The following is a 107,878-nucleotide window of genomic DNA, read 5'->3' as shown; positions in this document are numbered from 1 at the left end:
TCAGGCGCACCTCGCCGAAGGCCAGCGCCGGGGCATCCGGGGTGCGCTGCACCTGGGCCTCGATCAGTTGCTGGATGCTCTGCTGCAGCGGGTACTGTTCAGCGGTGGCGTTCCACGTGACCAGGGTGCGCTCGCGCTCGGCAGCCGCCAGCAATGGCAGTTCGGCCACCGGTTGGTGCGGTTGCTCGACGATGCCTTGCAACAGGTTGATGAAGTGGGTCGACAGCCGCTCGATGGTCGAGCGCTCGAACAGGTCGGTGTCGTATGCCAGGGAAACCATCAGCCCCTGCGCGGTCTCGCTGGTATCCAGCACCAGGTCGAACTGCGCCGTGGCACTGTCCCAATGCAGCGGCTCGACACGCAGTTCACCCCAGTTCCGCTCGGCGCGCGCAGCGTACTGGTGGTTGAACAGCACCTGGAACACGGGGCTGTGGCTAAGGTTGCGTTCCGGTGCCAGGGCCTCGACCAGTTGCTCGAACGGCAGGTCCTGGTGGGCCTGGGCCTGCAGCGCCGCCTGCCGGGTCTGGCGCAACAGGACGTCAAAGCCCTGCCCGCCATCGACTTCGGCACGCAGCACCTGGGTATTGACGAAGAAACCGATCAGCCGCTCGGTTTCAGCCCGGGTGCGGTTGGCCACCGGTACGCCGACGCGGATGTCGGCCTGGCCGCTGTAGCGGTGCAGCAAGGCCTGGAACGCTGCCAGCAGCAACATGAACAAGGAAGCATCCTGAGTCTTGGCCAGCTGTTGCAGCCCGTGGCTCAGTTCAGACTCGAGCGGGAAGTCCAGGCGCGCACCACGCAAGCGCCGTTGGGCCGGGCGTGGCCGGTCGAACGGCAGCTCGAGCACGACCTGCTCGCCGCCCAGTTGCGCCAGCCAGTAATCGAGCTGGCGGGCACGCTCGCCACCGTCCAGCCACTGACGCTGCCAGGCCGCGTAGTCGGCGTACTGCACAGGCAACGGTGGACAGTGCTCGCCGTGGTAGCCGCGCAGCAGCTCTTCGACCAGCACCTCCAGGGAGGCGCCGTCGGAAACGATATGGTGCTGGACGATGACCAGCACATGATCCTGCTCGCCCATGGCCAGCAACTTGACCCGCAGCAACGGCCCTCGTACCAGGTCGAACGGCGCCCGCACCTGGGCATCGACCCAGGCCGCCAGCGCCGCATCGTCCAGCTCGCCTGGGTGCTCGATCACGATGGGCAGCGCCAGGTGCGGATGAATATGCTGCCGCAGCTCGCCCGTGGCGTCATCGAAGGTGGTGCGCAATGGCTCGTGCCGGGCGATGACCTGGTCGAATGCCGACTGCAACGCCGGCAACTCGAGCGGCCCCCGCACACGCAACGCCGCCGGAACGTTGTAGGCGGCGCTCTCTGGGTCCAGCCGCCAGAGGAACCACTGCCGCTCCTGGGCGTAGGACACGGCCATCGCAGGCGTGCGCGGCAATACCGCAATCGCCGCGGCCGCCCCCTGGCCCAGTGCGGCGCAACGGTCGGCGAAGGCCCCCAGGGTCGGCTGCTCGAACAGCTGCCGCAGGGGCACTTCGAGCCCGAGCCCTTGGCGAATGCGCGCGATGACCTCGGTCGCCAGCAACGAGTGGCCACCGAGGCTGAAGAAACTGTCGGCAAGGCCGACGCGCTCGACCTGCAGGGCTTGCGCCCAGATCGTCGCCAGTTGTGCTTGCAACGGCGTGCGCGGCGCTTCGTAGACCTGCTGGGCGGCACTGAAGTCCGGCGCCGGCAAAGCCGCGCGGTTCAGCTTGCCGTTGTTGTTCAACGGCAGCCGTTCCAGCACCAGCAGGTGGGCGGGAATCATGTAGTCAGGCAGCGCCTGGCCCAAGGCAGCCCGTACGCCCTGTAGCCAGTCAGCCGACGGCGTGGCCTGAGCAGCGACCAGGTAGGCCACCAGTTGCGGCCCGGTCGGCCCGGCGAGGGCCAGCACCGCCGCCTCGCGCACCGACGCCAACCCTTGCAGGCAGGCCTCGATCTCGCCCATCTCGATGCGCATGCCGCGAATCTTCACCTGATGATCGATACGCCCTACGTACTCCAGGACCCCGGCCTGGGTATAGCGCGCCAGGTCGCCGCTGCGGTACAGGCGTGCGCCAGGCTGTTCGGCGAAGGGATCCGGCAGGAAACGCTCGGCGGTCAACGCCGGGCGGTCGAAGTATTGCTGCGCCAGGCAGCTCGGTGCACCGATGCACAGCTCGCCGACGCCATCGCTGGGCAACAGCTGGCCGGCACAATCCAGCACATACAGCGAGCGGCCTGCGATGGCGTGGCCGATGGGCACGCCATACGCGTCCTGCGCATCTTCGAGGCGGCAGTCATGCACGCTGGAGACTACTGTCGCCTCCGTCGGGCCATAGGTGTTGACCAGGCTGAGCCCGCCCAGCCCCGCCGCGTGCCACAGGCGCAGCCCTTCCACCGACATGGCCTCGCCGCCCACGTGCACCTGACGCAGCTTGCCCAGGCCCTGGCCCGGCCGCGCCGCGCAAGTCTTGGCCAGCATGTGCCAGTAGGCGGCCGGCAGGTCGGCCAGGGTCACGCCCTGCTCGACAATCAACCGCGCCAACTGATCGGCGTCCCACAGTGCCTCGCCACGCATGATCAACGCGGCGCCGACGCACAGCGGCGGATAGCATTGCTCGACGAAGCCGTCGAAACTGAAAGTGGCGAACTGCAGCACCCGGTCGTCGCGCTCAAGGCGGGAGTAGCCGGTGGCGCTGTAGCTGAACTCGCGCAGGGCCGCATGGCTGATCGCCACCCCCTTCGGGCGGCCGGTGGAACCGGAGGTGTAGATGACATAGGCGAGCTGCTCGGCGGCGACCTGCACATCCGGGTCGTGGTCGCCACAGTGCGCGGCCTGCTCGCCCAACACCCCCAGTTCCAGGCGACGCAACCCCGCCGGCAGCGCCAACTCGACCAGCAGGCCGTCGTCGCACAACAACAGGTCCAAGCGGCTGTCCTCGATCATGTAGGCCAGCCGTTCATGTGGATACTGCGGGTCCAGCGGCACATAGGTCGCGCCGCTCTTGAGCACGGCAAGCAGGCTGACGATCAGTTGCGGGCCACGGCGCAAGGCCAGGCCGACACGCTGGCCGGGGCGCACGCCCTTGGCGATCAGTGCATGCGCCAGGCGATTGGCCTGGCCATCGAGCTGACCATAGCTCAGGCGCAGCTCGCCACATTGCAAGGCCAAGGCCTGGGGCTGGCGCGCGGCCTGTGCCGCGATACGCTGGTGAACCAGTTCCTGGCTCGGCAACGCCAGTGCGCGGCCTTGGCTGAAGCCAAGCACCTCGGCCTGCCCCTTATCGTCAAGCAGGCCCAGCGCGCCTGACGGCGCGGCCGGGGTGGCGACCATCTGCGCCAGCACCTGGCGGAGCCCGGCGCACAGCTGAGCCACCTGCTCTGCCGCGAACAGCGCAGGGTCGTAGCCGAACGCCAGGCTGACCCCATCGCCGAGCTCGATACCGATGGTCAGCGGGTAGTGGGTGCGCTCGTGATTGCTCACCGCGCCGAAACGCAGGCCGGCAGGCGCGCCCTGGCGCAGCGCCTCGGCCACCGGGAAGTTCTCGAACACCAGCAGGCTGTCGAACAGCGCCGCGCCCTGCTGGCCAGCCCACCCTTGAATGGCATACAGCGGCACATGCTCGAATTCCCGCAGGCTCAGGTTGAAGTCCTGCACGTCGGCCAGGTAACCGGCCACCTTGCGATCGGGCGCGACATCGATCAGCACCGGCAAGGTATTGATGAACAACCCAAGCTGGCCGTCGATGCCCGGCAGTGGCGCCGAACGCCCGGACACCGTGGCGCCGAAGGCCACGCAGGCTTGCCCGGTCAGGCGCTGTAGCACCAGGCCCCAGGCCGCCTGGAACAGCGTGTTCAAGGTCACCTTGTGGTGACGGGCGAAACGCTCCAGCTCTGCGGCCTGCGCGGCGTCGAGGCGGGCCAGGTACTCACCCTCGCCTTGCGCGTCGGCGGGGCGACGCAGGGCCTGGGCGAGCAGCGTCGGCGCCTGCAAGGCGCCGAGACGGGCTTTCCAGAAACGCTCGCCGGCACTGGCGTCCTGGCGTTGCAGCCACGCCAGGTAATCATGGAAACGGCCGGCCGGCGCCGACAAGCGCTCGCCGGCGTAGTGCTGGACCACCTCGGCCAGTAGCTGGGCATTGCTCCAGCCATCCAGGAGGATGTGGTGGCAGGTGAAGACCAGGTGCCAGTCGTCGGCCCCGGTACGCACCAGCAGCAGCCTGAACAAGGGTGCGCGGGCCAGGTCGAAACCCGCCTCGTGCTCGGCCCGGGCCAGTGCATCGAGGTCTGCCGCAGGTTCATCGACGATGCGCAGTGGCAGTGGCAACTGTCGCTGGACGATCTGATGGGCACTGTCCAGGCCCTGCCAGTGGATGCTGCTGCGCAGGATATCGTGACGCGCCAGGGCCGCCTGCCAGGCCTCGCCGAAGCGTTCCAGGTCCAGGCCGCCGATAGCCAGGCGCAACTGGTTGATGTAAGCGCCGCCCTGGGTTTCATACAGCGAGTGGAAGAACATGCCCTGCTGCATGGGCGACAGTGGGTAGAGGTCTTCGATGTTGTGGCCGGGCACCGGCAATGCATCCAGTTGCGCCTGAGTGATGCGCGCCAGCGGGAAGTCCGACGGTGACGGTTGCCCGGCGGGCACGCCCAGGCAGTGCTCGATGAGCGCCTCCAGTTCCTGGTCGTAGGCCGTGGCCAACGCCTGGACCGTGTCGGTGTCGAACATCGCCAGGCTGAAGCCCCATTGCAGCGACAGCTCGCCGTTGTACACCTGCCCTTCCAGGGTCAGCCAGTTGGCCAGCGGTGCGTCCGGGTCCTGGCCGTCGCCGCCGCGCTCGGTGGCCGGCGCCAGCAAGGCCTGGGCATCGAACTGGCTGTCGAACTGGCCCAGATAGTTGAAGGTGATGCGCGGCGGGTCAAGCGTCGCCAGGGCCTCGCGCACCGAGGCGTCACCCAGGTAACGTAGCACGCCGTAACCCATGCCTTTGTCCGGTACCGCGCGCAGCTGTTCCTTGATGGCCTTGATCGAGTCGCCATGACCGGCGCGCGGGGCCAGGCGCAGCGGATAGAGGCTGGTGAACCAGCCGACGGTGCGGGTCAGGTCGATGCCGTCGAACAGCTCTTCGCGGCCATGCCCCTCCAGCTGCACCAACGCCGCCTGGCTGCCGCTCCATTGGCAGATGACACGTGCCAGGGCCGTCAGCAGCAGGTCGTTGACCTGGGTGCGATAGGCTGCGGGCGCGACCTGCAGCAACTGCCGGGTGCGCTCGCGGGACAGGCGCGACGCCAGTTTGGCCCCATGACGGTTGCTTACCGGCGCGTCCGGCCTGTCGCACGGCAGTGCGCCATCGCCGCGTTGCGCTTGCCAGTAGGGCAATTGCCCGACGAACGCCGGCGCCTGCTCGTGCAGCTGCGCAGACCAGGCGTGGTAGCTGCTGGTGCGCGGCGCCAGCGACAGCGGCTGCCCGGCCAGGCGCTGGGCATAAGCCTGCTCCAGGTCCTCCAGGAGGATACGCCAGGACACGCCGTCGACCACCAGGTGGTGAATAACCAGCAGCAGGCGCTGCTCGCCTTGCGGCAAGTCGACCAGCATGGCGCGCAATAGCGGCCCACTGCGCAGGTCGAGGCTGCGCTGGGCAGCGTCGCAGAGCGCCGTCAGCGCCTGGGCATCCGCAGCCTGGCGCTGCCACAGCTCGACCTGCGCGACCGGCGCGCCATAGTGCTGCCGCCAGCCTTCGGCGGCGGGCTCGAAGCGCAGCCGCAGGGCGTCATGGTGGTTGACCACATCGCCCAAGGCAGCGACCAGCGCCTGGGCCTGCAACGGTTGCCGGGCACCGAGCAGCAATGATTGGTTCCAGTGCTCGCGGACCGCAATGGCCTGTTCGAAGAACTGCCGCTGCACAGGGCTGAGCGCCACCTCGCCGGTGGCCGGCGCCTGCTCAACCGCCAACGATGGCTGGCGCCCGACCGCGCCGGCCAGGCCGCGCACGGTCTGGAACTGGAACAGGTCGCGCGGGCTGAACTGCAGGCCCTGGCGACGAGCGCGGCCAACCACCTGGATGGCGATGATCGAATCGCCGCCCAGCTCGAAGAAGTTGTCGTCCAGGCCAACCTCGGCCACGCCCAGCACCTCGCTCCAGACTTGCGCCAGGGTACGCTGTACATCGGTTTGCGGCGCCACGTAAGCGCCGCGCGAAGCGGCATCCGGTTGCGGCAGGGCCTTGCGGTCAAGCTTGCCGTTGGGGGTCAGCGGGAACTGCTCCAGCGGCATCAGGTGGCTGGGCACCATGAATTCCGGCAGCGCCTGCAGCAGCCAGGCCTTGAGCCCTTGCTGCCAGCCGTCTGGCATTTCGTCGAGCACCAGGTAGGCCACCAGTTGCTTGCCGTCCAGCGCCAACACCACGGCCTCGCGCACCCAGGCATGCTGGGCCAGGCGCGCCTCGATCTCGCCCAGCTCGATGCGCAGGCCACGGATTTTCACTTGATGATCGAAACGCCCCAGGTACTCGATCACGCCATCCACACGCTGGCGAACCCGGTCGCCGGTACGGTACAGGCGCTGTCCGGCCACGAAGGGGTCGGCAACGAAGCGCTCGGCGGTCAACCCCGGACGCCGGTGGTAACCACGGGCCAGGCCAATGCCACCCAGGTAGAGCTCGCCGGCAACGCCAGGCGCCACCGGCTCGAGGCCAGCATCGAGCACATAGGTACGGATGTTGGCGATGGGCCTCCCGATGGGCACGCTGTCGCGGCCTTCGTCGATGCAGGTCCAGTGCGTGACGTCGATGGCCGCCTCGGTGGGGCCGTAGAGGTTGTACAGCGCCGCCGCCGGCAGCTTGCCGAACACCTGCAGCTGCGCGTCCACCGGCAATGCCTCGCCGCTGCAGAGGATGCGGCGCAGGCTGTCGCAGGTCTCGACACCAGACTCGTGGATGAAGGCCTGGAGCATCGAGGGTACGAAATGCAGCGTGCTGACCTGATGGCGACGAATGGTCTCGATCAGGCGCGCCGGGTCCCGGTGGTCACCGGGTGCGGCCACGGCCAGCCGGGCACCCGTCATCAGCGGCCAGAAGAACTCCCAGACCGACACGTCGAAGCTGAACGGGGTCTTCTGCAGCACCGTGTCACCGGCACACAGGCCATAGGCTTCCTGCATCCAGTGCAGGCGGTTGGCCAGGGCTTCATGGCTGTTGCCGGCGCCTTTCGGCCGGCCGGTGGAGCCGGAGGTATAGATGACATAGGCCAACTGCCGTGGGTCGGTGGCCACCTGGGGCGGGCTGGCGGGCTGGTCGTCCAGCGTCAGTTGGTCCAGGGCGATGCACTGCACGTCAGCGGGCACCGGCAGGCTGCCCTGCAGCGCCTGATGGGTCAGCAGCAGGCGAATGCCGCTGTCCTCGATCATGTAGGCCAGGCGCTCCTCGGGGTATTCCGGATCCAGCGGCACGTAGGCCGCGCCGGCCTTGAGGATCGCCATCAGCCCGACGACCATTTCTACGCTGCGCAGCAGGCTGATACCCACGAGGCTGTCGGCTCCGGCGCCTTGCGCGCGGAGGAAGTGAGCCAGGCGGTTGGCGCGGGCATCGAGCTGCGCATAGCTGAGCGCGGTATCACCACAGACCAGCGCCGGGGCGTCTGGCGCACGGCGCACCTGATCCTCGAACAGCTGGTGCACGCCGCGTTCGAGCGGATAACCGCGAGCGGTGGCGTTCCAATCCTCCAGCACTGTGCGACGGCTGGCGTCATCGAGCATCGGCAACTGCCACAGCGCGCTGTGCGGCTGGCTGACCAGGGCTTGCAGCAGGGCCTGCCAGTGTGTCGCCATGCGTTCGATGGTGGCGGCCTCGAACAGGTCGCTGGCATAGGTGAAGGCGGCGTGCAGGGTGCCACCCTGCTCGTAGGTGTCCAGGCTCAGGTCGAACTGGGTGGTGCGGCTGCGCCATGCCAGGGGCGACAGTTGCAGCCCCGAGGCCAGGGTCACGGTGGCCAGGTCGGCGACCTGCGGCTGGTGGTTGTACATCACCTGGAACAGCGGCGCATGGCTCAGGCTGCGCTCGACCTTCAGCGCCTCGACCAGGCGTTCGAACGGCAGGTCCTGGTGCGCCTGGGCACCGTGTACGACCTGCTTGATGCCTTGCAGGTAGGCCAGCACCTCGAGGTGCGCGTCCGGCCGCACACGCAACACCTGGGTGTTGACGAACAACCCGATCAGCCCTTCGACTTCGGCGCGGTTGCGGTTGGCCACCGGGCTGCCGATACGCAGGTCGGCCTGGCCGGTATAGCGCTGCAGGAGCAAGCCGAACGCGCCAAGCATGACCATGAACGGCGTAAGGTTATGCTGCCGGGCGAAGCCGCGCAGACGCTCGGCCAAGGCCGCATCGACCGCGAACGAGCGGCGCTCGCCACTGAAGCTCGGGGTCGCCGGCCGGGCATTATCCAAGGGCAGTTCGAGCACGGGCTGCTCATCGCCCAACTGCGCCTGCCAGTACGCCAGCTGCCGCGCCAGTTCGCCGGCTTCCAGCCAGCGGCGCTGCCACAGGGCATAGTCGACGTACTGGATCGGCAGATCCGGCAGTTGCGGCGCATGACCAGCGGCGAAGGCGTCGTAGCAGCGGCTGAACTCGTCGATCAGCACGTTCATCGACCAACCGTCGGAAACAATATGATGCAGGGTCAACAGCAGTACATGTTCCTGCTCGGCCAGGCGCAACAGACGCACCCGCAGCAGCGGCCCTTGCGCCAGGTCGAATGGACGCAAGGACTCGGCCTCGGCTTGGGCACGCACCTGCGCTTCGCACTCGGCCTCTTCCCACTGACGCAGGTCGACCCGCTCGATCAAGGCCTCGCCCACCGGGCGATAGACCTGGAGCAGACTGTCGTCAGGCTGGACCTCGAATACGGTGGTCAGGCTCTGATGACGCGCCAGCAGGCTGGCGAACGCCTGCTCCAGCGCGGACTCATCCAGTTGGCCGGTCAGACGCACCGCGCCTGGCAGGTTGTAGGCGCCGCTCTGGGGGTCCATCTGCCAAAGTACCCACATGCGCTGCTGGGCATAGGACAACCCTTGGCGGTCCGGCGCCTGGACCCCGGCCGGAATGAGGAACTGGGAAAAGTCGATGCCCTCCCTGGCCAGGGTCTCGAGGAACACGCCGCGTTTGTCCTGCGGCAGTTCAATGAAACGGCGGGCCAGTAGCAGGGACTTTTCTGCATTCATCAGATTGCTTCCGTACGAGTGAGGTATCGGGCGGGGCCCGGCTATCCCTACGAAACGGATGCAACCTGAAAAAAATTAATGCCATAGCGCCCCCCCACGGCAGCTGCAGACACACCCCGGGGCAACCCCGGGCGTGGCCGACCGGCCAACAGGGAGGCGTTAATTTGCCGTTGCGGCGGCTCGTTTACCAACAAAGCCGCCCTGCAAGAGGACCTTCGCATGCCTAGCCCCTCCCGCATCACCCAGGCACTCCAGCAAGGCCTGCGCCGCCTGGTCGGCAGCCCCGGCCCGGCTGCCAGCGCCTACCGCCTGTTCGATCTGCAGCTCAAGCAACGCATCACCCTTTCCCCATCACTTGCACGCCTGGTGTTCACCGCTGCGGATGTGGCGCGGATGGCCACAATGGCCCCCGATCAACGGGTCAAGCTGTTCTTTCCCGCCCCAGATGGTTCGCTGCCTGTAGTTCCCGCCGATGCCCACTGGAAAACGGCGCACAGCGCCTTGCCGCCCGCGCAACGCCCACCCATGCGGACCTACACCATCCGCGCGCTGCGTCGGGAAGCACTGGAAGTCGATGTAGATTTCGTGCTGCATGGCGTCAACGGCCCTGCTTCGGCTTGGGCCACCCATGCCCAGGTAGGTGACCGCCTGCAGATGCTTGCGCCCAACCTGGACTATGCCGGCGACCCCGGCGGTTATGAATGGAAGCCACCCCAGGGCGTACGCAACGTACTGCTGGTAGGTGACGAAACGGCACTGCCGGCGATTGCCGGCATTCTTGAGCAACTGGCAGGGACCCAGCCCGAGCTTGCGGTGCAGGCGTTCATCGAGGTGCCGTTGCAAGCTGACTGCCTGGATCTGCGCCATGGCGATGCCACCGAACTGCATTGGCTGCCGCGCGAGCTGCTGGGCTGCGCGCATGGCCAGGCCATGCAGCATGCGGTGCGCGAACTGGCCAGCCTGCCTCAAGGGCAGGCCGCGTCGCGGGTAAAGCTGGAAGAGGTGGATATCGACACACGAATACTGTGGGAGCAGGCCAGTAGTGCCAGGACCACATTCCATGCATGGGTCGCGGGGGAATCGGCGACAGTGATGGATATTCGCCGGTATCTGATCAAGGAGCGCGGGTTGCAACGCGCGTGCCTGACCCTGATGGGCTATTGGCGGGCCGGGCGGACCTTTGATTGACGTGAGATAGCCGGGGCACTTTGCGGCCCCGGCAATGGTTCAGACTGCCACGCTCAACGCCTCGGCAAAACGCTGTGCAACGTCATCGATCTGCTCGCCGCTGATGATCAACGGCGGCAGGAAGCGCACCACCGCGCCATGCCGCCCACCCAGCTCCAGGATCAGCCCACGCCTGAGGCACTCGCGCTGCACCTTCGGCGCCAGGTCGCGGTTAGCCGGTGGGTGGCCCAGCGCATCGGGCTGGCCTTGCGGGTCGACCAGCTCCACGCCCAGCATCAAGCCCCGGCCACGGATATCACCCAACTGCGGGTAGTCCCGCTGCAGGCGCTGCAGGTGCCCACGCAACCGTAGCCCCATGGCCTCGGCATGCTCGGCCAGGCGATGCTCGACCAGGTAGTCGATCACCGCCGAACCCGCCGCCATGGCCATCTGGTTACCGCGGAAGGTGCCGGCGTGCGCCCCCGGTTTCCACGTGTCCAGCCAGTCGCGATACACCACCACCGCCAACGGCAGGCTGCCGCCAATGGCCTTGGAAAGCGTGACCACGTCCGGCACGATGCCGGCATGCTCGAAGGCGAACATCCGCCCGGTACGGGCAAAGCCGCTCTGAATCTCATCGACGATCAAGGCCACACCCGCCTGCTCGGTGATCCGGCGCACGCCCTTGAGCCATTCGATATCGGCCGGGATCACCCCGCCCTCGCCCTGCACCACCTCCAGGATGACTGCAGCCGGCAGTGGCACCCCGCTTTCCGGATCGAGCAGCAGGTTTTGCAGGTAATGCAGGTTGGCCTTGACCCCGGCCTCACCGCCCAGGCCGAACGGGCAGCGGTAGTCGTACGGGTATGGCATGAACTGCACGCCGCTGCTCAACAAGGCACCCAGCGGTTGCTTGGGACCATGGCTGCCCATCAGGCTCAGGGCCCCCTGACTCATGCCATGGTAGGCGCCCTGGAAGGCCAGCACGGTGCTGCGCCCGGTGGCGCTGCGCACCAGCTTGAGTGCCGCCTCCACGGCGTCGGTCCCGGTCGGGCCGCAGAACTGCACCTTGGCCTCGCGGCGCAGGGCCTCGGGCAGGATGCTGTACAGGTCCTGAACGAAGCGGTCCTTGACCGGTGTAGTCAGGTCGAGTGTGTGCAAGGGGATCTCATCGGCCAGCACACGCTGGATCGCCTCGATCACCACCGGGTGGTTATGGCCCAGCGCCAGGGTGCCGGCGCCCGCCAGGCAGTCGATGAACTGTCGGCCTTCGACGTCTTCGACGTGGATACCCCTGGCGCGCTTGAGCGCCAGCGGGATGCGCCGTGGGTAGCTGCGGGCGTTGGACTCCTGCTGTTGCTGGCGTTGCAGCAAGGGTGAGTCGGTGAATTCGTACAGGGCCTGCGACACGCTGGCCGGCGGGACCTGGGCAAGGCTGGAAGCGGTGGACATGGGTAAATCCTCGCAAGCGAGCGAAAGTGCGGGTGTTCGTCGCTTGGAAAACGCTTGGGTGCTGGGAGGATTTAGCGGTTGTTACTGTATTTTACTTACCCTGTGCCGGCCCTTTCGCGGGCTTGCCCGCTCCCACAGGTACTGCACAGCGCCTGACCCTGTGGGAGCGGGCAAGCCCGCGAAAGGGCCGGCACAGGCAGTGAAAATCAACTGCTCGAACGCGCCGGCACTTGCAACCACACCCGCAAGCCATCGCTACTGCTGTCGAACCTGAGGCTACCGGCACACCGCTGCACGATCGCCTGCACAATCGCCAACCCCAGCCCGCAACCACCGCTCTGCCCGCTGCGCCAGAAACGCTCGGTAAGGTGTTCCAGATCCGCCTCGGCAATCCCCGGCCCATGGTCACGCACCATGAAGCCCACCTGCCCGTCAGCCATCTGCACCTCCAACTCCACTGCCTGTTCGCCGCCATGGCGCAGGGCGTTGTCCAGCAGGTTGCGCAGCGCGGCCACTGCCAGCGGCGCCGGCATGCCCAGGTAGATCTGCGTGGCCTCTTCAGGCAGGCGCAACACGATACGCCGGTTGTCACCCCCACCGGCATCCTGTACGGCCTGGCGGGCCACCTGCTCGGCGCTGCACTGCACGCCATCCTCGAACGAAAGGCTGCCCTCCACCCGTGCCAGCATCAGCAGTTGCTCAAGGGTACGGTGCATGCGGTCGGCGCCCTGCTCGGCATGCTCCAGTGCCTGCTCGCGCACGGCGCCATCGGTCATGCGCGCCACCTGCAGGTGGGTCTTGATTGCGGTCAACGGGCTGCGCAACTCGTGCGCGGCATCGTCGGTCAGGCGCCGCTCGCGTTCGATGGTCTGGGCAATGCGCAGGAACAGCTGGTTCTGGGTGTCCAGCAACGGTTGCAACTCGCTGGGCAGGCCCGCCACCTGCAACGGCTCCACGCTGTCGGCGCGCCTGCGGCGCAAGGCATCGCGCATGCGGTTGAGCGGTTCCAAGCCCTTGCCCAGGCCGATCCACAACAACCCCAGGCTACCGAGCAGGGCCATCAGCACCGGCGCCGAAGCCGCCAGCAGGATCGACTGGTTCAGCGCTTCACGCTCCATATGCCGGTCGGCGGTGGTGATGCGCACATCCCCATGGTTGTAGGTGAAGGTGCGCCACGAAGCGCCGTCGATGGTCTGGTCGCGGAAGCCGCTGCGCTCGTCATCCATGGTCCCATCGTGCTTGTGGTTGCTGGCGAGGATTTCGCCGCGCAGAGAGCTGACCTGGCAGGCCATGCCGTCCGGCACGCTGAACTGGTCGGCCGAGAAATGCGCCTCGCCGCCCTTGGCCGTCAAGGGCTGCGGCAACTGGTCGATCAGCCCGGCGACCATGCGCGCCGAGGCGACCAGCCGTTGGTCGAGGGAAAACATCATCTGCTGGCGCAGGTCGCGCAGCATCCATGCCGCAGCCAGCACCCAGATGATGATGAAGGCACTGCCCAGGATCAGGCTCAAGCGTACCCGCAGGCTCACGGTGCGGCCTCTTCCGGTGCCTGCGCCGGGCCCAGGCGGTAGCCCAGGCCGCGCACGGTCTCGACGATACCGTTGCCGAGCTTGCGCCGCAGGTGGTGGATATGCACGTTCAGGGCGTTGCTTTCCACTTCGTCACTGAAGCCATACACGCAGTCCTTCAACTGCTCGCTGGACAACACCCGCCCGGGGTTTTGCAGCAGGGCCTGCAACAGCGCCTGTTCACGGCGGGAAAGGTCGACCTGCTGGCCGGCCAGGGTCGCCTCGCAACTGCTGGGGTCGTAACGCAGCGGGCCGTGCTCGATCACATTGACCGCCCGCCCCGCCACCCGCCGCAGCAGGGTGTGCAGGCGTGCAGCCAGCTCGCGCAGGTCGAAGGGCTTGAGCAGGTAATCGTCGGCACCGGCCTGCAGGCCATCGACGCGATCGGTGACGGCGTCGCGCGCGGTAAGCACCAGCACCGGCAAGGTCTCGCCTTTTTCGCGCAGGCGGCGCAGCAGCTTGAGGCCGTCTTCGTCGGGCAGGCCCAGGTCGAGGACCATCACGTCGAACTGCGCCGCCTGCAGCATGGCCCGCGCAGCGGCGGCGTTGCCCACCCGGTCGACGGTCAGGCCCTGGGCGGTAAGGCCGGCGCAGATGCCGGCAGCGATCAGGTCGTCGTCCTCGCAGAGCAGAACGTGCATGGTGTGGGCTCCCGCATTGGTGTGGCTGGCATTGCACTATGAAGGGATTAAGGGGGGATTATGGACCTTTGCAGGTGGGCTGGGCGAGCGCGGCTTGAGCGCGTGCGACCGCCTTGAACGAAGTCTCCTTTTCCTACAGCCGACTCAGGAATTTCCGAACCAAATCCATGATGGGATTTCCCCCTGCACACGCTGTCAGGGAGACACCTCATGCACCTGGATTACCTCGTGCCCTCGTGGTTCGAGATCGAATCACGTGTTACCGATGAAATGGGCTATCAGGGACGCGCCCAATTTCGTAGCTACCTCAATGAACCTGTGGCCTCACTGGCCCTCAACCTACGTCGGGTCAGGGCCGTCCAGTCGGCCTTCAACCAGGCCGAGTGGCAGGCCGGCAGTATCCTGCACCAACGCTTTGCCGACCTGGAAATCGCCAGCATCCTCAACGAACTGCTCAAGGTGGTGAGGGAGATGGCGATGATCGTCGTCGGCAGCACCCTCACCGGCGGCGCCATTGGCGCTGGCATCGGGGCATTTGGCGCAGGTGCAGGGGCCATTCCCTTGGCCGGCGCTGGCGCGGCGATGGGCCTCAAGGTCAGCGGCTGGATACTTGGCGTACTGGGGCTTGCCTCCATCGCCGAGTTCTTCATTGAAGGCCTGCCCCGCATCGGCGAGTACTACCTCGATGGCATTCGCATAGCCTGGGAGGGCACGCGGGACGATAGCTACAACCCCTTTGGGGGCGATGATCCGCAGGCGATTTCCAGGGCTGCCCATCACATCGCCTTGGGCCACGTGGAAGTAGTGGTGCTGCTGTTGGGGGCGATCGTCTCGTACCTTACCCGCGGTCGCGGTGACGCACGGGTGCTCGCGCAGGAAATGGCCGCCAGCAGCAAAGGCGCGCGCCTTGGGCAATGGATGCTCAAGCATGAGGAAGGGTTGAAGAAACGGCCAGATCTGCAAGTGCCGGAACGGCGCAAGGGTGCGGGGAATGAGCCGCAGCCAGTTCAGCCGAACCGGCAGGCGGGAAAAGAACATGAGCCCTCGACAGTCAAGCCCGCTAGCATGCCATTGCACACCGTGGCGTGTTTCAAGGCGGACAAATTGCCAGCATCGAAGCATGGCGAGTTTGAACGGCAATTGAAGGGGCAGCAGGAGGGGTTGAATCGACTGACGGTTGAAGAGTTTTTGGAAAATGTCGCCAATCCCGTAAAGCGAAACCCAATTTTGGCACGCAAAGCTCGCAAGCAGATGCAAGACAAGTTGGAGCAGCGGATACTGGATGACTTGCCGGACGAGATGAGTCTATTTGAGGCCCAAAGGATGGCTGCAAGATTAGCTAAGGAGACCATGGCAACGCTTGCAGCCTTGCACAACCCTGATTTGACCGCCGGAGGCAAAGATGCCATTGACGATTTCGGGGACAGGCAAGTCAACTCCACCATAGGCCCCCAGTGGAAAAGCAAGATCAAGAGTATGCAGACAGCTGCCGAACAAACATTGAAATCGGGCAGCGGTGCTTCCCTCATGAACATCAAATTACACAAATGCTAGATTGATAGGGACCTCATAATGGATGACGTCTACGCCTCCTTCATCGAAAAAATTGGACAACCTATTCTCAGGCAGGAGGTACCTGCCTCGGCCATCGAACGCTACAGGGGAAAACTACCAGAAAAATTGATGGAATATTGGGCAAAATACGGGTGGTGCGGATACGGTGACGGCATTTTTTGGACGGTCGACCCTCAAGAGTATGAGGGTGTCGTTGCGTATTGGATCAATGGCACGCCCTTGGCCGCGCATGACAACTATCACGTAATCGCGCGTGGGGCATTCGGCGATCTATACTTGTACGGTGAAAGAACAGGCTTTTCACTGAGCATTGCCAGCCATATCTCACATTACTGCGGCAACAACCGCCGCACCTCTAACATCGACAGACATGTGCAATCATTCTTCCTACAGACAAAAAAGGACAGCAATGATTTCGAAGGGTTATTCGAAGCAGCAAGGAAAAAACTTGGCATACTCAATCACAATGAAATGTATGGATTCAACCCCGCACTTGCCTTTGGCGGGAAAGCGAGTTTAGAGCGAATCGAAAAAGTAAACACCCTGGAACATTTAATAATGCTCTCAAAGCTAACTGCACTTGAGCCCTACCGCTTCTCCGACTTCTAAAAACCCAAAAGGGACTTGAAACCATGGACGTAGTCTTCAGCATTTTCCTGGAAACCTTCGGCGCCCCCATCGGCCAGCAGCCCGTGCCACCTGCCGCCATCGATCATTACAGAGGCAAACTCCCGAACCGCCTCCTTGAATACTGGCAAGACCACGGCTGGTGCGGCTACGGCGGCGGCTTGTTCTGGCTGGTAAATCCCCAGGAATACCAGGAGGTAGTGGCCTCTTGGTTGGCAGGTACGCACTTCGAAGCATGCGACACTTATCACCTCATCGCCCGCAGCGCTTTTGGCGACCTGTACCTATGGGGTGAGAAAACCGGCTCGGTGCTGACCATCGCGGCCTACCATTCCCGCTATCTCGATGGCGCTCACAGTTCAGGAGACGAAGAACGCGACAACAAGATCCATGGTTTGCTCATGTGGCTAATGACCGAATGCATCTATTTCGACGACCTGTTCGAACCTGCCAGGGAACGGCTCGGCACCTTGGGCGTAGATGAAATGTATGGCTTTGTCCCCGCCTTGATGCTGGGAGGGTCAGACAGCCTTGAGCGGCTTGAAAAGCTCAAGGTGGTGGAGCATCTGCTGCTGCTCTCCCAACTGAGCGAACTGCAACCCTATGAATGGGCTGACGAAGGGGAAGATTAGGCCCTGACGTGCGGGTTCAATGCCTCCGGCCTGTCGACATCCTGAAGCACGCCGACGTCCTGCACGTGCACCCTGACGCAACTTTCTGGGTGAGCCTTCACTACCGATCGCGCCCCTTCATCACCCTGCAACCGGGCAAGCGCCGGCCAGAAATCACGGCCGAACAACACCGGATGGCCCTGCCGCCCGGCATGCCAAGGCAGGACTATCGTTGACGCACTGGCCTGGCGTGCAAGCAAGCCAAGCGTGGCGGGCGCCACCCAGGGCATGTCGCCCAACACAACCGCTACCGCCCGCGCCTCGCAATCTGCCAGCGAGGCGGCGCCGGCCGCCAGGCTATGGCCCATGCCCCGTGCGCAATCGACACTGGAAATGACCCGGCACGCCGATGGCAAACCCAGCGCCTCTGCCCGTTCGCCGGCGCGCAACACCACCCGCACCTCCTCAAACACCGCGCAGGCACTTTCGACACTGTGCACCAGCAGGCTGCGACCATCCGCCATCAGCGCCCGGCGCTTGTCACCGCCGAAGCGTAAGCTGCTGCCAGCCGCCAACACCAACGCCACCACACTCATAGTGCCGCCCGCCCAATGCCGTTGCGCAGGCGCAAGATATCGGCCAGCACCGCCAGGGCGATTTCCGCCGGGGTCTTGCTACCCAGGTTGAGGCCGATCGGCGCATGGATACGCGCCAACTGGTCGCTACTGAGGCCACCGATGCGCTGCAAGCGCTCGCGACGCTTGTCAGAGGTGGCCTTCGAGCCCATCACGCCGATGTAGAACGCTTCGGTACGCACCGCTTCAAGCATGGCCAGGTCATCGATTTTCGGATCATGGGTCAATGCAACCACCGCCGTGTCGGCATGGCAACCGCCATTGGCGATAAATTCCGACGGCAGCTCGCGGCGTAGCTCGATGCCGTCCAGGTGCACGCCGTCGAGCACTTCATCACGTGGCTCGCAGAGAATCACTTCGAAGCCCAGGCCTTTGCCGAACTCGGCGCAACAGTGCGCCACGCTGGAATAGCCCGCCAGCAGCAGGCGCTGGGCGGCGCCGACGCGCAGCCGTACACAGGTGGGCTCACGCTGCACCCGCGGCCCCTGGCTGGTGTCAGGCACCAACTGGCGGTTGCCGTCGGGCAGGCGCACTTCACGCAACAACCGGCGCTGCCCCAGCAATGCGCTTTGCAACTCGCGCAGGTGGGCCTGCACGTCGCACTCGGCCGCCAGGTTTTCCACCAGCACTTCCAGCACCCCGCCGCACGGCAGGCGAATGCCCGAGCGGGGGTCACTGCCATCGCCGTAACGCACAAGGGTGACCGGCTCGGCGAACTCGCCCAAGGCCACACGGTGCAGGAAGTCGTCCTCTACGCAGCCGCCAGACAACGAACCCAGCCACTGGCCGCTGGCGTTGACCGCCAGCAGCGACCCCGGTGCACGCGGCGCCGAACCGTAGGTGTCGAGTACCGTGCACAACCACACCTGCTGACCGCTGCACGACCACTGCAAGGCCTGGCGAATCACCTGAAGATCGAGATGCTGCACCGGTTACTCCGCCTGCAGCTCGGCGAGCTGCTGTACCTTCAGGTCACCGGGCAATCCACCCCAGGCCTGGCGCAGGTAGTTGACCATGTCCGTCACCTGCTGGTCATCCAGCTTGCCGGCGAAGCCAGGCATCGGCTGCATGCGCTCGAAGCCGGTGAACTGTTGTTCGCGGATGCCTTCGAGGATGACCTTGACCAGGTTGCGCGAGTCGGCCTGGCGCAGCACGGTATTGCCCTGCATGGCCACGGCGACGTGTGGCTTGCCCTCGCCGTCGACCCCATGGCAGCCGGCGCAAACGTTCAGGTACTGCTGGTGGCCGCGCTGGGCACTGTCGCTCATCTGCGCCAGGGCAACCGGCTGGATGACCTTGGCCGCGGGCGGCTGGTCGCCCAGCAGGTAGGTGGCCATGGCCGCCAGGTCGGCGTCCTCCAGGTGCTGGGTGCTGTGGTGCACCACCGGGAACATCTCGTTGAACATGCTGCCCTGGGCGCTGATGCCGTGCTTGAGGAAGGTGGTCAAGTCTGGCTGGGTCCAGCCCCGCTCAGCCAGGTCTTGCGCCAGCAGGCTGGGCGCCAGGTAACCCGCCAGCAGGCCGCCGCTCAGGCGCTGGTCTTGCTGCAGTGCGCCGATCGCATTGCGTGGGGTATGGCACTCGCCACAGTGGCCCATGACTTCGACCAGGTACTGGCCACGCTGCCAGGCCGGGCTTTTGCCCTCGGCTGGCTGCAGCTGCACGCTCTTGCCATACAACAAGTTCCAGCCGCTCAGGCCCATGCGCACGTTGAACGGGAAGCGCAGCGCCGTCTGCGGGGCCGGGCGGTTGATCGGCGGTACGGTTTTCAGGTAGGCAAGAATCGCGTCCGAGTCTTCGCGCTTGATCAGGTGGTACGAGGTGTAAGGCATCGCGGGATAAAGGTTGGCACCATCCTTGCGCTTGCCCTGCGTGACTGCTGCAAAGAACTCGTCGGCGCTGTAGTTGCCGATGCCGTACTGCTTGTCCGGGGTGATATTGCTGCCGTAGATGGTGCCGAACGGCGAATGGATCGGCAGGCCGCCGGCATACGGTGCGCCACCTTCGGCGGTGTGGCAGGCCATGCAGTCGGCGGCGCGGGCCAGGTATTCACCGCGCTTGACCTGTGCTTCATCGGCAGCCAGGGCCGCCGAACTGACGGCAACACCCAACGCCAGCGCCAATGCGCTACGTACGAAGCCCATGTTCAACCCTCCTTGACCAGGCCGAGGTCGTTGAGCACCTGGCGGGTGGCGTCGTAGTAACGCACGTAGCCAGTGCACCGGCAAATGTGGTGCCCGAGGCTGGCCTCGATGCGGTCTTGCACTTCGCTCTTGTTCAGCGGCTGGCGCTGGGCGGTTTCCACCAGCACGGTAGCGGCGTTGACAAAGCCTGGTGCGCAGTAACTGCACTGGAAGGCGAACAGGTCGACGAACTTCTGCTGGATCGGGTTCAGCGTCAGGTTGCCGGCCTCGTCCTTGCTGGCATGGCCTTCGATGGTGCGCACTTTCTTGCCTGCAAAGTAGTGGGCACCGGTGATGCAGGTGCGCACTTCTTCGCAGGTGCCGTCCGGGTTGTCCACGATCACCACGCAGGCGTGGCAGATGCCCTGGCCGCAGCCCAGGCGCGAACCGGTGAGGTTCTGGTGTTCGTGCAGGTAGTCGAGCATCGCCAGGTCGTCGGGGACCTCGACCGGGCCGACCGGTTGACCGTTGAGGGTCAGTTGCAGTGGGCGGTTAGCCATTGAGGGCCTCCTTGATACGGGCTGGGGTAATGGGCAGATCGCGCACGCGCTTGCCAATGGCATGCGCGACGGCATTGCCGATGGCACCGACGACCGGGATCATCACCACTTCGGCAATGCCCTTGGACGGGTCGGTGGGTGACAGCGGCGGCAGAATTTCGCTGGTCTGCTGCCACACCGCCACATCGCGCGCATGCGGCAGGCGGTAGCGGTTGAAGTTCCAGTCGCCCTCCCCGGGCCCGCCCTCGTACATTGGCATTTCTTCGGTCAGGGCGTGCCCGATACCCATGGCAATGCCACCTTCGAGCTGGCCTTTGACCAGCTCCGGCACCAGCGCCCGGCCGCACTCGACCCAGCTGTGGTGGTTGAGCACTTGCACTTCGTGGGTGCCCTTGTTGACCTTGACTTCGACAATGGTCGCCACCGGGCTGTAGTAGGTGACCATGGCGTTGTTCAGCTGGGTATCGGGGTACGCCGCGTTCTGCCGGTCGAGCAGGTGATAACCGTGGCTGCTCATCTGCGCTTTCTTGGCGTTGACCGCGCCGTCGCCGTATTTCACGGCCACGGCGTCGAGCGGGAAGCGCTCGCGCACACCGTCGATGACGAAGTCGGCTTCGGCCCAGCTCCAGCGGTTGAAGCCGTGGACGCTCACACCGGTGACCAGGCCCATGTCATGGGCCTTTTGCGCCAGTTGGGCGAACGGGATCGGAGCCAGGCCGTTGCCGGTCAGCTCACCGTTGACCCACACAGCGTTCTCGCGGCGCACCACCAGCGGGTTGGCCTGCCCGCCGTAAGGCCCCTGGCGCCAGATGGCCATGGCCGCCGGCCACAGGCCGTGGTTGAACAGTACCCGTGCAGCTTCGCGGGTAGCGTGGCTGAAATAGAACGCCGAGTTGGTCGCCGACGATGGCGACGCCAGCTTGCCCACCCAGCGCGGGTTACGCAGGGCAGCGTCCTGTTCGGGCTGGCTGATCAGGTACGGGTTGCCGCTGGTGGTCAGCTGCAGCTCTGGCCACTCGGTAACGGCAGTGCGCACCTCATCGGCCGAACGGCCAAGGAAGTCGCTGACCACCAGGGCCTGCGAAGTGGACATGCCAGTGCCCAGTTCGGTACCGATGTGGCGCAGGCTGATGCGCCCGTCGCGGCTGAACTCGACGCTGGCCATCGGCGCTTCCGCGCCAGTCCCGAAGTCTTTCTGGCAGATGGCGAAACCCACGCCGTACCAGTGATCCTGGTCCTTGGCATCCATCTGCTGCTTGCGTGCGTCACGGTTGCGCCACCAGTCGTGCACGGCGGCCTTGTCGAGAATTTCGTACAGGCGCAGGGCGCCGGCCGGCACCGCCCCCTGGGTGTTCTTCATGCCCGACTTCAGCGCGTTGGCACGGCGCAGGTCGATGGCATCCACGCCCAGGCGGCCGGCGATTTCATCGACCATCATTTCAGTCGCCGCCATGCTCTGCAGGGTGCCATAGCCGCGCATGGAACCCGCCTCCACGCCACGCGAGTAATAGGCAGTCACCGACAGGTCGTTCTGCGGCATGTAATAGATCGACTGCGCTGCGGTCGCACCCACTGCGGCCACCGACGGGCTGTAGTTGATGCGCCCGCCACCGTCGCAGCTCATGTCGGCGCGGAAAATCTTGAAGCTGTTGTCTTTCTTGTCCACCGCCAGTTGGTAGCGGATATCGAAGGCATGGCGCTTGATGCCGCTCTGGAACTGCTCGTAGCGGTCATTGGCCAGGCGGACCGGTACCCCGTCGCCGTACAACGCAGCCACGGCAGCGTAGAAAACGAAGATGTTGTTGTCCTTGGAGCCGTAGCCCACGGTATAGCCGGGGTGCATGTTCAGGGTGTTCAGGGCAAACCGCGACGGCTTGATCATGTGCACGCATTCCTGCGCCACTTCGAACGGGCACTGGGTGGCAACCACGAAGTGCAGCGTGCCGCTGGCCCGGTCATACCAGCCGTTGCCGTTGTCCGGCTCCAGCGCGGCAGGTTCGATGGACGGCGTCTTGTAGCGCTCGTCGAACACCAGCCAGTCCTCGGGCGGGTTGTCCAGCTGTTCGGCCATACGGTTGGCGTAGAACAACCCCTGCTCGGTCAGGTCACCATGCTGGTTGGGCTGTTTCGACCACACCGGCTTGCGGTTGAGGATGGTGGGGAACAGCATGGAATTCTTCAGGCTGGAGAACTCATCGTCGTCGAACGGCGTGGCGCCGCCCACCCGCACGAAGCGGAAGCTGCCATAGGGGTCACGCTGGTACAGCGGCGCCTGGGCGCCGTAGCGGATCGCCTGGTCCTTGAACTGCAGCTTGCGCTTGGCCTGGCGGAAACGCTCGAAATCGTGCCAGATCAGGATTGCCACGGGGTGGCCGATGAACATCGGTACTTGGCCGGGCGGCAGCAGTGGGTCGGGCGAGTGCGCTTCGGGCCAGGCGATGCCGTCCTGTTCCAGGTCGGCGGCGGTGACGACACGGTCTGGTTGCAGGTCTGCCCCCAGCAGGCTCAGGTCATGCCCGGCATAGATGCGGTCAGCCTTGGTGGCCTTGAGCAGCAAGGCATGGCCCTGCTGCACCGGCCAGCCTGGCATGTCCTTGGCACGGATGTCGCGGGCGAACACCTTGTCGCCGCAGACCTTGGACAACGCATCGTTACGGAAACGCGCCTTGCCGTCATGGTTCATCCACTTCTGCGGCGAAGCGGTGACGCGTTCCTCCATCAGCGCGGCGAATGCCTGGCTGCCAAGTGGCGCCATGGTCACACCGACACCAGCGACCAGGCCGCCTTGCAGGAAGGCGCGCCTGGAAATATCACGGTTGGACATGCTTGATCCTCTGGGCAGTCGAGGGTCTGCCCTTTCTTCTGATTCTGGGCCTGGCTTGAAGAAAGCTGACCTGAACGTCAACTTTACAGCAATTTAGCGAGGACAGGCAAAGTCAAGCCGACAATATGTCGCGGTGTGTCGGGTTTTAAGCGGAGGATCCGTGCTTGGGCTGATAGGTGTTCGCCTTTGGAGATTCGGCGCTCGATCTCACAGGCGCTGCAAATCCCCCGTCAAGCACCGAAAACCCTCACACCCCCTTCAAAACCGCCGTTAACCTTCATTTAATCAACCCCAGCCAGCATGGCCCCATTCCCCGTTCTGCCAAGGCGAAGACATGCGCGTTCTCCTGCTCTTCCTGACACTGCTACTGGCTGCCCCCCTGCAAGCCAACCCGTTCGACGTCAAACCCGATTTCCTGCCGGTCGAGCAGGCCTTCGTACTGACCCACGACCGCCAGGCCGACGGCCAGATGCGCCTGTACTTCCAGATCAAGCCGGGCTACTACCTGTATCAGAAGCGCCTCAAATTCGATGGCCTGCCGAGCGATCAACAGCCGCAATTGCCGCCGGCACTCAACCACCATGACGAGTTCTTCGGCGACAGCGCGGTGTACCGTGACCAGCTCGAGCTGCTGCTGCCGGCCAACGCCCATGGCCAGTTGCGCCTGGGCTGGCAGGGCTGCGCCGACGCCGGCCTGTGCTACCCGCCACAGACCACCAGCATCGACCTGGGCGGCAGCGTAGCGCCGGCCCCCGAACAAGCCAGCGACCAGGCCCTGGCCAGCGGCCTGCAACAGGGGCACCTGGCCTGGAGCCTGCTGGCCTTCTTCGGCCTGGGACTGTTGCTGGCCTTTACCCCCTGCTCGCTGCCGATGCTGCCGATTCTCGCCGGGCTGGTGTTGGGCAACGGTGCCAGCGCCCGCCGCGGTTGGCTGCTGGCCGGGGTCTACGTACTGAGCATGGCCCTGGTCTACGCCGCCCTGGGCGTGGTCGCCGCGCTGCTAGGCGCCAGCCTGCAAGCCTGGCTGCAACAACCCTGGCTGCTGGGCAGCCTGGCGGGGCTGTTCATCATCCTCGCCCTGCCGATGTTCGGCGCCTTCGAACTGCAGTTGCCCGCCGCCCTGCGTGATCGTCTCGACCGGGCCGGGCGAGGCACCCGCGGCGGCAACCTGTATGGTGCGGTCTTACTGGGCGCGTTGTCCGGTTTGCTGCTGGGCCCCTGCATGACCGCGCCTCTGGCCGGGGCGCTGCTGTACATCGCGCAAAGCGGCGATGTGCTGCAAGGCGCGCTGGTGCTGTTTGCCCTTGGCCTGGGCATGGGCGTGCCGCTGCTGTTGCTGGTCACCCTGGGCAACCGCTACCTGCCACGCCCGGGCGCCTGGATGGACCGGGTAAAGGCGGTATTCGGCTTCGTGTTCCTGGCCATGGCGCTGTACACCGTGCGCAGCCTGCTGCCGGCCAGCCTGCTGCTGGCCCTTGCCGGTGCCTGGCTGGTCGCCCTGGCCTGGGCAGCCTGGCCGGCCCTGCAGCGGTTGCCGGCACTGCGCGCAGTGCCGCTGCTGGGGGCGCTGTGGGGGGGCTTGCTGTTGGTCGGCGCGGCAGCCGGCGGCGACGACCTCTGGCAACCCCTGCGCCCATTCGCCGGGGGGGCAGCCGCGCCAGCCACTGCTGCGCACGCCGAGGATAGCTTCGTCACCCTCAGCCGCCCAGAAGACCTGCAACGCGAACTCGATGCCGCCAAGTCTCGCGGGCAATGGGTCATGCTCGACTACTACGCCGACTGGTGCGTGTCGTGCAATGTGATGGAAAAACAAGTGTTCAGCCGCAGCGACGTGCAGGCCGGGCTGGCCGGCGTGCACCTGCTGCGGCTGGACGTGACCGCCGACAGCCCCGCCAGCAAAGCGCTGCTACAACGCTACCAGGTACCGGGCCCGCCCAGCATTATCTGGATCGGCCCAGAAGGCGAAGAGCGCCGCGCGCGGCGCATCACCGGTGAAGTGGACGCCGCCGCGTTCCAGCAACACTGGGCCCAGACCAGGAGCCAAGGCTGATGCTCACCGTGACCCTGGGGCCGCTGACCATGGCCCTGAACCACCTGCTCATGCTCACCGCGCTGGTGATCGCCAGCGTGGTCGGCTGGTGGGTCGCACGGCGCGGCGGTGAAAGCCCGGAGTCGGCGCTGTTCAACCTGTTTCTGCTTGGCTTGCTCAGCGCGCGGGCGGGGTTCGTGCTGGCGTACTGGCCGATGTACCGGGACGATCCGCTGCAAATCATCGACATCCGTGATGGCGGCTTTCTGTTCTGGTCGGGCCTGGCGGGTATCGTGGGCGGTGCCCTGTGGCAGGGCTGGCGCCACCCAGGCCTGCGCCGCCCGCTCGGCTGGGCGCTGTTCAGCGGCGCGCTGTTCTGGGGCCTGGCCAGCTTTGGCGGGCACTTGTACAGCAAGGGCACTGAACTCCCCGAACTGAACCTGCGCAATGCCGGCGGCCAGCCCGTGGCGCTGCACAGCTACCGCGGTACACCGCTGGTGATCAACCTCTGGGCCACCTGGTGCCCACCCTGCCGGCGCGAAATGCCGGTGCTGCAGCAGGCGCAGAGCGAATACCCGAACGTGACCTTCCTGTTCGTCAACCAGGGCGAAACCCCGGAAAACGTCAGCACCTTCCTCGCCACCACCGGCCTGAGCCTGACCCACGTGCTGTTCGACGGCACCGGCCTGCTGGCCCAACGCGTCGGTTCGATGGCCCTGCCCACCACGCTGTTCTATGACGCCCAGGGGCGGCTGGTCGGTAGCCACCTGGGCGAGTTGTCCCGGGCCAGCCTGCGCCACGCCCTGGAACCTTTCGAGCGGGCCGCTGCGCCCGCCCCTGCCGCACAAGGAAACTGAAATGCGATTGACTGCACTGTTGCCCCTGTCCCTGGCCCTGCTGGCCGCCCCCGCCTTGCAGGCCGAAGAGCTGCCCAAGGCGGTTCAGCAACTGCAAGCCAAGGGTGCCGTGATCAAAGGCAGCTTCGACGCCCCCAACGGCCTGCGCGGTTACGCCGCCGAGTACCAGAACAACGCCCTGGCCCTGTACCTGACGCCCGACGGCAAGCACGTACTGGTCGGCAACCTGTTCGACGAACAGGGCAAGGACCTGAGCGCAGAGCCGCTGGAAAAGCTGGTGTATGCGCCGATGAGCAAGGAAATCTGGGCGAAGATGGAAAAAACCGCCTGGATCGCCGATGGCAGGGACGATGCACCGCGCAAGGTGTACCTGTTCAGCGACCCCAACTGCCCGTACTGCAACATGTTCTGGGAACAGGCACGGCCTTGGGTCGAGTCGGGCAAGGTGCAGTTGCGCCACATCATGGTCGGCATCATCCGCGAAGACAGCCCAGGCAAGTCGGCCGCCCTGCTGGCGGCACAAGACCCGGCCAAGGCTTTGCACGCGCATGAGAAGGCCGGCAAGGCCAGCACCCTGACAGCGCTGAAGCAGGTGCCGCCGGCGGTTCAGCAAAAGCTGGCGGCAAACATGGCGTTGATGGAAGAGATGGGGTTGCAGGCCACCCCAGCGATTTTCTACCAGGATGACCAGGGTCAGCTGCAGAGCCAGCAAGGCGCACCACGGCCGGAGATGCTTGGGAAGATTCTTGGCAAGCGCTAGCGCCTGAGGTGAGTGCTGCAAATAGCGAGCGCCGCCCGCACGGTGCTCGCTCTAGAATTCGGCAGAAAAGTTATACCTTGTAACACTTAATTGCGCACCGGAACTATCGATACCGCTCATCACAAATAGAGTATTCATAATAAAAATTCCTACACGCCTTACAAGCCAGTAGGAAACGGCCCACACCAAAAACTGAAAAGCCCCGCCCAATACCACTAATCAATTAATTTTCAGAGACATCCTTCAGACGGCCCTCACAACAAGCATCACCACCCCAACAAACGCACCTACTCCTAGAAACTGAATATTCAGCGGAAAACTTGACACCCCTCAATCCTGACAATAAAAGATTTCGCAGCAGACATTCAGCGCCCAACCGCCGTACATGAGGGCTTGGTCCCAAAATAGCACCAGGCGTGATGTCTTCTTCATGACCTCCGAAGGGTGCATACCATGAGACGAACAAGAAGAATAATTTCGGTCGCCAGGCTACTCCTCGTTGAGCACTTGAGAGAACCTACCGCACTGCTATGGACTGCAGTAGCACCGTGCATGATGTTCATGATCATGAAGCAGAACGCTTCATTTACGGGCCTGTCAGCTTCCAGTTATACGCACTCAGCGGCCTGGTTTTACGCCTACATCTCCGCAAACGTCGCCTTTTTCGGCCTGAGCTTCTACTTGATTGGCAGACGGGAGAGCGGTTTTGTCCGTTCATTCATCTACCGACGGGAGGCCATCACGCTGTTCCTGACGTCACATGCCCTCAGCTATAGCGTGATCAGCCTGCTGTATTCAAGCGCCTTCTACATCATCACCAAACCAGTGTACGGCCCCTACTCGCTGCCAGAATTCCTGCATCTCACAACGGCTTTCTACACAAGCTATTTACTATTTTCCTGCATAGGCCTGGCCATTGCTGCGCTGCCGATCAGGTTCAGTACCGCCGGCACGGTATTTTCATTCCTTTCGTTTCTCATGCTCTTTTCTGGTTACCTGGGTAGCGCACCTTCCAACACCTCGCACTGGCTCGGCGCGATCAATCCGCTTTACTTGAGCGCAAACATCATCAATGGGCAGCTATCACTCAGCGTGAGCTTCTCTGCAGCCGTTGCTGCCTCAGCAATAGGGTTTTATGTCACAGCGAAGTTATTCAGAATCCAACCCATCTGGAATCGATATTGAATGAATCTTCTGACGCTCGACAAACTCAGCTTTTCCCACCCCGACACGCCGCTTCTCCAGAACATCTCGCTGAGCCTAAGCGAAGGTGAGGCAGTCGGAATACTGGGATGCAACGGCGCGGGCAAAACGACACTTTTCGATTTGATATGCAATGTCAGAAGGCCTAGCCAAGGCAATATCATCAACGTTTCCAAGTGCCAGCTTTACCTGACGCAAGTACTAACGCCACCGCCGCTGCTGAAAATGGGCGAGGCCTATGAACTGATCACCCAGTTGAATTCAACATCGGCACCCAGTCACCATCAGGCCCTTGCGCGCCTCTGCCAGTGGTCGCCTGCGTTGTCAAAGCGCTACGCCAACCTCTCTGAGAAAAAGGCATCGACCTGCAGCTACGGCGAAATCCGCAGTTTCATCACCCTCACACTACTGCTCATGGGTGGTGACCTGATCATCCTCGACGAACCGACCGCCGGCATAGACCCTGAGTTTCGACACTACATCTGGCTGGGCATAAAGAACGCGTGTGCAGATGGGGCCAGCGTGTTGGTATCGTCTCACTACACCGAAGAAATCGTAATGAACTGCCACCGGTTCTACATGCTTGCACACCAGCGCATCGAGCCGTTCGGGAATGGTGAAGCGTTTCTGACCCGCTACAGCGCAAAGTCCTATGATGAAGCTTTCATCAACGCTGCGATGTAAATGCAGTCATCTTGTTTGCATGGCCTACCCCCGCCGCCAGACATTGGCGGCAGGGGCATAGCCTGCGGTTTACAACCCCTCCAGCTCCGCCATCAGGTCACTTAGCCGATCGACCTTGTCGTCATCCAGCGCACTGCCCTGCAGCCCCTGCACGTACTCGGCCAGCTCCGCCACGGTACTGCACTCGAACATCGCCCTCAGCGGCACGTTCAACTGCAACTGCTTCTGCACCCGCGAGGCTATCTGCGTGGCCAGCAACGAGTGCCCGCCCAACTCGAAGAAGTTGTCGTGCACCCCGACCCGCTCAGCCTTGAGCACCTCGGCCCAGATACCCGCCAGTACGTCTTCTAGCTCATTGCGCGGTGCCTGGTAGGCCTGGCTGTGCTGGCCACCGATGTCGATGGCTGGCAGGGCCTTGCGGTCCAGCTTGCCGTTGGCATTGTGCGGCAGGCTGTCGAACCAGCCCCAGTGCAACGGCACCATGTACTCCGGCAACTCGGCGCGCAGGCGTTGCTTGATCCGCTCCAGCAATTCAGCGTCCCCGGCAATGCCCTGGTGCGCAACCAGGTAACCGACCAAGTGCTTGCCATTGGCACCCTCCTGCACCCCCACGGCAGCATCGCGGATTTGTGCCTGTTCGTGCAGGCGCGCCTCGATCTCGCCCAACTCGATGCGATAACCGCGAATCTTCACCTGGTGGTCGATGCGCCCAACGTACTCCAGCACACCGTCCGGGCGCTGCCGCGCCAGGTCGCCAGTACGGTAGAGGCGCTCGCCCGGCGCACCGTACGGGTGCGGGATGAAGGCCAGCGCCGTGCGCACCGGGTCGCCAATGTAGCCACGGCCAACGCCGGTGCCAGCCACGCACAGTTCACCCACCGCGCCCAGCGGCACCAGTGCCTGATCGTCCCCGCACAGGTACAGGCGGTTGTTGTCGGTCGGCGTGCCGATCGGCAAATAGGCGCCTTGAGTCGAGGCAGCATCGACCCGGAAGAACGCCACGTCATCCGAGCACTCCGCCGGGCCATAGGCGTTCACCAGCCCCACCTGCGGGTAGCGCTGCAGCCACTGCGCGGCCAGCTCCGGTGGCATGGCCTCGCCGGTTGGCAGCATCCAGCGCAGGCTATCGAGCGCCTGATGGTCGTTGGCCAGCATGCCCTGGATCAGCGATGGCACGCTTTCCAGCACGGTGATGCCACTGGCCTGCACATGCGCCAGCAGGCCCTGCGGATCATGGGCGATGGCGTTCGGCACGATCTGCACGGTAGCCCCGAACAACGGCGCAGCCAGGAACTGCCACACGGAAATGTCGAAACTCTGCGACGCCGTCTGGGCTATCACATCCTGCTCGCTGAGGCCCAGGTAAGGCACCTTGCTCAGCTGGTTGTTGAGCATGCCGCGCTGCTCGACCATCACGCCTTTGGGCAGGCCGGTGGAACCTGAGGTGTAGATCACGTAGGCCAGGTTGTCCGGCCCGCTGTGAATCCCAGGGTTGTGGCTGGCGACCTGGCTGGCCTGGATTTCCTCCCACACCAGCAGTTGCGGGCGCGCCTGCGCGGGCAGCGCACTCAACAGTTGCCGCCCTTGCTCGGCACAAGCGGCGCTGCACACCAGCACCGGCGTGCGGCTGAGCTCGATGATGCTTTGCAGGCGCGCCGCTGGCAGGCCAGGGTCCAGCGGCAGGTAGCCGGCGCCGGCCTTGAAGCTGCCAACGATCATGCCCAGCAGCGGCAGGCCGCGCTCGGCCAGCAGCGCCACCGGCTGGTCGACCTTCACGCCGGCCAGGATCAGTGCGTGGCCCAGGCGGTTGGCGGCCAGGTTCAGACCGGCATAGTCGTAGGCGGCTTCCAGGCAGCGGGCAACGACACGCTGCGGGTGCGCGGCCACTTGCGCTTCGAACTGGGCAACGTAGCTTTGCTCCAGCGGATAAGCCCGTTCGGTGCTGTTGCAGTCTTCCAGCAGGAAGCGCTGCTCTTCGGCGCCCAGCAACGGCAGTTCGCTCACCTCCCCGGCAAAGCCCTCTACCAGCGCCAGCAACAGCCGCTTGAACTCGGCCAGCAGGCGCTCGACGGTCGGGTAGTCGAAGTAGCGCTGGTCGAACGACAGGTGCAGGCCCAGGTCATCGCCGGGGTAGCACACCGCCGTGAGCGGGAAGTTGGTGTGGGTACGGCCCGAGTCGGAGCTGGCGTTCAGGTGCTGCGCATGGTCGAGCACGGCGGTTTCCACCGGGGCGTTCTCGAACACGAACAAGCTGTCGAACAGCGGCTGGCCCTTGGGCAGTTGGCTGCACTCCTGGATCGCCACCAAGGGCAGGTACTCGTACTCGCGCAGCTCCATGTTGCTTTGCAGCAGGCTGTGCAACCACTGGCGCACGCTGCAACGCTCCCCGGCCAGCGGCAGGCGCACGCGCAACGCGACGCTGTTGATGAACAGGCCCACGGTGCGCTGCATCTGCGGCATGCTGACCGGGCGGCCGGCCACGGTCACGCCAAAGGCCACGTCACGCTCGCCACTGTAACGCGCCAGCAGCAGGGCCCAGGCCGCCTGGGCAAAGGTGTTGACGGTCAGCTGGTGCGCCTGCGCCAGTTCGCGCAGGCGCACGCCCTCGCTCACCTGCAAGCGGGTATGGCAGTCGCCCACGACCATGCCGCTGCCGGCATGGTCATGGCGCAATGGGCGGTCACTGGGCAGCGCCGTGGCGCGCTCGAACCCGGCCAGGTTGGCCTGCCACCAGGCCCGCGCATCGTCCAGCCCCTGGCGTTGCAGCCAGCCAATGTAGTCGCGGTAACGCGGCGGCACCGGCAACTGCGCCCGGCGGCCCTCGCCAAGTGCCTGGTAAACCTCGAAGAAGTCGTTCATCAACAGCGAGCGGCACCAGGCATCGATCAGGATGTGGTGGTTGCTCATCATGAACCAGTAGCGCTCGTCTGCCACGCGCACCAGGCGCAGGTGGAACGGTGCCTCGCTGAGCAAGGCAAAGCCCGCCTCGCGCTCCTGCTTGTGCAAGGCTTGCAGGCGTTGCTCCTGGGCAGCCTCGGCAAGCCCGCGCCAGTCCTGGTAGTCGACGGCCAGGTCGCCCGGCTTGTGAATGATCTGCAACATCGCCTCACCGCTGTTCCAGCTGAACGAGGCGCGCAGGGCTTCGTGGCGCGCCACTACGACCTGCCAGGCCTGGGCGAAGCGATCAGGGTCCAGCGCACTGTTGATGCGGTAGCGGTCCTGCATGTAGTACAGGCCGGTGCCCGGCTCCAGCAGGGTATGCAGCAGCATGCCCTCCTGCATAGGGCTCAGCGGGTACACGTCCTCGATCTGCGCTGCCGGCACCGGCAGGGCGTCGATCTGCGCTTGCGTCAGGTGCGCCAGCGGGAAATCCGAAGGGGTGAAACTACCATTGCCCTCGGCCAGGCAATGCTCCACCAATGCCAGCAGCTCCAGGCGGTACGCTTCGGCCAGCGCGGCAATGGTCTGCCTGTCGTAGCGTTCGGCGCTGAAAGTCCAGCGCAGCTGCAAGGCGCCGCCATACACCTGGCCATCGACACTCAGCCAGTTGGGCAGCGGCGCGTCGGGGTCGTGGGCCAGGCCGGCCGGGGCATCCAGCGGCTGGAACAGCGCCGCGCTGTCGAACTGCTGGTCGAACTGGCCCAGGTAATTGAAGGTAATGCGTGCCTGCGGCAAGGCCGCCATCTCCTCGCGCCCGGCGGCGTCCGCCAGGTAGCGCAGCACGCCGTAACCCAGGCCTTTGTGCGGCACCTGGCGCAGCTGCTCCTTGATGCGTTTGATCGAGCCTGCCCGCGCGGCGTCATCCTCACCGGGCACCGGGCGCAGGCTCAACGGGTAGGCATTGGTGAACCAGCCCACGCTGCGGGTCAGGTCCATATCCTCGAACAGCCCATCGCGGCCATGGCCTTCCAGCTGCACCAGCACGCTGTCGTCCCCACTCCAGCGGCACATGGCCCGCGCCAGCGCGGTCAGCAGCAGGTCGTTGACCTGCGTGTGGTAGGCAGCCGAAGCCTGTTGCAGCAACTGCCGGGTCTGCTCGGCGTTCAGGCCGGTCGCCAGGGTTAGCGCGTGGCGGTGCAGGTTACCGCCCTGCGGGTGATCGCAGGGCAGCTCACGGCGGGCACCCCCCAGTTGGCTTTGCCACCAGCCCAGCTCGTCACGCAACGAATCGCTGCCGGCATAGCTGGCCAGGCGCGCGGCCCAGTCGCCCATGGCATGAGTCTTGGCGGGCAGTGGCTGGCCACGGTACAGCGCCTGCAAGTCTTCCAGCAGCACACGCCAGGACACACCATCGACCAGCAGATGGTGAATCACCAGCAGCAGGCGCTGGTGGCCTTGGCCGTCCGTCACCAGCAGGCCGCGCAGCAGCGGGCCCTGCTGCAGGTCGAGGCTGCGCTGCACATCGCTGTACAGCGCCTGGCAATCGGCAAAATCGGCGACGGTGGCAGCCCACAACAGCTGATCCTCAGCCGGCTGGGTGTAGGCAGCCTGCCAACGGCCCGCGGCGGCACTGAAACGCAGGCGCAGGCTGTCGTGGTGCTGCACCAGCGCGGCCAGCGCCTGCTCCAGCATGGCTTTATCCAGCGGCTGGCGCAGCGCCAGCAGCAGCGCCTGGTTCCAATGCTGTGGCTGCGGCACCTCGCTGTCGAAGAACCAGTGCTGGATCGGCGTCAGGCCAACCTGGCCCTCGCGCAGCCCTTGGTCGATGCTGCTGTGCGCTTTGCTCTGCCTTGCCACAGCGGCCAGCGCCTGGATGGTCTGGTGCTGGAACAGGTCGCGTGGCGTGAACTGCAGCCCGGCCTGCCGCGCCCGGCTGACCACCTGGATCGACAGGATCGAATCGCCGCCCAGTTCGAAGAAGTTGTCCTGCACCCCCACCTGGGCGACGTTGAGCACCTCACCCCAGATCTGCGCCAGCCGAGCTTGCACGTCATCGCCAGGGGCCTGGTAGTGCTGGCGGGCGTGCTCAAGGTCCGGTAGCGGCAGGGCGCGGCGGTCGAGCTTGCCGTTGCCCATCAGCGGCAGGCTGTCGAGCAGCACCAGGTGCGCAGGCACCATGTAGTCTGGCAAGTGCTGGCGGGCCTCGGCCTTCACGGCTTCGCGCAGGCGGTGCTGCGCCTCGTTGTCGGCTGCGGCCTGCTGGCACACCAGGTAGCCCACCAGTTGCTTGCCGCCTGGCAGGTCGAGGGCCAGTACCACTGCCTCGTCGACATCGCCGTGTGCCTGCAGACGGCTTTCGATCTCGCCCAGTTCGATGCGGAAACCGCGAATTTTCACTTGCTGGTCGGCGCGGCCAACATACTCGACCAGGCCATCGGCGCCCAGGCGTACCAGGTCACCGGTGCGGTACAGGCGCCCACCTGCGCTGCCGAACGGGTCGGCAACGAAGCGCTCGGCGCTCAGGCCCGGGCGATCGTGGTAGCCCTGGGCCAGGCCGGCGCCGCCGACATACAGCTCACCGATACCCCCTTGCGGCAACAGCGCCAGGTCTTCGTCGAGGATGTAGGCCGTGCGGCTGCCGATGACCTGGCCGATCGGCACACTGCCCAGCGCTGCGGGCAGCACCTCTGGCGCCAGGCAGGCCAGCGGCATGACCACGGTCTCGGTCGGCCCATAGGCATTGAAGAACTGCTGGGGCGCGAATGCCTGGCGAATACGCTGCAGGTGCTCACCGGTCAGCGCCTCGCCACCGGTGATCACCAGGCGAACCGGCAGCTGCTCGCCCTGGCCGCCCAGGTATTGCGCCAGTTGGCTACCGTAGCTTGGGGTAAAGCCAAGGATGCTCACCTGCTGCTCGCGCACCAGTTGGCAGATGTCCTCGGCGCCCCACTGCCCCTGGGCACGCAACACCACCCGCGCACCGCACAACAGTGGCACCCACAGGCGCTCGCTGGCGGCGTCGAAGTTGATCGAATAGAAATGCAGCTCGCAATCGTCGCTGCGCATGCCGAACGCGGCGCTCACGGCCTGGCAGTGCATGGCGAATTCGCCATGGCTGACGACCACGCCTTTTGGTTTGCCGGTGGAGCCGGAGGTGTAGATCAGGTAAGCCTGGTGCTGCGGCAGGCTGAGGTTGTCCAGCGGCGCAGCGCTGTAGGCCGCCAGGCTGGCTGCGTCGTCTTCCAGGCTCCAGCGCGCCACACCTTCGGGCAATTCGCCCAGGCTTTGCAGCAGCTCGCGCTGGCTCAGCAGCAGGCCGATACGGCTGTCCTCGATCATGTAGCGCAGGCGGTCGAGCGGGTATTCAGGGTCCAGTGGCACATAGGCGCCGCCAGCCTTGAGGATGGCCAGCAGGCCAACCACCATTTCCAGCGAACGCTGCAGCGCCAGGCCCACCCGCACCTGCGGCCCGACACCCCGTTCGCGCAGGGCCCGGGCCAGGCGGTTGGCGCGCTGCTCGAGCTCGGCATAGCTCAGGTGCTGGCCGGCGAAGGTCAGCGCCCCGGCCTGCGGCGTGCGTGCGGCCTGGGCCGCGAACAACCCGTGCAGGGTCTGCCCGAGGCCCAAGTGCGGGTCGCCCTGCAACTGGCCCAGCAGTTGCTGCTGCTCGCTGCTGCTCAGCATCGGCAGCTCGCACAGGCGCTGTTGCGGGTTGTCGAGCAGCCCGACCAGCAGCTGCTGCCAGTGTTCGGCCATGCGCGCGATACGCGGCTCATCGAACAGGTCACGGCTGTAGGTCAGGCAGCAGCCCAGGCGGCCATCCAGGTCGGTCACTTCCAGGTACAGGTCGAACTTGGTGGCGCTGGCGTCGTTGACCAGGTAATCCACCTGCATGCCGGCCAGGCTGCGGCTTTGCTGGAAGGCCCAGCGCTGCACGTTGCACATCACCTGGAACAACGGGTTGTAGGCACTGCTGCGTGGCGGTTGCAGGGCCTCGACCAGTTGATCGAACGGCAGGTCCTGGTGCGACTGTCCTTCGATGGCAGCCTGGCGCACCTGCTCCAGCAAGGCGCTGGCGCTCATCTGCCCATCCAGTTCGCAGCGCAGCACCTGGGTATTGAGGAACGCGCCGATCAGCCCTTCGCTTTCCGGGCGGATGCGGTTGGCCACCGGCGCACCGATGCGCAGGTCACGCTGGCCACTGTAGCGGTGCAGCAAGGCAGCCAGGGTGGCTGTCATGGTCATGAACAGGGTCAGGCCACGCTGGCTGTTGAAGGCATGCACGCGCTCGACCAGGGCCGGGTCGAGCTCGAAGCGGTACAGCCCGCCCCGGTGGCTTTGCACCGCCGGGCGGGGGCGGTCGGCGGGTAACGCCAGCACCGGGTGCTCGGTGCCCAGGCGCGTTTGCCAATAGGCCAGTTGGCGAGCGCCCTCGCCGCTTTCCAGCCATTGCCGTTGCCACACGCTGTAGTCCAGGTACTGCACCGGCAGTGGCGCCAATGGCGACTCGCGGTCGTCGACAAAGGCCTCGTACAGTTCACCCAGCTCGCGGGCGAAGATGTCCATGGCCCAGCCTTCGGTCACGATATGGTGCAGGGTCAGTACGAAGAAGTGCTCGCGCTCTGCGGCCTTGACCAGGCAGGCGCGCAGCAGCGGGCCGCGCTCAAGGTCGAACGGCTGGTGCGCCTGGTCATCGGCCAGCTGTTGCAGGCGGTGCGCACGGGCAGCGCCGGGCAAGGCGCTGAAGTCCTGCCAGTGCAGGTGCAGGCCGCTGTCTTCGGCCACGCACTGGTAGGGCACCCCGTCGATGCTGGGGAACGTTGTACGCAGGGCTTCGTGACGCACGATCAGCGCATGCAGCGCCCGCTCGAACGCCTCGACGTGCAAGGTGCCGCGCAAGCGCGCCATGCCGCCCACGTTATAGGCCGGGCTGTCGGGCTGCATTTGCCAGAGGAACCACATGCGCTGTTGCGAATAAGACAGCGGCACCGCCTGGCGGCGGTCGACGCGGGCGATCTGCCCTTGCAGGTTACGCTGGCCATTGCCCTGGATGCGGGCTACCTCGGCACAGAATGCGCCCAGCTCGCTGGCCTCGAACAGGGCCTTGAGCGGCAGCTCCGCGTCGCACGCCTGGCGCGTGCGGGAAACGATCTGTGTGGCCAGCAGCGAGTGGCCACCCAGGGCGAAGAAATCATCGCGCAGCCCCACACGGGGCAAGTTCAGGACATCGCGCCAGATGCCAGCGACCTGCTGTTGCAGTGCTGTTTGCGGCTCGACGTGCTCACGCTGCTGCCACACCGGGGCCGGCAGCGCCTTGCGGTCGACCTTGCCGCTGGGGCCCAGGGGCATGTGCGCAAGGGCAATCAGCTGCGCCGGCACCATGTACGCCGGCAGGTGCTCGGCCAGTACCGTCAACAAGGCTTCGGCCTGGGCGCTGCCGCTGTAGTAGCCAACCAGTTGCGCGCCGACCGCATCGTTGTGGACCAGCACCAGCGCCTGCTCGACACCCGCTTGCGCCAACAGGCAGGCCTGCACTTCTTCAGGTTCAACGCGCAACCCCCGTACTTTCACCTGCTGATCCAGGCGCCCGAGGTATTCCAGCGCGTGCAGCTGAACCTGCCAACGGGCGCGGTCACCACTGCGGTACAGGCGCTGGCCATTGCCATCGGCCTGGGGTACAAAACGCTCGGCGGTAAGCCCTGGGCGCCCCAGGTACCCACGGGCCAGGCCCGCACCGCCCAAGTACAACTCACCCGGCACGCCGGGTGCGGTGAGTTCGAGTTCGTCATCCAGTACCCGGCACAGCACGTTGGCCAGCGGTCGGCCGATGGGCGAACGCTCGCCGTCCGTGGCCTGGCAATGCCAGTGGGTGACGTTGATGGCGGTTTCGGTCGGGCCGTAGCGGTTGTGCAGCTGCACGTGCGGCAGCAGTTGCAGCACCCGGTCGCGCAGCGCCGCTGACAAGGCCTCGCCCCCGGACAACACCCGGCGCAGGCTGGCGCAGCCCGCGGCCTGTGGTTCCTGGACAAACACCTGCAGCAGTGGCGGCACAAAATGCAGGGTGGTCACGCCATGCGCCTGGACCAGGGCCGCAATGCGCTGCGGGTCGCGGTGCTCGCCAGGGCCGGCGAGCACCAGCCTGCAGCCGGTGATCAACGGCCAGAAGCACTCCCACACCGACACGTCGAAACTGATCGGCGCTTTCTGCAGCAGCACATCCTCGTCGCCCAACCCATAGGTGGCCTGCATCCAGTGCAAGCGCTCGGCCAGCGCCGCGTGAGTATTGCCCACGCCTTTGGGCTGGCCGGTGGAGCCGGATGTGTAGATGACGTAGGCCAGGTTGTCACCTTGCAGGTGCAAGCCGGGGGCCTGGCTGGGCCAGCTGTCCAGGTGCAGCTGGTCGAGGGCGATGGTGCTGACGCCATCCACCTGTGGCAGCTTGCCCACCAGGCTGCTGTGGCTGAGCAACAGGCCGGCATCACAATCGGCCAGCATGTACGCCAGGCGCTCGGCGGGGTAATCCACGTCGAGCGGCACGTAGGCGCCGCCGGCCTTGAGAATGGCCAGCAAGCCGACCAGCAGTTGCGGCGAGCGCTCGAGGGCGATGGCGACGCACGTGTCAGGACCGACACCTTTGTCGCGCAGGTAGTGGGCCAGGCGGTTGGCCTGCTGGTGCAGTTCGGCGTAGCCCAGGCTGCCGCCCGCCCACACCAGGGCGGTACGTTGCGGGGTCAGGCGGGCCTGCTCGTTGAGTTGCTCGACCAGCAGTTGCTGCGGCGCGGCGGCTTCGGCCTGGCCCCAGCCCAACAACTGGCGCCGGCCCGCCTCGTCGAGCAGTTGCACCTCGGCCAGGGCCAGGTCGGGCGCGGCGCACACTTGCTCCAGCAGTGCCAGCAGTTGCCCGGCCAGGCGCTGGATGGTGCTGGCCTCGAACAGTTCGTCCGCATAGTCGAACGCCAGGCTCAACCGGCCCTGGTGGTCCTCTTCACTGTGCAACTGCAGGTCGAACTTGGCTTCGCGGCTGTGCCACGGCAACTCTTCGGCCAGCAGGCCTGGCAGGCGGCGCAGTGCCGACAGGTCGCGTTGCTGGTGGTTGAACATGACCTGGAACAGGCCCTGCTCGCGGGCTTGCGGCAAGGCCTCGAGCAACTGCTCGAACGGTAGGTCCTGGTGAGCCTGGGCCTGGAGCGTGGCCTGGCGCACCTGCGCCAGCAGCTGGCTGAACGGCATGCGGCCATCGAGTTGCGCGCGCAGCACCTGGGTGTTGATGAAGAAGCCGACCATGCCCTGGGTTTCCAGGCGCGGGCGGTTGGCATTCGGCACGCCGACGCGGATCTCGGCCTGGCCGCTGTAGCGCTGCAACAGTGCCTGCCAGCCGGCCAGCAGGACCATGAACAGGCTGGCCTGCTGCGCCTGGGCCAGGCCCTTGAGGGCTTGGCTGAGCGTGGCGGGGACCTTCACGCTGAAGCGCGCAGCACTGAATGTGCGCTGGTTGGCCCGGGGTTGGTCGGTGCACAGGTCAAGCACGGGCAGTTCGTCACCGAGCTGGGCCTTCCAGTACTGCAGTTGGCGTTCGGCTTCGCCGTCGGCCAGCCACTGCCGCTGCCAGTTGCCGTAGTCCGCGTAGCCCAGGGGCAGCGGCGCCAAAGCTGCCTCCAGGCCCTGGCACTGAGCGGCATACAACTTGGCGAATTCATCGAGCAGGATGTTCAGCGACCAGCCGTCGGCCACGATGTGGTGCAGGGTCACCCAGAGCTGATGGTCTTCATCGTCGAGCCGGGCCAGGGTCACACGCAGCAACGGGCCTTGCGTCAGGTCGAACGGCTGGCAGGCCTCGGCCTCACGCTGGGCGGCGACCTGCTCGGGGGTCTGGCCTGCGAGGTCCAGGCGGGCCAGGCTGAACGGCTGCTGCGGCAGAATACGCTGCAGCGCCTGGCCGTTTTCTTCAGCGAACACGGTACGCAGCGACTCGTGGCGCGCCACCAGTGCCTGGAATGCGGCCTGCAGGGCGCTAGCGTCCAGTTCGCCACGCAGGTGCAGGCCGGCGGGAATGTTGTAGGCCGCCGATTGGGGTTGCAGTTGCCACAACAGCCACAGGCGGTTTTGCGCCAGCGACTGGGGCAGCGCCTGGGCGCGTGCCAGGGGCGCGATAGCTGTGGCCTGGGCAGCGCCTGCACCGATGAGCGCAGCCACCGCGTTGCTGTAGTCGGCCAACACCGGCGCCTCGAACAAGGTGCGCAGGCCCAGGTCGATGCCCAGTTCGTCGGCCAGCCGCGCCGTGGCCTGGGTAGCGGCGATGGAGTTGCCGCCCAACAGCAGGAAATGGTCATCTGCCGCTACTGCCTGCACCTTGAGGGTGTCGCGCCACACCGCCGCGATGCGCGCCTGCAAGGCATCGCCTGATGCCTGGGTGGCAGCAGCGGCGCTCGGCTCGGGGAATTGGGCATAGCAGTCCAGGCTGCCCTCGGCCATGCGTACGCGGCAGGCCGAACGCTGCAGCTTGCCGCTGGAGGTTTTCGGCAGCGCGCCTGGGTTGAGCAGCAGCACCACCGCCGGCGCCTGGCGGCAGGCATCGGCGATGACCTGGCGCAGGGTGTTGATCAGCGCCTGGGGTTGGGTGGCCTTTTGCACGCTGCGGCTGATCTCCACCGCCACGCCGATGCCCTCCTCGCCCTGATGCTCGACGGCGAACACCGCCACCCGGCCTTTGCGCAGTGCCTGCACTTCACGCTCGAGGGTTTTTTCCAGGTCTTGCGGGTACAGGTTCTGCCCACGCACGATCAGCATGTCTTTCAGGCGCCCGGTAACGAACACCTCGCCTTCACGCATGAAACCCAGGTCACCGGTTCGCAGCCAGGTCTGCCCGTCCATTTCGACGAAGGTGCGCGCGCTGGCTTCGGGGTTACGCCAGTAGCCCGAGGCGATACTCGGCCCGCCGGCCCAGATTTCCCCCACCTGGTTGTCGCCCAGCCGTTGCAGCTGTTGCGGCTCGACAATGCGTACCGCGTGCCCCGGCTGCGGGAAGCCGCAACTCATCAGCACGCTGCCGGTACCGGGCTCGGCGCGGTTGGCGGCCAAGGCGTCGGCATCCAGCGCAAGCGCGGGGATACCCTGGCCACGGCGGCTGCCGCTGACGAACAAGGTTGCTTCGGCCAGGCCGTAGCTGGCGAAAAAGCTCTGGGGGTCGAAGCCGCAGGCCTGGAAGGTGTCGGCGAAGCTCGCCAGGCTGTCCTGGCGGATCGGCTCGGAGCCCGAATAGGCCACGCGCCAGCGGCTCAGGTCGAGCCCGGCCAGCGAGGCCTCGCTGACCCGCTCGCTGCACAGGCGGTAGGCAAAGTCGGGGCCGCCGCTGATGGTGCCGCCGTAGTCGCTGATGGCCTGTAACCAGCGCACGGGCCGGGCGAGGAAGTAGCCGGGCGACATCAGTACGCAAGGCACACCGCTGAAGATCGGCTGCAACAGGCCGCCGATCAGGCCCATGTCGTGGTACAGCGGCAACCAGCTGACGATCACGTCGTCGGGGTTGAGGTCGATGCCAAAGCCGCTGCGGATGAGTTGTTCGTTGGCCACCAGGTTGCCATGGCTGACCTGCACGCCTTTGGGCAGTGCGGTGGAGCCGGAGGTGTACTGCAAGAAGGCGATGTCCTGGCTGCTGAGGGCAGGTTCCTGCCAGGTGTCGGCCAGGGCGGGGTCCAGGCCATCCACTGCCAGCAACGCGGGCGCCGCCTCGGCGGCAAGTGCTTCCAGGCCCTGCAGGCTGTCGTGCAGCGCCGCCACGGTCAGCAGCAGGCGCGGCTCGGCGTCGGCGATGATCGACAGCAGGCGTTGCTGGTGGTGCTGGCGGGCAGACTCTGGCGGGTAGGCCGGCACTGCGATCACGCCGGCGTACAGGCAGCCGAAGAACGCCACTACGTAATCCGGCCCACTGGGAAACAGCAACACCGCGCGGTCACCGAAGCTGGCGCGTGCCTGCAGGGCGGCGGCGATGGTGCGCGCGCGCTGGTCGAGCTCCCGATAACTGAGCACAGCCTGCTCGTGCGGGGCGTCGGCGAGAAAGCGCAGGGCAATCCTGTCCGGGGTCTGCGCGGCGCGTTGCGCCAGGGCCTGGACCAGCGAGAGCGGGAGTTCGAAGGCGTCCGTCATGGGGTGTTCCTGCCAGTATCTGTTGGGGCGTGCCGACTGCGCCGCGGACATGGGCGGGCAGCGGTTGGCGGCCGGGGATGTACACAGGGGAACGGATGGGCGGCGGGAGAAATTAGCGGAGCTGGCGGGGTCGGCGGATTGACGGGTATGCCATGACGGGGGGGTCGCCTGGGAGACCTAGCGCCGCCCGCGCGGCGCATCGCGAGCTGCGCTCGCTCCTACGTTTGTTTCGGGCCAATCATTCCTGTGGGATTTGCGCGCGAACGCCTTGGTGCATGCCTCAATATCGCGCCGTACAAACAAAGCGGTCGCGCGCGCCTGTCACAGGCGTTACTGGCCCGAAACAAACGTAGGAGCGAGCGCAGCTCGCGATGCGCCGCGCGGGCGGCGCTAGGTCTCCCAGGCGACACCCCCGTCATGGCCTGCACTTTGTCGCCGCAACACTTTCTCCAGGCAGGCACCACGCCCCCCTGACAGACCTCGCAAAAATCGGAAACTCCCGATACCAATTACATTTCGCATTTGACAATCATTATCATTACTAATAGCGTGTCGCACGTCGTAGGAAGCGTCCCTGCCCGGGTGCCTCCTCCCCCTTTGTGACAAGGTGATTTCCATGGCGGAACAACTATCCACAAGTAAGTGCGATTCACCATTACTGCAGGCCTTCGTAGACAACCGCAGCATTCTGGTCAAGATTGCAGCGCGCATTACCGGCTGCCGCTCGCGTGCCGAAGATGTGGTGCAGGACGCCTTCTTCCGGCTCAGCGCCGCTCCGCAGATAACCTCGTCGTTCAAGGCGCAGCTGAGCTACCTGTTCCAGATCGTGCGCAACCTGGCGATCGACCATTACCGCAAGCAGGCGATGGAGCTGAGATACTCCGGCAGCGAAGAGGAAGGCCTGAATGTGGTCATCCAGAACGCCTCGCCCGAAGCCACCCACATCAACCTGGCCGCGCTGGACGATATAGCCGAAGCGCTGAACCAGTTGCCCCAGCGCACCCGCTATGCGTTCGAGATGTACCGCCTGCATGGCGTACCGCAGAAGGACATCGCCAAGGAACTGGGCGTGTCGCCGACCTTGGTCAACTTCATGATCCGCGATGCCCTGGTGCATTGCCGCAAGACCGCCAACCGGCAGGGCTGACCCTAGCTTCAAGCTACAAGCTACAAGCTACAAGTTAAAAGAAAAAGCCAAAGCAGAACGCGATCGGCTTTTGCTTGTAGCTTGTAGCTTGTAGCTTGTAGCTTGTAGCTTGTAGCTTGCCGCTTGCCGCTTGCCGCTTGCCGCTTGCAGCTCTCGCCATCAGGCGAGCCTGCAACGATCGAAGAACCGCTCCCGCCCCAGAATCATCAGCGCCGCGCGCTTGTGCGGGAAGTCGAACTCCTTCTCGCAATGGAAGCACTGGTCGTGCATGTAGCCGATCATCTTGCCATTGTCGGCACGCGGCTCGGCGACAACCCGCTGGGTACGCGGGTCATCCAGGAACAGGTAATGCACCAGCGCCGATAGCCAGCTGGCGACCTTGTGCGGGCCACGATGGCTCTGTTCCCCAACCAGCATGTGGATGCCGCGGTCGTAGTCATCGGCCGGGTAGAACGGTGCAATGCGGTCTTCCTTGGCCCAGTAAGCCTCGAAATAGGCAAATGGCTGATCGTCGAAGCAGCCAATCAACGTCAGGGTATGCGGGTCGACCTCCAGCTTGGCCAGGTACTCGCGGTGCTGGGCAAGCGTGCCGCTTTCCTGCCAGAACGCCTCCACGCGCGGGTCGTTCTGCCAGCGGTTGAAGCGCTCCAGGTCATGCTCGATGTCCAGGGTGCGCAGCGACACCCAGCTACCCAGCCGCGCATCGAAGCGCCGATAGACCTCGCCACGGGGCTTGGGCGCCCGCCGCGGGTGGCGCTTGCCATTGCTGATCTGCATCTGCTGCGGGAAGGGGGCAGCCAGCGCCTCACCCAGCCAGGGCTGCGGCAATTGCCAGAACAGCGCGCGCTCGCACAGGTACTGGCCAGGCACATCGCCCACCAGCAGCAGGCCGCTGGCCAATGCCTGCGGCACCACCTCGGGCAGGTGCCAGACCAGGCACTGGCAGGCACTGTCACGGGACAACAGCCAATAGCAGGCCGCCCACAAGGCTTGATAAGGGCGCTCGGGGCACAACTGCTCAAGGTGTACCTGCAAGGTTGGGCCCGCCTGCAGGCGCACCTGCGCCAGCGGGCGGCCCTCCAGGGTCAGGCTCAGCCTGTTGGCCCCCTCCTCGGCACTGAGGCTGCGCCAACGTGGCGGTGACTGTGGCTGCGAAGCGGCATCGAAGGGCATGGGTGGGTCTCGCGAAATGAACAAAGGGCTCACTGTCGAGAACGATGCCACGCGGCGGCAATTTAGTCCTCGGGCGCACTGACGGCGATGCGGTAAGGCTGGAAAATGCGCGCCAGTTCACCGCTATCACGCAAACCTCTCAACAGTTCAGCGAACGACCGCTCGCCAATGGGCGCGGCGGGCCGCAGCAGCGCGTAGTGGTGGTAAACCTGATCGATGCGCTGCGATGCAACCAGTTGCGCACGGCTGGACGGGTTACGTGCCAGGAAATCACTGAGGTAGGAGCGCGTGACCAGGGCAATGTCGGCGCGGCCCGCCTGCACCATCAGCAGGTTGCTGTCGTGCGAATAGGTCAACGTCGCATTGTAGGCCTTGCGCAGGTAGCGCGGGTCGGCGTTGAAACCGGCGAACGCATAGTGATAGCCGTTGAACAGGGCCAGGCGCTTGCCCTTCAGGTCATCGAAGTAATGCGGGGCGCGCCCGTCCACCTGGCGGGCCACGAACACTTCGGCATCTTCCAGGCCCATGTCCACCTGTTGATGGGGAATCTGCTCCCAGCCCCACTGCGGGTTCTCGAAAATGGCCATATCGGTACGGCCCTGCTGCAAGTCACTGAAACGCCGCTGGATGGAAGTGGGCACCAATACGAAGCGGTAGCGCTGCTGGGCACGGTTGAGCGCAGCGACCAACTGCGGCAACAAGCCGATATCGGCGCCCTGCTCGGGGCGCACCGTATACGGCGGGAAATGCGCGGCACCGACTTTCACCTCGATGGCGCCTGCCGCGCATGCCGGTACGGCCAACCAGTAAACAGCCAGCAACATGAGGGTGGACAAGGCCTTCAGGCCGGGCGCAAGGGTAAAGGCGGTCATTCATCACGGTTCATGCCTGGGTTCGCTTAAGCTAGGCGTTTTACCGGGGCGGCACAACTGCTGCCTCCGGCTTTCGTGCCCCTCGATACGCCATTGGCGGTGACAAAACGGGCGGCAAAATGCCACGAGGTGCCGGATGCGCTGAGTTTGGCTACGCTCTAGCAGGATCTGCAAGGGAGCCTGGTATGGGCCATTGGTTGGTGATCGACCTGGAGGCCACCACCGATGAGGGTGGGTGGCCGGTCACGGAGATGGAAGTCATTGAAATCGGCGCGAGCCTGGTCACCCGCGAAGGCCGTGAAGTCGACCACTTCCAGCGTTTCGTGCGCCCGCGGCGGCGCCCGCAGCTGACCCCGTTCTGTCGCGAGCTGACCCACATCAGCCAGGCCGACGTCGATGCGGCCGCGCCGTTTCGCGAGGTATGGGCCAGCTTCGAGCACTGGCTCGGGCAGCACCGTGAACAGTTGCAGGCCTGGGTCAGTTGGGGCGACTACGACCGCCAGCAACTGCACCAGGAATGGCACCTGCACGGCCTGGACAGCCTGCTGCGCACGCTGGCGCACATCAACCTCAAGCAACGCTTTGCCAAGGCCCGCCACCTGCAGCGCCCTGCCGGCCTGAACGGCGCCCTGCAACTGGCTGGCATGCACTTTTGCGGGCAGCAGCACCGGGCCCTGGAAGATGCGCGCAATACAGCGCGGCTGCTGCCCTTGAGCCTGCCCGCCGACGGGCCCTGAAAGCAGATGACGAGGCCATTGGGCTTGGGCATACTGGCCAGCCCTTTTTCCTCCCCTTTTTCAGGAGACGCCCATGTTCCAGGTCAACGAGTACTTCAACGGCACCGTCAAGTCGATCGCCTTCACGGGCGAAGAAGGCCCGGCCACTGTCGGCGTGATGGCCCCGGGCGAATACGAGTTCGGCACCGCCAAGCGTGAAATCATGCACGTGGTGTCGGGTGCGTTGATCGTCAAGCTGCCAGGCAGCGACAACTGGGAAACCTTCAAGGCGGGCGACACGTTCAATGTACCGGCTGACAGCAAGTTCCAGCTGCAGGTGAAGGTCGACACCGCCTACCTGTGCGAGTACCGCGATTAATTGTTCGCTATTGGCACGCTCGTTGTAGGAGCGGCCTTGTGTCGCGAAAGGGCTGCGAAGCAGCCCCAGTTTTTAGCTTCGCCGCGTGAATTGCCGGGGCCGCTGCGCGGCCCTTTCGCGACACAAGGCCGCTCCTACAAGCGTATGCCTGCCAAAAAGCTGGCAACTCGCTGCGCAGCCGCCTGCAAATGCTGTTCATGGCTGAACCCCGAAGCCTTCAACGGCTTCAGGTCATGGTCCGCCGCCACTAGCCAGCTCACCTCGATCGCTGGCGACAACGCATACCCTGCCACCGCCTCCCGGTTACCCAGCGCATCGCGCTCGCCCTGCACGATCAACGTCGGGGTTTTCAACCCGGCCAAGTGCTCCACGCGCGGCTTCTCGGGTTTGCCCACCGCGTAGAACGGGTAGCCCAGGCACACCAGCGCATCGGCGCCCAGTTCGTCGGCCAGCAGGCTGGCCATGCGCCCGCCCATCGACTTGCCACCCACCGCCAGCTTGCCCGCGACCAAAGGTCGCACCTGCCGGTACACCTCGCGCCAGCTTTCCAGCAATACCTTCTGCGGGTTCGGCGGCCGCTTGCCACCGCCAACCCGGCGCTCGGCCATGTACGGGAACTCGAAGCGCAGCACCGCTACCCCAAGTGCCGCAAGCCTTTGCGCCATTTCGTCCATGAACCCGCTGTCCATCGGCGCACCGGCACCATGGGCCAGGATCAGGCAGCCCTTGTAACCCTCCCCGCCCTCGACCTGCGCAAGATCGCAGCGCAAGCCTGGAACATTTCCGACCTTCGCCCATTGATCCCCGTCAATACCGGCACTTTGCCCATTAATCATGCTTGCCTCGCTGTAAAGCCTGCCAAATAACCGTGGATGGGAACCCATACATGAACACAACCAGCAGTACCGCCTATAACTACAAGGTGGTCCGCCAATTCGCCATCATGACGGTGGTGTGGGGAATCGTCGGGATGGGGCTCGGCGTTTTCATCGCCGCCCAGCTTGCCTGGCCTGCCCTCAACTTCGACCTCCCCTGGACCAGCTTCGGCCGCCTGCGCCCACTGCACACCAATGCGGTGATCTTCGCCTTCGGCGGCTGCGCGCTGTTCGCCACCTCCTATTATTCGGTGCAACGCACCTGCCAGACCACCCTGTTCGCACCCGGCCTGGCCGCGTTCACCTTCTGGGGCTGGCAGCTGGTGATCCTGCTGGCGGCCATCAGCCTGCCATTGGGCTACACCAGCTCCAAGGAATACGCCGAGCTGGAGTGGCCGATCGACATCCTGATCACCATCGTCTGGGTCTGCTACGCCATCGTGTTCTTCGGCACGCTGATCAAGCGCAACACCAAGCACATCTACGTGGGCAACTGGTTCTTCGGCGGGTTCATCCTTACCGTGGCCATGCTGCACATCGTCAACAACCTGGAACTGCCGGTCAGCCTGACCAAGTCGTACTCGGTCTATGCCGGTGCCACCGACGCCATGGTGCAGTGGTGGTATGGCCACAACGCGGTGGGCTTCTTCCTGACCGCGGGCTTCCTGGGGATGATGTACTACTACGTGCCCAAGCAGGCCGAACGCCCGGTGTATTCCTACCGCCTGTCGATCGTGCACTTCTGGGCCCTGATTACCCTGTACATCTGGGCCGGCCCGCACCACCTGCACTACACCGCCCTGCCTGACTGGGCGCAATCGCTGGGCATGGTGATGTCGCTGATCCTGCTGGCACCGAGCTGGGGTGGCATGATCAACGGCATGATGACCCTGTCGGGGGCCTGGCACAAACTGCGCAGCGACCCGATCCTGCGCTTTTTGGTGGTGTCGCTGGCGTTCTACGGCATGTCCACCTTCGAGGGCCCGATGATGGCCATCAAGACGGTCAACGCCCTTTCCCACTACACCGACTGGACCATCGGCCACGTGCACGCTGGCGCCCTGGGCTGGGTCGCGATGATCTCGATCGGCGCGCTGTACCACACCATCCCGAAAGTGTTCGGCAAGGAACGCATGTACAGCATCGGCCTGATCAACGCGCATTTCTGGCTGGCCACCATCGGCACCGTACTGTACATCGCCTCGATGTGGGTCAACGGCATTGCCCAGGGCCTGATGTGGCGCGCAGTGAACAGCGACGGCACGCTCACCTACTCGTTCGTGGAAACCCTGGTGGCCAGCCACCCAGGCTTCATCGTGCGCTTCGTCGGCGGGGCGATCTTCCTCAGCGGCATGTTCCTGATGGCCTGGAACACCTGGCGCACCGTGCGTTCGCCGGCGCTTGATGCTGCCCCTGCGAACGCCCAGCTGGCTTGAGGAGACCTGCCTGATGAAACATGAAGTCATCGAGAAAAACGTTGGCCTGCTGGCCCTGCTGATGGTGTTGGCCGTCAGTATCGGCGGCCTGACCCAGATCGTGCCGCTGTTCTTCCAGGACGTCACCAACAAGCCGGTCGAAGGCATGAAGCCTTACACCGCGCTGCAGCTCGAAGGCCGCGACATCTACATCCGCGAAGGCTGCGTAGGCTGCCATTCGCAGATGATCCGCCCATTCCGCGCCGAAACCGAGCGCTACGGCCACTACTCGGTCGCCGGCGAGAGCGTGTGGGACCACCCGTTCCTGTGGGGCTCCAAGCGTACCGGCCCGGACCTGGCCCGGGTCGGCGGCCGCTACTCGGACGACTGGCACCGCGCGCACCTGTACAACCCGCGCAACGTGGTACCGGAGTCGAAGATGCCGGCGTACCCCTGGCTGGTCGCCCAACAGGTGGATAACAGCCACACCGACGTGAAGATGCGCACCCTGCGTACGCTCGGCGTGCCGTACACCGACGACGACATCGCCGGTGCCCGCGACGCGGTCAAGGGCAAGACCGAGATGGACGCGCTGGTGGCGTACCTGCAGGTGCTTGGCACCGCGATCAAGAACAAGAGGTGATTGCGATGGAAATGGACACCGGCATGATTCGCGGCCTCGGCACCCTGGTGGTGATGGTCGCCTTCATCGGCCTCTCCCTGTGGGTATTCAACCGCCGTCGCGACCGTGATTTCGCCGAGGCGCGCTTGCTGCCCTTCGTCGACGACCGCCTGCCCGCTGCCGGGCAGGAACCTGCTGCAAAAAGGAGTAACGGGCAATGACCACCTTCTGGAGTACGTATATCAGCGTACTGACCATCGGGAGCCTGATTGGCCTGATCTGGCTGTTGCTCGCCACCCGCAAGGGCCAGAGCCACAACCCCACCGACCAGACCATGGGCCACAGCTTCGACGGCATCGAGGAGTACGACAACCCCTTGCCCAAGTGGTGGTTCTGGCTCTTCGTCGGCACCCTGGTGTTCGCGGTCGGCTACCTGATCCTTTACCCGGGCCTGGGCAACTGGAAAGGCATTCTGCCGGGTTATGAAAATGGCTGGACCGGCGCCAACGAATGGCAAAAGGAAATGGACAAAGCCGATGCCCGCTTCGGGCCGATCTTCGCCAAGTACGCCGCCATGCCGGTGGAGGAAGTGGCCAAGGACCCGCAGGCGTTGAAAATGGGCGGGCGCCTGTTCGCCTCCAACTGTTCGGTCTGCCATGGCTCGGACGCCAAGGGCGCGTTCGGCTTCCCCAACCTCACCGACAAGGACTGGCGCTGGGGCGGTGATGCGCAGACCATCAAGGCGTCGATCATGAACGGCCGCCATGGTGTGATGCCGGCCTGGGCCGAGGTGATTGGCGAGCAGGGCGTGGCCGACGTCGCCGCGTTCGTGCTGACCAGCATGGACGGCCGTAAACTGCCGGAAGGCGCCAGGGCCGACCCGGCCAAGGGCAAGGAGATCTTCGCCGGCAACTGCGTGGCCTGCCACGGGCCGGAAGGCAAAGGCACCCCGGCCATGGGCGCGCCCGACCTGACCCACCCACAGGCGTTCATCTATGGGTCGAGCTTTGCCCAGCTGCAACAGACCATCCGCTACGGTCGCCAAGGGCAGATGCCGGCGCAGGCCGAGATTCAGGGCAATGACAAAGTGCACCTGTTGGCGGCGTATGTGTACAGCCTGTCGCAGGATGGCGCGGCTGAAACTGTGACTTCCAAGTAATCCCCCCGGGGCCGCTTTGCGGCCCATCGCGACGCAAGGCCGCTCATGCAGGAGATCGCATTTTTTCTGTAGGCGCGGCCTTGTGTCGCGAAAGGGCTGCAGAGCAGCCCCAGCGCTCCCCCGCCCTACTCCCTCCCTTGCACCCCCTCCGAACAGAACTAAGCTTGTTGCCACAGTGGGCATCCTACGAAAGCACCGGCGCAGACGCCGCGCCTGGCCAGTGGTCGCCCCCAAAAAAAGCTTGACCGATCGATCAGAAAAAGGTGAAAAACGGTACACATTACAAATATTTATTTGTGTACAATCTACCTGACCCGAGCGCTGCGGGACATCAGTGAACGGGCCCGGACACGGGTCGGCGTACCAAAGTTGCGTTGCGGTAACCCGGAGGGTTATCAATACTGGCGCCGATTTTTCAACCAACAAGAACATCAAAACCGTGGAACCTTAGAATGAGCACAGCAATCAGTCCGACTGCTTATAACTATAAGGTCGTCCGCCAGTTCGCCATCATGACGGTGGTCTGGGGGATCCTTGGCATGGGCCTCGGCGTCTTCATCGCCTCGCAGCTGGTGTGGCCACAACTGAACCTGGACCTGCCCTGGACCAGCTTCGGGCGCTTGCGTCCGCTGCACACCAACCTGGTGATCTTCGCCTTCGGCGGCTGCGCGCTGTTCGGCACCAGCTACTACGTGGTGCAGCGCACCTGCCAGACGCGGCTGATTTCCGACAGCCTGGCCGCCTTCACCTTCTGGGGCTGGCAGGCGGTGATCGTCGGGGCGCTGATCACCCTGCCGATGGGCTACACCACCACCAAGGAATACGCCGAGCTGGAGTGGCCACTGGCGATTCTGCTGGCCATTGTCTGGGTCACCTACGGGGTGGTGTTCTTCGGCACCATCGTCAAGCGCAAGACCAAGCATATCTATGTCGGCAACTGGTTCTACGGTGCCTTCATCGTGGTGACCGCGATGCTGCACATCGTCAACCACATCTCCCTGCCGGTCAGCCTGTTCAAGTCGTACTCGGCCTACTCCGGCGCCACCGATGCGATGATCCAGTGGTGGTACGGGCACAACGCCGTGGGCTTTTTCCTGACCACCGGCTTCCTGGGCATGATGTACTACTTCGTGCCCAAGCAGGCCGAGCGGCCGATCTACTCGTACCGCCTGTCGATCGTGCACTTCTGGGCGCTGATCACCCTGTACATCTGGGCCGGCCCGCACCACCTGCACTACACCGCCCTGCCCGACTGGGCGCAGTCGCTGGGTATGGTGATGTCGATCATCCTTCTGGCGCCAAGCTGGGGCGGCATGATCAACGGCATGATGACCCTGTCGGGCGCCTGGCACAAACTGCGTACCGACCCGATCCTGCGCTTTCTGGTGGTGTCGCTGGCGTTCTACGGCATGTCCACCTTCGAAGGCCCGATGATGGCCATCAAGACCGTCAACTCGCTGTCGCACTACACCGACTGGACCATCGGCCACGTGCACGCAGGCGCCCTCGGCTGGGTCGCCATGATTTCGATCGGCGCCGTGTACCACATGATCCCGCGCCTGTATGGCCGCGTGCAGATGCACAGCGTTGGCCTGATCAACGCGCACTTCTGGCTGGCCACCATCGGCACCGTGCTGTACATCGCCTCGATGTGGGTCAACGGCATCACCCAGGGCCTGATGTGGCGTGCCATCAACGATGACGGCACCCTCACCTACTCGTTCGTCGAGGCACTGCAAGCCAGCCACCCGGGCTACATCGTGCGTGCCCTGGGCGGTGCGTTCTTCGCCAGCGGCATGCTGCTGATGGCCTACAACGTGTTGCGTACCGTGCGTGCCGCCAATCCGGCACAGGCTGAAGAAGCCGCCAAGATCGTCGTTGTGGGAGCGCACTGATGAAGCATGAAGCCGTCGAGAAGAACATTGGCCTGCTGGCCTTCTTCATGGTCATCGCGGTAAGCGTCGGTGGCCTGACCCAGATCGTCCCGCTGTTTTTCCAGGACGTGACCAACAAGCCGGTCGAGGGCATGAAGCCGCGTACCGCCCTGGAGCTGGAAGGCCGCGACATCTATATCCGCGAAGGTTGCGTGGGCTGCCACTCGCAGATGATCCGCCCGTTCCGCGCCGAAACCGAGCGCTACGGGCACTACTCGGTCGCCGGCGAGAGCGTGTGGGACCACCCGTTCCTGTGGGGCTCCAAACGCACCGGGCCGGATCTGGCACGGGTCGGTGGCCGCTACTCCGATGACTGGCACCGCGCGCACCTGTACAACCCGCGCAACGTGGTGCCGGAATCGAAGATGCCGGCCTACCCCTGGCTGGTCGAGAACACGCTCGACGGCAAGGACACCGCGAAGAAGATGGAGGTGCTGCGCACACTCGGCACACCGTACACCGACGCCGACATCGCCGGCGCCCGTGACGCGGTCAAGGGCAAGACCGAAATGGACGCCCTCGTGGCGTACCTGCAGGGTCTTGGCACCATCATCAAGAGCAAACGGTGACGCTGATGGATATCGGGATGATTCGCGGCCTGGGTACCGTCGTGGTGATGGTGGCGTTCGTGGGCCTGGCGCTGTGGGTGTTCAACCCACGGCGCAAGAAGGACTTCGACGAAGCCACCCAACTGCCCTTCGCCGATGACCCCGAGGCCAAACGGCACGTCGAGCAAGCAAAAGCTTCTGGGAGCAAACAACAATGACAACCTTCTGGAGTCTGTACGTTACCGTCCTGACCCTGGGCACCATCTTCTCGTTGACCTGGCTGCTGCTGTCGACCCGCAAGGGCCAGCGCGAAGAGGTGACCGACGAAACCGTCGGGCACGCCTTCGATGGTATCGAGGAGTACGACAACCCACTGCCGAAATGGTGGTTCTGGCTGTTCGTCGGCACCATCGTCTTCGCCCTCGGCTACCTGGTGCTGTACCCGGGGCTGGGCAACTGGAAAGGCATGCTGCCGGGTTATTCGTACCTGGACAACGACAAACAGACCGAGTTTTCCAACGGCCAGCAGGGCTGGACCGGCGTGCACGAGTGGGAAAAGGAAATGGCCAAGGCCCAGGCGCGCTTCGGCCCGATCTACGCCAAGTTCGCCGCCATGCCTATCGAGGAAGTGGCCAAAGACCCACAGGCGCTGAAAATGGGCGCACGCCTGTTCGCCTCCAACTGCTCGGTATGCCATGGCTCCGACGCCAAGGGCGCCTTCGGTTTCCCCAACCTGACCGACAATGACTGGCGCTGGGGCGGCGAGCCGGAAACCATCAAGGCCACCATCATGGGCGGCCGCCACGGTGTGATGCCGGCATGGGCCGAAGTGATCGGTGACCAAGGTGTGGCCGACGTCGCGGCATTCGTGGTCAGCAAGCTCGATGGCCGTACCCTGCCGCAAGGGGTCAAGGCCGATGTGCAGAATGGGCAGAAGATCTTCGCCGCCAACTGCGTGGCCTGCCACGGGCCGGAAGGCAAAGGCACGCCAGCCATGGGGGCACCGAACCTGACCCACCCGCAGGCGTTCATCTACGGCTCCAGCTTTGCCCAGTTGCAGCAGACCATCCGCTATGGCCGCCAAGGGCAGATGCCCGCCCAGGAACAGTTGCAGGGCAACGACAAGGTGCACTTGCTGGCGGCTTATGTGTACAGCCTGTCGCAGCAGGCTGAGCCGGCCAAGGCCGAGTAAGGCAGGCCTGGCCTCTTCGCGGGCTCGCCCGCTCCCACACCCTCAAGGCTGATGAGGGACCTGTGGGAGCGGGCAAGCCCGCGAAAAGGCCGGCACAACCAAGCATTTCTCGCAGGCTGATGACCTGGATCAATTGACACCCGCCATAACACGATTCACACCGCGAACCCAACGCGACTAAAGGTCGCAGTGCGACCCCGGGCCGCCCACAGCGGCGTATCATGAACCGCAGAGCGCTAGCAGATTGCGCGAGACTGCGGCCGGCACGCACTGGCCGCGGCATTTTTCCACTGCCGTGGGACTTGATGATGAGCAAGCAAATTCCGGTACATGATGTAACCCCGCCTGCCACGAAAGGGAAGGACTCCGTCGACCTCTACGCGTCCCGCGAAAAAATCTATACCCGCGCCTTCACCGGCCTGTTCCGGCGTTTGCGCATGGTTGGCGGTGCCGCGCTGTTCCTGCTGTACTTCGGCACGGTATGGCTGAACTGGGGTGGCCACCAGGCGGTGTGGTGGAACCTGCCCGAGCGCAAGTTCTATATCTTCGGTGCCACCATCTGGCCGCAGGACTTCATCCTGCTGTCAGGCATCCTCATCGTCGCCGCCTTCGGCCTGTTCTTCATCACCGTGTTCGCAGGCCGGGTCTGGTGTGGCTACACCTGCCCGCAAAGCGTGTGGACGTGGATCTTCATGTGGTGTGAAAAAGTCACCGAGGGCGACCGCAACCAGCGCATCAAACTGGACAAGGCGCCCATGAGCGCCAACAAGTTCCTGCGCAAGTTCAGCAAGCACAGCCTGTGGCTGCTGATCGGTTTCGTCACCGGCATGACCTTCGTCGGCTACTTCTCGCCGATCCGTGAACTGGTGATCGAGTTCTTCACCGGCCAGGCCGATGGCTGGGCCTATTTCTGGGTCGGCTTCTTCACCCTCGCCACCTACGGCAACGCCGGTTGGCTGCGCGAGCAGGTGTGTGTGTACATGTGCCCCTACGCCCGCTTCCAGAGCGTGATGTTCGACAAGGACACACTGATCGTCTCCTATGACCCGCGCCGCGGCGAAACCCGGGGCCCGCGCAAGAAAGGCGCGGATTACAAGGCCCAAGGCCTGGGCGACTGCATTGACTGCACCTTGTGCGTGCAGGTCTGCCCGACCGGCATCGACATCCGCGACGGCCTGCAGATCGAATGCATCGGCTGCGCCGCCTGCATCGATGCCTGCGACGGCATCATGGACAAGATGAACTATCCCAAAGGGCTGATCAGCTACACCACCGAGCACAACCTCTCCGGGCAGAAAACCCACCTGTTGCGGCCCCGCCTGATCGGCTACGCGCTGGTGCTGCTGGTGATGATCATCGGCCTGGCCACGGCCTTCGCCACCCGCTCGCTGGTCGGTTTCGACGTCAGCAAGGACCGTGTGCTGTACCGCGAAAATGCCCAGGGCCGGATCGAGAACGTGTACAGCCTGAAGGTCATGAACAAGGACCAGCGTGACCATGTGTATGTGCTGGACGCCACTGGCCTGCCAGACCTCACGCTCGAAGGCCAACGCGAGATCCGCGTGGCCGCCGGGGATATCGTCAGCCTGCCGGTGCAGCTGTCGGTGGCGCCGGAAAAACTGCCATCGACCACCAACGAAATCACCTTCATCCTCAAAAGCGCCGACGACAGCAGCGCGCAGGTTGAAGCCAAGAGCCGCTTCATCGGCCCACAGATCCGCTAAGAGAGATAACCCACAATGCCTGCCACCGCCGCCGACCCTTGGTACAAGCACCTCTGGCCCTGGATCATCATTGCGATCCTCACCACCTCGGTGTGCCTGAGCCTCAGCATGGTCAGCATCGCCGTGAACAACCCGGACAACCTGGTGAACGACAATTACTACGAGGCGGGCAAGGGCATCAACCGCTCACTGGACCGCGAACTGCTGGCACAGAAGCTGCGCCTCCAGGCCAGTGTGCACCTGGATGACCTGACCGGCGAAGTGGACCTGCGCCTGGCCGGCAACAGCAACCCGCAGAACCTGGAACTGAACCTGATATCGCCCACCCAGCCGGAAAAGGACCGCAAGGTGCTGCTGAGCCGGGTCGAGGCCGGGCGTTACGTGGGGCAGCTGCAAGACAAGGTTGACGGGCGGCGTTTCGTTGAGCTGCTGGGCAGTGAAGGTGGCCAGGTGTGGCGGCTGTTCGAGGAGGAGAAGGTCGAGCATGGCGTGACCTTGCAGCTTGGTGATGAAGCCATCCAAGGCGCCGAGCACCTGTAGGAGCGGCCTTGTGTCGCGAAAGGGCTGCGCAGCAGCCCCTGCAACCTATGCTGCGAAGCTAAGATCGTGGGGCCGCTTCGCGCCCCTTTCGCGACACAAGGCCGCTCCTACAGGGAAGCGCGCCAACCGGCCGCTATGTGTAAGGCAATGATGTGATGACCCAACCCATTCCCTGCTACCACTGCGCCCTGCCCGTTCCGGCCGGCAGCCGCTTTACCGCCGTGGTGCTCGGCGAGCCCCGCGAGTTCTGCTGCCCCGGCTGCCAGGCAGTGGCCGAGGCGATCGTGGCCGGCGGCCTGGAACACTACTACCAGCACCGCAGCGACAACAGCGCCAACCCCGAAGCGTTGCCCAGGCAGTTGCAGGACGAACTGGCCCTGTACGACCGCAGTGACGTGCAGCAAACCTTCGTCCACCACCTGGGCGACCTGGCCGAGGCCACCTTGCTGATCGAAGGTATCAGCTGTGCGGCGTGTGGCTGGCTGATCGAAAAACACCTGCGCAACCTGCCCGGCGTCGCCGAGGCGCGCCTTAACCTGTCCAACCACCGCCTGCTAGTTGCCTGGGATGCCTCGCAGCTGCCACTGTCGCGCCTGCTGGCCGAACTGCGCCAGATCGGTTACGCCGCCCACCCCTACCAACCCGACCAGGCCGCCGAGCAGTTGGCCCGGGAAAACCGCAGTGCCCTGCGGCGCCTGGGCGTTGCCGGGTTGTTGTGGTTCCAGGCAATGATGGCGACCATGGCCACCTGGCCGGAATTCAACATCGACCTGTCGCCCGAGCTGCATACCATCCTGCGTTGGGTGGCGCTGTTCCTGACGATCCCCATCGTGTTCTACAGCTGCGCACCGTTCTTCAAAGGCGCCGCCCGCGACCTGCGCACCCGCCACCTGACCATGGATGTTTCGGTGTCACTGGCCATTGGCCTGGCGTTCGGCGCGGGTATCTGGACAGCCATCACCGGCAGCGGCGAGCTGTATTTCGACACCGTGGGCATGTTCGCCCTGTTCCTGTTGACCGGCCGCTACCTGGAACGCCGCGCCCGCGAGCGCACCGCAGCGGCCACGGCGCAACTGGTAAACTTGCTGCCGGCTTCGTGCCTGCGCCTGGACAGCCAAGGCCGCAGCGGGCGCATTCTGCTCAGTGAACTGCAATGCGGCGACACCGTACAGGTGCTGCCCGGCGCGGTGATTCCCGCCGACGGGCGCATCGTCGAAGGCCGCTCCAGCGTCGACGAATCGCTGCTCACCGGTGAATACCTGCCACAGCCGCGGCGAGTGGGGGACCGGGTCACCGGCGGCACCTTGAACGTTGAAAGCACGCTGAACATAGAAGTCCAGGCCCTGGGCCACGACTCGCGGCTGTCGGCCATCGTCCGCCTGCTGGAGCGCGCGCAAACGGAAAAACCACGCCTGGCAGAAATTGCCGACCGCGCCTCGCAGGGGTTCCTGCTGTTCTCGCTGCTGGCCGCAGTGGCCATCGGCCTGTGGTGGTGGTACCTGGAGCCGGCCCGGGCGTTCTGGATCGTGCTGGCCATGCTGGTGGCGACGTGCCCTTGTGCGCTGTCGCTGGCTACCCCCACCGCACTCACTGCAGCCACCGGCACCCTGCATAAACTTGGCCTGCTGGTGACCCGTGGCCATGTGCTGGAAGGCCTGAACCAGATCGATACGGTGATTTTTGACAAGACCGGCACGCTGACCGAAGGCAGGCTGACCTTGCGCAGCATTCGCCCACTCGGCAGCCACCCCGCGGACCGTTGCCTGGCGCTGGCGGCGGCATTGGAGAACCGCTCGGAGCACCCCATCGCCCGCGCGTTCGGGCACGCGGCCACACCTGCTGAAGAGGTGCAGAGTGTACCCGGCCTGGGCCTGGAAGGGCTGGTCGATGGCCAGCGCCTGCGCATTGGCCAGGCCAGCTTCGTCTGCGCCTTGAGCGGCGCGCAAGTACCTGCGGTGCCCGAGCCTCGCGGCCAGTGGCTGCTGCTGGGCGACCGCCAGGGGCCATTGGCCTGGTTCGGCCTGGACGACCGCTTGCGCGATGATGCACCGGCCCTGCTGGCTGCCTGCAAAGCGCGGGGCTGGCGCACCCTGCTGCTGTCTGGCGACAGTTCGCCGATGGTCGCGGAAGTCGCCGCGCAACTGGGCATCGACCACGCCGTTGGCGGCCTGCGCCCGGACGACAAACTGGAGCGCCTCAAAGCCTTGCAGGCCGAAGGGCGCAAGGTGCTGATGCTGGGCGACGGGGTCAACGATGTGCCGGTGCTGGCCGCCGCGGACATCAGCATCGCCATGGGCAGCGCCACCGACCTGGCCAAGACCTGCGCCGACGCGGTGCTGCTGTCCAACCGCCTGAGCGCGCTGGTGCAGGCGCTGGAACTGGCGCGCCGCACCCGCCGCAACATCCTCGAGAACCTGCTGTGGGCAACCCTGTATAATGGCCTGATGTTGCCGTTCGCCGCCCTCGGCTGGGTCACCCCGGTGTGGGCTGCTGTCGGCATGTCGGTGAGCTCACTGATCGTGGTGCTCAATGCCCTGCGCCTGACCCGCGCGCCAGTCAGTGCGGGGCTGCCCGCGATGGATGCCGCGCAACCCGCCAGGAGTACGCCATGCCCGCCCTCTATGTCATGATCCCCGCAGCCCTGCTGCTGGTCGGCGTGGCCGTGTACATCTTCTTCTGGGCCGTGGACAGCGGCCAGTACGATGACCTCGACGGCCCGGCGCACAGCATTCTGTTCGACGACCAGGACCCTCGTCACCAGGCGGCGGTCAAACCCGACGACACGCCGGGCAACGCCGACAAGGACTTGCCACCCCGTGCCTGACCTGCTTCCCCTGCTGGGCTCGGCGCTGGTGCTCGGCTTGCTCGGTGGCGGCCACTGCCTGGGCATGTGCGGCGGCCTGATGGGTGCGCTGACCTTGGCCATCCCCCCTGAACAACGCGGCAGGCGCCTGCGCCTGCTGCTGGCGTACAACCTGGGGCGCATCTTCAGCTATGCCTGCGCCGGGTTGTTGCTGGGCCTGGCTGGCTGGGCCGTAGCCAGCAGCCCGGCCGCCCTGGCCCTGCGGGTCCTGGCCGCCTTGCTGTTGATTGCCATGGGCCTGTACCTGGCCGGCTGGTGGAGCGGGCTGACGCGTATCGAGGTGCTAGGCCGCGGCGTGTGGCGGCATATCCAGCCGCTGGCGTCGCGCTTGCTGCCGGTGTCCAGCCTGCCCCGTGCGTTGCTGCTGGGGGCCTTGTGGGGGTGGTTGCCATGCGGGTTGGTGTACAGCACGTTGTTATGGGCGGCCAGCCAGGGCCATGCCGGCTACAGCGCGGCGTTGATGCTGGCGTTCGGGGTGGGCACCTGGCCGGTGCTGCTGGCGACCGGCTTGGCGGCAGAGCGGGTAAACACTTTGTTGAAACGGCGCAGTGTGCGGGTGGCTGGCGGGGTGCTGGTGATGCTGTTTGGTATCTGGACCATGCCCGGGCCGCACCAGCATTGGCTGATGGGGCATTGAGGGCTGCAAGCTACAAGCTGCAAGCTGCAAGCTGCAAGCTACAAGCTACAAGCTACAAGCTACAAGCTACAAGCTACAAGCAAAAGCAGATCTGCTTTCGACTTTCGACTTTCGACTTTCGACTTTCGACTTGCCGCTTGCCGCTTGCCGCTTGATACAAATCAACACAGATTCCTACAGACGCCCATAGACTCCGGTTCACTGCTGCTCTTTCCGGGGACCGCCCACATGCTCGACGACATTCGTTGGGATACCGACCTGATCCGCCGCTACGATCTTGCCGGGCCACGCTATACCTCCTACCCGACCGCCGTGCAACTGCACAGCGAGGTGGGCTCCTTCGACCTGCTCCACGCCCTGCGCGAAAGCCGCCGGGCGGTACGCCCGCTGTCGCTGTATGTGCATGTGCCGTTCTGCGCCAACATCTGCTACTACTGCGCCTGCAACAAAGTCATCACCAAGGACCGCGCCCGCGCCGCGCCGTACCTGCAGCGCCTGGAGCAGGAGATTCAGCTGATCGCCTGCCACCTGGGACCGAAACAGCGGGTGGAACAGCTGCATTTCGGCGGCGGCACCCCGACCTTCCTCAGCCATGTGGAACTGCGCCAGCTGATGACTACCCTGCGCCAGCACTTCCACTTGCTGGACGATGACTCCGGCGACTACGGCATCGAGATCGACCCGCGCGAAGCCGACTGGTCGACCATGGGCCTGCTGCGGGAGCTGGGCTTCAACCGCGTCAGCCTCGGCGTGCAAGACCTCGACCCCGCCGTGCAGCGCGCGATCAACCGCCTGCAAAGCCTGGAACAGACCCGCACCCTGATCGAGGCGGCGCGTACCTTGCAGTTCCGCTCGATCAACCTCGACCTGATCTACGGCCTGCCCAAGCAAACCCCGCAAGGCTTCGCCCGCACCGTCGAAGAGGTGATCCGCCTGCAGCCCGACCGCTTGTCGGTGTTCAACTACGCCCACCTGCCCGAACGCTTCATGCCGCAACGGCGTATCGACAGCAGCGACCTGCCCAGCGCGGCCGCCAAGCTGGAGATGCTGCACGCCACCATCGAGCAGTTGACCGCCGCTGGCTACCGCTACATCGGCATGGACCATTTCGCCCTGCCCGACGACGAGCTGGCCATCACCCAGGAAGAAGGCACCCTGCAGCGCAATTTCCAGGGCTATACCACCCACGGGCACTGCGACCTCATCGGCCTGGGCGTGTCGGCCATCAGCCAGATCGGCGACTTGTACTGCCAGAACAGCAGTGACCTCAACACCTACCAGGACAGCCTGACCAACGCCCAGCTGGCGACCCAGCGCGGCCTGCTGTGCAACCATGACGACCGCATCCGCCGGGCGGTCATCCAGCAACTGATCTGCCATTTCCAGCTGGATTACGAACCCATCGAGCAAGCGTTCACCATCGATTTCCGCGGTTACTTCGACCACCTCTGGCCAGAGCTGCTGACCCTGCAGCGCGACGGCCTGATCAGCCTGGACGACAAGGGCATTCGCATTCTCCCGGCCGGGCGCCTGCTGGCGCGTTCGGTATGCATGGTGTTCGATGCCTACCTGGCGATGCAGAACCGCCAGCGTTTCTCCCGGGTTATCTGAAAAGCGAGACATTCAACCGCATGGACACGCCACCTTGCCGGGCACACTATGGGCGAACGAGGACTCCCGGCAGGGCATCTGCCGGGGTTTTGCCAGCGCGCAGCATCGATGCGCACTCTGGCCTACACCCTGTGTCGTAGGTTACCCTTACGACTTATGTGTGCTTTCCCACAAGGATCGATCCAAATGTCCGAGCCAGTCAAACTGCGCCCTCACAACCAGGCCCATTGCAAGGATTGCAGCCTGGCCCCCCTGTGCCTGCCTCTTTCACTCAACCTGGAAGACATGGATGCACTGGATGAAATCGTCAAACGCGGGCGTCCGCTGAAAAAAGGCGAGTTTCTGTTCCGCCAGGGTGACAATTTTGGCTCGGTCTACGCGGTACGTTCCGGCGCCCTGAAAACCTTCAGCCTCAGCGACAGCGGCGAAGAACAGATCACCGGTTTCCACCTGCCCAGCGAACTGGTCGGCCTGTCGGGTATGGACACCGAAGCCTACCCGGTGTCGGCGCAAGCTCAGGAAACCACCTCGGTGTGCGAAATCCCCTTCGAGCGCCTCGACGAACTGTCGGTCCAGCTCCCGCAGCTGCGCCGCCAGCTGATGCGGGTAATGAGCCGTGAAATCCGCGATGACCAGCAAATGATGCTGCTGCTGTCGAAAAAAACCGCCGACGAGCGCATTGCCACGTTCCTGGTGAACCTATCGGCGCGCTTCCGCGCCCGCGGCTATTCGGCCAACCAGTTCCGCCTGAGCATGTCGCGCAACGAAATCGGCAACTACCTGGGCCTGGCAGTGGAAACCGTGTCACGGGTGTTCACCCGCTTCCAGCAGAACGGCCTGCTGCGCGCCGAAGGCAAGGAAGTGCACATCCTCGACCCGATCCAGCTGTGTGCGCTGGCCGGTGGTGCAATGGAGGCCTGAGACCGGTATTTAGCGGGTATACTTGGGCATTCGTTTTCCCAGGATATCCGCAACAATGCACAGCGACGCCTTCGACCTCAAAGCCCTGATCCGCCCGGTGGTGGACTTCCCCAAGCCCGGCGTGATCTTCCGTGACATCACCCCGCTGTTCCAGTCGCCGCGCGGGCTGCGCTATGTGGCCGACCAGTTCATCGAGCGCTATGTCGAGTCTGAATTCAGCCACATTGGCGCCATGGACGCGCGGGGTTTCCTGATTGGTTCGATCATCGCCCACCAGTTGAACAAGCCACTGATCCTGTTCCGCAAGCAAGGCAAGCTGCCAGCCGACGTGCTGAGCGAGGGTTACCAGACCGAGTACGGCGAGGCCTTCCTGGAGGTGCACGCCGACAGCCTGTGCGAAGGCGATTCGGTGTTGATTTTCGATGACTTGATCGCCACGGGCGGGACCTTGCTGGCAGCGGCCAACCTGGTGCGCCGCACCGGTGCGCAGGTGTTCGAGGCCGCCGCGATCATCGACCTACCCGAACTGGACGGTTCGCGCCGGCTGCAGGCGGCCGGGGTGCCGACCTTCTGCCTGACCGAGTTTTCCCTCAGCGAGTATTGAGTTGCAAGTCGCAAGTCGCAAGTCGCAAGTCGCAAGCTACAAGCAAAAGCCGATCTGCTTTTGCTTGTAGCTTGTAGCTTGTAGCTTGTAGCTTGTAGCTTGTAGCTTGCAGCTTGTAGCTTGCAGCTTGCAGCTTGCAGCTTGCAGCTTGCAGCTTCAGAGCGAAATCGGCCGCCGCCCGGCAAAGGCATGGGCCAGTGTTCCGCCATCCACCAGTTCGAGCTCCCCGCCCAGGGGTACACCATGGGCGATGCGCGAGGCCACCAGGCCTTTTTCATTGAGCAGTTGCGCGATGTAATGCGCCGTCGCCTCGCCTTCCACGGTCGGGTTGGTCGCCAGGATCACCTCGGTGAAGGTACCCTGCTCTTCGATCCGCGCCATCAGTTGCGGAATGCCGATGGCCTCCGGCCCCAGGCCGTCCAGTGGCGACAGGTGGCCTTTGAGCACGAAGTAACGGCCGCGGTAGCCGGCCTGCTCGACCGCATACACATCGGTCGGCCCCTCGACCACACACAGCTGGGTGTCGTCACGCCGCGGGTCAGCACACTGTGGGCACAGGTCCTGCTCGGTCAAGGTGCGGCACTGCCGGCAATGCCCTACCCCTTCCATGGCCTGGGTCAAAGCCTGGGCCAGGCGCAGCCCCCCGCTACGGTCACGCTCGAGCAGTTGCAGGGCCATGCGCTGGGCGGTTTTCTGGCCTACACCTGGCAAGATGCGCAGGCCGTCGATCAATTGGCGGATAAGGGGGCTGAAGCTCATGGGGAAGGCCTGACAATTCAATAAGGGGCGGTTTATACCCAGCGGGGGCAGTGGCGTCAAATCAGCCTCCGAGTGGGAGCGCGCCGGGTCAAGAATAATGACCGCGGCGGCTGCGAGTACGCACAAAAAAAACCGCCGCTGGTGTCAGCGGCGGTTTTCGAGGGCGCATGCCTTAGAACGGCATCTTGAAGCCCGGCGGCAGCTGCATGCCGGCGGTCATGCCGCCCATTTTTTCCTGGCTGCTCTGCTCCACCTTGCGCACTGCATCGTTCAACGCAGCGGCGATCAGGTCTTCCAGCACTTCCTTGTCATCTTCATCGGTCGACATCAGGCTCTGGTCGATGCTGACGCGCTTGACGTCGTGACGACCGGTCATCACCACGCTCACCAGGCCGCCACCAGACTGGCCGGTGACTTCGGCGTTGGCCAGCTCTTCCTGCATTTTCTGCATTTTTTCCTGCATCTGCTGGGCCTGCTTCATCAGGCCGGCCATGCCACCTTTCATCATGGGGGTATACCTCGATTGGGTCATTTGATGCGGCCCGGCGCCGGGCCGGCCGCAGGGTTATCCGTTACTGGCCCTGGTTGGCCAGGGCCTCTACAGGCTCAATAGTATCCTGCCGCACCTTGGCACCGAACAACTTGATCATCTGCTGGATCAATGGATCCTGCTCGATCGAGGCGACGGCGCCCTGCTGACGCTCGGCCCGCTTGCGGGCGGCGGCCTGGGCCGGGGTTTCCTGCTCGGGCAGGACCAGTTCGATGCGCAGGTTCAACGTGCGCCCCAGATGCTGGTTGAGCGCCTCGTTAAGGCGCCGCTGCTGGGTCGTGTTGAACAGCGCACCCTGGCCTGGGTCCAGGTGCAGCAGCCAGTCGTCGCCATCGGCGGCAATCAGCGTACAGTTTGCTGCGATGTTGCCTGTCATACCCGAGACAGGCAACTGTGGGAATAATTCCAGCCATTGCAGGGCCAGACCGGTGGCCGGCTTGGCGGCTGGCAACGGGGCAGGCGCGGGCGCAGGGGCTTCTTCCTGAACGTGCTCGGCCAACTCGTCGAGGTAGCTGAAGCCAACCGGATCGCTTTCGCCGCCGTAGTAGTCTTCGTCCAGCGGCGGCTCGTCGTCCCGGTCCATGCCAACGGCGGCGTAGGCAGACGGGTCGAAAGGCGGCTCGTCATGCACGGGAGGCGCGGCCGTAGGCGCCGCCTGCGGGGTCGGCCGCGGGGCTGACGCGGGCTCGGCAACAGGCTCTGCAACAGGCGCGCTGGTCGGGGCTGGATCCTCCCACGGCAGGTCGACCACCTCGGCGACGGGCTCAGGCACCGAAATGGCCTCGACTTCGGCCCTCAGCTCGGCGTCTGCGGGCAGTTCGGGCTCATGGTCCACCGTGGCTGGCGGCGGCACTACCAGCGGCGCGGGCGCAGCGGGCGCAGCGGGCGCAGGCTCGGCGGCGGGCGGCGGCACGGCAGGCGCAGGGGCTGCCACCGCGTTGGCAGGATCAGCTGTGGCCTGGCTGATCCCCACTGGCTTTAGCACCGGTTTCGGCGCATCGTCGGTGTCGGCCGGGCGGAAGGCGAGCATCCGCAACAAGACCATCTCGAAGCCACCACGCGGGTCCGGCGCCAGCGGCAGGTCACGCCGGCCGATCAGGCCCATCTGGTAATAGAACTGCACATCCTCGGCCGGTAATGCCTGGGCCAGCGCCAGCACCCGGTCACGGTCGCCCTGGCCGTTGTCCACTGCCTCGGGCAGCGCCTGGGCGATGGCTACACGGTGCAGCACGTTGAGCATTTCCGCCAGCACGCCAGCCCAGTCCGGCCCTTGCTCGGCCAGGTTGCGCACGGCCTCCAGCAGGGCCCGGGCATCGCCCTCGAGCAGCGCCTGCAGCACCCCATAGACCTGCCCGTGGTCGAGGCTGCCGAGCATGGCCCGCACATCGGCGGCCAGCACCTTGCCTTCGCCGAATGCGATGGCCTGGTCGGTCAGGCTCATGGCGTCACGCATGGAACCGTCGGCGGCGCGGCCCAACAGCCACAGGGCATCTGCCTCGAACGGGACGTTCTCCGCAGCCAGCACATGGCTGAGGTGCTCGACCACCCGCTCCGGGCTCATGTTCTTCAGCGAGAACTGCAGGCAACGCGACAGGATGGTGGCCGGTAGCTTCTGCGGGTCGGTGGTGGCCAGGATGAACTTGACGTACGGCGGCGGCTCTTCCAGGGTCTTGAGCAAGGCATTGAACGAGTGCGTCGAGAGCATGTGCACTTCGTCGATCAGGTAGACCTTGAAGCGCCCACGGCTGGGCGCGTACTGCACGTTATCGAGCAGTTCGCGGGTGTCTTCGACCTTGGTACGGCTGGCGGCGTCGATTTCGATCAGGTCGACGAAGCGGCCCTCGTCGATCTCCCGGCACACCGAACAGGTGCCGCAGGGCGTGGAGGTGATGCCCGTCTCGCAGTTCAGGCATTTGGCGATGATACGGGCGATGGTAGTCTTGCCCACGCCACGAGTACCGGTGAACAGGTAGGCATGGTGCAGGCGCTGGTTGTCCAAGGCATTGATCAAGGCCTTGAGCACATGGGTCTGGCCGACCATTTCGCGGAACGAGCGCGGACGCCATTTACGTGCAAGAACCTGATAACTCATCGAAAAACCATCGTAGCCTGATCGAGCGGAAGATCGCTAATGCTAGCGGAGCGGGGGCAAAATTGCACCCTGCGCAGCTCGTCTAAGCTATGAATCGGGCGCCTGTTATGCAGGGAGGAGATGCTTTTGCGAAAACTGCTGGCCTTGCTGTTGGTCTGGGCTACCCAGAGCGTGGCAGAACAGCCGGTGCTGCGTTTTTCCGTGGCTGAAAGCTGGAGCATGCCGCTGGTGCGGATTGAAGATGACCAGCCGGTCGAGGGCCTGGTCTATGACCTTGTACAGGCGCTGGCCCGGGAAGCAGGGGTCCGCCCGCAGTACCACGTGATGGCCAGGCTGCGCTTGCAGGAGGCCATGAACAGCGGTGACATTGATGTGCGCTGCTACGTCAGCACGCAGTGGTTCAATGACCGCCCGGGGGACTTTGTCTGGAGCATCCCGCTGTTCCACCAGCGCGACGTGCTGGTGGGGCGCCTTGGCGACAGCAACCCGGTCGCAGCAGAGCAACTGCCGCCCCAGGCCATCGGTACAGTGCTGGGGTACACCTATCCAACCTTGCAACCCCTGCTGGACCAAGGCCGACTGAGCCGCGAAGACAGCCGCAGCCAGCTGCTGGTCCTGCAGAAACTGCAAGCCCACCGCTATCGCCATGCAGTGAGCAACGAGTTGTCGCTGCAGTGGTTCAACCAGGGGCAGCCGGCAGCTCGGCAACTGCAAGTGCTGGCAGTGCTGGAGGAGCAGGACCTGGGGTGCATGGTGCGCAACGACCCGGCGATACCCACACAAGGGCTGCTGCGGGCCTTGGTGCGGCTGAAACAGACGGGGGAAATCGAGCGGATCCTGCAGCGATACGCAGGGATGGGCCGTAGCGACAACCCGTCTGTCGCTCGCCCGTGAAACAGAAGCGCTGGTGATGTACAGAGGCAGCAAGCCAGCACGCTCCCTGTGGTCGCTGGCTTGCCGGCGATCTACGGTGATGCTGATGCCTATACCGCGTCGCCTGTTTCGCGGGCACGCCCGCTCCCACAGGGTATTGCGACCGATTCGAGCTCGCGTGCTGCCTGTGACAGGGGTAGGCGCCTAGAGGCGGAGAGCAAGGGCTGGCGACATGCGGCGCAGCGCCCTTAGGGAGATCACCTGGCCTGCCTAAATTCCAGCGACTGATGAAGCTGTCGGCGGTGGGAGCATTGGGCGAGAAGCAGGACAGAAAGAAGGCGTTCGCAGCAGATTGAGGTTTTCCGGCCCCGGAAATGGAGGCGGCCCCACCAGCCACACCCCGGCACTCGATGTTCCCGCTATGGCTGCTCCCTTCCGGGCCTGACCAGGTTAACGGGTAATCAATGCGGGGGGACCGATGGGGCCACCACTACATGCCTCGCTGAGCAGCGAGTGGCGCCATTGTACCGGTCTTGGGGGCAGATACAACCTCTGGGAGCAGAAAAAGTCATCATTTCTCAATGACTTGTCTGGGTTGGGGTGGCGCTGCAGGCAAGACTGGCGCGAGCCCTGTGGGAGCGGGCGTGCCCGCGAAGCAAGCTACGCGATGGATGGCACCGGCTTTGCCGGTGTTCGCGGGCATGCCCGCTCCCACAAGGGGCGCGCGCAGGGACTTAAATAGCGATGCCCTGCTCGGCCAGGAACGCGACGAAGGCCTCCTCGTCCAGCACCTTCACGCCCAGCTCGCTGGCCTTGGCCAGCTTCGATCCAGCCCCCGGCCCTGCGACCACGCACTGGGTCTTGCCCGACACCGAACCGGCCACCTTGGCGCCAAGGCTTTCCAGCTTGTCCTTGGCCACATCGCGGCTCATGCGCTCCAGGGTACCGGTCAGCACCCAGGTCTGGCCGGCCAGCGGCAAACCCTCGGCGACTTTCTTCTCGCTGGTCCAGTGCATGCCGAACGCCAGCAACTGCGCCTCGATCGCGCGCGCCAGTTTCTGGTTGGCCTCATCCTTGAAGAATTCACGCACCGCGTCCGCCTGCTTGGCCGCCAGTGCCTGGCGCAGGTCGATGCCGTCGGCAGCGATGATCTTGTCCAGGCTGTCGAGCTTGGCTACCAGTTTCTCGGCACCGGTTGGGCCTACCGAAGCGATGTCGAGCTTGGCGATCATGCCGGCCAAGCTGGTGCTGGCCGCGAATTCGGCGGCCAACTCGCCTTCGTCCTGCAGGTGCATGCCGCTATCGAGCAACTGCTGGATAACCTTCTGGTTGTGTTCGTCTTCGAAGAAGTTGTGAATCTCGTAGGCGACCTCAAGGCCAATGTCCGGCAGATACGTCAGCACCTGCGGCAAGGCCTGCTGCACGCGCGCCAGGCTGCCCAGCGAACGGGCCAGAACCTTGGCCGTCTCCTCACCCACATCCGGTATGCCCAGCGCATAGATGAAACGCGCCAGGCTCGGCCGCTTGCTGGCTTCGATGGCATCCAGCAGTTTGCGGGTGGACACCTCGGCGAAGCCTTCCAGGCCGACCACCTGCTCGAACTGCAGCTTGTACAGGTCAGCCGGCGAGCCGATCAGGCCTTCGTCCACCAACTGCTCGACGCTTTTTTCGCCAAGCCCGTCGATGTCCATGGCGCGACGCGACACATAGTGAATGATCGCCTGCTTGAGCTGCGCACCACAGGCCAGGCGGCCGACACAGCGGTACACCGCCCCTTCGCTGGTGGTCTCCTTGCCCTTGCTGCGCTTGACCAGCTGGGTGCGCTCGACTTGCGAGCCACACACCGGGCACTCGCTTGGCACGGCAACCGGGCGGGCATCGTCCGGGCGACGCTCCAGCACCACCTGCATCACCTGCGGGATCACGTCGCCGGCCCGGCGGATGATCACTGTGTCGCCAATGCGCAGGCCCAGGCGGGCGATTTCGTCCATGTTGTGCAGGGTGGCGTTGGACACGGTCACGCCCGCCACCTTGACCGGTTTCAGGCGCGCCACCGGGGTGACCGCGCCGGTACGGCCGACCTGGAACTCGACGTCCAGCACCTCGGTCAGCTCTTCCATGGCCGGGAACTTGTGGGCGATTGCCCAGCGCGGTTCACGGGCGCGGAAGCCCAGCTCACGCTGGGCGGCCAGGCTGTTGACCTTGAATACCACACCATCGATTTCATACGGCAGGCTGTTGCGCCGCTCGCCGATGTCGCGGTAGTAATCCAGGCACTCTTCGATCCCTGCCGCATGCTTGAGCTCGCGGCTGATCGGCAGGCCCCAAGCCTTGAGCTGTTCAAGGATGGCGATATGGCTGTCGCCGATGCTGGCAGACAGCTGACCGACGCCGTAGCAGCAGAACTCCAGCGGGCGGCTGGCCGTGATTTTCGAATCGAGCTGGCGCAGGCTACCGGCAGCCGCGTTGCGCGGGTTGGCGAAGGTCTTGCCGCCGGCTTCGGCCTGGGCTGCATTGAGGCGGTCGAAGCCGGCCTTGCTCATGTAGACCTCGCCACGCACTTCCAGCACCGCGGGCCAGCCCTCGCCGTGCAACTTCAGCGGAATGTTGCGCACGGTGCGTACGTTGGCGCTGATATCTTCGCCAGTGGTGCCGTCGCCGCGCGTGGCACCCTGCACCAGCAGGCCGTCGCGGTACAGCAGGCTAACGGCCAGGCCATCGAGCTTGGGTTCGCAACTGTAGTCAACCGCGCCGGGCTGATCGAGGCCGTCCACCACACGGCGGCCGAACTCACGCAGGTCGGCTTCCTCGAAGGCGTTGCCCAGGCTGAGCATGGGCACTTCATGGCGCACCTGGCTAAAGGCCGACAGGGCTGCACCGCCGACGCGCTGGGTGGGCGAGTCGGGGGTAACCAGGTGCGGGTGTTCGGCTTCCAACGCCTTGAGCTCGTTGAACAGGCGGTCGTATTCGGCGTCGGGCACACTGGGCTCGTCGAGCACGTAGTAGCGGTAGTTGTGCTGGTCGAGTTCGGCACGCAGTTCGTGGATACGGGTTTCGGCGGTCATGGGGTTTGTCTTCTCTTGCAAAGCAAAAGAGCAGCCTGGGGTGGCGGCTGGGGTCTGGACTAGCGATTGCCTGCCCTGGCCCTGTCGCCGGCAAGCCAGCTCCCACAGGCAATTGTGGGAGCTGGCTTGCCGGCGACAGGGCCGGAACAGGTAACAACACCCGAACCGGCCAGCACGCCCTCAGGCTGCTCTTTCGTTGGATCTGTCAGCGCTTCTGGGTCAGCGCACGGCGCTCGAACTCGACGATGCGCTGGCGATAGTGCTCGATGGTCTGGGCGGTCAGCACGCTGCGCTGGTCGTCCTTGAGCTCACCGTTCAGTTCATGTGCCAGCTTGCGCGCGGCCGCCACCATCACGTCAAAGGCCTGCTTCGGATGACGTGGGCCAGGCAGGCCGAGGAAGAAGCTCACCGCACGGGTGCTGAAATGGTCGATGTCGTCCAGGTCGAACACACCAGGCTTGACCGCATTGGCCATGGAGAACAGCACTTCGCCGTGGCCGGCCATGCTTTCGTGGCGGTGGAAGATGTCCATTTCGCCGAAGCGCAGGCCGCTTTCAAGAATGTTCTGCAACAATGCCGGGCCCTTGAAGCCACCCTCGTCGCGGGAAATGACGCTGATGACCAGCACCTCTTCGGCCGGTGGCAGCTCCTTGACGCTGCTGCTGGCAGCGGGCGCCGGGTTGCCACGGGTATTTTCGGCGGCGAAGTCGTCGTCGCTGTCGGTGAACAGGTCGGGCTCGCGCGGCTCGGCGCTCAGGCCCAGGTCGCCCTGCTGCACATCGGCCGCGGCTGTGGCGCGCTTGCCACGCTTGCTGGCCTTGGCCGGCTTTGGCTCGCGCTCGCGGTCACGCGCCGAGGCGCTGAGCGAAGGCAGGTCGCTTTCGTCCAGTTCCGGTTCTTTATGGGTATCCAGTACCCGCGACGGGCCGAGTACTTCGGCACTGCCGCCCTCTTCGTCCGGCAGGTTGGAATAACTGCGGTCCAGACGGAATTTCAACTTGCCTTTGCCGCCGCGCATGCGGCGCCAGCCGTCGAAAAGAATACCGGCAATGACAATGATGCCGATGAGGATCAGCCACTCGCGCAGACCGATTTCCATGTAATCCCGTGCCTCTATAAAAATATGCTTGAAAACAAAGGGTTCAAAGCCCTTTAACACGTGGCGCCAACTCTATGTTCTGACAGGCGTTTTACCCACGCAATAAACGAGTGACATTAAGCTAGCACGACCAAAGACAACTTTACACCGTCTGTCGCACATGACGGGGGCATTTCGTTGGAGAAAGTGCCCGCATCGTCGCACATCACGCATCGACCATGGCCATGGCGGCCTCCACATCAACTGCAACAAGACGTGAACAACCGGGTTCATGCATGGTTACCCCCATCAGTTGATCGGCCATCTCCATCGCAATCTTGTTGTGGGTGATGTAGATGAACTGCACGCTCTCACTCATTTCCTTGACCAGGCGCGCGTAGCGCCCGACGTTGGCATCGTCCAGCGGCGCATCGACTTCGTCGAGCATGCAGAACGGTGCGGGGTTCAACTTGAAGATGGCAAACACCAGCGCCAATGCGGTCAGTGCCTTTTCGCCGCCGGACAGCAGATGGATGGTGCTGTTCTTCTTGCCCGGCGGTCGCGCCATGATCGTCACCCCTGTATCGAGTAGATCTTCGCCCGTCAGTTCCAGATAAGCGCTGCCACCACCGAAAACTTTTGGGAAAAGTGCCTGTAATCCGGCATTTATCTGATCAAAGGTATCCTTGAAGCGGTTGCGGGTTTCCTTGTCGATCTTGCGAATGACGTTTTCCAGGGTCTCCAGCGCCTCCACCAGGTCGGCGTCCTGGGCATCCAGGTAGCGCTTGCGCTCGGATTGTTGCTCGTACTCCTCAATGGCGGCGAGGTTGATCGCACCCAGGCGCTGGATACGCGCCTCGAGTTGCTCCAGCGCCTGTTCGGTGCCCTGCTCGCTGGCATCGGCCTCCAGGGTGGCGAGCACCCCTTGCAGGTCGTAACCGTCGGCCAGCAGCTGCTCCTGCAGGGTCTTGCGCCGCACATCCAGGCCCTGGCACTCCAGCCGCAGCTGCTCCAGCTGGCCGCGCAACAACAGCGCCTGCTGCTCAGCCTGCGTGCGGCGCTTCTCGGCCTCGCGCAATTCGCGGTCGGCTTCGTCCATGTGCAGGCGCGCCAGGCGCATTTCCTCGTCAACACTCATGCGCAGTTCCAGCAGCGCTTCGAGCTTCAGGCGCAACTCCTCCTGTGGTGCCTCGCCCTCCTCCAGGTTCAGGCTCAGTTGCTCCTGGCGCTCGGTCAGCCTTGCTGCTTGCTGCTCCAGGCGCTCCAGAGCCTGGCGGGTGGAGTCATGCTGCGCACGCAGCGAGCCCAGCCGCACGGCCAGCTGGTGGGCGTGGTCCTTGTGCTGGCGGGCCTCCTGGCGCACCCGGTCGAGGCTTTCGCGCAGGGCGTCGCGGCGGGCCATCAATTGCTCGCGCTGCTCGGTGTCCTGGGCCATCAGCTCCACCGCCTCTTGCAGCAACAGGCGGGCTTCGCCCAGTTGTTCGTGCTCAAGGGCGCGCTGTTCTTCCAGTTCGGCCAGTTCTTCCTGCAAGCGCCGGCGGCGCAGCTCGACCTGTTCGGCGCGCGCACGGCTGGCCGAGAGGCTGGCTTTCAGTTCACCGTGCAGGCGGTTTTCTTCCTGGCTGCGGCGGCGCAGTTGCTCGCGCTGTTCTTCCAGGTCCAGCTGCTGCTCGCGCAGGGTTTGCAACTGTTGCTCAAGCTGTTCCAACGCCGCTTCCTGCTGCAGTTGTTCCTGGCCCAGGCGGTCGATTTCCTGGCCACGCGCCAGCACTCCGCCTTCGGCCTCACCGCCACGGCGCACCCGCAGGAAGTGCCGGCCAACCCAGTAGCCATCGCGGCTGACCAGGCTCTGCCCGTCGCCAAGCGCTGTGCGCTGCGCCAGCGCCTGGGCCAAGTCCTCGACAGGCATGACCTGACCCAGCCAGGGTGCCAGATCGACACCGCCTTCGACCTTTTCCAGCAGGCTGCCGGGCAACGACGCGCTGGCATCGCTGGCCTGCAGCAAGCGCAGCTCGCCTTGTTCCAAACCGGCAAAATCGAGGCCGTTGAAATCGTCCACCAGCACGGCCTGCAGGTCAGCGCCGAGCACGGTTTCTACGGCAAGCTCCCAGCCCGGTTCTACCCGCAAGCCTTCAGCCAAGCGTGGCTGTTGCTGCAGGCCCTGGCCCTGCAGCCAGTCTGCGGCGCCCGCCCCCGGCTCCAGGGCTGCCTGCTGCAACGCTTCCAAGGATGCCAGGCGGCCGCCCAGGCGCTGCAGGTCGCCCTGTGCCTGCTGCTGGGCCTGGGTAGCCTGCTGCAACTGCCCGCGCGCGCTTTCCAGACGCTCGACCACCTGTTCTTCGGAGAGCTGCAGTTCTTCCAGCAACATTTCGCTGCTGGCCAGTTGTTCGGCCAGATCCAGCAGGGTGGCGTCCTGCGGATCGCTCCCGAGTTGCTCGCGCTCTTCGCCCAGCTTGCGCTGGCGCTCAGCCTGGCGCTCCAGGCTGGCTTCCAACTGCTGCAGGCGCGCCTGCTGCACTTCGGCCTGGCGGCGCGGTTCGGCAGAGCGGCTGTTGAAGCTGTCCCACTGCTCTTGCCAGCCGTGCATGGCCAGCTCGGCCTCTTCCAGCGCCGCCGCAGCTTCTTCGGCGGCGCCCAGGGTCATTTCCTGCTCGGGTTCGAGCATGGCCAACTCTTCGCCCAGGGTCGCCAGCAAGGTGCGGTCATGCCCCAGGTGCGACTCGGTTTCCAAACGGGTGCGCTCGGCCTCCTTGAAGTCGTCCTGCAACTGGCGCAGGCGCTGCTGACCGTGCTGGATACTCTGCTCGACCCGGGCAATGTCACCGGCCACCGAATAGAAACGGCCCTGCACCTGGTTGAACCGCTCGGACAACTCGTGATGACCGTCACGCAGGCGCTCGATGCTGGCATCGGCGTTGCGCTGCTCGGCCACCAGTGCCTCGTGGGCCACGCCCTGGTCACCGATCACCGACTCGCGCTGGCGTACCCGCTCGTCCAGGTCGCGCCAGCGCAAGGCCGACAGCTGCGCTTTCAGCTGGCGCTCCCGCGCCTTGTATTCACGGTACTTTTCCGCGGCCTGGGCCTGGCGGTGCAGGCGCTCGAGCTGGCGTTCCAGTTCTTCACGCAGGTCGGTCAGGCGTGCCAGGTTTTCCTGGGTGCGGCGGATACGGTTCTCGGTTTCGCGGCGGCGCTCCTTGTATTTGGAGATGCCGGCGGCTTCCTCGATGAAATTGCGCAACTCTTCGGGCTTGGCCTCGATCAGCTTGGAGATCATGCCCTGTTCGATGATCGAGTAGCTGCGCGGCCCCAGCCCGGTGCCGAGGAAAATGTCGGTGATGTCGCGCCGGCGGCACTTGGTGCCGTTCAGGTAGTAGCTGTTCTGCCCGTCGCGGGTGACCTTGCGGCGGATGGAAATTTCGGCGTACGCGGCATACTCGCCGACCAGGGTGGTTTCGCTGTTGTCGAAGACCAGCTCGATGCTGGCCTGGCTGACCGGTTTGCGCCCACTGGAGCCGTTGAAGATGACGTCGGTCATCGATTCGCCGCGCAGGTTCTTCGCCGAGCTCTCGCCCATCACCCAGCGCACCGCGTCGATGATGTTGGATTTGCCGCAGCCGTTGGGGCCGACCACGGCCGCCATGTTGCTGGGGAAATTGACCGTGGTCGGGTCGACGAACGACTTGAAGCCGGCCAGGCGAATGCATTTGAGGCGCATCGGTCAGCCTCGGGCCAGTGCCGCCAGCACCAGTTCGCAGCTGCGCTGGCAGTAAGCGGTAAGCACCTCGCGAATGTGCGGCAGGTCACGGGCGACCACCGCTTCGAGCAGGCGGGCGAACAGGTCGAGGTAATCGATCATGTTGGCCTGGCGTTGGTCCAGCGCCAGATAATAGGCACGGCTCATGGCCGGCTGCAGGTTTTCCACGGTTTCCTGCAAGAAAGGGTTATCGGCAAACGGATAGGCGGCGCGCATCACCGCGAAGCTGTCACCGACGAAAGCCTTGATGTCCAGCCGGTCGTGGGCGCGCTGCAGCCGCTGCTGAATCTCCAGAAACGGGCGCAGGTCGGCTTCGGTGCGCCATTTTTGTGCAACCGCATTGCCCAGCAGGATATAGAACTCGCCCATCAGCGCGCACAGGCTGCGCACGCTGCGTTCGTCCAGCTCGGTGACATGGGCACCGCGGCGCGGCAAGATCGCCACCAGGTGGCGGCGTTCGAGAATCAGCAACGCCTCGCGCACAGAACCGCGGCTGACATTGAGTGCCTGCGTAACCTTTTGCTCCTGAATGCGCTCGCCGGGCGCCAGCTCGCCGCGGATAATGCGTTCGGCCAGGTAATCGGCAATCTGCTCGGAGAGGCTGTCCGGGGCCTTGAACGTCATGGTTTTCCTTCAAAATCATTGAACTGGGCACAAGGGGCGAAGTGTAGCGCACTTGACCATTGGTCGCGCAGAGGGGGCAGGCGGTTTATTTGACCCAGCAGACAACCGCGGGCCCGGCGCGATCTATGCTTGCAATATGGGCAATGAACAGGGTTGGGCGAGACCACGCGCAATTTCTTGACCTTTGGGTCAGAAAAATATTGACCTGCTGGACAGGTGTTGCTTAGAGTCCGCCCAACAACAATAAAACCATTGCGAGGCCATCCCCGTGATCCAGTTTCTCGTCAATCAGGAGCTGCGTAGTGAGCACGCCCTGGACCCTAACATGACGGTGCTGCAGTACCTGCGCGAGCACCTGGGCAAACCCGGCACCAAGGAAGGCTGCGCCAGCGGTGACTGCGGCGCCTGCACCGTGGTGGTCGGTGAACTGACCCAGGACGCACAGGGCAACGACAGCCTGCGCTACCGCAGCCTCAATTCGTGCCTGACCTTCGTCTCGTCGCTGCATGGCAAGCAACTGATCAGCGTCGAGGGCCTCAAGCACCAGGGCCAGCTGCACAGCGTGCAGCAAGCCATGGCCGACTGCCATGGGTCGCAATGCGGGTTCTGCACACCCGGCTTCGTGATGTCGCTGTTTGCCCTGCAAAAGAACAGCGACGGCGCCGACCTGCACCAGGCCCAGGAGGCCCTGGCCGGCAACCTGTGCCGCTGCACCGGCTACCGGCCGATCCTCGACGCCGCCGAGCAGAGCTGCCGCCAGCCTTGCCGCGACCAGTTCGATGCCCAGCAGGCGCATACCATCAGCCGCCTGAAGGCCATTGCCCCCACCCAGACCGGTGAACTGAACAGCGGCGACAAGCGCTGCCTGGTGCCACTGACCGTGGCGGATCTTGCCGAATTGTACAGCTCGCACCCAGAGGCGCGGCTGCTGGCCGGTGGTACCGACCTGGCCCTGGAAGTCACCCAGTTCCACAAGACCCTGCCGGTGATGATCTACGTGGGCCACGTCGCCGAACTCAAACGCATCGAGAAAACCGCCAGCCACCTGGAAATCGGCGCCGCAACCCCGCTCACCGACTGCTACGGCGCCCTGAACGACGAGTACCCCGACTTCGGCGCCCTGCTGCACCGCTTCGCCTCGCTGCAGATCCGCAACCAGGGCACCCTCGGTGGCAACATTGGCAATGCCTCACCGATTGGCGACTCGCCACCCCTGCTGATCGCCCTGGATGCGCAGGTGGTGCTGCGCCAGGGTGAGCGTCAACGGGTGATGCCGCTGGAGGACTACTTCATCGACTACCGCATCACTGCCCGCCAGGACAGCGAGTTCATCGAGAAGATCATCGTGCCACGCGCCAGCCGCGACTGGGCGTTCCGTGCCTACAAGGTATCCAAGCGCCTGGACGACGACATCTCCGCCGTGTGCGGCGCTTTCAACCTGAGCATCGAGGACGGGGTGGTCAGCGGTGTGCGCATCGCCTTCGGCGGCATGGCAGCGATACCCAAGCGCGCGCGCGCCTGCGAAGCCGCGCTGCGCGGCAAACCCTGGAACGCGGCGGCCATCGAGCGTGCCTGCCAGGCCCTGGCCGAAGACTTCACCCCGCTCAGCGACTTCCGCGCCAGCAAGGAATACCGCCTGCTGACTGCACAGAACCTGCTGCGCAAGTACTTCATCGAACAGCAATCGCCGCACATCGAAACCCGGGTGACCGCTTATGTCTAACCACCATGTAGCCAAGAGCCAGGCCGAGATGGCCGAACTGTTCAGCCAGCACCTGACCACCGGGGTTGGCCGCAGCGTCAAGCACGACAGCGCCGACAAACATGTCTCCGGCGAGGCGCTGTACATCGACGACCGCCTGGAATTCCCCAACCAGCTGCACGTCTATGCCCGCACCGCCGACCGTGCCCATGCGCGCATCCTGCGCATCGACACCGCGCCGTGCTATGCCTTCGAGGGCGTGCGCATCGCCATCACCCACGAAGACATCCCTGGCCTGAAAGACATCGGCCCGGTGGTGGCGGGTGACCCGCTGCTGGCTATCGACAAGGTCGAGTTCTTCGGCCAGCCGGTGCTGGCCGTGGCTGCACGTGACCTGGACACCGCACGCAAGGCGGCCATGGCCGCAATCGTCGAGTACGAGGACCTGGAGCCGGTGCTGGACGTGGTCGACGCGCTGCGCAAGCGGCACTTCGTGCTCGACAGCCACACCCACCAGCGCGGCGACTCCGCCAGCGCCTTGGCCAGCGCCCCGCACCGCCTCCAGGGCACCCTGCACATCGGTGGCCAGGAGCATTTCTACCTGGAAACGCAGATTTCCTCGGTGATGCCTACCGAAGATGGCGGCATGATCGTCTACTGCTCCACGCAGAACCCCACCGAAGTGCAGAAGCTGGTCGCCGAAGTACTCGACGTGCCGATGAACAAGGTGGTGCTGGACATGCGCCGCATGGGCGGCGGCTTTGGCGGCAAGGAAACCCAGGCCGCCAGCCCGGCCTGCCTGTGCGCGGTGGTGGCGCGCCTGACCGGCCAGCCGACCAAGATGCGCCTGCCGCGGGTCGAAGACATGACCATGACCGGCAAGCGCCACCCGTTCTACGTCGAGTACGACGTGGGCTTCGATGAGAATGGGCGCCTGCATGGCATCAATCTGGACCTGGCCGGCAACTGTGGCTATTCGCCCGACCTGTCTGGCTCGATCGTCGACCGCGCCATGTTCCACTCCGACAATGCCTACTACCTGGGCGATGCCACGGTGCATGGTCACCGCTGCAAGACCAACACCGCCTCCAACACGGCGTACCGCGGCTTTGGCGGCCCGCAGGGCATGGTTGCCATCGAACAGGTGATGGACCATATCGCCCGCCACCTGGGCCGTGACCCCCTGGCGGTGCGCAAGGCCAACTACTACGGCAAGACCGAACGCAACGTCACCCATTACTACCAGACCGTCGAGCACAATATGCTCGAAGAGATGACCGCCGAGCTGGAAGCCAGCAGCGACTACGCCGAGCGCCGCGAGTCGATCCGCCGCTTCAACGCCAACAGCCCGGTGCTGAAGAAAGGCCTGGCCCTGACCCCGGTCAAATTCGGCATTTCGTTCACCGCCACCTTCCTCAACCAGGCCGGTGCGCTGATCCACATCTACACCGATGGCAGCATCCACCTGAACCATGGCGGCACCGAAATGGGCCAGGGCCTGAACACCAAGGTGGCGCAGGTGGTGGCACAGATCTTCCAGGTGGATTTCAGCCGTATCCAGATCACCGCCACCAATACCGACAAAGTGCCCAACACCTCGCCCACGGCCGCCTCGAGCGGTGCCGACCTGAACGGCAAGGCGGCGCAGAACGCGGCCGAGATCCTCAAGAAGCGCCTGACCGAGTTTGCCGCACGGCACTACCAGGTGACCGAGGAAGACGTCGAGTTCCGCAACGGCCATGTGCGGGTGCGCGATCAGATCGTCAGTTTCGAGCAGCTGGTGCAGCAGGCCTACTTTGCCCAGGTGTCGCTGTCCAGCACGGGCTTCTATCGCACGCCGAAGATCTACTACGACCGCAGCCAGGCCCGTGGCCGGCCGTTCTACTACTTCGCCTTCGGCGCTGCCTGTGTGGAGGTGATCGTCGACACCCTGACGGGTGAATACAAGATGTTGCGCGCCGATATCCTGCACGATGTCGGTGACTCGCTGAACCCGGCCATCGACATTGGCCAGGTAGAGGGCGGTTTCATCCAGGGCATGGGCTGGCTGACCACCGAGGAACTGGTGTGGAACGCCAAGGGCAAGCTGATGACCAACGGCCCGGCCAGCTACAAGATTCCGGCAGTGGCTGACATGCCACTGGACCTGCGCGTGAAGCTGGTGGAAAACCGCAAGAACCCGGAAGACACCGTGTTCCACTCCAAGGCCGTGGGCGAGCCGCCGTTCATGCTCGGCATTGCCGCCTGGTGCGCGATCAAGGATGCCGTGGCGAGCCTTGCCGACTACCGCGTGCAGCCGAACATCGACGCGCCGGCAACGCCGGAGCGGGTGTTGTGGGGGTGTGAGCAGATGCGAAAGGCGGTGGCCCAGCAGCAACCGTCTGAACAGGAATTGGAAACCGTCACCCACTGACAACGCAAGGCCCTGTAGGAGCGGCCTTGTGTCGCGAAAGGGTCGCGAAGCGGCCCCAAGATCTTGGCTACTGCATAGATTGTCGGGGCTGCGGTGCAGCCCTTTCGCGACACGAGGCCGCTCCTACAAGGGGGCCGTGTCGATCTTTAGAGAGGTTGCATCATGCACCAATGGATCAACGCCCTCGCCGACCACCAGGCCCGTGGCGAAGCCTGCGTACTGGTGACCATCATCGAGGAACGCGGCTCGACCCCGCGCAATGCCGGCTCGAAGATGGTGGTCAGCGCCAGCGGCCTGTTCGACACCATCGGCGGTGGCCACCTGGAATACAAGGCCCTGCACATCGCCCGGCAAATGCTTGAAGCACAACGCACCACGCCGCACCTGGAACGCTTCAGCCTCGGCGCCAGCCTGGGCCAGTGCTGCGGCGGCGTCACCGTGCTGCTGTTCGAACCCATGGCTGCCGTGCAGGCGCACATCGCCGTGTTCGGCGCGGGCCATGTCGGCCGCGCTCTGGTACCCTTGCTCGCCGCCCTGCCCTGCCGGGTGCGCTGGGTCGACTCGCGTGAACAGGAATTCCCCGAATTCATCCCCAACGGGGTGACCAAGGTGGTCAGTGAAGAGCCGGTCGACGAAGTGGCACAGCTGCCACCAGGTTGCTACTGCATCGTCATGACCCACAACCATCAGCTCGACTTGGAACTGACCGCCGCCATTCTCAAGCGCAACGACTTCACCTGGTTCGGCCTGATTGGCTCGAAGACCAAACGGGTCAAGTTCGAGCACCGCCTGCGCGAGCGGGGCTACGACGACGCGCTGCTGGCGCGCATGCGCTGCCCGATGGGCCTGGCCGAGGTCAAGGGCAAGCTGCCCATCGAGATCGCGGTGTCCATTGCCGGCGAAATCATCGCCACCTACAACGCCTGCTTTGGCCAGCACGACGCTGCCGCCAATGCCGGCCCCATTGCCCAGTTGCTGCCGCCCTCCCGGCGCAGCCAAGCCCTTTGACGAGTGAGTTATGACCGTTACCCGCAAAGCCTACCGTGCCGCCATCCTGCACAGCATCGCTGACCCGGCCGAGGTGGGCCTGGAGGCATCCCATGAATACTACGAAGACGGCCTGCTGGTCGTCGACGATGGCCGCATCAGCGCCGTTGGCCACGCCAGCGAGCTACTGCCAACCCTGGCCGCCGACTTTCCGGTCGAGCACTACCAGGACGCACTGATCACCCCGGGTTTCATCGATACCCACATCCACTTCCCGCAAACCGGCATGATCGGTTCCTACGGCGAGCAGTTGCTGGACTGGCTGAACACCTACACCTTCCCGTGCGAAAAGCAGTTTGCCGACAAGGCCCACGCCGACCAGGTGGCGAAGATCTTCCTCAAGGAACTGCTGCGCAACGGCACCACCACCGCATTGGTATTCGGCAGCGTGCACCCGGAATCGGTGAATGCCCTGTTCGAAGAGGCCGAGCGCCTGGACCTGCGGCTGATCGCCGGCAAGGTGATGATGGACCGCAACGCCCCGGACTACCTGACCGACACTGCCGAGTCCGGTTATGCCGAAAGCAAGGCGCTGATCGAACGCTGGCACGGCAAGGGCCGCCTGCACTACGCCGTCACCCCGCGGTTCGCACCGACCAGCACGCCTGAACAGTTGACCCTGGCCGGCCAGTTGCTCAAGGAGCACCCGGGCGTGTACATGCACACGCACCTGTCGGAAAACCTCAAGGAAATCGACTGGGTCAAGTCGCTGTTCCCTGAGCAGAAGGGTTACCTGGACGTCTATGACCACTTCGAGCTGCTGGGCGAGCGCTCGGTATTCGCCCACGGCGTGCACCTGTGCGACGACGAGTGCCAGCGCTTGGCCGAAACTGGCTCGGCCGTGGCCTTCTGCCCCACCTCCAACCTGTTCCTCGGCAGCGGCCTGTTCAACCTGCCGCAAGCCGAGCGCTTCAAGGTCAATGTGGGCCTGGGCACCGACGTCGGCGCCGGGACCAGCTTCTCGCTGCTCAACACCCTGAACGAGGCGTACAAGGTGATGCAGCTGCAAGGCGCGCGCCTGCACCCGTTCAAGTCACTGTACCTGGCCACCCTCGGCGGCGCCCGTGCGCTGCGCCTGGACGACCGCATCGGCAGCCTGCGCCCCGGCAATGATGCCGACTTCGTAGTGCTGGACTACAAGGCCACGCCGCTACTGGACTACCGCATCCAGCAGTCCAACAGCATCGAAGAAACCCTGTTCGTGCTCACCACCCTGGGCGACGACCGTACCGTGCGTGAAACCTACGCTGCCGGGCGTTGCGTGCACCAACGCTAGCCGCCAAAGCCCTGGTAGGAGCGGCCTTGTGTCGCGATGGGCTGCAAAGCAGCCCCAGGGGTGAGCGTAAATGCACACCCCTGGGGCCAACCAGGCAAACGATCAGCCTTTGACGGAAACCTTGGGCTTTTTCAGCAAATGCGAGAACACCGCATGCAGGTCGTCCGAGGCGCTTTCCTCGTCCAGGTTGAGCTTGCTGTCGATGTGGTCCATGTGGTGCATCATCAGGCTCACCGCCTGCTGGGCGTCGCGCGCCTCGATGGCATCGATCAGTTGCATGTGTTCGTCATACGAGCAGTGCGAACGCGTGCCGCTTTCGTACTGGGCAATGATCAGCGAGGTCTGCGACACCAGGCTGCGCTGGAAGCTGACCAGCGGCGCATTGCCCGCTGCCTCGGCCAACTTGAGGTGAAACTCGCCGGACAGGCGGATACCGGCACCACGGTCGCCGCGCGAGAAGCTGTCACGCTCCTCACGCACCATCTGCCGCAGCTCGTTCAGTTGCTCGGCGGTAGCATGCTGCACGGCCAGTTCGGTAATGGCCCGTTCTACCATGCGCCGCGAGAAGAACACCTGGCGCGCCTCTTCAACGGTCGGGCTGGCCACCACGGCACCGCGGTTGGGCCGCAGCAAGACCACGCTCTCGTGAGCCAGCCGCGACAGGGCGCGGCGGATGATGGTGCGGCTGACGCCGAAGATTTCGCCCAGCGCTTCCTCGCTCAACTTGGTGCCCGGGGCCAGCCGCTGTTCAAGAATCGCCTCGAAAATATGCGCGTAGACGATGTCGTCCTGGGTACCGCTGCGGCCGGCCTTGCCGACCCGTGCAGGTTTCTTCAGAGGTTGCAGCTGTTCGTTCATGGGCTCTCGAGGCACGAAGAGAAAGTATGGCGCCATTGTACACAGGCTGAGGCGATTCCGCAGGGGGCGTTTTCGCTATATAGCCGTTGTACGACGCATTGCGCACACAAAACATAAAACATTATTTGCATTCTTTGTACACAAAAGCATAATCCATCGAGCAACTTCTTGACCCATAAGTCAACAAAACGGTCGGACGTCTGCCTCACCTCGCGGGGTCACCAAGTGCATGGCGCAGGAACTGGCCCCCACAACAACAAGAAAGACTTGAGGAGTACACGCTGTGGAAAGCCGCAAATCCGAAGCCCCTACGCTGGATCTTGCCCCGCCGCTCGAAACGAGTTGGCTGGAGCGGATTTTCAAACTCAAGCAACACGGCAGCACTGTCAGAACCGAACTGATCGCCGGGGTGACCACCTTCATCACCATGGCCTACATCATCTTCGTCAACCCCAACATCATGGCCGACGCCGGCATCGACCATGGCGCCGCCTTCGTCGCCACCTGCATCGCCGCGGCGCTGGGTTGCCTGCTGATGGGCCTGTACGCCAACTGGCCGGTGGGCCTGGCGCCGGGCATGGGGCTCAACGCCTTCTTCACCTACACCGTGGTCGGCACCATGGGTTACAACTGGGAAACCGCGCTGGGGGCCGTTTTCGTTTCGGGCGTGCTGTTCATGTTCCTGACCTTGTCGAAAGTGCGCGAATGGCTGCTCAACAGCATCCCGGTGAGCCTGCGCCATGCCATGGGGGCCGGCGTCGGATTGTTTCTCGGGCTGATCGGCCTGAAAACTGCCGGCATCATCGTCGACAGCCCCGCCACCCTGATCAAGCTGGGCTCGTTGCATGAGCCAGGGCCACTGCTGGCGGCGGTGTGCTTCCTGCTGATCGCCATCCTCAGCTACAAGCGCGTGTTCGGCGCGATCCTGATCAGCATCATCGGCGTGACCCTGGCCGGCTGGGGTCTGGGCCTGGTGAAATTTGGCGGGGTGATGTCGATGCCCCCGAGCCTGGCACCGACCTGGATGGCGATGGACGTGGCGGGCGTGTTCAACGTCAGCATGATCAGCGTGGTGCTGGCGTTCCTGTTCGTGCACATGTTCGATACGGCCGGCACGCTGATGGGTGTGGCCCAGCGGGCGAATCTGGTAGCACCGGACGGGCGTATCGAGAACCTGTCGCGGGCGTTGAAGGCCGACAGTGCATCGAGTGTGTTCGGTGCGGTGGTGGGTGTACCGCCGGTGACCAGCTATGTGGAAAGTGCTGCCGGGGTTGCGGCAGGTGGCCGCACCGGCCTGACGGCGGTGGTGGTCGGTTTGCTGTTCGTCGCGGCAATGTTCTTCGCCCCGCTGGCCGGGATGATTCCGGCTTACGCCACAGCAGGTGCGCTGATCTACGTGGCCATGCTGATGATGGGCAGCATGGCGCACATCCATTGGGACGAGGCTACCGACAGCATTCCGGCGATCGTCACGGTGATCATGATGCCGTTGACCTTCTCGGTCGCCGATGGCATCGCCCTGGGCTTCATCAGCTATGTGGCATTGAAGGCAGGTACCGGCAAGTACAAGGAAATCTCCGCCAGCCTGTGGGTGCTGTGCGCGATCTTCATTGCCAAGTTCGTGTTCCTCTGAACCTCCCCGTACCCACCAAGGGCGCCTCGGCGCCCTTTCTTCGTTGCTGCAGGCTGTGCCGGCCTTTGCGCGGATAAAGGTCGGCACAGCCAGTACAAAAACACCAGACGAAAAAAAGCCCGCCAGTGTGAGAGCGGGCCAAAGGACCTACGAAGATTCTTCTAGCGACCAACTAGCTTCCACGGTAGGTCGAATAGCTGTACGGCGAAATCAACAGCGGCACGTGGTAGTGCTCCTGCTGCTCGTCGATGCCAAAGCGCAGCACCACAACATCCAGGAACGCCTGGGCCGGCAGTTGCACACCGCGGGCGCGGTAGTAGTCGCCTGCGCTGAACTGCAGCTGGTAGACGCCAGTGCGGTAGTCGTCGCCTTGCAACAGCGGCGCGTCGACGCGGCCATCGCTGTTGGTCAGGGCGGTGTTCACCAGCTCCAGTTGCTGGCCTTCGACACGGTACAGCTCGACCTTGATCGAGCTGCCCGGGCAGCCATGCGCGGCATCCAGTACGTGTGTGGTCAAACGTCCCATTGCGTGTCGCCTCTTGTTCAATCTGTGGGCAAGAAATACTCGCCAGCGCACCCAAACAAGGCCTGCGGCAGGCGCGAATGACGCTATTAAGACATTCCACGGCAAAATTGTACACAATTTTTTGAACCCAGCCGTCGCACCCCACCGCACCTTGCCCACAAACGACCCAGCAGTCGCGAATACAGGCGGGATAACGACGCCCACTTCATTAGCTGACCAATCAGGCAGGTTTCTTGCACTGTATTTCTTGTTGGCAGTGAAGCGACAAAAGGGCAGAAATGCGGAAAAACAGGCTTACAAAAGATTTCATAAGTTGTATACAATCAGCCCATCCGGTGGTGCGACATCCCGACGCGGGCCGCCCACCCCCCCGCACCAACGCACAAGAAGGAAGACTGCAGTGAGCGCTGACTATCCTCGCGACCTGATCGGTTACGGCAACAACCCTCCTCACCCGCAATGGCCGGGCAACGCTCGCATCGCGCTGTCTTTCGTGCTCAATTACGAGGAAGGTGGCGAACGCAACATCCTGCACGGCGACAAGGAGTCCGAAGCGTTCCTCTCCGAAATGGTTGCTGCCCAGCCGCTGCAAGGCCAGCGCAACATGAGCATGGAGTCGCTGTATGAATACGGCAGCCGTGCCGGTGTATGGCGCCTGCTCAAGCTGTTCAAGGACAGCGGCGTCCCGCTCACCATCTTTGCCGTGGCCATGGCCGCCCAGCGCCACCCCGACGTGATCCGCGCCATGGCCGAAGCTGGCCACGAGATCTGCAGCCACGGCTACCGCTGGATCGACTACCAGTACATGGATGAGGCCCAGGAGCGCGAGCACATGCTCGAAGCCATCCGCATCCTCACCGAAATCACCGGTGAACGCCCAGTGGGCTGGTACACCGGCCGCACCGGCCCGAACACCCGCCGCCTGGTGATGGAGGAAGGTGGCTTCCTCTACGACAGCGACACCTACGACGACGACCTGCCCTACTGGGAGCCGAACAACCCGACCGGCAAGCCGCACCTGGTGATCCCCTATACCCTGGACACCAACGACATGCGCTTCACCCAAGTGCAGGGTTTCAACTGTGGCGAGCAGTTCTTCCAGTACCTGAAAGACGCGTTCGACGTGCTTTATGCCGAAGGCGCCGAAGCGCCGAAGATGCTCTCCATCGGCCTGCACTGCCGCCTGGTCGGCCGCCCGGCGCGCCTGGCTGCGCTCAAGCGCTTCATCGACTACGCCAAGAGCCACGAGCAGGTCTGGTTCGCCCGTCGCGTGGACATCGCCCGCCACTGGCACACCACCCACCCGTACAAGAAAGAGAACGCCTGATGACCGCCTTCAAGACCCTCAAGCCCTCCGCCCTGGACCGCGACGCCTTCGTCGAGGTATTCGCCGACATCTACGAGCACTCGCCGTGGGTCGCCGAAAAAGCCTATGACGTGGGCCAACTGGGTGAACTGGACGAAGTCGAGGCGCTGCACCAGCGCATGAGCGATATCCTGCTCAGCGCCAGTCACACTGACCAGCTGGCACTGATCAATGCTCACCCGGACCTGGCCGGCAAGGCCGCCATCCAGGGCGAGCTCACCGCATCGAGCACCAACGAACAGGCCGGCGCCGGTATCCACCAGTGCACCGCCGAAGAGTTCGCCCGTTTCACCGAGCTGAACGATGCCTACAAGGCCAAGTTCCAGTTCCCGTTCATCATGGCGGTAAAAGGCAGCAACCGGCACCAGATACTCGCCGCGTTCGAAAAGCGCATCCACAACGACAGCGAGGCCGAATTCAAGGAAGCCTTGGCGCAGATCAACCTGATCGCCCTGTTCCGCCTGCTGCAGCTGTAAGCGGCAGCCGACCCCCATTCAGTACAACGAACATAAAAGAGAGACCCGCATGCGCACCCTGATGATCGAGCCCCTGACCAAAGAAGCCTTCGCTCCCTTCGGCGACGTGATCGAAACCGACGGCAGCGACCACTTCATGATCAACAACGGCTCGACCATGCGCTTTCACAAGCTCGCCACGGTCGAGACCGCCGAGCCTGAAGACAAGGCGATCATCAGCATCTTCCGCGCCGATGCGCTGGACATGCCGCTGACCGTACGCATGCTTGAACGCCATCCGCTGGGCAGCCAGGCTTTCATCCCGCTGCTCGGCAACCCCTTTCTGATCGTGGTCGCGCCCATTGGCGATGCACCTGTATCAGGCTTGGTCCGTGCCTTCCGCAGTAATGGCAGGCAGGGCGTTAATTACCATCGCGGCGTCTGGCACCACCCGGTGCTGACGATCGAAAAGCGGGATGACTTCCTGGTGGTTGATCGCAGCGGTTCTGGCAACAACTGCGATGAGCATTACTTCACCGAGGAACAGATGCTGATCCTCAATCCCCACCAATAAGAAAAGGTCGGTCATCGTTCTCGGTGATCGGCAGAGGTACATACTGTGGAAGCACACCTTCACGAATGGCTGAACCTGAGCATTCGCTGGGTTCACATGATCACCGGCGTAGCCTGGATCGGTGCATCGTTCTACTTCGTCTGGCTGGAGAACCACCTGAACCGAAGCAACCCGCGCGATGGGTTGTCGGGTGATCTCTGGGCGATTCACGGCGGTGGTATCTACCACCTGGAGAAATACAAGCTCGCCCCCCCGAAAATGCCCGAGAACCTGCACTGGTTCAAATGGGAAGCCTACTTCACCTGGATGTCCGGTATCGCCCTGCTGTGCGTGGTGTTCTACTGGAACCCGACGCTGTACCTGCTGGCCCCTGGCAGTACCCTCAGCGGTGCCGAAGGCGTAGCCATCGGTATCGGCTCGCTGGTCGCCGGCTGGTTCATCTACGACTTCCTGTGCGACTCGCCGCTGGGCAAGAAGCCGGCGTTGCTCGGTGCCGTGCTGTTCGTGCTGATCATCGCCGCCTGCTGGGGCTTCAGCCTGGTGTTCAGCGGCCGCGGTGCCTACCTGCACACCGGCGCGATCATCGGCACCATCATGGTCGGCAACGTGTTCCGCATCATCATGCCGGCCCAGCGCCAGCTGGTGGCCGCGATCGAGAACAACCAGACGCCCGACCCGGTACTGCCGGCCAAAGGCCTGTTGCGCTCGCGTCACAACAACTACTTCACCCTGCCGGTGCTGTTCATCATGATCAGCAACCACTTCCCGAGCACCTACGGTAGCCAGTACAACTGGCTGATCCTGGCCGGTATCGCGGTAGCTGCGGTGCTGATCCGCCACTACTTCAACACCCGCCACGACAGCAACAAGTACGCCTGGACCTTGCCTGTCGGTGCCCTGGCAATGATTTGCCTGGCCTACGTCACCGGCCCCAAACCGATGGCAGTGAGCCCTGAGCAGGCCGCCGCGAAGATCGAGTACCAGCCTCTGCCGGCTACTGCTGTGGGTGGCAAGACCGCTGCCGAGCAACGCGCCGAGGACGCCGCCAAGGCCGCCGCAGCGCCTGCCGAAGCCCCGGCCCAGGCTACGGCCCAGGCCGGTGCTGGCGACTTCGACAAGATCCACAATGTCATCCAGGAACGCTGCACCGTGTGCCATTCGGCCAAGCCGACCAGCCCACTGTTCAGCGCCGCACCTGCCGGCGTGATGTTCGACACCCCGCAGCAGATCCAGGCCCAGGCCGCGCGCATTCAGGCGCAGGCAGTGGCCAGCCAGATCATGCCGCTGGGCAACATCACCCAGATGACCACCGAGGAGCGCAAGCTGGTCGGTGACTGGATCGCCAAGGGCGCCCAGGTCAACTGATCGAGCCACAAGCGTCAAGCTGCAAGCCTCAAGCTGTACGTAGTAGGAAGCAAGCATCGAGTGCCAGGCTCCAGTGCGGATACCAAGCTTTTTCTTGAAGCTTGCCGCTTGGAGCTTGGCACTTGGATCCGAGAATAAAAACAAAACTCGAGGTGCTGCATGTCCGAGTCCCGCAAGGCGTACATACCCGTTGCGCCACCGCGCGAACCCTTGCCCCTGTTCCAACTGTTCCTGGTTGGCCTGCAACACGTTTTGCTGATGTACGGTGGCGCCATCGCTGTGCCGCTGATCATTGGCCAGGCCGCCGGGCTGTCCCGTGAAGAAGTCGCTTTCCTGATCAACGCCGACCTGCTGGTCGCTGGCGTCGCCACCATCATCCAGTCGTTCGGTATCGGCCCGGTGGGCATCCGCATGCCGGTGATGATGGGTGCCAGTTTCGCAGCCGTGGGCAGCATGGTGGCCATGGCCGGCATGCCCGGTGTAGGCCTGCAGGGGATCTTCGGCGCGACCATCGCCGCCGGCTTCTTCGGCATGCTGATCGCACCGTTCATGTCCAAGGTCGTGCGCTTCTTCCCACCGCTGGTCACCGGAACGGTGATCACCTCGATTGGCCTGTCGCTGTTCCCGGTAGCGGTCAACTGGGCCGGTGGCGGCCAGGATGCCAGTACGTTCGGCTCGCCGATCTACCTGCTGGTGGCCGGCCTGGTGCTGGCCGTGATCCTGCTGATCAACCGCTTCATGCGCGGCTTCTGGGTCAACGTGTCGGTGCTGGTTGGCATGGGCCTGGGCTACGTGCTGGCCGGCACCATCGGCATGGTCGATCTGTCAGGCCTGAGTGAAGCGCCGTGGTTGCAGGTGGTGACGCCCCTGCACTTCGGCACGCCGACCTTCAGCCTGGCACCGATCCTGTCCATGTGCCTGGTGGTGGTGATCATCTTCGTCGAGTCCACGGGCATGTTCCTTGCCCTGGGCAAGGTGACCGACCGCGAAGTCACCCCAGGCATGCTCCGCCGCGGCCTGCTGTGCGATGCCGGGGCGTCGTTCATCGCCGGCTTTTTCAACACCTTCACCCACTCGTCGTTCGCCCAGAACATCGGCCTGGTGCAGATGACCGGGGTCCGCTGCCGCTTTGTCACCATCGTGGCCGGCGCACTGCTGATTCTGCTCAGCCTGCTGCCCAAGGCAGCGTTCCTGATCGCCTCGATCCCGCCCGCGGTACTGGGTGGGGCGTCGATCGCCATGTTCGGCATGGTGACCGCTACCGGGATCAAGATCCTCCAGGAAGCCGACATCGGCGACCGCCGCAACCAGTTGCTGGTTGCGGTAAGCGTGGGCTTCGGCTTGATCCCCGTGGTGCGCCCGGAGTTCTTCGCGCAGATGCCGCAGTGGATGGAGCCCATCACCCACAGTGGCATCGCCATGGCCACGGTCAGCGCCCTGGTGCTGAACGTGCTGTTCAACATTCTGGGCGGTGCCGACCGCGCGGTGCACAACGACGCCTGTCACCAGCACTGAGGCAAAACCCCTTCGAGTGAACGGGAGCGGCCTGTAGCCGCTCCGGTCTCGAACCGTCGTAGACGCTATACCGTCGGCCCGCCGGAATGGGCCGCCCGGGGCACCTGCACGCCAAAAAAACCCAAAAAAAACAATAAGTCCGGGAAGCACAACATGAAACGCATCACCACGTCCCTCTTGCTGGGCAGCAGCTTGCTGGCCACCGTTCCTGCCCACGCGGGCGAATGGCTGCAATGGCACGGCGAAAGCCTGACCTACCTGTACGGCAAGGACTTCAAGGTCAACCCCAGCATCCAGCAGACGGTTACCTTCGAGCACGCCAACAAATGGAAGTACGGCGACACCTTCATGTTCGTCGACAAGATTTTCTACAACGGCAAAGCAGACGCCAGCAAGGGCGTGACCACCTACTACGGTGAGTTCAGCCCACGCCTGTCATTCGGCAAGATCTTCGACCGGAAACTGGCATTCGGCCCGGTCAAGGATGTGTTGCTGGCCATGACTTATGAACGTGGCGAAGGCGACAACGAGGCCTACCTGATCGGCCCCGGCTTCGACCTGGCCATCCCGGGCTTCAACTACTTCACCCTTAACTTCTATGTGCGCAACACCGAGGGCAGCCGCCCCGGGGACAATGTGTGGCAGATCACCCCGGCCTGGTCGTACACCCTGCCGGTGGGCAAGTCCGACATCCTGATAGATGGTTACATGGACTGGGTGACCGACAACGACCAGACCCGCCGTGGCACCTACCACGCCAACCTGCACTTCAACCCGCAGGTCAAATATGACCTGGGCAAGGCCCTGAACCTGGGGGCAAAGCAGCTTTATGTGGGCTTCGAGTACAGCTACTGGAAGGACAAGTACGGCATCGACAGCCGCGGCAGCCTGGACAGCAACCAGAGCGTGGCGAGCGCGCTGATCAAGGTACACTTCTAAGAAGTTGACCGAACGCACAAGTTTGATTCACAGCGCTCCAGGACGGAGCACTTGAGGCGCGGCGCGCAAGCCAGTAATCTGCGCGCCCCCTCGATCAGGGCAGAACGGATTCTGCCTGCGTTTACTGACCGCTCAGTCAATGAATACGGGCGGTTGGCGAACGTGTTGCCAGCCTGAAAGACCCTTTTCATCCGTTCAGAACGAAGTCGAGCAGGAAGGTTTTGCCAACCCGGAAAAGTTGGCCCAACCCTTGCCAAACAGCTGTGGCCTATCGAAAAAAGCTGACTCAAAAGACAAAAAGCGCCAACAACGAGCGCAGACAACAGATCAAACAAGGGAGCGACACTCGCAATGCGTACCATCAACAGCCTGATCCTTGCTGGCGGCCTGCTGGCCTGCGGCACCACCTTCGGCGGTGACTTGCTGCAATGGCAGAACAACAGCCTGACCTACCTGTGGGGCAAGAACTTCAAGGTCAACCCGCCAACCCAGCAAACCGTGACCTTCGAACATGCCGATGGCTGGAAGTACGGCGACAACTTCATCTTTGTCGACAAGATCTTCTACCAAGGCCAGAAGGACGAGGGCAACGGCCCGAACACCTACTATGGCGAGATCAGCCCACGCCTGTCGTTTGGCAAGATCTTCGACCAGAAGCTGGAGTTCGGCCCGGTCAAGGACGTGCTGCTGGCCATGACCTACGAGTTTGGCGAGGGTGATACCGAGTCGTACCTGATCGGCCCGGGCTTCGACCTGGCCATTCCTGGTTTCGACTACTTCCAGCTGAACTTCTACAACCGCACCACCGACGGCAGCCGTGCCGGCGACAATGTGTGGCAGATCACGCCGGTGTGGTCGTACACCATCCCGGTGGGGGATTCCGACGTACTGATCGACGGCTTCATGGACTGGGTGGTCGACAACGACCAGAACCGCCGTGGCACCTACCACGCCAACCTGCACTTCAACCCGCAGATCAAGTACGACCTGGGCAAGGCGCTGCACTTTGGCGAGAAGCAGTTGTACGTGGGTGTGGAGTATGACTACTGGAAGAACAAGTACGGCATCAAGGACAGCGATGCCTTCACCACCGACCAGAACACCATGAGCTTCCTGGTCAAGGTGCACTTCTGACCTGAGCCCTCGGGGCCGCGCTGCGGCCCATTCGCGGCCACGCCCGCTCCCACAGGGTCCGCGCTCGGCCCATGGCAGATACTGTACCTGTGGGAGCGGGCGTGCCCGCGAACCGGGGCAACGCCCCGGCCAGGCCGCTCAGTTGGCCGGCCGCACGCGGCGCCACAGCTTCTCGGCCACCGTCACTACCGCCAGCACCACGGCACCGGCGATCACCCCGGCCACGCCATTGAGCAACGCCACGGTAAGCCCACCACCGCGCCCCTCGCTGAACGCTTCGACCGCGTGATGCAGCGGCGCGATGCCATGCACCAGAATCCCGCCACCCACCAGGAACATCGCCGCCGTGCCAACCACCGACAGGCCTTTCATCATGTAGGGTGCCGCGCGCAATATGCCATTGCCTACCGCCTGAGCCACGCCCGACGCCCGCTTGGTCATCCACAGCCCAAGGTCGTCCAGTTTGACGATGCCGCCCACCACCCCGTAAACGCCCAGGGTCATTACCACTGCGATGCCCGACAGCACGATCACCTGCTGTGGCAGCGGCGAGTCGGCGACGATGCCCAGGGTAATGGCGATGATTTCCGCCGACAGGATGAAGTCGGTACGCACAGCCCCCTTGATCTTGGCTTTCTCATACGCCACCAGGTCGACATTGGCATCGGCCACAGCCTGTTTGCGCGCAGCCTTTTGCGCCTCGTCGTCTTCTTTGCTGTGCAAGAACTTGTGCGCCAGCTTCTCGAAGCCCTCGAAGCACAGATACGCGCCGCCCAGCATCAGCAAGGGCGTGACCGCCCAAGGGATGAAAGCGCTGATCAGCAGGGCCGCCGGTACCAGAATGGCCTTGTTCATCAACGAACCCTTGGCCACCGCCCACACCACCGGCAGTTCACGATCGGCCCGCACACCCGTCACCTGCTGGGCATTGAGCGCCAGGTCATCGCCCAGCACGCCTGCGGTTTTTTTTGCTGCCACTTTGGTCATCAGCGAAACATCGTCCAGCAACGTGGCGATATCGTCGATCAGTACCAGTAGACTGCTTCCTGCCATGTTTGCCTGCATCCGAATGAGTAAATGCCCAGAATTCTAGCCCAAAGCCGCTGCCTTGAGCGCCCGTCGGGCCCGGTGCTACCATGCCCGATCCCTCTTAGAGGTGGCCAGACACGAGGAAGATCCCTGACCATGAGCACCATTCGCGAGCGCAACAAGGAATTGATCCTGCGCGCAGCCAGCGAGGAATTCGCCGACAAGGGCTTCGCGGCCACCAAGACCAGCGATATTGCGGCCAAGGCCGGCTTGCCCAAGCCGAACGTGTATTACTATTTCAAGTCCAAGGACAACCTCTACCGCGAGGTGCTGGAAAGCATCATCGCGCCGATCATGCAGGCGTCCACGCCGTTCAATGCCGACGGTGACCCGAAAGAAGTGCTGAGCGCCTACATTCGCTCGAAAATCCGCATTTCCCGCGACTTGCCCCATGCTTCCAAGGTATTTGCCAGCGAGATCATGCACGGTGCCCCGCACCTGTCACCGAACCAGGTGGCGCAGTTGAACGAGCAGGCCCGGCACAACATCGAGTGCATCCAGCGCTGGATCGACAACGGGCAGATCGCCCATGTAGACGCGCACCACCTGATGTTCAGCATCTGGGCGGCCACCCAGACCTATGCCGATTTCGACTGGCAGATTTCTGCGGTGACCGGCAAGGCCAAGCTGGCCGACAGCGACTATGACGCAGCAGCCGAGACCATCATCCGCATGGTGCTCAAGGGCTGTGAGCCCGAGCTGGCCTGACAGGGCCAGTGGGGCTGCTTTGCAGCCCTTTCGCGACACAAGGCCGCTCCTACAGGGTTACGCGATTCCCCGTAGGAGCGGCCTTGTGTCGCGAAAGGGCCGCAACGCGGCCCCGGCTATCTTGAGCTTTACGCCGCTACTCCGGCATCCGCCAGCAACCCCACCTCCTCGATCGCACTGATCGCGCACTGTTCGTCGATATCCGACGTATCGCCGCTGATCCCGACAGCACCCAGTACCTTGCCGTCCTGATCACGAATCAGCACGCCCCCCGGCGCCGGCACTACCGGCCGTTCACCCATTCCGTTCAGCGCGGCAAAAAACGCCGGCCGCTGCTGCGCATCCAGCGCCAGCAAGCGCGAGCCCTTGCCCAGGGCTATCGCACCCCAGGCTTTGCCGGTGGCCACTTCCGGGCGGATCAGGCTGGCGCCATCTTCGCGCTGCAGCGCCAGCAGGTGGCCGCCAGCATCCAGCACCGCCACGGTCAGCGGCGCCGCATTGATCTTGCGGCCCGCCGCCAGCGCGGCATTTACCAGCCCAACGGCGACTTTCAGGTTCAAAGCGTTCATGAAAAGGTCCTCTTCTTGTTGTGAGAAGCCCTGAGGGCAGTTGAAAACCGATGAACAAATAGAACACAACGAAGATTATTTTTGTATACAATATTTTGAAATGATCGTATGCGATCACGCAAACTCCCGTTTTCATGGGCGCTCTGAGGAAAGCCAAGTGAACCGATGAAAACCCATTGACCTACAGCGCCAGGCGTGAATACACTCTATCGCAAAGCAAGTTGTATACAATTACAAAATCAATGAGGCACAAACCATGAGCAAAATGAGAGCAATCGATGCAGCCGTTCTGGTCATGCGCCGTGAAGGTGTAGATACCGCGTTCGGCATCCCGGGGGCTGCCATCAATCCGCTGTACTCGGCCCTGAAGAAAGTCGGTGGCATCGATCACGTCCTCGCTCGCCACGTCGAAGGTGCCTCGCACATGGCCGAGGGCTACACCCGCGCCAACCCGGGCAACATCGGTGTGTGCATCGGCACCTCCGGCCCTGCCGGCACCGACATGGTCACCGGCTTGTACAGTGCCTCGGCCGACTCCATTCCTATTCTCTGCATCACTGGCCAGGCCCCGCGTGCGCGCCTGCACAAGGAAGACTTCCAAGCTGTCGATATCACCAGCATCGTCAAGCCGGTGACCAAGTGGGCGACCACGGTGCTGGAGCCAGGCCAGGTGCCTTACGCCTTCCAGAAAGCCTTCTACGAAATGCGCACCGGCCGCCCAGGCCCGGTGCTGATCGACCTGCCGTTCGACGTGCAGATGGCCGAAATCGAATTCGACATCGACGCCTACGAGCCGCTGGCCATCAACAAGCCTGCCGCCACCCGCGTGCAGGCCGAAAAAGCCCTGGCCATGCTCAATGACGCCGAGCGCCCGCTGCTGGTCGCCGGCGGCGGCATCATCAACGCCGACGCCAGCGACAAGCTGGTGGCGTTCGCTGAACTGACCGGCGTACCGGTAATCCCGACCCTGATGGGCTGGGGCACCATCCCGGACGACCACGCGCAGATGGTCGGCATGGTCGGCCTGCAGACGTCGCACCGCTACGGCAACGCCACCCTGCTCAAGTCGGACCTGGTGTTCGGTATCGGTAACCGCTGGGCCAACCGCCACACCGGCTCCGTGGACGTCTACACCGAGGGCCGCAAATTCGTCCACGTGGACATCGAACCGACCCAGATCGGCCGCGTGTTCACCCCGGACCTGGGGATCGTTTCCGACGCTGGCAAGGCGCTGGACGTACTCCTGGAAGTCGCCCGCGAATGGCAAGCCGCTGGCAAGCTGAAATGCCGCAAGGCCTGGCTGGAAGACTGCCAGCAGCGCAAGGCCAGCCTGCAGCGCAAGACCCACTTCGACAATGTGCCGGTCAAGCCGCAGCGCGTGTACGAAGAAATGAACCAGGTGTTCGGCAAGGACACCTGCTACGTCAGCACCATTGGCCTGTCGCAGATTGCGGGCGCGCAGTTCCTGCACGTGTACAAGCCACGCCACTGGATCAACTGCGGCCAGGCCGGCCCGCTGGGCTGGACCATCCCTGCGGCACTGGGCGTGGTCAAGGCCGATCCGCAGCGCAAGGTCGTGGCGCTGTCGGGTGACTACGACTTCCAGTTCATGATCGAAGAGCTGGCGGTGGGCGCACAGTTCAACCTGCCGTACGTTCATGTGCTGGTGAACAACGCCTACCTGGGCCTGATCCGCCAGGCACAGCGTGGCTTCGACATGGATTACTGTGTACAACTGGCGTTCGAGAACATCAACTCGACCGACGCTGCCACCTACGGCGTTGACCACGTGGCCGTGGTCGAAGGCCTGGGCTGCAAGGCCCTGCGCGTGTTCGAACCGGCCGAGATCGCCCCTGCCCTGATCAAGGCGCAGAAGATGGCCGAAGAGTTCCGCGTACCGGTAGTGGTCGAGGTGATTCTCGAGCGCGTCACCAACATTTCCATGGGCACCGAGATCAACTCGGTCAACGAATTCGAAGACCTGGCGCTGGTCGGCAACGACGCGCCAACCGCCATCTCGATGCTGGACTGATCGCCTGACGCCCCCAGGCATGCCCTGGGGGCCTTCACCGCAAGGAGACACCTATGCCTCGCTTCGCTGCCAACCTGTCCATGCTGTTCACCGAACAGGACTTCCTGGCCCGCTTCAAGGCTGCCGCCGATGCTGGCTTCAGCGGCGTCGAATACCTCTTCCCGTACGACTACAGCGCGGCTGAAATCAAGCAGCAACTGGACGCCAACGGCCTGACCCAGGTGCTGTTCAACCTGCCAGCCGGTGACTGGGCCAAAGGCGAGCGCGGGATCACCTGCCACCCCGACCGCGTCGAAGAATTCCGCGCTGGGGTCGACAAGGCCATCGAATACGCCAAGGTGCTGGGCAATACCCAGGTCAACGCCCTGGCGGGTATTCGCCCACAAGGCCTGCAGTGTGCCGACGTACGCAAGACCTTCGTCGCCAACCTCAAGTATGCCGCCGACAAACTCCAGGCCGCCGGCATCCGCCTGGTCATGGAAATGATCAACACCCGCGATATCCCTGGTTTCTACCTCAATACCACCCAGCAGGCCCTGGAAATCCAGGCCGAGGTGGGCAGCGACAACCTGTTCCTGCAGTACGACATCTACCACATGCAGATCATGGAAGGTGACCTGGCCCGGACCATGGAAGCCAACCTGAAGTTGATCAACCACATCCAGTTGGCCGACAACCCCGGGCGCAACGAGCCAGGCACCGGGGAGATCAACTACCGCTTCCTGTTCGAACACCTGGACCGCATCGGCTACCAGGGCTGGGTGGGCGCGGAATACAAACCGCTGACCACCACCGAAGCAGGCCTGGGCTGGCTGAAGACCCATAACGCAATCTGAACGGCTGAACGCTAGCGCCCTGTGAAACACGAAACCCTGTGGGAGCGGGCCTGCCCGCGAACACCGGCATAGCCGGTGCCATCCACCGAGTCGCCTGTTTCGCGGGCATGCCCGCTCCCACAGCTTGAGACACCACAAATACAAAGAGGCATATTCTCATGGCTAAAATCGGTTTCATCGGCACCGGCATCATGGGCAAGCCCATGGCCCAGAACCTGCAAAAAGCAGGGCACAGCATTTTCGTTTCCACCCACCACGACGCCGCGCCAGCCGACCTGATCGCCGCCGGTGCAGTGGCCCTGGCCAACCCGAAAGAAGTGGCCCAGGAAGCCGAGTTCATCATCGTCATGGTGCCGGACACCCCACAAGTGGAAAGCGTGCTGTTCGGTGACAACGGCGTGGCCGAAGGCGTGGGCCCGAACAAGGTGGTGATCGACATGAGCTCGATCTCCCCTACCGCCACCAAAGCCTTCGCCGAAAAAATCAAGGCCACCGGCGCTGCCTACCTGGACGCCCCGGTGTCCGGTGGCGAAGTAGGTGCCAAGGCCGCCACCCTGAGCATCATGGTTGGCGGCTGCCCGAACGCCTTCGAGCGCGCCCTGCCACTGTTCCAGGCCATGGGCAAGAACATCACCCGCGTGGGTGGCAACGGTGACGGCCAGACCGCCAAGGTGGCCAACCAGATCATCGTCGCCCTGAATATCCAGGCTGTCAGCGAAGCGCTGCTGTTCGCCGCCAAGAACGGCGCCGACCCGGCCAAGGTGCGTGAAGCGCTGATGGGTGGCTTTGCCTCGTCGAAAATCCTCGAGGTGCATGCCGAGCGCATGATCAAGGGCACCTTCGACCCGGGCTTCCGCATCAACCTGCACCAGAAGGACCTGAACCTGGCCCTGCAAGGCGCCAAGGAGCTGGGCATCAACCTGCCCAACACCTCCAATGCCCAGCAAGTGTTCAACACCTGCCAAGCCCTGGGTGGCGGCAACTGGGACCACTCGGCGCTGATCAAGGGCCTGGAGCACATGGCCAACTTCTCGATCCGCGACGAGAAATAAGCTTCAAGCTGTGAGCCTCAAGTGGCAAGCGACAAGCGAGAAGCGAGAGCAGATCTGCTTTTGCTTGCAGCTCGCAGCTCGCAGCTGTGGAGACCGCCCCTGGTTCGGCCTGCACGGAGGCAGTTCCAGGGGCGTTTTTGATTGTGCAGAACAACAATAATTGGGAGCCTGCCATGTCGGTCGATCCGCAAAAAATTCTCCGCGACCTGTTCGACACAGCCATCGCCGCCGCCCACCCCCGTCAAGTTCTCGAACCCTACCTGCCCGCCGACCGTAGCGGCCGGGTCATCGTCATCGGCGCCGGCAAGGCCGCAGCCGCCATGGCCGAAGTGGTCGAGAAAAGCTGGCAGGGCGAAGTCTCCGGCCTGGTCGTCACCCGTTACGGCCACGGCGCCAACTGCCAGAAAATCGAGGTGGTCGAAGCCGCCCACCCGGTCCCGGATGCCGCCGGCCTGGCCGTGGCCAAGCGCGTGCTGGAACTGGTCAGCAACCTCAATGAAGAAGACCGCGTCATATTCCTGCTCTCCGGCGGTGGCTCTGCCCTGCTGGCCCTGCCCGCCGAGGGCCTGACCCTGGCCGACAAGCAGCAGATCAACAAGGCACTGCTGAAATCCGGCGCCACCATCGGCGAGATGAACTGCGTGCGCAAGCACCTCTCGGCGATCAAGGGCGGGCGCCTGGCCAAGGCCTGCTGGCCGGCCACGGTCTACACCTATGCCATCTCCGATGTACCCGGCGACCTCGCCACGGTAATCGCTTCCGGCCCCACCGTGGCCGACCCGAGCACCTCGGCCGATGCCCTGGCCATTCTCAAGCGCTACAACATCGAAGCGCCAAAAGCGGTGATCGACTGGCTCAACAACCCGGCCTCGGAAACCGTCAAGGCCGACGACCCGGCCCTGGCCCGCAGCCACTTCCAGCTGATTGCCAAGCCCCAGCAGTCGCTGGAAGCCGCCGCAGTCAAAGCGCGCCAGGCAGGCTTCAGCCCGCTGATCCTCGGCGACCTGGAAGGCGAATCGCGCGAAGTGGCCAAGGTGCATGCCGGCATCGCCCGGCAGATCGTGCTGCACGGCCAGCCGCTGAAGGCGCCCTGCGTGATCCTGTCCGGTGGCGAAACCACCGTGACCGTGCGCGGCAATGGCCGTGGCGGGCGCAATGCCGAGTTCCTGCTCAGCCTCACCGAAAGCCTGAAAGGGCTGCCGGGCGTGTACGCCTTGGCCGGTGACACCGACGGTATCGACGGTTCGGAAGAGAATGCCGGCGCGCTGATGACCCCAGGCAGCTACGCCAGCGCCGAAGCCCTGGGCCTGTCGGCCAGCGATGAGCTGGACAACAACAACGGCTATGGCTACTTCGCCGCGCTGGACGCACTGATCGTCACCGAGCCGACCCGCACCAACGTCAACGACTTCCGCGCCATCCTGATCCTCGAGACTGCCCAATCATGACGCCTGATAAAAAAGTGAAGATCCTCGCCACCCTCGGCCCGGCGATCGAAGGCATCGACGACATCCGCCAACTGGTCGAAGCGGGGGTGAACATCTTCCGCCTCAATTTCAGCCACGGCGAACACGCCGACCACGCCCTGCGCTACCAGTGGATCCGCGAAGTCGAGCAGCAGTTGAACTACCCCCTGGGTATTCTCATGGACCTGCAAGGGCCCAAGCTACGGGTAGGCCGCTTTGCCGAAGGCAAGGTCCAGCTGCAACGCGGCCAGGCCCTGCGCCTGGACCTGGACAACACCCCGGGCGATAACCGCCGGGTCAACCTGCCGCACCCCGAGATCATCGCCGCCCTGGAGCCAGGCATGGACCTGCTGCTGGACGACGGCAAGCTGCGCCTGCGGGTAACCGCCAAGCACAGCGACGCAATCGACACCGAAGTGCTGAACGGTGGCGAGCTGTCGGACCGCAAGGGTGTCAACGTACCGCAAGCGGTGCTCGACCTCTCGCCGCTCACCGAAAAAGACCGCCGCGACCTGGCCTTTGGCCTGGAGCTGGGCGTGGACTGGGTCGCCCTGTCGTTCGTGCAGCGCCCTGAGGACATCGTTGAAGCGCGCCAGCTGATTGGCGGCCGCGCCTACCTGATGGCCAAAATCGAAAAACCGTCGGCAGTCGAGCACCTGCAAGCCATCGCCGAACTGGCCGACGCCATCATGGTGGCCCGCGGGGACCTGGGCGTGGAAGTGCCGGCCGAAAGCGTGCCGCAGATCCAGAAGCGTATCATTGGCACCTGCCGCCAGCTGGGCAAGCCAGTGGTGGTGGCCACGCAGATGCTCGAATCGATGCGTTTCTCGCCGGCACCGACCCGTGCCGAAGTCACCGACGTGGCCAACGCCGTGGCCGAGGGTGCCGACGCGGTGATGCTGTCGGCCGAAACCGCCTCGGGGGATTACCCGCTGGAGGCTGTGCAGATGATGAGCAAGATCATCCGCCAGGTCGAGAACGGCCCGGACTACCAGGCGCAGCTCGACGTCGGCCGGCCCAAGGCCGAAGCCACCGTGTCGGACGCCATCAGCTGCGCGATCCGCCGTATCAGCGGCATCCTCCCGGTGGCGGTGCTGGTCAACTACAGCGAGTCGGGCGCCTCCACCCTGCGCGCTTCGCGTGAACGGCCACGGGCACCGATCCTCAACCTTACGCCCAACCTGAACACCGCGCGGCGCCTGAGCGTGGCCTGGGGTGTGCACTCGGTGGTCAATGACCGCCTGCGCCAGGTGGATGAGGTGGTCTCCACGGCCCTGGAAATTGCCCAGGCACAAGGCATGGCCAGCCGGGGCGACACACTGCTGATCACTGCCGGGGTGCCGTTCGGCAAACCTGGGTCGACCAACACGCTGCGGATCGAAACACTGATCTAAGCCACTGCATAGCCCCTGGGGGAGCGGGCGTGCCCGCGAATGCGTCAGTCCAGGCAACTTCGTTGACCCTGCTGGCCCTTTCGCGGGCAAGCCCGCTCCCACAGGGTCGGTGGTGAAGCAAAGAATCGCGGAAAACCGAGGCCCAAAGAGGCCCACCGCTCCCCATCCACCTCACTGACTGCCCCATGTACAGCAAACATTTCGCCAACCCGTGCCCCGACTGGGCCACGGCGTTACTCAACGGCTTCAGCCAGGTGCTGCTGCTGCGCAACCCCCTGTGCGGCCTGTGCTGCCTGCTGGCCATCCTGCTGACTGCGCCCGACCTGTTCGGCGGCGCCCTGCTCGGTGCCCTCGCCGGCCTGCTCACTGCCCAGCGCCGCGGCTACGACCGTGCCGACCGTCAGGCCGGGCTGTACTGCTACAACGGCGTACTCATCGGCATCCTGATCAGCGCCGTGCTGCCCTGGTCGGCCATCCTGCCGCCCTTGATCATTGCCGCTGGCGGCCTTTCGAGCATCATCACCCACCAATGGCGCAAGCGCGGCGGCAAGCTGCTGGTTGCCTATACCGCGCCGTTCGTGCTGTTGGGCTGGGGCACGCTGTTGCTCGCCGAACCCTCGATGACCGGCTTCGTCGAAGCCGAACCGCTGTACGCCCTGGCCCGCGGCATAGGGCAGATCTTCCTGCTCGACCAGCCGTTGGCCGGGTTGCTGATCATCGTCGGCATGTTCATCGCCCAACCCTATGCGGCGATGTGGGCGGTAATTGGCTCGGCCATCGGGGGCGGCATGGCGCTGCTCACAGACCAGGCGCAAGCAGCGTGGATGGGCCTGGCTGGCTTCAACGCCGCGCTGGCGGCGCTGGCCTTCAGCAGGCAAGGTGAAAAGCCATGGGTCACACTGCTGGCAATTGCCCTGGCGTTGCTGTTGCAATCACTGTTCAAGCTGTTGCCGCTGCCCGGCCTCACCGCACCCTTCGTCGCCGCCTGCTGGCTGATGCACCTGGGCTGCCAGCTGGCCCAGCCCAAGCAGCGCGACGCCAGCCGCTTGCACAGCTGAAACACAGCCCCTAGGCTCAGCCCATCGCACTACGGAATGAGCCAATGAACAACCCTGCAAGCCTGCGCGAGCGGCTTTACATCATGGTCTTCCAGACCGACACCGTCGCTGGCAGGCGCTTCGACAAAATCCTCCTGCTGATAATCCTGGCCAGCCTGGTCACGGTGATCCTCGACAGCATCGACGAAGTCCACCAGGGCTACGCCGGCCTGCTGGCCGGTATCGAATGGGGCTTTACCGCGATCTTCCTGGCCGAGTACCTCACCCGCCTGTACTGCTCGCCCAAGCCGCTGCGCTACGCCTTCAGTTTCTATGGGCTGGTCGATTTACTGGCGATCGTCCCGGGGATCATCGCGCTTTATTACAGCGACGCCCAATACCTGTTGATCGTCCGCGTCATCCGCATGCTGCGGATCTTCCGCGTACTCAAGCTCAGCCCGTACCTCAAGCAGGCCCATTACCTGATCGACGCGCTGCGCGGTAGCAAGCAGAAGATCATCGTGTTCCTGGTCACGGTATCGACCCTGGTCACGGTGTTCGGCACGCTGATGTATGTGATCGAAGGGCCGGAGCACGGTTTCACCAGCATTCCCAAGGGCATCTACTGGGCGATCGTCACCCTGACCACCGTGGGCTTTGGCGACATCGTGCCGAAGACGCCCTTGGGGCAGGTAATCTCGTCGATGGTGATGATCATCGGTTATTCGATCATTGCCGTGCCGACCGGGATCTTTACCGCCGAACTGGCGAATGCAATGCGTGGGGAGCAGTTGCAGCATGATTGCCCGACTTGCAGCAAGAAGACACATGAGCATGGGGCGGCGTTTTGCTCTCGCTGTGGGAATGGGTTGTTTCCCAAGCTTTGATGTTGCCTGTACTGGCCCTTTCGCGGGCGCGCCCGCTCCCACAGGATCACCACAGGCCTTGACTGTGTGGGGTCCACCCTGTGGGAGCGGGCATGCCCGCGAAAGGGCCAGAGCAGGCAACGGCATAACCAAAGCATTTTTTGTTCTTTAACCCGCACAAATCCACCCGCTATAGTCGCTGGCAATCTGCCTCGATCACCGCCAAGTACAAGGAAGCAACGTGAAAAGACTCTTCACCGCCTCGCTGCTCGCCGCAGGCCTGGCCTTGGGCAACATCGCCCAGGCCGCCCCTACCCTGCTCAACGTCTCCTACGACGTGATGCGCGACTTCTACAAGGACTACAACCCAGCCTTCCAGAAACACTGGCAGGCCGAGCACAACGAGAAGGTCAACGTGCAAATGTCCTTCGGCGGCTCCAGCAAGCAGGCGCGTGCGGTGATCGATGGCCTGCCGGCCGACGTCATCACCATGAACATGGCCACCGACATCAACGCCCTGGTCGACAATGGCAAGCTGGTGCCGGACAACTGGGTCACCCGGCTGCCGAACAACAGCGCGCCGTTCACCTCGGCCACCGTCTTCATCGTGCGCAAGGGCAACCCTAAAGCCCTGAAAGACTGGCCCGACCTGCTCAAGGACGGCGTGCAGGTGATCGTGCCCAACCCGAAAACCTCGGGCAATGGCCGCTACACGTACCTGTCGGCCTGGGGCTACGTGCTCAAGCAGGGCGGTGACGAAGCCAAGGCCAAGGACTTCGTTGGCAAGCTGTTCAAACAGGCCCCGGTGCTGGACACCGGCGGCCGGGCCGCGACCACCACGTTCATGACCAACCAGATCGGCGACGTGCTGGTGACCTTCGAAAACGAAGCCGAAATGATCGCCCGCGAGTTTGGCCGCGACCAGTTCGAGGTGGTCTACCCGAGCGTGTCGGCCGAGGCCGAGCCACCGGTGAGTGTGGTCGACAAGGTGGTGGCCAGGAAAGGCACCCAGGCCGTGGCCGAGGAATACCTCAAGTACCTGTGGTCGCCAGAGGCCCAGGAGATTGCCGCCAACAACTACCTGCGCCCACGCGATGCAACCGTGCTGGCCAAGTACACCGACCGCTTCCCGAAAGTCGACTTCCTGTCGGTGGAAAAGACCTTTGGTGACTGGCGCACCGTGCAGAAGACCCACTTCAACGACGGTGGCGTGTTCGACCAGATCTATACCGACAAGCAGTAATCGATTCACGCGGGCCTGGCCTATTCGCAGCGTCAACCGCGAACAGGCCAGGCCGGACAACACACCCAAATCGAACTTTCCCACCCCTGCAGCCTCCGTTCCTTGAGTAACCCTGCCCCGCTCACCCCGGCCCAAGGAGTACTCCAGTGCTGCGTTTCCTCTCGACCCTGCTGCTCGGCTGCCTGTTGAGCACTCACCTGCTGGCTGCCGACCCCGCCCCCAGCGAGGACCAACCCGCCGAACCCGAGCCGGTCTTGCAAGGCGGCCTGCTGGGCGCCCTGGCCGATGGCCTGGACAGCGCTGCCCGGCAGATGGACCTCGACGCCCACCTGGTTGACGCCTGGCGCCTGCGCACCGACCGCGCCGCCCAGGAAGTGGAGCGCCTGGTCGACCGCCATTCGGCCAGTGACTCACTGCACCTGGCGGGCAACTTCCTGCTCCTGACCCTCACCTGGGGGGCCGCGTTCGGCCTGCTTGGCGGTGGTGGGCGCTGGGTCGCCAAACGGGTGTCGCGCCGCCCTTGGCTGCGCGAGCACAAACGCGTCAGTAGCCTGCTGGGGTACCTGTTGCCCTACACCTTGCCAGCCCTGGCCAGCCTGCCCGTGACGCTCTATGTGAGCCGCTTCCTCGACCCCTCCGTGGCACGCGCGCTTGGCCTGAGCCTGGCCTATGCGACCAGCAGCGGGCTGTTCTCGACGTCGATCATCCTCTGCCTGATCACCCTGTTCGACGCTGGCCATAAACGCCCTGCCGTGGCGGTGATCAAGCGCCTGGCACCACGGCCGCTGTTCCTCATCGGCTTCCTTGCCGCCTGGAGCGACGCCCTGACCAGCCCGCAGATCGCCCGCCAGCTTGGCGGCAACATCACCGCCAGCGTCGCGGTGGTCACCGGCCTGACTGCCACCTTCATCTTCGCCAGCCTGGTGATCCGCCTGCGGCGCCCGGTCGCCCACTTGATCCGCAACCGCGCGTACAAGGACCGGGTACAACACCGCGCCGTGCAGGAAACCCTGCGCATTTTCTCGACACTGTGGTACCTGCCAATCCTGCTGATGATCCTGGTCTCGGCAGTCAACCTGGTAGGTGCCGGTGCCGAAAGCCAGAAAGCCCTGCAGAATGCGCTGCTGACCACCGTGCTATTGGTCTCGACGCTGTTCCTCAGCACCTTGCTGCAACACTTGCTGGCCCCCCGCGAAAGCGACCCGGCGCAGCGGGTGCGGCCCTACAAGGAACTGCTGCGCAGCCTCGCCCACGCCCTGCTGCGCATTGCCATGGCAGTGGCCTTCATCGAGCTGCTGGGGCGCATCTGGGGGTTCTCGGTGATCGACTTCGCCCTCAGCAACCGCCTGGGCCAGGCGATCAGCAACTCGCTGTCGAGCATCGGCCTGATCCTGTTGGTCACCTGGCTGCTGTGGGTGGTGCTCGATACGGCGATCCAGGAAGCGCTCAAGCCAGCTGCCGGGCGCCGCAATGCCCGCCAGCCAAGCACGCGGGTGCGGACCATTCTGCCGATGCTGCGCAACGCCATCAAAGTGATCCTGATCGTGATCTGCACCATCACCACCATGGCCAACCTGGGTATCAACGTAGCGCCGCTGCTGGCCGGTGCCGGGGTGATCGGCCTGGCCATCGGCTTCGGCTCGCAGCAACTGGTCCAGGATGTGATTACCGGGTTGTTCATCCTGATCGAAGACACCATTTCCATCGGCGACTGGGTAGTGCTGGACTCCGGCCATGCCGGAACCGTAGAAAGCCTGACCATCCGCACCCTGCGCCTGCGCGATGGCAAGGGCTTCGTGCATTCGGTGCCGTTCGGCCAGATCAAGGCGGTGACCAACCAGTCACGGCAGTTCGCCTATGCGTTCTTTTCGGTGCAGTTCACCTATGACAGTGATGTGGACGCGTCCCTGGCGCTGATTCATGAGGTAGGCCAGTCGATCAGCGAAGACCCTCTGCTGCGCATCAACTTGCAGGGGCCGCTGCAGGTCTTCGGTGTGGACCGCATGGACTTGAACGGGTTTGTCCTGACGGCGCAGTTCCGGACCATTTCCGGTGGGCAGTATGCGGTGAGCCGGGCGTTCAACGAGCGGCTGAAGAAGCGGGTGGACCAGACTGAGAATGTGAGTTTTGCCCAGGTGTATCCGCTGCCGGTGCAGGCTCTGGGGGCTTGATGTTGCCACTACCGGCCTCTTCGCGGGCTTGCCCGCTCCCACAGGATCACCACACGTCCTAATGTTGTGGAGTACCTGTGGGAGCGGGCAAGCCCGCGAATGGGCCGCCACGAGCAACATCACACCTGGCGGAATACCAGAGCCTTGAGCCCGCCCGCCGGGTCCACATCCGGAAACTCCGGCGGGTTCTCCAGCCGCTCGACAAACCCCAGCGAGGGCGCCTGCTCGGCCATCCCCTCGATCAAAAACTCCGGCCCGATCCCCGGGTCGTTCACGCACGCCAGCACCGTCCCACCCGCGCTCAACAACTCCGGCAAACGTCGCAGGATCTTCGCGTAATCCTGGGTCAGCACGAAGCTGCCGCGCTGGAAAGTCGGCGGGTCGATGATGATCAGGTCATAAGGGCCGTACTTGCGTACCTTGCCCCAGGACTTGAACAGCTCATGCCCCAGGTAGGCCACCCGCGAGGCGTCGTGACCATTGAGGCGGTGATTGTCCCGGCCGCGCGCCAGGGCCGACTTGGCCATGTCCAGGTTCACCACCTGCTCGGCCCCACCGGCCACCGCTGCCACCGAAAAGCCGCAGGTGTAGGCGAACAGGTTCAGTACCCGCTTGCCCGCCGCCTGCTCACGCACCCAGCGGCGGCCATAGCGCATATCGAGGAACAGGCCGTTGTTCTGCCGCACGCCCAGGTCCAGCAGGTAGGTCAGGCCGTCCTCGACCACTTCGCGTTGCTGGCAGGGTTCGCCCAGCAACCACTGGCCCGGGCTGTCAGGCAGGTAGCGGTGCTGGATGATGATGGCCTGGCCGGTCCACTGTGGGCCCTCGGCCAAGTTGCGCAACATCGTCTCCAGCTCGGCCAGCTGGCCTTCGGGCGGTTCGCGGAACAGGGCGACCGACAGCACCCCCTGCAGCCAATCGACCGTGATCTGCTCCAGGCCTGCCCAGCAGCGGCCGCGGCCGTGGAACAGGCGGCGGGTTTCCTGCGGGGCAGGGTCGAGGGCGGCGAGCAGGTGTTGCTCGAGGGTGGCGATTGGGGATGTCATGACAGGTCGCAGGCTGGCAAAAGCGGCATTCTACCCGCTGAGGCCGCTTCGCAGGCAAACCAGCTAGCGCACAAATTTCAAGCCCTGTGCAGTACCTGTGGGAGATTCTATGGTTTCTGGCAAGGGTAGCCGGAGCATCTTCAGCGCCTGTGAGATCGAGCGCCGCCCGCGCGGCGCAATCGCGAGCTGCGCTCGCTCCTACGTTTGTTTCGGGCCAGTAACGCCTGTGACAGGCGCGCGCGGCCGCCTTGTTTGTACGGCG

General features: G+C 64.2%; 76 protein-coding genes, 1 other RNA gene and 1 pseudogene. 52 read left to right on the top strand and 26 right to left on the bottom strand.

Annotation, left to right across the window (positions count from 1 at the left end; translation table 11 throughout):
* Window positions 1–9,238 (bottom strand): non-ribosomal peptide synthetase (locus QME24_RS11655; RefSeq protein ID WP_281690845.1); only part of this gene is annotated, 9,238 nt, incomplete at its 3' end.
* A 219-nt stretch (window positions 9,239–9,457) separates the two neighbouring features.
* Between QME24_RS11655 and QME24_RS11650 the strand changes: the two genes are divergently transcribed.
* On the top strand, window positions 9,458–10,426 hold the full coding sequence (locus tag QME24_RS11650) for a siderophore-interacting protein (RefSeq protein ID WP_232892914.1): 969 nt from the start codon (window positions 9,458–9,460) through the stop codon (window positions 10,424–10,426).
* Between the two features lie 39 nt (window positions 10,427–10,465).
* Here QME24_RS11650 and QME24_RS11645 read toward each other — a convergent pair whose 3' ends face one another.
* From QME24_RS11645 to QME24_RS11635, 3 genes are all read right to left on the bottom strand, one after another.
* Complete coding sequence (locus QME24_RS11645) at window positions 10,466–11,857, bottom strand: aspartate aminotransferase family protein (RefSeq protein WP_232892913.1); 1,392 nt, start codon at window positions 11,855–11,857, stop codon at window positions 10,466–10,468.
* A 206-nt stretch (window positions 11,858–12,063) separates the two neighbouring features.
* Entirely contained in the window at window positions 12,064–13,386 is a 1,323-nt protein-coding gene (locus tag QME24_RS11640) for an ATP-binding protein (protein ID WP_009684794.1), read from the bottom strand.
* Window positions 13,383–14,066 (bottom strand): response regulator transcription factor, encoded by a 684-nt coding sequence (locus QME24_RS11635; RefSeq protein WP_009684795.1) that lies wholly within the window; start codon window positions 14,064–14,066, stop codon window positions 13,383–13,385. The genes QME24_RS11640 and QME24_RS11635 overlap by 4 nt, the downstream gene beginning before the upstream one ends.
* 210 nt (window positions 14,067–14,276) lie before the next feature.
* Here QME24_RS11635 and QME24_RS11630 point away from each other — a divergent pair, with 210 nt between their 5' ends.
* Genes QME24_RS11630 through QME24_RS11620 form a run of 3 tightly spaced genes read left to right on the top strand, consistent with a single transcriptional unit; the run spans window position 14,277 to window position 16,900 of the window.
* A complete protein-coding gene (locus tag QME24_RS11630; RefSeq protein ID WP_235767916.1) occupies window positions 14,277–15,620 on the top strand; it encodes a DUF6861 domain-containing protein in 1,344 nt (447 codons plus the stop codon).
* Window positions 15,621–15,638: 18 nt separating this feature from the next.
* A complete protein-coding gene (locus QME24_RS11625; protein WP_054881179.1) occupies window positions 15,639–16,250 on the top strand; it encodes a GAD-like domain-containing protein in 612 nt (203 codons plus the stop codon).
* 23 nt (window positions 16,251–16,273) lie between these two features.
* Window positions 16,274–16,900: a GAD-like domain-containing protein gene (locus tag QME24_RS11620; protein WP_054881180.1), complete on the top strand. Its 627-nt coding sequence runs from the start codon at window positions 16,274–16,276 to the stop codon at window positions 16,898–16,900.
* Here the strand turns inward: QME24_RS11620 and QME24_RS11615 are convergent.
* From QME24_RS11615 to QME24_RS11595, 5 genes are read right to left on the bottom strand one after another with little or no spacing between them, the layout of a single operon-like run.
* Window positions 16,897–17,475 carry a nucleotidyltransferase family protein gene (locus QME24_RS11615; protein ID WP_054881181.1) on the bottom strand — a complete coding sequence of 193 codons (579 nt, stop codon included), beginning with the start codon at window positions 17,473–17,475 and terminating at the stop codon, window positions 16,897–16,899. The genes QME24_RS11620 and QME24_RS11615 overlap by 4 nt on opposite strands.
* Complete coding sequence (locus tag QME24_RS11610) at window positions 17,472–18,443, bottom strand: XdhC family protein (protein ID WP_054881182.1); 972 nt, start codon at window positions 18,441–18,443, stop codon at window positions 17,472–17,474. The genes QME24_RS11615 and QME24_RS11610 overlap by 4 nt, the downstream gene beginning before the upstream one ends.
* 3 nt (window positions 18,444–18,446) lie before the next feature.
* Entirely contained in the window at window positions 18,447–19,658 is a 1,212-nt protein-coding gene (locus QME24_RS11605; protein ID WP_047150167.1) for a cytochrome c, read from the bottom strand.
* A gap of 2 nt (window positions 19,659–19,660) precedes the next feature.
* Window positions 19,661–20,197 (bottom strand): (2Fe-2S)-binding protein, encoded by a 537-nt coding sequence (locus tag QME24_RS11600; protein ID WP_029887985.1) that lies wholly within the window; start codon window positions 20,195–20,197, stop codon window positions 19,661–19,663.
* Window positions 20,190–23,021, bottom strand: coding sequence for a xanthine dehydrogenase family protein molybdopterin-binding subunit (locus QME24_RS11595; RefSeq protein ID WP_280091859.1), 2,832 nt, complete (start codon window positions 23,019–23,021; stop codon window positions 20,190–20,192). Before QME24_RS11595 ends, QME24_RS11600 begins: the two co-directional genes overlap by 8 nt.
* A gap of 334 nt (window positions 23,022–23,355) precedes the next feature.
* On the opposite strand from QME24_RS11595, the gene dsbD reads away from it, so the two are divergent.
* The 5 genes from dsbD (at window position 23,356) to QME24_RS11570 (ending at window position 28,554) form a co-directional block, all read left to right on the top strand.
* A complete protein-coding gene (gene dsbD, locus QME24_RS11590) occupies window positions 23,356–25,071 on the top strand; it encodes a protein-disulfide reductase DsbD (RefSeq protein WP_232892908.1) in 1,716 nt (571 codons plus the stop codon).
* Window positions 25,071–25,907, top strand: coding sequence for a TlpA disulfide reductase family protein (locus tag QME24_RS11585; RefSeq protein WP_009684802.1), 837 nt, complete (start codon window positions 25,071–25,073; stop codon window positions 25,905–25,907). Before dsbD ends, QME24_RS11585 begins: the two co-directional genes overlap by 1 nt.
* Before the next feature lies 1 nt (window position 25,908).
* Entirely contained in the window at window positions 25,909–26,667 is a 759-nt protein-coding gene (gene dsbG / locus QME24_RS11580) for a thiol:disulfide interchange protein DsbG (RefSeq protein WP_009684803.1), read from the top strand.
* 552 nt (window positions 26,668–27,219) lie between these two features.
* Window positions 27,220–27,852: a hypothetical protein gene (locus QME24_RS11575; protein WP_341791110.1), complete on the top strand. Its 633-nt coding sequence runs from the start codon at window positions 27,220–27,222 to the stop codon at window positions 27,850–27,852.
* Entirely contained in the window at window positions 27,853–28,554 is a 702-nt protein-coding gene (locus tag QME24_RS11570) for an ATP-binding cassette domain-containing protein (RefSeq protein ID WP_054882053.1), read from the top strand.
* A gap of 69 nt (window positions 28,555–28,623) precedes the next feature.
* On the opposite strand, the gene QME24_RS11565 is transcribed toward QME24_RS11570, so the two are convergent.
* Window positions 28,624–41,577: a non-ribosomal peptide synthetase gene (locus QME24_RS11565; RefSeq protein ID WP_280091327.1), complete on the bottom strand. Its 12,954-nt coding sequence runs from the start codon at window positions 41,575–41,577 to the stop codon at window positions 28,624–28,626.
* Window positions 41,578–42,193: 616 nt separating this feature from the next.
* Here QME24_RS11565 and QME24_RS11560 point away from each other — a divergent pair.
* Window positions 42,194–42,724 (top strand): RNA polymerase factor sigma-70, encoded by a 531-nt coding sequence (locus QME24_RS11560; RefSeq protein WP_009684812.1) that lies wholly within the window; start codon window positions 42,194–42,196, stop codon window positions 42,722–42,724.
* Window positions 42,725–42,883: 159 nt separating this feature from the next.
* On the opposite strand, the gene QME24_RS11555 is transcribed toward QME24_RS11560, so the two are convergent.
* Entirely contained in the window at window positions 42,884–43,897 is a 1,014-nt protein-coding gene (locus tag QME24_RS11555; protein WP_232892865.1) for a GNAT family N-acetyltransferase, read from the bottom strand.
* Between the two features lie 62 nt (window positions 43,898–43,959).
* Window positions 43,960–44,769 carry a transporter substrate-binding domain-containing protein gene (locus tag QME24_RS11550; protein WP_054882194.1) on the bottom strand — a complete coding sequence of 270 codons (810 nt, stop codon included), beginning with the start codon at window positions 44,767–44,769 and terminating at the stop codon, window positions 43,960–43,962.
* A 185-nt stretch (window positions 44,770–44,954) separates the two neighbouring features.
* Between QME24_RS11550 and QME24_RS11545 the strand changes: the two genes are divergently transcribed.
* A complete protein-coding gene (locus tag QME24_RS11545) occupies window positions 44,955–45,506 on the top strand; it encodes an exonuclease domain-containing protein (RefSeq protein WP_054882195.1) in 552 nt (183 codons plus the stop codon).
* 73 nt (window positions 45,507–45,579) lie between these two features.
* Window positions 45,580–45,864, top strand: coding sequence for a pyrimidine/purine nucleoside phosphorylase (locus tag QME24_RS11540; protein WP_009684816.1), 285 nt, complete (start codon window positions 45,580–45,582; stop codon window positions 45,862–45,864).
* A gap of 134 nt (window positions 45,865–45,998) precedes the next feature.
* Here QME24_RS11540 and QME24_RS11535 read toward each other — a convergent pair whose 3' ends face one another.
* Window positions 45,999–46,700 carry an alpha/beta family hydrolase gene (locus QME24_RS11535; protein ID WP_054890392.1) on the bottom strand — a complete coding sequence of 234 codons (702 nt, stop codon included), beginning with the start codon at window positions 46,698–46,700 and terminating at the stop codon, window positions 45,999–46,001.
* Window positions 46,701–46,750: 50 nt separating this feature from the next.
* Here QME24_RS11535 and ccoN (QME24_RS11530) point away from each other — a divergent pair, with 50 nt between their 5' ends.
* The 16 genes from ccoN (QME24_RS11530) (at window position 46,751) to QME24_RS11455 (ending at window position 62,509) form a co-directional block, all read left to right on the top strand.
* Window positions 46,751–48,175 carry a cytochrome-c oxidase, cbb3-type subunit I gene (gene ccoN, locus QME24_RS11530; RefSeq protein ID WP_173888190.1) on the top strand — a complete coding sequence of 475 codons (1,425 nt, stop codon included), beginning with the start codon at window positions 46,751–46,753 and terminating at the stop codon, window positions 48,173–48,175.
* 13 nt (window positions 48,176–48,188) lie between these two features.
* Window positions 48,189–48,797 (top strand): cytochrome-c oxidase, cbb3-type subunit II, encoded by a 609-nt coding sequence (gene ccoO, locus QME24_RS11525; RefSeq protein ID WP_009683894.1) that lies wholly within the window; start codon window positions 48,189–48,191, stop codon window positions 48,795–48,797.
* 5 nt (window positions 48,798–48,802) lie between these two features.
* Entirely contained in the window at window positions 48,803–48,997 is a 195-nt protein-coding gene (locus tag QME24_RS11520; protein ID WP_009683895.1) for a cbb3-type cytochrome c oxidase subunit 3, read from the top strand.
* Window positions 48,994–49,935 carry a cytochrome-c oxidase, cbb3-type subunit III gene (gene ccoP / locus QME24_RS11515; RefSeq protein WP_280091328.1) on the top strand — a complete coding sequence of 314 codons (942 nt, stop codon included), beginning with the start codon at window positions 48,994–48,996 and terminating at the stop codon, window positions 49,933–49,935. Before QME24_RS11520 ends, ccoP (QME24_RS11515) begins: the two co-directional genes overlap by 4 nt.
* 452 nt (window positions 49,936–50,387) lie before the next feature.
* Window positions 50,388–51,830 (top strand): cytochrome-c oxidase, cbb3-type subunit I, encoded by a 1,443-nt coding sequence (ccoN, locus tag QME24_RS11510; protein ID WP_029885689.1) that lies wholly within the window; start codon window positions 50,388–50,390, stop codon window positions 51,828–51,830.
* Complete coding sequence (ccoO, locus tag QME24_RS11505; RefSeq protein ID WP_009683898.1) at window positions 51,830–52,438, top strand: cytochrome-c oxidase, cbb3-type subunit II; 609 nt, start codon at window positions 51,830–51,832, stop codon at window positions 52,436–52,438. The genes ccoN (QME24_RS11510) and ccoO (QME24_RS11505) overlap by 1 nt, the downstream gene beginning before the upstream one ends.
* A gap of 5 nt (window positions 52,439–52,443) precedes the next feature.
* A complete protein-coding gene (locus QME24_RS11500; RefSeq protein ID WP_009683899.1) occupies window positions 52,444–52,635 on the top strand; it encodes a CcoQ/FixQ family Cbb3-type cytochrome c oxidase assembly chaperone in 192 nt (63 codons plus the stop codon).
* Window positions 52,632–53,609, top strand: a complete 978-nt coding sequence (gene ccoP / locus QME24_RS11495) for a cytochrome-c oxidase, cbb3-type subunit III (RefSeq protein ID WP_054905802.1) — start codon at window positions 52,632–52,634, stop codon at window positions 53,607–53,609. Before QME24_RS11500 ends, ccoP (QME24_RS11495) begins: the two co-directional genes overlap by 4 nt.
* A 308-nt stretch (window positions 53,610–53,917) precedes the next feature.
* Entirely contained in the window at window positions 53,918–55,333 is a 1,416-nt protein-coding gene (gene ccoG, locus QME24_RS11490) for a cytochrome c oxidase accessory protein CcoG (RefSeq protein WP_054881976.1), read from the top strand.
* Window positions 55,334–55,348: 15 nt separating this feature from the next.
* Complete coding sequence (locus QME24_RS11485) at window positions 55,349–55,873, top strand: FixH family protein (RefSeq protein ID WP_054881975.1); 525 nt, start codon at window positions 55,349–55,351, stop codon at window positions 55,871–55,873.
* A gap of 155 nt (window positions 55,874–56,028) precedes the next feature.
* Window positions 56,029–58,503 carry a heavy metal translocating P-type ATPase gene (locus QME24_RS11480; RefSeq protein WP_054881974.1) on the top strand — a complete coding sequence of 825 codons (2,475 nt, stop codon included), beginning with the start codon at window positions 56,029–56,031 and terminating at the stop codon, window positions 58,501–58,503.
* The gene (gene ccoS / locus QME24_RS11475) at window positions 58,482–58,697 is read left to right on the top strand and encodes a cbb3-type cytochrome oxidase assembly protein CcoS (RefSeq protein ID WP_054881973.1); all 216 of its coding nucleotides are present in this window, start codon (window positions 58,482–58,484) and stop codon (window positions 58,695–58,697) included. The genes QME24_RS11480 and ccoS overlap by 22 nt, the downstream gene beginning before the upstream one ends.
* Window positions 58,690–59,373, top strand: a complete 684-nt coding sequence (locus QME24_RS11470) for a sulfite exporter TauE/SafE family protein (RefSeq protein WP_054881972.1) — start codon at window positions 58,690–58,692, stop codon at window positions 59,371–59,373. The genes ccoS and QME24_RS11470 overlap by 8 nt, the downstream gene beginning before the upstream one ends.
* A 228-nt stretch (window positions 59,374–59,601) precedes the next feature.
* A complete protein-coding gene (hemN, locus tag QME24_RS11465; RefSeq protein ID WP_280091329.1) occupies window positions 59,602–60,984 on the top strand; it encodes an oxygen-independent coproporphyrinogen III oxidase in 1,383 nt (460 codons plus the stop codon).
* 186 nt (window positions 60,985–61,170) lie between these two features.
* Window positions 61,171–61,905 (top strand): Crp/Fnr family transcriptional regulator FnrA, encoded by a 735-nt coding sequence (gene fnrA, locus QME24_RS11460; RefSeq protein ID WP_009683909.1) that lies wholly within the window; start codon window positions 61,171–61,173, stop codon window positions 61,903–61,905.
* A 55-nt stretch (window positions 61,906–61,960) separates the two neighbouring features.
* Complete coding sequence (locus QME24_RS11455; protein ID WP_280091330.1) at window positions 61,961–62,509, top strand: adenine phosphoribosyltransferase; 549 nt, start codon at window positions 61,961–61,963, stop codon at window positions 62,507–62,509.
* A 156-nt stretch (window positions 62,510–62,665) separates the two neighbouring features.
* Here the strand turns inward: QME24_RS11455 and recR are convergent, their stop codons facing one another.
* The 3 genes from recR to dnaX all read right to left on the bottom strand — a co-directional run bounded on the left by recR (window position 62,666) and on the right by dnaX (window position 65,910).
* Window positions 62,666–63,268, bottom strand: coding sequence for a recombination mediator RecR (gene recR / locus QME24_RS11450; protein ID WP_009683911.1), 603 nt, complete (start codon window positions 63,266–63,268; stop codon window positions 62,666–62,668).
* A gap of 172 nt (window positions 63,269–63,440) precedes the next feature.
* Window positions 63,441–63,776, bottom strand: coding sequence for a YbaB/EbfC family nucleoid-associated protein (locus tag QME24_RS11445; protein WP_003254305.1), 336 nt, complete (start codon window positions 63,774–63,776; stop codon window positions 63,441–63,443).
* A 64-nt stretch (window positions 63,777–63,840) separates the two neighbouring features.
* A complete protein-coding gene (dnaX, locus tag QME24_RS11440) occupies window positions 63,841–65,910 on the bottom strand; it encodes a DNA polymerase III subunit gamma/tau (RefSeq protein WP_054905805.1) in 2,070 nt (689 codons plus the stop codon).
* A 126-nt stretch (window positions 65,911–66,036) separates the two neighbouring features.
* On the opposite strand from dnaX, the gene QME24_RS11435 reads away from it, so the two are divergent.
* On the top strand, window positions 66,037–66,804 hold the full coding sequence (locus QME24_RS11435) for a transporter substrate-binding domain-containing protein (RefSeq protein WP_301336247.1): 768 nt from the start codon (window positions 66,037–66,039) through the stop codon (window positions 66,802–66,804).
* Window positions 66,805–66,975: 171 nt separating this feature from the next.
* Window positions 66,976–67,139, top strand: a pseudogene (locus QME24_RS24755) (MerR family transcriptional regulator); the annotation flags it as partial.
* Between the two features lie 28 nt (window positions 67,140–67,167).
* On the opposite strand, the gene ffs reads toward QME24_RS24755, so the two are convergent.
* The 5 genes from ffs to QME24_RS11410 form a co-directional block, all read right to left on the bottom strand.
* Window positions 67,168–67,264, bottom strand: an RNA gene (gene ffs / locus QME24_RS11430) — signal recognition particle sRNA small type.
* Between the two features lie 253 nt (window positions 67,265–67,517).
* Entirely contained in the window at window positions 67,518–69,848 is a 2,331-nt protein-coding gene (ligA, locus tag QME24_RS11425) for an NAD-dependent DNA ligase LigA (protein ID WP_280091331.1), read from the bottom strand.
* Between the two features lie 205 nt (window positions 69,849–70,053).
* Window positions 70,054–70,947, bottom strand: coding sequence for a cell division protein ZipA (gene zipA, locus QME24_RS11420; protein WP_054881417.1), 894 nt, complete (start codon window positions 70,945–70,947; stop codon window positions 70,054–70,056).
* Window positions 70,948–71,152: 205 nt separating this feature from the next.
* A complete protein-coding gene (smc, locus tag QME24_RS11415; protein ID WP_280091332.1) occupies window positions 71,153–74,641 on the bottom strand; it encodes a chromosome segregation protein SMC in 3,489 nt (1,162 codons plus the stop codon).
* Between the two features lie 3 nt (window positions 74,642–74,644).
* Window positions 74,645–75,304, bottom strand: coding sequence for a GntR family transcriptional regulator (locus QME24_RS11410; protein WP_009683923.1), 660 nt, complete (start codon window positions 75,302–75,304; stop codon window positions 74,645–74,647).
* A 268-nt stretch (window positions 75,305–75,572) separates the two neighbouring features.
* Here QME24_RS11410 and xdhA point away from each other — a divergent pair, with 268 nt between their 5' ends.
* The 4 genes from xdhA (at window position 75,573) to guaD (ending at window position 81,742) form a co-directional block, all read left to right on the top strand.
* Window positions 75,573–77,027 (top strand): xanthine dehydrogenase small subunit, encoded by a 1,455-nt coding sequence (gene xdhA, locus QME24_RS11405; RefSeq protein ID WP_054890191.1) that lies wholly within the window; start codon window positions 75,573–75,575, stop codon window positions 77,025–77,027.
* Window positions 77,020–79,419, top strand: a complete 2,400-nt coding sequence (gene xdhB / locus QME24_RS11400; protein ID WP_182336662.1) for a xanthine dehydrogenase molybdopterin binding subunit — start codon at window positions 77,020–77,022, stop codon at window positions 79,417–79,419. The genes xdhA and xdhB overlap by 8 nt, the downstream gene beginning before the upstream one ends.
* A gap of 162 nt (window positions 79,420–79,581) precedes the next feature.
* Window positions 79,582–80,427, top strand: coding sequence for a xanthine dehydrogenase accessory protein XdhC (xdhC, locus tag QME24_RS11395; RefSeq protein WP_054881413.1), 846 nt, complete (start codon window positions 79,582–79,584; stop codon window positions 80,425–80,427).
* Window positions 80,428–80,437: 10 nt separating this feature from the next.
* The gene (guaD, locus tag QME24_RS11390; protein ID WP_009683927.1) at window positions 80,438–81,742 is read left to right on the top strand and encodes a guanine deaminase; all 1,305 of its coding nucleotides are present in this window, start codon (window positions 80,438–80,440) and stop codon (window positions 81,740–81,742) included.
* Window positions 81,743–81,844: 102 nt separating this feature from the next.
* Here the strand turns inward: guaD and QME24_RS11385 are convergent, their stop codons facing one another.
* A complete protein-coding gene (locus QME24_RS11385; RefSeq protein WP_054890194.1) occupies window positions 81,845–82,600 on the bottom strand; it encodes a GntR family transcriptional regulator in 756 nt (251 codons plus the stop codon).
* A gap of 313 nt (window positions 82,601–82,913) precedes the next feature.
* Between QME24_RS11385 and QME24_RS11380 the strand changes: the two genes are divergently transcribed.
* The gene (locus QME24_RS11380; RefSeq protein WP_154211630.1) at window positions 82,914–84,233 is read left to right on the top strand and encodes an NCS2 family permease; all 1,320 of its coding nucleotides are present in this window, start codon (window positions 82,914–82,916) and stop codon (window positions 84,231–84,233) included.
* Between the two features lie 172 nt (window positions 84,234–84,405).
* Here QME24_RS11380 and uraH read toward each other — a convergent pair whose 3' ends face one another.
* Window positions 84,406–84,759, bottom strand: coding sequence for a hydroxyisourate hydrolase (gene uraH / locus QME24_RS11375; protein ID WP_003259496.1), 354 nt, complete (start codon window positions 84,757–84,759; stop codon window positions 84,406–84,408).
* A gap of 400 nt (window positions 84,760–85,159) precedes the next feature.
* Here uraH and puuE point away from each other — a divergent pair, with 400 nt between their 5' ends.
* From puuE to QME24_RS11340, 7 genes are all read left to right on the top strand, one after another.
* Window positions 85,160–86,086 carry an allantoinase PuuE gene (gene puuE, locus QME24_RS11370; protein WP_009683931.1) on the top strand — a complete coding sequence of 309 codons (927 nt, stop codon included), beginning with the start codon at window positions 85,160–85,162 and terminating at the stop codon, window positions 86,084–86,086.
* Window positions 86,086–86,601, top strand: a complete 516-nt coding sequence (gene uraD, locus QME24_RS11365) for a 2-oxo-4-hydroxy-4-carboxy-5-ureidoimidazoline decarboxylase (RefSeq protein WP_054881408.1) — start codon at window positions 86,086–86,088, stop codon at window positions 86,599–86,601. The genes puuE and uraD overlap by 1 nt, the downstream gene beginning before the upstream one ends.
* 49 nt (window positions 86,602–86,650) lie before the next feature.
* Window positions 86,651–87,154 (top strand): ureidoglycolate lyase, encoded by a 504-nt coding sequence (locus QME24_RS11360; RefSeq protein WP_009683933.1) that lies wholly within the window; start codon window positions 86,651–86,653, stop codon window positions 87,152–87,154.
* Window positions 87,155–87,199: 45 nt separating this feature from the next.
* Window positions 87,200–88,519, top strand: coding sequence for a urate hydroxylase PuuD (locus QME24_RS11355; RefSeq protein WP_054881407.1), 1,320 nt, complete (start codon window positions 87,200–87,202; stop codon window positions 88,517–88,519).
* A gap of 159 nt (window positions 88,520–88,678) precedes the next feature.
* Window positions 88,679–90,034 (top strand): nucleobase:cation symporter-2 family protein, encoded by a 1,356-nt coding sequence (locus tag QME24_RS11350; protein ID WP_054881406.1) that lies wholly within the window; start codon window positions 88,679–88,681, stop codon window positions 90,032–90,034.
* A gap of 153 nt (window positions 90,035–90,187) precedes the next feature.
* Window positions 90,188–90,973, top strand: a complete 786-nt coding sequence (locus QME24_RS11345) for an outer membrane protein OmpK (protein WP_054881405.1) — start codon at window positions 90,188–90,190, stop codon at window positions 90,971–90,973.
* A 351-nt stretch (window positions 90,974–91,324) separates the two neighbouring features.
* Window positions 91,325–92,107: an outer membrane protein OmpK gene (locus QME24_RS11340; RefSeq protein ID WP_009683938.1), complete on the top strand. Its 783-nt coding sequence runs from the start codon at window positions 91,325–91,327 to the stop codon at window positions 92,105–92,107.
* A 138-nt stretch (window positions 92,108–92,245) separates the two neighbouring features.
* Here the strand turns inward: QME24_RS11340 and QME24_RS11335 are convergent, their stop codons facing one another.
* Entirely contained in the window at window positions 92,246–93,160 is a 915-nt protein-coding gene (locus QME24_RS11335) for a DUF808 family protein (RefSeq protein WP_192440415.1), read from the bottom strand.
* A 132-nt stretch (window positions 93,161–93,292) separates the two neighbouring features.
* On the opposite strand from QME24_RS11335, the gene QME24_RS11330 reads away from it, so the two are divergent.
* Entirely contained in the window at window positions 93,293–93,904 is a 612-nt protein-coding gene (locus QME24_RS11330) for a TetR/AcrR family transcriptional regulator (protein WP_009683940.1), read from the top strand.
* 128 nt (window positions 93,905–94,032) lie between these two features.
* On the opposite strand, the gene QME24_RS11325 is transcribed toward QME24_RS11330, so the two are convergent.
* Complete coding sequence (locus QME24_RS11325) at window positions 94,033–94,473, bottom strand: heme-binding protein (RefSeq protein WP_009683941.1); 441 nt, start codon at window positions 94,471–94,473, stop codon at window positions 94,033–94,035.
* 256 nt (window positions 94,474–94,729) lie between these two features.
* On the opposite strand from QME24_RS11325, the gene gcl reads away from it, so the two are divergent.
* From gcl to QME24_RS11280, 9 genes are all read left to right on the top strand, one after another.
* Window positions 94,730–96,505, top strand: a complete 1,776-nt coding sequence (gene gcl, locus QME24_RS11320; protein WP_054904651.1) for a glyoxylate carboligase — start codon at window positions 94,730–94,732, stop codon at window positions 96,503–96,505.
* Between the two features lie 53 nt (window positions 96,506–96,558).
* Window positions 96,559–97,341, top strand: a complete 783-nt coding sequence (gene hyi / locus QME24_RS11315; protein WP_054881314.1) for a hydroxypyruvate isomerase — start codon at window positions 96,559–96,561, stop codon at window positions 97,339–97,341.
* A gap of 158 nt (window positions 97,342–97,499) precedes the next feature.
* Window positions 97,500–98,393: a 2-hydroxy-3-oxopropionate reductase gene (locus tag QME24_RS11310; protein ID WP_054881313.1), complete on the top strand. Its 894-nt coding sequence runs from the start codon at window positions 97,500–97,502 to the stop codon at window positions 98,391–98,393.
* 173 nt (window positions 98,394–98,566) lie between these two features.
* Window positions 98,567–99,841, top strand: coding sequence for a glycerate kinase (locus QME24_RS11305; protein ID WP_054881322.1), 1,275 nt, complete (start codon window positions 98,567–98,569; stop codon window positions 99,839–99,841).
* On the top strand, window positions 99,838–101,253 hold the full coding sequence (gene pyk, locus QME24_RS11300) for a pyruvate kinase (protein WP_054881312.1): 1,416 nt from the start codon (window positions 99,838–99,840) through the stop codon (window positions 101,251–101,253). The genes QME24_RS11305 and pyk overlap by 4 nt, the downstream gene beginning before the upstream one ends.
* Before the next feature lie 185 nt (window positions 101,254–101,438).
* Complete coding sequence (locus QME24_RS11295; RefSeq protein WP_054881311.1) at window positions 101,439–102,311, top strand: urea transporter; 873 nt, start codon at window positions 101,439–101,441, stop codon at window positions 102,309–102,311.
* 44 nt (window positions 102,312–102,355) lie between these two features.
* Window positions 102,356–103,177 carry an ion transporter gene (locus tag QME24_RS11290; RefSeq protein WP_054881310.1) on the top strand — a complete coding sequence of 274 codons (822 nt, stop codon included), beginning with the start codon at window positions 102,356–102,358 and terminating at the stop codon, window positions 103,175–103,177.
* Window positions 103,178–103,397: 220 nt separating this feature from the next.
* Complete coding sequence (locus QME24_RS11285) at window positions 103,398–104,399, top strand: sulfate ABC transporter substrate-binding protein (protein WP_009682682.1); 1,002 nt, start codon at window positions 103,398–103,400, stop codon at window positions 104,397–104,399.
* Window positions 104,400–104,545: 146 nt separating this feature from the next.
* Complete coding sequence (locus QME24_RS11280) at window positions 104,546–106,570, top strand: mechanosensitive ion channel domain-containing protein (RefSeq protein ID WP_232892636.1); 2,025 nt, start codon at window positions 104,546–104,548, stop codon at window positions 106,568–106,570.
* 119 nt (window positions 106,571–106,689) lie between these two features.
* Here QME24_RS11280 and QME24_RS11275 read toward each other — a convergent pair whose 3' ends face one another.
* The gene (locus tag QME24_RS11275) at window positions 106,690–107,616 is read right to left on the bottom strand and encodes a class I SAM-dependent methyltransferase (protein ID WP_232892637.1); all 927 of its coding nucleotides are present in this window, start codon (window positions 107,614–107,616) and stop codon (window positions 106,690–106,692) included.
* Window positions 107,617–107,878: the final 262 nt, after the last annotated feature.

Origin of the sequence: Pseudomonas sp. PARCl1 (genome assembly GCF_947311875.1) — a bacterium.
GTDB classification, from domain to species: Bacteria; Pseudomonadota; Gammaproteobacteria; order Pseudomonadales; family Pseudomonadaceae; genus Aquipseudomonas; species Aquipseudomonas juntendi.
The sequence above is the reverse complement of the archived record's forward strand: the minus strand, read 5'-3'. Positions and strand labels throughout refer to the sequence as shown.

Excerpts from the sequence above, each read along its gene's own strand:
- QME24_RS11650 (WP_232892914.1), top strand. The coding sequence starts at position 9,458 with ATGCCTAGCCCCTCCCGCATCACCCAGGCACTCCAGCAAGGCCTGCGC.
- QME24_RS11645 (WP_232892913.1), bottom strand. The coding sequence starts at position 11,857 with ATGTCCACCGCTTCCAGCCTTGCCCAGGTCCCGCCGGCCAGCGTGTCG.
- QME24_RS11635 (WP_009684795.1), bottom strand. The coding sequence starts at position 14,066 with ATGCACGTTCTGCTCTGCGAGGACGACGACCTGATCGCTGCCGGCATC.
- QME24_RS11630 (WP_235767916.1), top strand. The coding sequence starts at position 14,277 with ATGCACCTGGATTACCTCGTGCCCTCGTGGTTCGAGATCGAATCACGT.
- QME24_RS11625 (WP_054881179.1), top strand. The coding sequence starts at position 15,639 with ATGGATGACGTCTACGCCTCCTTCATCGAAAAAATTGGACAACCTATT.
- QME24_RS11620 (WP_054881180.1), top strand. The coding sequence starts at position 16,274 with ATGGACGTAGTCTTCAGCATTTTCCTGGAAACCTTCGGCGCCCCCATC.
- QME24_RS11615 (WP_054881181.1), bottom strand. The coding sequence starts at position 17,475 with ATGAGTGTGGTGGCGTTGGTGTTGGCGGCTGGCAGCAGCTTACGCTTC.
- QME24_RS11605 (WP_047150167.1), bottom strand. The coding sequence starts at position 19,658 with ATGGGCTTCGTACGTAGCGCATTGGCGCTGGCGTTGGGTGTTGCCGTC.
- QME24_RS11600 (WP_029887985.1), bottom strand. The coding sequence starts at position 20,197 with ATGGCTAACCGCCCACTGCAACTGACCCTCAACGGTCAACCGGTCGGC.
- QME24_RS11595 (WP_280091859.1), bottom strand. The coding sequence starts at position 23,021 with ATGTCCAACCGTGATATTTCCAGGCGCGCCTTCCTGCAAGGCGGCCTG.
- dsbD (WP_232892908.1), top strand. The coding sequence starts at position 23,356 with ATGCGCGTTCTCCTGCTCTTCCTGACACTGCTACTGGCTGCCCCCCTG.
- QME24_RS11585 (WP_009684802.1), top strand. The coding sequence starts at position 25,071 with ATGCTCACCGTGACCCTGGGGCCGCTGACCATGGCCCTGAACCACCTG.
- dsbG (WP_009684803.1), top strand. The coding sequence starts at position 25,909 with ATGCGATTGACTGCACTGTTGCCCCTGTCCCTGGCCCTGCTGGCCGCC.
- QME24_RS11575 (WP_341791110.1), top strand. The coding sequence starts at position 27,220 with ATGATGTTCATGATCATGAAGCAGAACGCTTCATTTACGGGCCTGTCA.
- QME24_RS11570 (WP_054882053.1), top strand. The coding sequence starts at position 27,853 with ATGAATCTTCTGACGCTCGACAAACTCAGCTTTTCCCACCCCGACACG.
- QME24_RS11565 (WP_280091327.1), bottom strand. The coding sequence starts at position 41,577 with ATGACGGACGCCTTCGAACTCCCGCTCTCGCTGGTCCAGGCCCTGGCG.
- QME24_RS11560 (WP_009684812.1), top strand. The coding sequence starts at position 42,194 with ATGGCGGAACAACTATCCACAAGTAAGTGCGATTCACCATTACTGCAG.
- QME24_RS11555 (WP_232892865.1), bottom strand. The coding sequence starts at position 43,897 with ATGCCCTTCGATGCCGCTTCGCAGCCACAGTCACCGCCACGTTGGCGC.
- QME24_RS11550 (WP_054882194.1), bottom strand. The coding sequence starts at position 44,769 with ATGACCGCCTTTACCCTTGCGCCCGGCCTGAAGGCCTTGTCCACCCTC.
- QME24_RS11545 (WP_054882195.1), top strand. The coding sequence starts at position 44,955 with ATGGGCCATTGGTTGGTGATCGACCTGGAGGCCACCACCGATGAGGGT.
- QME24_RS11540 (WP_009684816.1), top strand. The coding sequence starts at position 45,580 with ATGTTCCAGGTCAACGAGTACTTCAACGGCACCGTCAAGTCGATCGCC.
- QME24_RS11535 (WP_054890392.1), bottom strand. The coding sequence starts at position 46,700 with ATGATTAATGGGCAAAGTGCCGGTATTGACGGGGATCAATGGGCGAAG.
- ccoN (WP_173888190.1), top strand. The coding sequence starts at position 46,751 with ATGAACACAACCAGCAGTACCGCCTATAACTACAAGGTGGTCCGCCAA.
- ccoO (WP_009683894.1), top strand. The coding sequence starts at position 48,189 with ATGAAACATGAAGTCATCGAGAAAAACGTTGGCCTGCTGGCCCTGCTG.
- QME24_RS11520 (WP_009683895.1), top strand. The coding sequence starts at position 48,803 with ATGGAAATGGACACCGGCATGATTCGCGGCCTCGGCACCCTGGTGGTG.
- ccoP (WP_280091328.1), top strand. The coding sequence starts at position 48,994 with ATGACCACCTTCTGGAGTACGTATATCAGCGTACTGACCATCGGGAGC.
- ccoN (WP_029885689.1), top strand. The coding sequence starts at position 50,388 with ATGAGCACAGCAATCAGTCCGACTGCTTATAACTATAAGGTCGTCCGC.
- ccoO (WP_009683898.1), top strand. The coding sequence starts at position 51,830 with ATGAAGCATGAAGCCGTCGAGAAGAACATTGGCCTGCTGGCCTTCTTC.
- QME24_RS11500 (WP_009683899.1), top strand. The coding sequence starts at position 52,444 with ATGGATATCGGGATGATTCGCGGCCTGGGTACCGTCGTGGTGATGGTG.
- ccoP (WP_054905802.1), top strand. The coding sequence starts at position 52,632 with ATGACAACCTTCTGGAGTCTGTACGTTACCGTCCTGACCCTGGGCACC.
- ccoG (WP_054881976.1), top strand. The coding sequence starts at position 53,918 with ATGAGCAAGCAAATTCCGGTACATGATGTAACCCCGCCTGCCACGAAA.
- QME24_RS11485 (WP_054881975.1), top strand. The coding sequence starts at position 55,349 with ATGCCTGCCACCGCCGCCGACCCTTGGTACAAGCACCTCTGGCCCTGG.
- QME24_RS11480 (WP_054881974.1), top strand. The coding sequence starts at position 56,029 with ATGACCCAACCCATTCCCTGCTACCACTGCGCCCTGCCCGTTCCGGCC.
- ccoS (WP_054881973.1), top strand. The coding sequence starts at position 58,482 with ATGCCCGCCCTCTATGTCATGATCCCCGCAGCCCTGCTGCTGGTCGGC.
- hemN (WP_280091329.1), top strand. The coding sequence starts at position 59,602 with ATGCTCGACGACATTCGTTGGGATACCGACCTGATCCGCCGCTACGAT.
- fnrA (WP_009683909.1), top strand. The coding sequence starts at position 61,171 with ATGTCCGAGCCAGTCAAACTGCGCCCTCACAACCAGGCCCATTGCAAG.
- QME24_RS11455 (WP_280091330.1), top strand. The coding sequence starts at position 61,961 with ATGCACAGCGACGCCTTCGACCTCAAAGCCCTGATCCGCCCGGTGGTG.
- recR (WP_009683911.1), bottom strand. The coding sequence starts at position 63,268 with ATGAGCTTCAGCCCCCTTATCCGCCAATTGATCGACGGCCTGCGCATC.
- QME24_RS11445 (WP_003254305.1), bottom strand. The coding sequence starts at position 63,776 with ATGATGAAAGGTGGCATGGCCGGCCTGATGAAGCAGGCCCAGCAGATG.
- dnaX (WP_054905805.1), bottom strand. The coding sequence starts at position 65,910 with ATGAGTTATCAGGTTCTTGCACGTAAATGGCGTCCGCGCTCGTTCCGC.
- ligA (WP_280091331.1), bottom strand. The coding sequence starts at position 69,848 with ATGACCGCCGAAACCCGTATCCACGAACTGCGTGCCGAACTCGACCAG.
- zipA (WP_054881417.1), bottom strand. The coding sequence starts at position 70,947 with ATGGAAATCGGTCTGCGCGAGTGGCTGATCCTCATCGGCATCATTGTC.
- smc (WP_280091332.1), bottom strand. The coding sequence starts at position 74,641 with ATGCGCCTCAAATGCATTCGCCTGGCCGGCTTCAAGTCGTTCGTCGAC.
- QME24_RS11410 (WP_009683923.1), bottom strand. The coding sequence starts at position 75,304 with ATGACGTTCAAGGCCCCGGACAGCCTCTCCGAGCAGATTGCCGATTAC.
- xdhB (WP_182336662.1), top strand. The coding sequence starts at position 77,020 with ATGTCTAACCACCATGTAGCCAAGAGCCAGGCCGAGATGGCCGAACTG.
- xdhC (WP_054881413.1), top strand. The coding sequence starts at position 79,582 with ATGCACCAATGGATCAACGCCCTCGCCGACCACCAGGCCCGTGGCGAA.
- guaD (WP_009683927.1), top strand. The coding sequence starts at position 80,438 with ATGACCGTTACCCGCAAAGCCTACCGTGCCGCCATCCTGCACAGCATC.
- QME24_RS11385 (WP_054890194.1), bottom strand. The coding sequence starts at position 82,600 with ATGAACGAACAGCTGCAACCTCTGAAGAAACCTGCACGGGTCGGCAAG.
- uraH (WP_003259496.1), bottom strand. The coding sequence starts at position 84,759 with ATGGGACGTTTGACCACACACGTACTGGATGCCGCGCATGGCTGCCCG.
- uraD (WP_054881408.1), top strand. The coding sequence starts at position 86,086 with ATGACCGCCTTCAAGACCCTCAAGCCCTCCGCCCTGGACCGCGACGCC.
- QME24_RS11360 (WP_009683933.1), top strand. The coding sequence starts at position 86,651 with ATGCGCACCCTGATGATCGAGCCCCTGACCAAAGAAGCCTTCGCTCCC.
- QME24_RS11350 (WP_054881406.1), top strand. The coding sequence starts at position 88,679 with ATGTCCGAGTCCCGCAAGGCGTACATACCCGTTGCGCCACCGCGCGAA.
- QME24_RS11345 (WP_054881405.1), top strand. The coding sequence starts at position 90,188 with ATGAAACGCATCACCACGTCCCTCTTGCTGGGCAGCAGCTTGCTGGCC.
- QME24_RS11340 (WP_009683938.1), top strand. The coding sequence starts at position 91,325 with ATGCGTACCATCAACAGCCTGATCCTTGCTGGCGGCCTGCTGGCCTGC.
- QME24_RS11335 (WP_192440415.1), bottom strand. The coding sequence starts at position 93,160 with ATGGCAGGAAGCAGTCTACTGGTACTGATCGACGATATCGCCACGTTG.
- QME24_RS11330 (WP_009683940.1), top strand. The coding sequence starts at position 93,293 with ATGAGCACCATTCGCGAGCGCAACAAGGAATTGATCCTGCGCGCAGCC.
- QME24_RS11325 (WP_009683941.1), bottom strand. The coding sequence starts at position 94,473 with ATGAACGCTTTGAACCTGAAAGTCGCCGTTGGGCTGGTAAATGCCGCG.
- gcl (WP_054904651.1), top strand. The coding sequence starts at position 94,730 with ATGAGCAAAATGAGAGCAATCGATGCAGCCGTTCTGGTCATGCGCCGT.
- hyi (WP_054881314.1), top strand. The coding sequence starts at position 96,559 with ATGCCTCGCTTCGCTGCCAACCTGTCCATGCTGTTCACCGAACAGGAC.
- QME24_RS11310 (WP_054881313.1), top strand. The coding sequence starts at position 97,500 with ATGGCTAAAATCGGTTTCATCGGCACCGGCATCATGGGCAAGCCCATG.
- QME24_RS11305 (WP_054881322.1), top strand. The coding sequence starts at position 98,567 with ATGTCGGTCGATCCGCAAAAAATTCTCCGCGACCTGTTCGACACAGCC.
- pyk (WP_054881312.1), top strand. The coding sequence starts at position 99,838 with ATGACGCCTGATAAAAAAGTGAAGATCCTCGCCACCCTCGGCCCGGCG.
- QME24_RS11295 (WP_054881311.1), top strand. The coding sequence starts at position 101,439 with ATGTACAGCAAACATTTCGCCAACCCGTGCCCCGACTGGGCCACGGCG.
- QME24_RS11290 (WP_054881310.1), top strand. The coding sequence starts at position 102,356 with ATGAACAACCCTGCAAGCCTGCGCGAGCGGCTTTACATCATGGTCTTC.
- QME24_RS11275 (WP_232892637.1), bottom strand. The coding sequence starts at position 107,616 with ATGACATCCCCAATCGCCACCCTCGAGCAACACCTGCTCGCCGCCCTC.